The sequence below is a fragment of the Rhodococcus sp. ACS1 genome, from assembly GCF_002300155.1.
GTDB lineage: Bacteria > Actinomycetota > Actinomycetes > Mycobacteriales > Mycobacteriaceae > Rhodococcus_F > Rhodococcus_F koreensis.
The window spans coordinates 459,255-574,597 of sequence record NZ_NSDZ01000004.1 but is presented as its reverse complement, the minus strand read 5'-3'; the positions used below and the strand labels follow the sequence as shown (position 1 = coordinate 574,597).

Genomic DNA, 115,343 nt, shown 5'->3' with positions numbered 1-115,343 from the left:
AGCAACAAGCATGCGCGTGCGTGCAAGACGACGCCACCCCCTCGCCCGCATGCTTGTGACAGCCATCACAACACCACCGGGAGAGTTGACGCCATGACCGCAGTACACGAGAACGTCAGTGCCACAGGGCTTCCTGATGGAACCGCCACGCAGCTGTTCATCGGCGGGCAGTGGCGTCCGGCCTCGGACGGCGGAACGTTCACGGACCTGAACCCGGCCACCGGACGCCCCCTCGTCGACGTGTCCGCCGGAACCGGGCAGGACATCGACGACGCCGTCCGGGCCGCCCGCACCCAGCTGAACGGTGAATGGGGATCACTGCCCGGCGCCGCCCGCGGACGGATCCTGAACAAGGTCGCCGATCTCATCGAGCGCGACGGCGAGATCCTCGCCCGGCTCGAGGCCCTCGACGTCGGCAAGCCCGTCGGCCAGCCCACCATGCTCGACATCCCGATGGCCGCGGGCACGTTCCGGCACTTCGCCGGCTGGGCCGACAAGATCACCGGCCAGTCCATCCCGACCGCCGGCTACTTCGGTCAGCCCACCCACTCGTACACCGTCCGTGAACCGGTCGGCGTGATCGGCGCGATCGTCCCGTGGAACACCCCGCTGATGATCTCGGCGTGGAAGATCGCCCCGGCGCTGGCCGCCGGGAACACCCTGGTGGTGAAGCCGCCGGAGGACGCACCGCTGTCGATCCTGCACCTCGCGACGCTGCTCGAGGAGGCCGGACTGCCCGCGGGCACCGTCAACGTCGTGCCCGGCCTCGGCGAGATCGCCGGCGACGCGCTCGCCGCCCACCCCGGCGTCGACAAGATCAGCTTCACCGGCAGCCCCCGCGTCGGCCGGATCATCGCCAAGCGCGCCGCCGACACGTTCAAGCGCACCACCCTCGAACTGGGCGGCAAGTCCCCGCAGATCATCCTCCCGGACGCCGACCTCGAGGCCGCCATCAACGGCACCGCGATGGGACTGTTCTTCAACCAGGGCGAGGTCTGCGCCGCGGGCACCCGCATCCTGGTGCACCGGTCGCTGTACTCGCAGGTCGTCGACGGTCTCGCCGCCGCCGCGTCCGCCCAGGTCCTCGGCGACCCGTTCGACCCGGCCACCACGATGGGCGCCCTGGTCAACGCGAAGCAGCGCGACACCGTCCTCGACTACATCGCGGCCGGACGCAGCGAGGGCGCCCGCGTCGCCGCCGGCGGTGGCCGCCCGGACGGGGACGGGTTCTTCGTCCAGCCGACCATCTTCGCGGACGCGAACAACGACATGAAGATCGCGCGGGAGGAGATCTTCGGACCCGTCGGCACCGTCATCGCGTTCGACACCACCGACGAGGCGATCGCGATCGCCAACGCCACCGACTACGGGCTCGCCGCCTCGATCTGGACGCGCGACGTCTCCCACGCCCACACCCTCGCCGGCAAGGTCCGGGCCGGAGCGGTGGCGGTGAACGGCTGGGCACCCATCGATCCCGCCCTGCCCTGGGGCGGCATGAAGACCAGTGGCACCGGACGCGAACTCGGCTGGGCCGGAATCGAAGCCAACACCGAGGAGAAGGTCGTCACCATCATTCTCTGATCCCGTACACCATCGACGTCGTCGGACAGGAGCAGGAAACATGAAGACCCAGGCCGCTGTGTTGTGGGAGCCCGGTCAGCCGTGGCAGATCGAAGAACTGGAACTCGACCCGCCGAAGCACGGGGAGGTGCTGCTGCAGTTGGCGGCGTCGGGGATGTGCCATTCGGACGAACACGTCCGGGACGGCAGCCTGCCGCTCGAGTACTACCCGTTCATCGGTGGGCACGAGGGCGCCGGTGTCGTGCTCGAGGTCGGGCCGGGGGTCACCAGCGTCGAGAAGGGCGATCACGTCGCACTCGGATTCATCCCCGCGTGCGGGCGGTGCCGGCAGTGCGCGACCGGACAGTCCAGCATCTGCGACCTGGGTGCTCACCTGCTCGAAGGATGGCAGATCTCGGACGGCACGGCGCGGCACCACGTTCGCGGCAAGGACGCTGCCATCCAGTGCCTGATCGGGACGTTCTCGCCGTACACGGTGGTCAACGAGGCCTCGTGCGTCAAGATCACGAAGGACATCCCGCTCGACAAGGCGGCGCTGGTCGGCTGCGGCGTCACGACCGGCTGGGGGTCGTCGGTGTACGCCGCCGGCGTCCAGGCCGGTGAGACCGTCGTGGTGATCGGCATGGGCGGCGTCGGGTGCGGGGCGGTTCAGGGCGCGGCGCTCGCCGGTGCCCGGCACGTCGTGGTCGTCGACCCCTCGGAGTTCAAGCGGGAGCAGGCCAAGATCTTCGGCGCGACCCACACCGCGGCGAGCATCGACGAGGCACTCCCCCTCCTCCAGGACCTGACTTGGGGCCAGTTGGCCGACAAGGTGCTCATCACCGTCGCGAATGCGAGTGGCCGCATCATCGCTCCGGCGATGAGCCTGGTGGCGAAGGGCGGCACGTGCGTCCATGTGTCGGTCGGCGACGTCACGCAGAACGACGTCGATCTGAACCTGTTCGATCTGACGGCGATGCGCAAGACACTCAAGGGGGCGTGGTTCGGCAACGCGAACATCCGGTTCGACATCCCTCATCTGCTCCGCCTGTACATGGAGGGTCAGCTGAAGCTCGACGAGATGATCACGAGGACATACACACTCGACCAGATCAACGACGGCTACGAGGCCATGCGAAAGGCCGAGAACGTCCGCGGCGTCATCATGTACTCGTAGACGGCACCGTCGGGAGCGGTGGGGCGCTGCACGCCTCACCGCTCCCGGCATGGTTCCCTGTCCCCATGCCGTACGTGTTCCTGCTCGCCGCGATCGCCGCCGAGGTGTTCGGCACGAGCCTGCTGAAGTCCACCGAGGGTTTCACCCGGCTGTGGCCGACGGTCGGGTGCCTGGCCGGGTACGTCGTCGCGTTCCTGTTCCTGTCGCAGGCGGTCAAGACGGTGCCGGTCGGGATCGCCTACGCCATGTGGTCGGGGCTCGGGACGGCGGCGATCGTCGCGATCGGGGCCGCATTCCTCGGTGAACCGCTGACCGCGACGAAGATCTTCGGACTGGGTCTCGTCGTCTCCGGAGTGGTCGTGCTCAATCTCGGCGGAGCTCATTGATACCGTGGTCGCATGATCGCTGGTGGAGCAGGTACACGTCGTGCCTAAGCTCGTGGATCACGACGAACGTCGGCGAAGCATCACCGCCGCCGCCTGGCGGCTGATCGCCGCCCGCGGTATCGAGGCCGCGAACATGCGCGACATCGCCACCGAGGCCGGGTACACCAACGGCGCCCTGAGCCACTACTTCGCCGGCAAGGACGAGATCCTCCGGACGTCGTACGAGCACATCTCCGAGGCCACCGATCGCCGGATCACCGAGGCGCTCGGCGACGCGACCGGCCTCGACGCCCTGCGCATCCTGTGCCGCGAGGTGATGCCGATCAACGAGGAGAAACTCCTCGAGGCCCGGATCGCCGCCTCCCTGTGGCCGCGGGCCATGTACGACGAGCAGATGGCCGCGACCAACCGGCGGACGATGGACCGCTGGCGCGAGCAGATGGCGATCTTCCTCGAGCAGGCCCGCGACGAGGGCACCGTCGGCGACATCGACGTCACCATCGTGGTCGAGCAACTGCTCAACATGATGATGGGCATGCAGATTCTGGGTGTCCTCACGCCGGGCGAGACGTCGTCGGAGCGTCAGCTGGAGATGCTCGAGCGGTTCGTCACCACTCTCTGAATTTTCGTACGCTCGTCCAATTCCGTTGCTGCGGAATCCGTTAGCGCACCTTTGACCGGACGCCCAGTATGTCCGGGTCGGAAACTCACTGTTTACACGAGGGCACCTCGGCTGTAACGTACGTCACTAAGCTTTTTATTCAACACCCGTAGAACCAAAGGATCGCGACATGCCCACCCTTTCCCCTGCGCGTATCGACCACCCGCTGTCGCTGCCGACCGTCGAAGAGATCGCATCCCTCCGCGAGATCCTCGAGGCCGCCGACGCGCTGACCGAGCAGACGAGATTCGTCTACGTCGGCCTCGAGGAACCGGACAAGTCGACCCTGTACCCGGCCGAGACCAACGAGACCGATCGCCGATTCCGCGTTCTGCTGCACGACATCTCGTCCCCGAACGCCGTGGACGTCGTGGTGTCCGTGACCCGGCGGTCGGTGATCAGCTCGGTCACCCTCGACGCCACCCGGGACGGTCAGATGCCGGTCCTGGACGAGGAATTCGAACTCGTCGAGCAGGTATTGTCCGCCGACGAACGCTGGCTCGCCGCACTTGCCACGCGCGGACTCGACGTCGCCGACGTCCGGGTCGCTCCCCTCTCGGCCGGCGTCTTCGACTACCCCGGCGAGACCGGCAAGCGGATCCTCCGCGGGCTCGCGTTCCGCCAGGACCACCCGAAGGACCACGCCTGGGCTCACCCGATCGACGGGCTCGTCGGCTTCGTCGACGTCATGAACCGGACCGTCACCGACGTCCTCGACCTCGGCGCCGTCCCGATCCCCGAGGAGTCGGGCAACTTCGACGACCTCGCCGTCACCGGCCCGCTGCGCACCACCCAGAAGCCGATCGAGATCACCCAGCCCGAGGGCCCCAGCTTCGTCGTCGACGGCAACCGCGTCGACTGGGAGAAGTGGTCGTTCCGCGTCGGCTTCGACGCCCGCGAGGGACTTGTCCTCCATCAGCTCGGATTCGCCGACGGCGACCGGGTTCGCCCGATCATCCACCGCGCGTCCATCGCCGAGATGGTCGTGCCCTACGGCGACCCCTCGCCGGTCCGGTCGTGGCAGAACTACTTCGACACCGGCGAGTACATGGTCGGTCGCTACGCGAACGCCCTCGAACTCGGCTGCGACTGCGTCGGCGACATCACCTACTTCGACGCCGTCATCGCCGACGAGTTCGGCAGCCCCAAGACGCTGAAGAACGCGGTGTGCATGCACGAGGAAGACTTCGGCGTGCTGTGGAAGCACACCGACCTGTGGGCCGGCTCGGCCGAGACGCGCCGCCAGCGCCGCCTGGTCGTCTCCTTCTTCACCACGATCGGCAACTACGACTACGGCTTCTTCTGGTACCTCTACCTCGACGGCACCATCGAGTTCGAGGTCAAGGCCACCGGCGTCGTCTTCACGTCGGGACACCCGGGCGGCGACTACCCGTACGCCTCCGAGATCGCCCCCGGTCTCGGCGCCCCGTACCACCAGCACCTGTTCAGCGCCCGCCTCGACATGATGATCGACGGCGACCGCAACTCCGTCGAGGAAGTGCAGACCAAGCGGGTGAAGATGGGCCCCGGGAACCTGCACGGCAATGCGTTCACCCTCGAGCGCACACCGCTGACGAAGGAATCCGAGGCTCAGCGCCTCGCGGACAACAGCGTCGGACGCGTGTGGCACATCAGCAACCCGAACAAGCTGAACCGTCTGGGCAAGCCGGTGGCGTACGCACTGCACCCGGAGGGGCAGCCGATCCTGCTGGCCGACGACGACTCCTCGATCGCTGCGCGGGCGACGTTCGCCACCAAGCACCTGTGGGTCACCCAGTTCGACGAGAAGGAACGGTACGCGGCAGGCGATTTCGTGAACCAGCACGCCGGCGGCGCAGGACTGCCCAGCTTCGTGGCCGGCGACCGCGATCTGGAGAACGAGGACCTCGTCGTGTGGCACACGTTCGGCCTCACCCACTTCCCGCGCCCGGAGGACTGGCCGATCATGCCCGTCGACTACACCGGATTCACGTTGAAGCCCAACGGTTTCTTCGACCGCAACCCCTCTCTCGATGTGCCCCGCACGACGTCGAAGCACTGCTCGACCGGAGGCAGCAGCAGCTGCCACTCGGACGGAGGCACTCATGTCTGACACCACCACGGGTTCCGGACCCGGCAAGCTGCGCGGATCCATCGGCGTCGTCGGGATCGTCTTCCTCGTCATCGCCGCCGCCGCTCCCCTCACGGCGATCGGCGGCGCCCTGCCCGTCATGATCGCGATCGGCAACGGCGCGGGCGCCCCGACCGCCTACCTCATCGCCGCGCTGGTCCTGCTCGTCTTCAGCGTCGGATACGCGGCGATGAGCAGCCACATGGTCGACACCGGCGCGTTCTACGCCTACGTCGCCAAGGGTCTCGGCGAATCCTGCGGACTCGGGGCCGCCGGTCTCGCTCTGCTGACCTACACCGCCATCCAGGCCGCCGTCTACGGCCTGGCCGCCGCGACCATTCAGGGCCTCGTCGTCCAGTACGGCGGACCCGACCTGCCCTGGTGGATGTGGGCGCTCGTCCTCATCGCGCTGGTGGCCGTGCTCGGGTACCGCAGCATCGATCTGGGCGCCAAGGTGCTCGGCGTTCTCCTCGTCCTCGAAATCGGCATCATCCTCGCGCTGTCGTTCGGCGTCCTGGTGAAGGGCGGAGCCGCGGGCATCGACTTCGCGTCGTTCACCCCGACGTCGTTCTTCAGCGGATCACCGGGTGTCGCTTTGATGTTCGCGATCGCGTCGTTCATCGGATTCGAGGCCACCGCGATCTACGGCGAGGAGGCCCGCAACCCCCGGCGCACGATCCCGATCGCGACGTACGCCGCCGTCATCGTCATCGGACTGGTGTACGCCCTGGCCAGCTGGGCCGTGGTGCTCGCGTTCGGCAGCGACAACGTGTCCGACGCGGCCGCCGCCGACCCTGCCGGGCTGACGTTCGCCGCCGCCGCGCAGTTCCTGGGCGGACCCGCCGCCGACGTCATGGCGATCATGCTCGTCACGAGTCTGTTCGCCGCGCTGCTGGCGTTCCACAACGCCATCTCCCGGTACGTGTTCGCCCTCGCCCGCAAGGGTGCGGCCCCGCGGGCACTGGCCCGCACCCACCCCAAGCACGGTTCCCCGCACGTCGGCTCGATCGCCCAGACGATCTCCGCGACGGTGGTCGTCGGGGTGTTCGCACTCGCCGGCGCGGACCCGGTGCTGCAACTGTTCACCTGGATGGCGGGTCTGGCCACCGTGAGCATCCTGGTGCTGATGGTGCTCACCAGCGTCGCGATCATCGCGTTCTTCGCCCGCACCCGGCTGGACACCCGACTCTGGCACACCCGCATCGCCCCCGTGCTCGGATGCGTGGGTCTGGTGGCCGTCACCTGGTTGGTGCTCGACAACTTCACCACCCTGATCGGCGGGTCGGAACTGCTCGCGGACATCCTGCTCGCCGTGATCGCACTGTTCTTCGTCGCCGGACTGGTCGTCGCCCGGGTCACCCGGCAGAGCCGGGCATATGTCGGACAGAGCCGCGAACTCACCCCGACGATCTGAGTCCGACGATGTTCGAGATCCCTGCCGTGCATGCGGCGATGTTCATCGGAGCGGTCGGGGCCCTCGTCCCGATGTGGCGGGCACACGGAACGGACTGCCGGGTCCAGATTGCGCACGGTGCGATGGCGCTGTCCATGATCGCGATGATGATCCCCGGTGTGCCGGCGGGAATTCACCTGCTGGGGGGCGCCGTCCTCATCGCCCTCGCCGTGTTCGTCACCGGCGAGACCATGCACCGCCGGACCGCCGTTCCCTGCGCGGTCGACCTCACGGCGATGGGGGTGCTGCTGCTCCTGGCGCCGATGTCCGCTCCCGCTCCGGCGGCGTCGGCGCCGGCACCCTCCGGCCACCATCACGGTGGCGCAGGAATCTCGACCGGCTGGCTTCCCCTCGTGGTGCTCGTGTGCTGGGCACTGCTGACCCTGTATCTCTTCCGCTCCACCCCGCGCCGCGAGCGCCGTTCCGGCGTCAAGACCGCGGCGGCGGGTTCCGCACTGATGATCCTGGGCATGGCCCCGATGGCCGTCTGACCGCCCTCCCACCGACAGCACCCTGGAGGAACCGATGAGTTACGCCGATGCCGTCTACACCCGCGGCAAGGTCTTCACCGTCGACGAGGACTTCACGATCGCCACCGCCCTCGCGGTCCGCGACGGACTCGTCCACGCGGTGGGCACCGACGCCGAGATCGAAACCCTGATCGGACCGGACACGGTGGTCACGGATCTCGATGGGAGGACGATCCTCCCAGGAATCAACGATTCGCACCTGCACGCCATCGCCTACGGACTCGACACGCCGCCGCTGTCGCTCGACGTGTCGTTCCCGGCCGTCCGGTCGATCGCCGACGTCCGCGAACTCGTGCGGGAGGCCGCCTCGGCAGCCGAGGACGGCGCCTGGATCATTGGAACGGGCTGGGACGACGGCTATCTCGACGAATGCCTCACCGAGGACGGGCGGACACCGACCCGTTGGGACCTCGACGAGGTGTCCCCGGACAATCCCGTGTTCCTGCAGGACTTCTCCCGGCACACATCGTGGGTGAACAGCGCGGCGCTCGCCCTCGCCGCGGTGGACGAGACGACCCCGTTGCCGCCCGGCAGCCTCATGCCCACCGGCGAGGACGGCCTGCTGACCGGCATCGTCATGGAGGGAGCGCAGGCCCTCGTGCAGCGGGTTCTGCCGGCCCTCACCCGGGAGCGCCGGGAGGAAGCACTCCGCTCGGCGATCTCGATCCTGCAGAGCGAAGGGATCACCAGCTTCACCGACCCCGCGATCGGCCCCGGCGGCGAAGCCCTCGCCGGCGGTGCGATGGGCGCCGAGGGCCTGTCGGTGTACGCCGACCTCGCCCGCCGCGGAGAACTGGGCGCCCGCGTCAACCTGCTCCTCCTGCCCACCGGAATGTCCGGTTCCGCCGAGGATTTCGGGAAGAACCTCGCCGACATCGAGGTCCCGGACACGGTGGACCCGCGGATGTTCCGGGTTCTCGGGGTGAAGGTGTTCGCCGACGGCATCCCGCCGAGCAAGACTGCGTGGATGCACGAGGAGTATGTCGGCGGCGGCTGCGGCTCCCTGTGCGTCGGCGGCGACACCGACGAGCGGCAGGTGTACGAGGTGACCGAAATGGTCCGCATCGGTCACGAGGCCGGCTACCAGATCGGTGTGCACGTCACCGGTGACCGTGCCATCGACACCGTCGCCGAGGCGATCATCGCCGCACAGATCGCGCACCCCCGCGACGATGCCCGGCACTACCTGATCCACGGCGACTTCATCAGCGAAGCCACCCTGAAGCGACTGGCCGAGAACGATATCGGCGTCAACATGAACCCGACGATCAAGTGGACGATCGCCGACCTCGAGGTGGGGGTGGTCGGGACCGAACGCGCCGCCTACGAGTGGCCGTACCGCAGCGCCGTCGAATCCGGGGTGCACCTGATGAGCAGTTCCGACGCACCGGTCACACCACCCGATTGGCGCCAGGGCATCTCGACGATGATCCTGCGGGAAAGCAAGGCCAGTGGCGCGGTGAGCGGACCCGACCAGACCATCGGGCTCGCCGACGCCGTCCGGACCTATACGATCAATGCGGCCTGGCAGGATTTCGCCGAGGACTGGAAGGGATCACTCGAGGTCGGCAAGGTGGCCGACCTGTGCATCCTCGACGGCGACCTCGAGACCATCGATCCGCACGACATACCCGCGATGCAGGTCGTCACGACCGTGCTGGGTGGGAAGGTCGTGTTCGAGCGCGTCACGGAGAGTGTCGCGTAGGCCCGACACCGCTACATCCGAACGGCCGGTTCACCACTGCTGTGGGTGAACCGGCCGTTCGGCGTCCGGGCACGTCACTGCGCCCAGGCCGCCTCCGCGATCCAGTACTCGCTTCCGTCGGCGCTGATTCCGCGTTGCCAATCGGTGGTCCGCCGCAGGTTCGGCTCGACGCGCGCGGTGGCTACGTCGGCGCCGTCCGGTCCGTCCTCCCTCACCTGCCAGTGCACCCAGTTTACTTCGTTGCCGTGCTCGTCGTGCACGAACAGGTCGACGTGATGCCAGCCGTAGCGGTGGGTGTCGGCGTAACAGGTCAGGAATGTGCGGTGGTGATGCGAATAGTCCACGAGGTACCTCCGGGGCCGCGGTGGTTTTCCCATAACGCTAGAACCGGATCGTGCTCAACGGAATCCAAGAAACCTTTACCCTGTGAGTGTTGGTCGCTCAGCGGTTCGGGTCGACCGGCAGCGTGAACGTGAAGACCGCCCCGTGCGGATCGTTCTCGCGTGCGGTGATCGTCCCGCCCTGGCGGGTGATGATGCGGTGGCTCAGCGCAAGTCCGATTCCGTGGCCCGTGGACTTCGACGTGAACGCGCCGTCGAAGATTCGGCCGTCCGGGACGTGCGAGAGACCCTTGCCGTGGTCCTCGACGCTCACGACGCCCTCCGTCTCGGTGACGTCCGTGCGTACCGTCACGATGCGGTCGGCTGCCGGCCATTCCGCCATCTCGTCGATGGCGTTGAAACACAGGTTCAGGATGACCTGCCCGGTGAGCACACGTTCGCACACGACGGCGACCGTGTCGTGCGCGCGGAGGTACTCGACGTGAACTCCCTTCTGCCGCGCGCGGATGTCGACGAAATACGCACATTCGTCCACGATGTCGTTGAGGTCGACGATCTGCTGGGACTCCTCGAGTTGTGTCACGTATTCGCGCAAGCTCCGGACTATCTGATTGGCCCTGTCGATCTGCTTGCGCGCCTCCCCGAGGCCCCAGCTCACCTCGTCGTGACTGCTGTGCCCGTCACCGAGGCGGCTCTGCGTTCCGGCGATGAAGTTGGTGGCGGCTGCGAGCGGCTGGGCCAACTCGTGCGCGATGGCCATGGCCATGTCGCCCATCGCGTTGTAGCGGGCCAGATAGTTGAGGTACTGCGAGTCCCGTTCGTGCTCCTGTTCGGTGCGGACGTGCTCGGTGACGTCGTGGAAGAGCAGCAGGTGCCCGCTCAGATCATTCTCGATCGCGATGTGCTGGCAGCTTCCCGCGTGCCACCGGCGCTCCTCGGACGTCAATTCCACCTCGTAGCGCAGGCTCTGGGAACCCCCGTCGGCGGTGGTCAGGTCCAGGGCCCGGCGCACGCTCTCCCGTGACTGCCCCGCCCGGCAGAACTCCGTGAAGCGTTCGCCGACAAGCGATGCCACCGGGACCTTCAGGAGTTCCGACGCCGCCTCGCTCGCATACGTGATGCGGCTGTCGTCGTCGAGGACCAGGATGCCCTCGGCCATGTTCCGCAGGAACGCGGCCAGGCGGGCCTCGGTGCGGCTGAGATCGGCCTCGGTGCGCGTGAGGTCGCGGCGCATCGACGTTTCCTGCTCGATGTCGCGGAACTGCACCATCACCACGGTCCGGGCGCACAGCTCGACCCGGATCGCGATCGCCTCCGTCAGGACCTCTCGCCCGCTCTTCGCGCGATACGCCCATTCGGTGACCGCCGCCCCGTTGTCGACGGCCTCCTGCAGCCACCGCCGTCCCACCGACCGGCGGTAGCGCTTCGCCGGGGAACTCATGTCGGGGGCCTTGAGCGGTTTGAGCTCCTCGACCGTGAACTCGAGTAGTTCCGACGCAGCCCTGTTGGCCCAGAGGATGTCCTTGGTCGCCGCATCATGGACCAGGACGCAGTAGCGGAGCGACTCGACGAGTTGTTCGTAGTCGGACGGCGCGAGATCGGACAATGCGGCCTCCTTGGGCTCACGTCGAGTCTACTGAGCGTGCAGACCGCGGACACGATAGGGAAATCCTTTACTCCGAGGCGACATCTCTGCACGTGTGCGGGAGGAAGCACCGATTGAGTGATGCCCGCCACCGCAATAGCGTGAAACTCGACACGAAACACGCCACACCCCTTCTACTTCGCGTCGATCGGAGTATTTGATGACCACCACCGCACCGACCCTCGACACGACGGACACCGCCGCGAACGGGACGCTGTCGTTCGAGGACGTCCTCGAGCACGTCGCATTGCGGCGGGAAGAGTTCGCCACACAGAAGTTCGTGCCTCGCGACATGATCGACGAGTTCAAGCAGGTCGGCATCTACCGCGCGGCGACCCCCCGCCGATTCGGCGGCGACGCACTGCCCCCGAGCGAGTTTCTGCGGATGATCGAACGAATCTCCGCGGTGGACGCGTCGGCGGGCTGGGTCGCGAGTTTCGGCTCCGCCCTCGTCTACCTTGCGGCGCTGCCCCTCGCGACGCAGGCCGAGTTGTACAAGGACAGCCCCGACCTCGTCTTCGCCGGCGGCCTGTTTCCGGTGCAGCCCGTCGAACAGGTGCCGGGAGGCCTGAAGATCACCGGGCAGTGGAAGTTCGCCAGCGGATGCAAGGGCGCCGACATCCTCGGTGTGGGCATCCGCGGCGGCGACTCCACCGCGGGGAAGCCACGCACCGCCCTGCTGTGGCCGAAGGACGTCGAGATCGTCGAGAACTGGGACGTGGTCGGTCTCTCGGGAACCGGCAGCCACGAACTGAAGGTCGACGGCGTCGTCGTGCCCGAGGACTGGACGTTCATCCGGGGCGGAACCCCCACCGTCGACGAACCCCTCTACCGCTATCCCTCCATCGCGTACGCCGCCCAGGTGCTGGCCGTCGTCAATCTCGGAGTGGGACGCGCGGCGCTCGACTACGCGATCAAGGTCGGCGCGGGACGCACCGGGATCACCGGAGCGCCCAAACTCGCCGACCGCGCCTACTACCGCATCGACCTGGCCAAGGCGGAGGCGACGCTGCGGTCCGCGCGCGCCTTCTTCTACGAGGTCACCGACGAGGCGTACGCCACGGTGGTCGCCGGCGATCCAGTCTCGGAAAAGCTTGCGGCACTTCTTCGCTTGTCCTCGACCCACGTCGCCAAGGCGGGAGCGTCCGCCGTGCACACCGCATTCCAGTTGTCGGGCACCGGCGCCATCTACGACGGCAACGCCATGCAGCGGTACATGCGCGAGGCCCTGGTCCCGCCGCAGCACGCCTTCCTCGGCGACGGCATCTACGACAGCGCCGGTGCGGTGCTCATGGATATCCCGCCGTTCCCCGGCTTCATCTGAGCATCGTCCGCACCCCGACCACCGACCTTTCAGGAGTACAACCATGACCGCACCACTGAGAGTGCTGTTCTGCATCGGCATCAACCAGAACTTCTTCGACCTCCCGACCGGCCAGGGCGGCCTGGTGTGGAAGGCGTTCTCCGGGATGATGGACGCGCTGGCCGAGACGCCCGGCGTCCGGGTGATCGGGGACATCGACGACGACAGCCACATGGTCGGACCGTCGGACGGCTGGCCGTGGACCTGCTACATCCTCGCCGACGTCGACACCCAGCAGACCGTCAAGGACGTCTGCAACCTCTTCCGCACCACCACGGTCGGGGAGTACACGCTGTGGCGTTACGCGAAGATCGAAGCCCGCATCGGCCGCGCGCTCACCGTCCGCGAAGACGTCGACCTCGGCGTGTGAGCGACATGCACCGTGCGAGCGCGACCGAGCGCATCGAGAGGCGCGAGGCCGTTCACCGGGTGATGTGCCGCTACATGGAACTGTGTGACGTTCCGTCCGTGCAGTTCTCGGCCGAGGAACTCGGCTCCCTCTTCACCGCCGAGGCGGTGTGGGAAGGCGTCGGCAGCGACTACACGCACAAATTCGGCAAGCGGCAGGGCCGCCGGGAGATCGTCGGAATGCTCACCGCGTACCTCCCACCGAACTCCCATTTCCGGGGAAATGCGCACCTGCTCGGCAACGAGCAGATCGACGTGGACGGACCCACAGCGCAGGGGCGGTGGGTCATGCAACAGCTGTCGCGGTACGAGGACGAATCGGCCGAACTGCTCGTCGCCCGCATCACCGCCGAGTGCGAAGTCCGGGACGGCACCGCCCGGATCAGCCACTTCACGACCGAGAAGCTGTTCGCCACCCGCCTCGACGAGGCTCCGCGACTGCTCGAATCGAATGGAAAGAGAATGTGATGACCACTTCGCTGGATCCCACAGACGTAGGTTTCACGGAAACCAACTTCGCGGACCTCGCCACCGACGACCGCGTGGACGGATCGCTGTACACCGACCCCGACATGTTCGAGGCCGAACTCGAGCGAATCTTCTACCGCACCTGGGTGTGGGTCGCCCACGAGAGCGAGATTCCCGAGGCCGGAAGCTACAAGATGGCGACCATCGGCAGGCAGCCCGTGATCGTCAACCGCGACCGCAAGGGCAACTTCAACGTTCTGCTCAACCGGTGCCGCCACCGCGGGGCCAGCGTCTGCGAGGTCCCCAAGGGCAAGGCCAACGGGTTCACGTGCCCGTATCACAGCTGGTCGTACGCCCTCGACGGGCGGCTGCGCGGGATCCCCTACCCCGACGGCTACGACGAGGACCTCGACAAGAAGGACCTCCCGCTGCAGAGCCTGCGAGTGGAGTCGTACGCGGGAATGATCTTCGCCAGCTTCAACCCCGACGTCGAGCCCCTCGACGACTTCCTCGGTGACGCGAAAGTGTGGATCGACCTGTTCATGAAGCAGGGCGCCGGCTACCCGATCAAGACCCAGGGCGAGCACTGCTTCCGCTTCCGCGGCAACTGGAAGATCCAGTTGGAGAACACCACCGACGGCTACCACTTCCCCATCGTGCACCGATCCTGGATGTCGTCCGTCGACGCCGAAACCGCCGACATGCTCTCCTTCATGACCGACGACAACGCCGTCACGCACGCGCTCGGCAACGGCCACAGCGTCGCCATCATGGTCCCGGAGCACGTCGACCTCGACCACGACGACGGCACCGAGAAGATTCAGGCCCGCTTCGACCACATCGTCGAAGAGCTGTCGAAGACGATGCCCGCCGACCAGGTCCGCCGCATCGTCCGCTCCATGCACGGCGCCGGGTTCAACCTCAACATCTTCCCCAACGTCGCGATGTCGATGTCGTTCTTCCGGGTACTGCGCCCGATCGCGGTCGACGAGACCGAGATCCGGCACATCGCCCTCGGCATGGACGGCGGACCCGAGATCGTCAACCGCGAACGTCTCCGCATCCACGAACATTTCCAAGGCCCGTTCGGGTTCGGCAGCCCAGACGACTCCGAGGCCTGGGACCGGGTTCAGCGCGGCTCCCGCGGCGCACCCGGAATGCCGATCATGGTGAACCGCGGTCTCAATCGTGAAGCACTCGACAGCGACGGGCACCGCACCTCGCACGTCACCGACGAAACCGGAATGCGCGAAGCCTACGCAATGTGGAAGAGGATGATGACCGATGAGCACTGACCTCCTGACGATCGCACTGTCCGACACCCGGGTACTGCAGGCCATCGAACTCGTCTGGCACGAAGCGGCCCTGCTCGACGCCAAGGACTACCAGACCTGGGACGCACTCTGGACCGACGAAGGCCGGTACGTCATACCCATCGACCCCGACACCGACGACTTCGACGGATCGCTGAACATGGTCAACGACGACACCCGGATGCGGCGCATGCGGATCGAACGCCTGACCTCCGGCTACTCGATGTCCGCGCTCGCCGCGGCCCGCACCGTCCGCACCGTCTCCCGCTTCACCGTCGAGGACCGCACCGACGACTCGATCACGCTGAGGTCCGCACAGATCCTCGTGGGCTTCAAACGCGACGACCAGCAGACCCTCGCGGCCGACGTCACGCACCGCATCCGCTACACCGAGGACGGCCCACGGCTGGACCTGAAGGTCATCCGGCTCGTCAACTCGCAGGGCGCGGTCAACGCCTCCGGCTACCTCCTCTGACCTTTCCCTCCAGAAATAGGAGTTCGACATGGATCACGTCGCAGTAGTCACCGGCGCCGGACGCGGACTCGGCGCCGCCATCGCCCGCCTGTTGCACGACCGCGGATATCGCGTACTGGTCGCGGACATCGACGAGGCCGCCGCGAAAGAGACTGCGGTGGCGCTGGATTCCTCCGGGAACACCGCCGTCGCCGCCGTCCTCGACGTTCGGAAGAAGTCCGACTTCGAGTCCCTGTGCGACCGGGTCGTCGACGTCTGGGGTGGGGCGGACGTTCTCGTCAACAATGCCGGCCGTTCCCAGACCGGCTCGTTGATGGACATTGCGCCGGAGGAATTCTCGGACATCGTCGAGATCAACCTCAACGGCGCGTTCCTCGGCTGCCAGGTGTTCGGAAGCCACTTCGCCGAACGCGGCTACGGCCGCATCGTCAACATCGCCTCGCTCGCCGGCCAGAACGGCGGCACGGCAACCGGGGCCCACTACGCGGCCGCGAAGGGCGGCGTCGGAACGCTGACCAAGGTCTTCGCCCGGGAACTCGCACCGTCGGGTGTCACCGTCAACGCGGTGTCGCCGGGACCGCTGGACCTGCCCGTGGTGCGCGAGACAGTGCCCGCGGACAAACTCGCGGCCATTCTCACCACCATTCCCGTGGGCACACTGGGGTCGCCCGAATTCATCGCCGAGACGGTCGCCCTCCTCGCGTCCCCGGCCGCCGCGTCGGTGACCGGAGCCTGCTGGGACGTCAACGGCGGCCTGTACATGCGCTGACCCCCGCTCGAGGGCGACGGGTCGCAGCACCGGAGGAAGAATCACCATGAGCATGTTCACTGTCACTGTCGCGGAAATCGTCGAGGAAACGCCGGACATCAAGTCGTTCCGGCTGGTCCGGACGGACGGTTCACGGTTCGACCCGTACCCTGCGGGCGCCCACATCGACATCCTCGGACCCACCGAGGTCCTCACCCAGTACTCGCTGTGCAGCCCGCCGCACGAGTCCGAATCGTATGTCGTCGCCGTCAAACGCGAGACCGGTCCGCGCGGCGCCTCGGCCGCGCTGCACGATCACGTGACGACTGGCAGCGAGTTGCGGATCAGCGGGCCGCGGACACTGCTCACGCTCGCCGAGGGTGCCGATCGGCACATCCTCGTCGCAGCGGGGATCGGGCTGACGCCGATGCTGAGTCTGGCGTTCGCGTTGCATCGGCAAGGACAGCGATTCGACCTGCACTATTTCGCGCGCACGAGGGCGCAGGCCGCGTTCGTCGACCTGCTGGAGAATGCGGATTTCCGGCAGGACGTGCACCAGCACTTCGGTCTCACGCGGGACGACCAGTTCTCGGCGCTCGAGAAGATCCTGGCGGACGCGTCCGCCGCCACCCACGTCTACACGTGCGGCCCCGAAGGTTTCATGGATCGGGTGCGCCTGCTGGCCGAACCTGCGGTCGGCGAGGACGCGGTCCACTTCGAACACTTCGAGGCGGCGACGCCTGCCGCGACCGAGTCGGATACGGCGTTCGAGGTGGAACTCGACACGGGCGAGGTGTTCGAAGTGCCGGCCGGAAAATCCATCGCCGACGTACTCGAAGAGAACGACATCGAGATCGACACCTCGTGCCGGGAAGGGATCTGCGGCACGTGCGTCATGGACGTGCTCGAGGGCGAGCCCGACCACCGGGACAATTGCCTCACCAAGAGTGAGAGAAAGGCGGGAGACAGAATCGCCGCGTGTGTGTCGCGCGCGAAATCCGCGCGACTCGTCGTCGAGCTTCCCTGAACACTTTCAGGTCACGGAAAGTCCGGCCTGCAGAATGTCGCGCACGAGAACCGCAATGCTTTCTGCTCCGGTCTTTTCCTTGATACGCGTGCGATGCACGTCGACCGTCTTCACGCTGATACCCAGCTCTTTGGCGATGTTCTTGCTCGGCAACCCGTCGAGCACGAGTGCGAGAATTTCCCGCTCCCGCACCGTCAGCGCGTCTATCCGACCCTGCAATTCCGTTCGGTTGCGACGCTCGCCGAATCGTTGCCGCGCGACCCGGAGCGCATCCTGGATCACGTCGAGCATGTGCTGCGGATCGTAGGGCTTCTCGATGAACGTCAGCGCACCCCGCTGCAGTGCCCGCACCGACATCTTGATGTCGCCGTGCGCCGACACGAAGATGATCGGAATCGGGGATTCGTCGGCGAGGAGTGTCTCCTGGAGCTGGAATCCCCCGACTTCCGGCATCCGGACGTCCAGGACGAGGCAGGCCGGGATGTCGCGGCGGTACTCCTCGAGGAACGACTGCACCGAGAAGTAGTACTCCGACGTGATGTTGACCGAATCGAGTAGCCACGCAAGCGACGCGCACAACTCCTGATCGTCGTCGACGATGTAAACCCGTGTTTCTTGCTGCTCCATCGAATCCTGCCTCGCACAGATGGCTTGCTTCCCCGTCCAGTCAACACCGACCGTAACGGAAGCGATAGGCAACTGAAGAAATCCCCTACCCGGATACGCGACTTCCTGCGAGAAAGTAGCGTCGCCGCCAATGTTCCAGCGCACGAGCGCGTCATATCCTTCTTTGCAGGATCGCCGGCGCCACGTGGTGACACGACTTCCCGTTCCGACTCACGGAGGCTGAAAATGCCCGAACTCACACCCATGCAACTGAATTTCCGCACCGCCATGGCGAATCTGCCCGCCGCGGTCAACGTCGTGACGACCGACGGCCCCGCCGGGCGCTGCGGAATGACCGTCACCGCGGTCTGCTCGGTGACCGACTCCCCTCCTACGGCGCTCGTGTGCGTGAATCAGAACAGCGCGATGCACAACGTATTCCGGGAAAATGGCCGGGTTGGCATCAACGTGCTCGCCGGCGACGACGAAGAGCTGGCCATGCATTTCGCGGGCGCGACGAAAGTAGCGATGGCTGACCGCTTCCAGTGGGACATCTGGGAGGAGGACACCGGCGACGGTGTCCCGATCCTGCGCGCCGCCCATGTGGTGCTCGCGGGCCGGATCGCCGACATCAAGACAATGGGATCGCATTCGGTGATGTTCATCGAACTCGATCGCGTCCGCACACGCGAACAGGGCGACAGCCTCGTCTACTTCCAGCGCAAGTTCCACCGATTGTCGGTCCCGGTCGAGTCCCCCGACTGGCTGTTCTACGACGAATGGTCCGATCCGATCACCGTGACACCCGCCCTCGTTCCCACCGCAGCTGGAGGTAGATAGACATGGACACCTCGCCACCTCGAGAAGGGCTCCCGCAGGATTCCGACCTGCAGGAGCTCGCAGATACCCGTGCCGCCCTGACGTTTCGTCTCAGCGCCCTGGTCCTCGCCCTGTTCCTGCCCCTGCCGATCCTCGGCGGGTTCACCTCACTGCTGGACGGCGTCGTGTTCAGCGGTGTCACCGTGGCGTGGCTCTACGCAGTCGCGCAATTCGCCGTCGCCATCGTCGTGGCCCGGTACTACATGGCGCGTGCCGCCGAACTCGACGCCCGAACCGCATCGCGGACGAAAGGATAACGCGCCGTGAACCTCGTCTCTGCGTCACTCTTCGCGGCGCTCGTCGCCGTCACCCTGATGATCACCGCGTGGGCGTCCAAGCGGAACAAGTCGGCGGCCGATCACTACGTCGCCGGCGGCAGTCTCACCGGTCGCCAGAACGGTGTCGCGATCGCCGGCGACTTCATCTCTGCCGCCTCGTTTCTCGGTGTCACCGGTGCGATCGCCCTGACCGGTTTCAGCGGGTTCTATCTCGCGGTCTTCGTGCCCGTCGCGTTCGTTCTCGCGATGCTGCTGATCGCCGAACCGCTGCGCAACCTCGGCCGCTTCACGCTGGCGGATGTCCTCGCCACCCGCTTCCCCGGCAAGGACGTGCGCTCGATGATGGCGCTCAGCACGGTGGTGATCAGCGTGGTCTACCTCGTGTCGCAGTTGGTCGGTGCCGCACTGCTGGTGTCGCTGCTGTTCGACCTCGACTACGCGGTGGCCGTGCTGATCATCGGAACACTCACCACCGCATACACGCTCGTCGGCGGGATGCTCGCCACCAGCTGGATCCAGATCATCAAGACCGGTCTGCTCATGGTGTGTGCCGTCGTGCTGTTCGTTCTCGTGCTGGTGCGCTTCGACTTCAACCCCTTCGGCCCGTTCAGCACCGCGCTCGCCGAATTCGGTCAGTCGTTCGTCGCACCGCAGCGCACGTCGGGCGCGGCGTCGTTCGATCAGTTGTCGCAGACAGTCGGGCTCGTTCTCGGCGTGCTCGGCCTGCCGCACGTCATGATCCGATTCCTCACCGTCCCGGACGCGAGGCAGGCGAGAACGTCCGCCTACACGGCGATCTGGATCTTCTTCGCCTTCTACCTCCTCGTTCCCGTGCTCGGCTACGGCGCCGCCAAGCTGGTCGGGGTCGAGGTGATCAAGTCCGAGAACCGCGGCGGCAACCTCGCGGTCGCGCAGCTCGCGGAAACCGTCGGCGGCGGAGTGCTGCTGGCGTTCGTCGCGGCCGTGGCGTTCGTGACCATTCTGGCCGCACTGTCCGGACTGGTGATCGCGACATCGGGTGCGATCGCACACGATCTGTACGGGCAGGTGATCCGGAACGGATCGGTATCGGCGAAGGCTCAGCACCGCGCGGCCCGGGTGGCGACCGTGGCGACCTGCGTCATCGGTGTCGCCATCGCGTTCGCGGCGCAGAAGCAGAACGTCGCGTTTCTCGCGTCGCTGGGAATGTCCATCGCCGCGTGCGCGAACCTGCCTGCGCTGCTGCTGACCATGTACTGGAAGCGTATGACGGCGCGGGCCGTCATCTCCGGCATCGTCGTCGGGCTGGTGCTGTCGATCACCGTCATCCTGCTCAGCCCGGTCGTCCAGGGGCCGGACTCCATCCTCGGATTCTCGAACCCGGCACTCGCCGTGGCGCCCCTCTCGCTGGCGGTGTCCGTCGTCGTCGCACTGCTGTCGGCGCCGTCCGGGGAGACCAAGGCACGGGCCGACCGCCTCTTCTCGGTGATGCGCACCCGGGCGCTCACCGGACAGACCGAGACGAAGAACGACGACACGATGGCGGCGATGCAATGAAGACGGAACTACGGTCACCACTTCGGGACCTGGTCGAACAGCTGTCGGCGGGTTCGACGACGCCGGTCGACGTGGCGGAGGCGGCACTCGCGCAGATCGCGGACCAGGACCCGGCAATCCGCGCCTGGGCCCACCTCGATCCCGACGCGGTGCGGTCGGCGGCCGCCCGGATCCAATCCAGCGACCCCGGCAGAGTGCTGTGGGGTGTTCCCGTCGGCGTCAAGGATCTGATCGACGTCGCCGGCATGCCGACGCGCTGCGGCAGTGAGCTCCGGAGCGCGGAACCGGCGGCGACGGACGCCGACTGTGTGGCGCGTGCGCGCGCACTCGGCGCGCTCCCGGTCGGCAAGACCGTGACCACCGAGTTCGGGTACTTCAAGCCCGGCCCCACCCGCAATCCGCGCGCCGTGGACCACACCCCCGGCGGGTCGTCGAGCGGCTCGGCGGCAGCGGTGGCCGCGGGCATGGTGCCGCTGGCGTTCGGCACGCAGACCGCGGGATCGCTGACCCGGCCGGCGTCGTTCTGCGGAGTCGCGGGTTTCGTCACCGCCCACGGCGAACTCCCGACCGCCGGCATCACCGGATTGAGTCCCCGTCTCGACACGGTGGGGCTGCTGGCACGCACGGTGTCCGATCTGCACTTCGCGTGGACGGCGCTGCGCGACGGCACCCGGGCGCCCGCTCTCGAGCCTTCCGCGCCGCGCCGGCTCCGCCTGTGGAGTGGGTTCGAACTCGGCGAGGTGTCCCCGGACATGACGGCGGCGCTCAGGACCACCGCGGGTGCCGCGCAGTCCGCGGGTGTTCGATGCCGTGAGGTCGACGCCGCCGCGGCCGTCGTGGCGCTGACGGAACACCACCACACGGTGATGGCGTACGACGCCGCCCGGGAACGCGCCGTCGAGGCGGCGCAGCTCGACAAGATCAGTGCACCCCTCGCCGAATTGTTCACCGCGGGAGCCCAGACCACCGAGGCTCAGTACCGCGCCGCCCTGGCCGGAATCACCGAAATCCGGCAGTTGCTGCTCGCGGCGCTGGACGAGGACGAGGCCGTCCTCGGACCCGCCGCACTCGGCGCCGCTCCCCGCGGCAACGACGCGACGGGGACGCCCGTGCTGAGCCGACCGTGGCAGGCGATGGGCCTGCCCGTGGTCACCATCCCCGGCAAGCGCGACAGCGCAGGCCTGCCCCTCGGATTGCAGCTGATCGGGCGCCCCGGCGCCGAGCAACGCCTGTTCGACACGGCCGCCTGGCTGGAATCCGTTCTCTGACAACGCCCACGGACGAGCGAGTCGCCCTCCGCACGTGAGTGGGAAAGTGTGTTCCGGCACGCTTTCCCACTCACGTGGAGCGGTGCGCCGACCTCACACGCTGATCGACAGGAGTTCCTGTTCGCGGAAGGCTCGCGGCGACACGCCGTACGTGTCCTTGAACAGCCGCGAGAAGTGCGAAGAGCTGACGAGACCGTACCGGGCACAGATGGTTCCGATGCTCTCGCCACGGAAGCGGACGTCCTTGAGATCGCGGCGGCACTTCTCGAGCCTGCGGTGACGGATCCACCCGGCCACTGTGTGCCCGTCCGCCTCGAACATCTTCTGCAGGTGCCGCGTCGACACGTGGTGGTGGGACGCCACCGTGGCGGTGTCGAGCGCGGGGTCGTGCAGGTGCGCGTCGACGAACGACTTCACACGGAGCAGCAGTGTCGCGCCGGGAGCGGTGGCGTCGGCCGGTGCCTCCGCCTGCACCGCGGCACTGAGCAGGTCGACGACCGCGTCCTCGACGAGGGGGGTCGTCGGCATCGTGCCGGTCACGACGGAGTGGTGGAGGTTCGTCAGGAACGGCGAGACGAGCGCGCCCATCCCGGTGCTACCGCGGATGCGGCGCGCTGACACCGTGCCCAGTTCCCGCGAGGCTATGCGCAGCAGTTCGCGGGGAAACATCAGCACGAACATGCTGAAGTCGCCGGCGAAGTGCAGGTCGTACGGCTTGCTGGTGTCGTAGACGGCGAAATCGCCGGGCCCGAGCACGGCCTCACGGTCGTCCTGGACGATGACGCCGCGGCCCGACAGTTGCAGGCCCACCTTCACCAGGCCGGGGTCGGACCGCTTGATGGACGTGCGGGTCCGCCGGACGTCCACCGCCCGTCCCCCGACCTCGCTGAGCTGCAGTCCGCCGAGCGCGGTGGTGCGCAGGGTCCCGGTGAACCTGGCCTCGCCGTCCTCGGCGGTGGACACCACGGCGAGTGGGACGAACGCCGTGGAGACGGCCTGCCGCCAGTGTTCGAACTGGCCGTCGTCGTGACGCGCGTGTTCACCACCGAGACGCACCTTCGATCACCTCACAGAGCGGAGCGGTTGTCGATCAGTCGCCGTGCCTTGCCGAGCGACCGCTCCAGTGCGCCGGGGGCGACCACATCCACCTTCACGCTCACTCCGATGCGGTTCTTGACCAGCTTCTGGAGTTCGGCGGCGGAACGGGGGTGATCGGTGGCGGACGCGTCGGGGCGGGCTTCGACTCGTACGGTCAGTTCGTCCATCCTACCGGGGCGGTCGAGGATGCACTGGAACTGCGGGGCCAGCGCGGAGATTGTGAGGATCAGTTCCTCGATCTGGGTGGGGAACAGATTCACCCCGCGCAGGATGATCATGTCGTCGGTGCGCCCGGTGACCTTCTGCATCCGCCGCACCGACCGCGCCGTGCCCGGCAGCAGGCGGGTGAGGTCGCGGGTGCGGTACCGGATGATCGGCATGGCCTCCTTGGTGAGCGAGGTGAAGACGAGTTCGCCCTCCTCGCCGTCGGGGAGGACGTCGCCGGTGACCGGGTCGATGATCTCCGGGTAGAAGTGGTCTTCCCAGATGTGCAGGCCGTCCTTGGTGTCGACGCATTCCATCGCCACACCGGGGCCCATCACCTCGGACAGTCCGTAGATGTCGACGGCGTCCATGTTCAGCTGCTTCTCGAGTTCGGTTCGCATCTCCTCGGTCCACGGCTCCGCGCCGAACACCCCGGTCCGCAGCGACGTCTTCGACGGGTCGATGCCCTTCTTGATCATCGCGTCGACGATCGTGAGCATGTACGACGGGGTCACCATGATCGCGTCGGGTTCGAAGTCCTCGATCAGCTGGATCTGGCGGTCGGTCATGCCCCCGGACATCGGGATCACCGTGCAGCCCAGCCGTTCCGCACCGTAGTGCGCGCCGAGGCCGCCGGTGAACAGTCCGTACCCGTACGCGACGTGCACCTTGTCGGACGGTTTCACGCCACCGGCCCGCAGGCTCCGGGCGATCAGGTCGGCCCAGTTGCTGATGTCGTTCGCGGTGTACCCGACCACCGTCGGCCTGCCCGTGGTGCCGGAGGAGGCGTGGATGCGGGAGACCTTCTCCTGCGGCACCGCGAACATCCCGAACGGGTAGTTCGCCCGCAGGTCCGCCTTCGCGGTGAACGGGAACTTCGCCAGATCGGACAGGTCCTTCAGGTCGCTCGGGTGCACACCGGCGTCGTCGAACGCCTTCCGGTAATGCGGAACGTTGGTGTACGCGTGGAGAAGTGACCACTGCAGACGTTCGAGTTGCAGCGTCGAGATCCGGTCGCGCGTGGCGAACTCGATGTCCTGCGAGGGGGTGGCGATACTGGTCATTCTAGTCTCCGGGGTGGGCGGGCTGGGTAAGGTCAGGCGTCGAAATCGACGGTCACGTTGTCGCTGACCGGGAAGGTCTGGCACGTCAGCACGAAGCCGGAGTCGACCTCGTAGTCCTCGAGCGCGTAGTTGCGGCGCATGTCCACGTCACCGCACGTGATCTTGGCGCGGCACGTTCCGCAGACGCCGCCCTTGCAGGCGAACGGGAGGTCGGAGCGGTATTTCTCGGCGGCGTCGAGGATCGACTCGTCCCGCGGCAACGTCGCGGTGGTCGAGCGGCCGTCCAGGACGAGGGTCACCTCGCTGCTCGGCCCGGTGACACCGGGTTCGCGGTGCTTCTCCATCGGCGGCGGGACGTCGTCGACGAAGAACAGTTCGTGGTGCACGCGGCTCTTGTCGATCTGCAGTTCCCCGAGCACCGTCTCGGCGTCGGTGACCATCCCGAACGGGCCGCAGAGCCAGAAGTGGTCGATGTCGGCGAGCGGCACGATGGACGTGAAGAGGGCACGCAACCGGTCGGCGTCGAGGCGCCCGGTGAACAGTTCCACCTCGCGGGGCTCGCGGGACAGGACGTGGATGATGTCGAAGCGGGACCCGTACGTGTCCTTGAGGTCGGCGATCTCCTCGGCGAACATCACCGAGCGGGTGCGCCGGTTTCCGTACAGGAGAACGACTTCGGCCTCGGGGTTGGCGAGCATCGACGCGGCGATCGACAGCATCGGGGTGATGCCCGATCCGGCGGCGATCAGCACGTGCCTGCCACCGGCCTCGGGGTCGGCGACGAACGATCCGCTCGGGCCCTGCACCTCGATCCGGTCGCCGGGCCGGACGTCGCGGACGAGCCACGTCGAGAACAGGCCGTCGGACACCTCGCGCACACCGACCCGCGGCGCCGAACCGGCAGGCGCGCAGATGGAGTACGAGCGGCGGTGCTCGACGCCGTCGATCGTGCGCCGCAGGGTGAGCGACTGGCCGGGGCCGAACGCGAACTCGTCGGCGAGGTCGGCGGGGACGTCGAACGTGACCGCGACCGCGTCGTCGCAGAGGGATTCGACGTCGGCGACGGTGAGCGTGTGGAACGCCCTGTTGCGCAACGCCGCGCCGGGCTTCGGGGACACCGCTGTGGTCATGATCAGATTTCCTTCACGTGATCGAAGGGTTCGAGGCAGTCGAGGCACCGGTACAGCGCCTTGCACAGCGTCGCCCCGAATTCCGAGTCGAGACGGGTGTTGGCGGAGTGGCAGACCGGGCACGTGACGGCCCGCGGCTTGACGGTGAGGGTCAGCGGGACGGGCCCGGACGTGCGCAGCGGCGCGGGACCCGGTGTCGAGTAGCCGTTCTCGCGCAGCTTGCGCCGGCCGTCGTCGCTGATCCAGTCGGTGCTCCACGGCGGCGACAGGACGGTCCGGACCTCGACGCTGCCGAAGCCGGCGTCCTGCAGGGTGTGCTCGATGTCGTCGCGCATCGTGGCCATGGCGGGGCACCCGGAGTAGGTGGGGGTGATCGTGACGACCACCGATCCGTCGGCGTTCTCCTCGACGTCGCGGAGCACTCCCAGATCGGCGAGCGTGAGCATCGGCATCTCCGGGTCCAGGACGGACTCGGCGAGGCGGCGGGCGTCGCTGCGCACTGCGGTGGTCATGTCACCACACTCCTTCCGGATGGGCCCGGGCCACGCTCTGCATCTCGGCGAGCAGCAGTCCGAGGGCCTCGGTGTGCAGGCCCTGACGTCCGGCTCGGCCGCCGACGGTGCCGACGGTCCGGCCCGTGGGGGCGGTGAGTTCCGCGGCCTTGAGCACCTGGGCGAGGACGGTGTCGAATTCCTCGCGGAGGTCCCGCGGGTCGACGCCGACACCCACAGCGGCGAGGGCGAGTTCCTCGGTCGTCGGGGTGAAGAGTTCCTCGACGTACGGCCACACCCGGGCAACGGCGTCCTCCATGCGCGACTTCGACTCTGCCGTACCGCAACCGAGCGTCACCACCCACCGGGCGGCGTAGTCGCGGTGGTAGGTCAGTTCCTTGACGCCCTTCACCGCGACCGCCGCGAGAACGGGGTCGCGGGAGGTGCGCAGGCGGTCGAACAGGGCCAGTCGCCACGTGGCGAAGACCAGCAGTCGTGTAACGGTCTGCGCGAAGTCGCCGTTGTCGAGTTCGGCCAGACGGGTGTTGCGGAACCGGTTCTCGTCGCGGAAGAACGCGAGCGCGTCCTCGGCGGGAATCGGGCTCGTGTCCGAAATGAACGGCACCACCGACGCGTCCGCGGCGGCCGCCCGGGCGAGCAGCAGTCGCGCCTGACCGAGCAGGTCGAGGCCGACGTTCGCGAGCGCCACCTCCTCCTCGAGTTCCGGTGCGCGCGTGCTCCACTCGGCGAGCCGCTGCGAGCTGATCAGCGCGTCGTCGCCGAGCATCAGGCAGTATCCGGCCAGGGCGGCAAGGTCGACGTCACCCGGAACCGTGGTGTCGACGCCGGCCAGGGGGTCGTCGAAGCTGGTGCCGAAAGCCCACTGGCCGTGGCTGTCTTCGTCGACGAGGCCGTCGTAGGCGTTGTCGTGGTCGGTCATCGGTACATCCTCGGAATTCTCGTCGGCCTGCGAAACGGTCTGGGCCGGATCACATGTGGGGAACGTTGTCGGGGATCTCGTAGAACGTGGGGTGCCGGTACACCTTGTCGCCGCTGGGCGCGAAGTACGGGTCCTTCTCCGACGGGCTGGACGCCACGATCGAACTGGACCGCACCACCCAGATGCTCACACCCTCGTTGCGCCGGGTGTACACGTCCCGCGCGTGGCGGACGGCCATCTCGTCGTCGGCGGCGTGCAGGGATCCGACGTGGACGTGGTTGAGTCCGCGCTTGCCCCGCAGGAACACCTCGTACAGGGGCCAGTCCGCGCGCACCGCGGTGTCGTCCGTGCTCATCGTGCGTTCTCCTTGTTGCTCTCGCGGCGGGCGAAGGCCGTTGCGGCCTCCCGCACCCACGCCCCGTTCTCGTGTGCTGCCCGCCGGTTGGCGACGCGCTCGACGCTCGAAGCGCCGTTGCCCTTGATCACCTGCATGAACTCGCTCCAGTCGGGCTCCCCGAAGTCGTGAGCGCCGCGCTCGGCGTTCCACTTCAGGTCCGGATCCGGGAACGTCACGCCGAGCACCTCGGCCTGCGGGATGGACATGTCGACGAACCGCTGACGGAGTTCGTCGTTGGTGTGCCGCTTGATGCGCCACTTCATGGACTGCTCGGAGTTCGGCGACTGGTCGTCCGGCGGTCCGAACATCATCAGCGCCGGCCACCACCACCGGTTCACCGACTCCTGCACCATCTCCCGCTGGGCGTCGCTGCCGCGCATCATCGTCATCAGCAGTTCGAAGCCCTGACGCTGGTGGAACGACTCCTCCTTGCAGACCCGGATCATCGCGCGGGCGTACGGCCCGAAGGAGCTGCGGCACAACGGCACCTGGTTGCAGATCGCGGCGCCGTCGACCAGCCAGCCGATGACTCCCACGTCGGCGTAGGTGAGCGTCGGGTAGTTGAAGATCGAGGAGTACTTCTGCTTGCCCTCGATCAGCTTCTGGGTGAGGTCGGCGCGGTCGGCTCCGAGCGTCTCGGCGGCCGAGTACAGGTACAGGCCGTGCCCGGCCTCGTCCTGGACCTTCGCCATGAGGATCGCCTTGCGACGCAGCGACGGCGCCCGGGTGAGCCAGTTGCCCTCCGGCTGCATGCCGATGATCTCCGAGTGCGCGTGCTGCGCGATCTGCCGGATCAGCGTCTTGCGGTAGCCGTCGGGCATCCAGTCCCGGGGCTCGACCCTCTGGTCGGCGGCGATGGTGTCATCGAAGAGCGTTTGCAGCTCATCGGAAGCGTGTGACGTGGTCATATGTCCTACCTCTATTACCGAATGATCGGTTGGTATCAAGTATGCATGCCCGCCCCCGCCCACACAAGGGCGGGAGCCGAATTACGTCAGTGTCCTTCGAAGGTGGGTGTGCGTTTCGCGAGGAACGCGTCGACCGCACTGCGGTGGTCCTTCGACTGCCCGAGCGCCTCCGCGGCCGCACGCTCCCGCTCGAGCGCCTCCGACAGCCCCGTGGACGCCGCCGAGACCAGCGACTTGACCTGCGCATACGCGGCGGTGGGACCGTCGGCGAGCTGCTTCGCCAGCGCGGCTGCCGCGTCCCCGAGTTCGGCGTCGGGCACCACCCGGTGCACCAGCCCCCAGTCCAGCGCCTGCGCGGCCGTGAACCGGTCGCCGAGCATCATCAGCCCCGTCGCGCGGCTCGCCCCGAGCGCCTCGACGAGCGTGTGACTGAGGCCGGAGTCCCCGGCCAGGGCGATCCCGGTGAACGCGGTGGCGAACTTGGCGCCCTCCCCCGCGATCCGGATGTCGCCGGCGAGGGCGATGCCGAGACCCGCCCCGACGCACGCCCCGTTGATCGCGACGACCACCGGCACCCGGACCCCGGCCAGGGCCCGGAGCAGCGGGTTGTAGTGCTCGGCGACGGTGTCCATCGCGTGTGCGGGATCGGCCTCGAGGCCGGTTACGTGCTCGGCCAGATCCTGGCCGACGCAGAAGTTCTTCCCCTCCGCCGCCAGCAGCAGGGCACGCACACTGTCGTCGCCGGCCACCTTCTCGACCGCGGCGAGCAACTGTTCCTTCACCGCGCGGTCGAGCGCGTTGGACGCGCCCGCCCTGCGCAGGGTGATGGTGGCCAGTCCCGCGTCCACGGAAAGTCCGATCACGTCGTTACTGCTCATGAGAATGCGCCTCCTGCTGGTTGTGGTGGGTGGCCTCTCAGGACCAGGTGTAGAAGCCTTGGCCGGTCTTGCGGCCGAGTTCGCCGCGGGCGACCTTCTCGCGGAGCAGGGCGGGCGGCGCGAACCGCTCGCCGAGGGTCTTCGCGAGGTGCTCGGCGATCGCGAGCCGGACGTCGAGGCCGACCAGGTCGGTGGACCGCAGCGGCCCCATCGGGTGCCGGTATCCCAGCTCCATGGCCCGGTCGATGGACTCGGCGTCGGCGACGCCCTCCTCGAGCATCCGGATCGCCTCGAGCCCGAGGCACACTCCGAGCCGACTGGTTGCAAAGCCCGGGGAGTCGTTGACGAGCACCTCGGTCTTACCCAGCAGCGACACCCACTCGCGGACCTTCTCGACCACCCCGGCGTCGGTGGCGGGGGCACGCACGATCTCCACGAGCGTCGACGCCGGGACCGGGTTGAAGAAGTGCATCCCGATCAGGCGGGCCGGATCGTTCAGCGCGGCACCGAGTTCGGCGATGGAGATCGAGCTCGTGTTGGTAGCGATCACGGTGGCGGGCGAGACGGTCTTCTCGACCAGTGCGAGCACGCCGAGCTTGAGGTCGACCAGTTCCGGCACAGCCTCGACCACCAGATCAAGGGCGGGCGGGAGCGCGTCGGGCGCCTTCACCGTCGACACCCGTCCGAGGATCGTCGCGGGGTCGGCGTCGCCGAGCTTGCCGCGCTCGTGCGCTCGGTCGAGTCCGTCGGACACCCGCTGCAGGGCCGCCTGCCGGTCGCCGCTCTCGGCGATGGTGACGGTGGAGCCGAGGGTGGCGAAGACCTGCGCGATGCCCGCGCCCATCCGGCCGCCGCCGACGACGCCGACATTCTTCGGTGCTGTGCTCGTCATTTCTTCTTCTCCAGAAAGGCCGTCATGCGGTCGTGTTTGTCGCGGCTCTCGAACAGCACCGCCTGGGCGATGTCGTCGGCGAACGGGTGCGAGCCCGGTGCGTCGACGATGATCTTGGTCAGCTTCAGGGCCAGCGGCGCCGAACGGGTGATGCGGTCGATCGCCTTCTCGGCGGCGGCGACGTGCTCGCCGGCGGGGACAACGTCCATCACGAGTCCGTGCCGCAGCGCCGCGTCGGCGTCGAGGTTCCGGCCGCCGAGCAGGACCTGCTTGGCGACGGACTTGCCGACCAGTTCGGGCAGCCGGTAACTCGCGCCCGCCGCGGCCATGATGCCCAGGCCGGGCTCCGGGTTCCCGAAGACCGCGGTCTCGGTGGCGATGCGGAGGTCGCAGGCGTAGGACAGTTCGGCGCCGCCGCCGAGCGCGTATCCGCTGACCGCGGCGACGGTGGGCAGCGGCAGCTTCGCGATGCGATCGAACAAATTACGGTTGATGCCGGCGAACGCCTCGTCGCGGCCGCGTTCGCGCAGTTCGGCGATGTCGGCGCCGCCCGCGAAGTGGTCGCCCTCACCGGTCAGCAGCAGCGGCTTCGGCGTCGCCTCCAACACCGCGCACACCTGATGCAGTTCGGCGATCATCTCCGCGTTGATCGCGTTGCGCTGCGCCGGCCGGTGCAGCGTGACCACCATGCGCTCGTCGCGGTCCTCGACCTTCAGCGTGTTCACGGGGCCTCGATCAGCATCGCGACGCCCTGGCCGACGCCCACGCACAGCGTGGCCAGCCCGCGGCGGGCGCCTTCGCGTTCCATCCGGCCGAGCAGCGTCAGCAGGATCCGCGCACCCGAGCAGCCCAGCGGGTGACCGAGCGCGATGGCGCCGCCGTCCGCGTTGACGATGCTCTCGTCGAGCTTCAGCTGACGGATCACCCCGAGCGACTGCGCCGCGAAGGCCTCGTTGAGTTCGGCGGCGCCGAGGTCGGAGATCGACCAGTTCGCCCGGGCCAGCGCCTTCCGCGTCGCCGGGACCGGACCCAGACCCATGACGTTGGGGGCGATGCCCGCGCTGGCGCTGGTGACGATGCGGCCGCGGACGGTCAGGCCGTACTTCTCCACCGCCGCCTCGCTCGCGACGACGAGCGCCGCGGCGCCGTCCGACAGCGAAGACGACGAACCGGCGGTGACGATGCCGTCTGTGCGGAACACCGGTTTCAGCTTGCCCAGCTTCTCCAGCGTGGTGCCCCGTCGTGGGGTCTCGTCGGCGGTCAGTTCCCCGTCGCGCAGCGGCACCGGGACGATCTCGCGGTCGAACCGGCCGGCGTCGACGGCGGCGATCGCCCGTTCCTGGCTGCGCAGCGCGAACGCGTCGCTCTCGGCGCGGGTGATGCCCTCGAGCGCGGCGACCTCCTCGGCCGTCTCGCCCATCGACAGCGTCACCTTGCGGACGTCCGGTCCGGCGCCGGCCGGAACGTCACGGTCGGCGGCGGTGAACCGCGGGTTGGTGAAACGCCAGCCGAGCGAGGTGTCGGCCACCTCCCCCGGTCGGGCCCACGGGGTTCCGGGCTTGGCCATCACCCAGGGTGCGCGGGTCATCGACTCGACGCCGCCGGCGATCACGATGTCGGCCTCGCCGCTGCGGATGGTGTGCGCGGCCGACGCGACGGCGGTCAGACCGCTCGCGCACAGCCGGTTCACCGTGTAGCCGGGGACGCTGTCGGGCAGGCCCGCGAGCAGCACGGCCATGCGTGCGACGTCGCGGTTGTCCTCGCCGGCCTGGTTGGCGGCGCCGAGGATCACCTCGTCGACGACCTCGCCCGGGATTCCGGCCCGGCGGGCTGCCTCGGCCACGACGAGACCAGCAAGGTCGTCGGGGCGCACTCCTGCGAGCGCTCCGCCGTACCGACCCTGCGGGGTACGGGCTCCGTCCACCAGAAACACTTCGGCCACAGTCTTCTCCTTCACGGGGGTGCCGTCTATTAATAACCGAATCTTCGGTCGGTACGCAAGGGCAGGTCGCGATGGGAAACTTCACATCCTCCCTTGACAACCAGCGGGTAGAGCGACGATTCTGTTAACCGACCGAACGTACGGTGAAATGGAGTTGTCGTGAGCAAGTTACTGGAAAGCTACGCCGCCGGACGCTGGTACACCGCGCCGGACGAGGGAACCCCGCTGCTGAGTGCGGTCGACGGCTCCGAGGTGGCGCGCATCTCCGCGACCGGTCTCGACCTCGGCGAGATGGTGACCTACGCCCGCGAGGTCGGCGGACCGGCCCTGGCGAAGCTGACCTTCCACGAGCGCGCCGCCGCCCTCAAGGCGCTCGCCCTGACCCTCATGGCGGGCAAGGACGAGTTCTACGCCCTGTCCACCTCGACCGGCGCCACCAAACGCGACTCCGGCGTCGACATCGACGGCGGCTTCGGCACCCTCCTCAGTTACGCGAGCAAGGCCCGCCGCGAACTCCCCAACGACACCGTCTACCTCGACGGAGCGTTCGAACAGCTCGGCAAGAAGGGCACGTTCCTCGGCCAGCACGTCTACACGTCCCGCCGCGGCGTCGCCGTCCAGATCAACGCGTTCAACTTCCCGGTGTGGGGTTTCCTCGAGAAGCTCGCCCCCGCGTTCATCGCCGGCGTCCCGTCGATCGTGAAGCCCGCGAGCCAGTCGGCGTACCTCACCGAACTCGTGTTCCGTCGCATCATCGAATCCGGGCTGCTGCCCGAGGGCTCGGTCCAGCTGCTGTCGGGGAGCGCCCGCGGGCTGCTCGACCACCTCGGCGGGCAGGACTCCGTCGCGTTCACCGGCTCCGCCGACACCGCGGCCACCCTGCGGGCGCACCCGAACGTCGTCGGTGAGGGCGTCCACTTCAACGCCGAGGCCGACTCGCTCAACGCCTCCATCCTCGGCTCCGACGTCGAACCGGGCAGCGAAGAATTCGACCTCTACGTCAAGCAACTCGTCACCGAGATGACGGTGAAGGCCGGCCAGAAGTGCACCGCCATCCGGCGCGCCCTCGTGCCGTCCGCGCTGATGGACGACGTCATTGCCGCCGCCCAGGCCCGGCTGTCCCGCGTGGTCGTCGGCGCCCCCGACGCCGAAGGCGTCACGATGGGTGCCCTCGCCAGCATCGAACAGCGCGACGAGGTCCTGAAGTCGCTTCGCGGACTCACCAAGTCGGCGCAGATCGTGGTCGGTGACCCGGACAACTTCGACGTCGTCGGCGCGGACAAGGCGACCGGCGCGTTCCTGCCGCCGATCCTGCTGCGCTCCGACGACAAGGACGCCACCGAACCCCACGACATCGAGGCGTTCGGTCCCGTCAGCACCGTCATCGGATACGACAGCACCGACGAGGTCATCGCACTCGCCGCCCGCGGCAAGGGCAGCCTCGTCGCCTCCCTCGTCACCCGCGACTCCGCGCTCGCCCGCGACATCGTCCTGGGCCTCGCCCCGTTCCACGGCCGCGTCCTCGTCCTCAACCGCGACGACGCCAAGGAATCCACCGGCCACGGCTCACCGCTGCCCGTCCTCGTGCACGGCGGACCCGGACGCGCCGGCGGCGGCGAGGAACTCGGCGGCATCCGCGGCATCCTGCACCACATGCAACGCACCGCGGTCCAGGCCACCCCCGACATCCTCACCGCCGTCGGGAACAAATGGGTCACCGGCTCCCAGCGCAACGACGACGGCGTCCACCCGTTCCGGAAGAACCTCGCGCAGTTGCGGATCGGCGACACCATCGTCGGCGGCCCCCGCCAGGTCACCCTCGCCGACATCGACCACTTCGCCGAGTTCACCGGCGACACGTTCTACGCCCACACCGACCCCGAGGCCGCCGCCGCCAACCCGCTGTTCGGTGGCATCGTCGCGCACGGGTACCTGGTGGTCTCCCTCGCCGCCGGCCTGTTCGTCGAACCCAACCCCGGTCCCGTCCTCGCCAACTTCGGCGTCGACAACCTCCGGTTCCTCACCCCAGTCAAGGCCGACGACAGCCTCACCGTCACCCTCACCGCGAAGCTCATCACCCCGCGCAGCAGCGCCGACTACGGTGAAGTCCGCTGGGATGCAGTCGTCGTCAACCAGGACGGCGACCCCGTCGCAACGTACGACGTTCTCACCCTCGTCGCCAAAGGAGAAGATGCATGAGCTTCAAGGTCGCCGTCTGTTACGGCCAGCCCGATGACCCCGACGCGTTCGACGCCTACTACCGCGACACCCACATGCCGCTGGCACGCAAGGTCCCCGGCCTGTCCGACTTCACGTGGGGCAAGTGCAGCGCCCTCGACGGCGGGACACCGCCGTACTACGCCGTCGCGAGCCTCGTCTTCCCCGACGCCGCCACCATGAAGTCCGGGTTGCAGTCCGAGGAGATGAAGCAGGCGGGCAAGGACGTCCGCAACTTCGCCACCGGCGGCGTCACCATGTACGTCCAAGAAGAAGAATCCGTCTACAACCAGTAGGAGAACCATGACTGTCGACGCGTCCGCGGAATGCCGTATCGCGCGGGAGATGTTCGAGGCAGACAACGCGTCCCGCGCGCTCGGCATCCAGATCCTCGAGCTCAGCCCCGGTCACGCGGTCGCGTCGATGGTCGTGGGTGAGACCATGGTCAACGGTCACGGCATCACCCACGGCGGCTTCGTGTTCACCCTCGCCGACACCGCATTCGCGATGGCGTGCAACGGGTACGACACTGCCGCGGTCGCCGCCCGCGCCGACATCCGGTTCCTCACGGCCACCCGCCTCGGCGACACCCTCGTCGCCGAGGCGGTGGAACGGGCCCGCTTCGGGCGCAACGGCCTCTACGACGTCACCGTCCGGCGCGGCGACGACGTCATCGCCGAGTTCCGTGGCGACAGTCGTGCGCAGCCGCGCCCGTGAGTACTTATTAACCGCGGGACGTTAACAAGTACTCACGGGCGCGAAGCGCCTATGGGCGCCGCATGCTTCCCTCGCTCGGTCGCGGCGGCCGCGTCGCGCGCCGCGCGTTCGGTGGCGGCGGCCTCGATGGCCATCGCGTGATCGACCGCGTGCGGGGCGATGCCCAGGTTGTCCAGCGTGTCCCACAGGCTCGACAGGGCGGCCTTCGGGTCGAGGTAGTACTCCGATTCCCGGACGCGCCAGAACGTCCAGCCGCACCGCTTGAGTTCCTGCTCGCGTTCGAGGTCCGCGATCCTCTGTTCCGGGGTGGTCGAGAAGGCGTCGCCGTCGCATTCGACGGCGAGCCTCCTGGTGCCGCCGGTGACGACGAGGTCGATGCGCCGATTGTTCACCTCGACTTGGGAATTGACGTGGTAGCCGCGGTCGGCGATGTCGTTGAACACCCGCTGTTCGAGGAGGTTGTCGAACGGGGGGATCCGCACGTCGCGGTCGACGTCCTGCGGCATGGGGTCGGCCGGCGCCGGCGACGTCGACATCATGTAGCTGAGCAGGGAGTTGCGTAAGTCGGCCCGCTTCAGTTCGTCGACGGTCACGGAGTGGAACAGCCACAGTTGGTCCTGCGCGCGTGTCGCCGCGACGTTGAACCGCCGCTTGTACTGGTTCGCCGTCAGCGGTGCGAAGTTCTGCTCCGGTCCCACGACCATCGACAGGAAGACGACGCTTCGTTCGTCGCCCTGGAAGTCGGGCGGCGTCCCGACGCGCAGTCGTCGCTGCTCCCACTGTTCGATGCCGATGCGTTTGACGAGTTCGGTTCGGATGGCGTCGACCTGGGACTGCCCCTGCAGCACGACGATTCCGAACGTCTTGCCGTCGTAGCGGGGGTCGACGAGGCATTCGATGAGCTGATCGACGAGGGCGGCGGCCTCGACGTGGTTGGTCAGCGTCGAGTCCTTGCCCGACACGGAAGCGTCGGATACGTACGTATGTTTCAGCGGCGGAAGCCGATCCGCGCCGAACTGACGCACCGGGACCAGCGGCAGTTCGCCGTAGAACTGGGTGCTCGACCAGTTGATGATCTCGGGCATGGAGCGGAAGTGCTCACGGAGCCGGACGACCTGCCCGAAGCTGGTGCGCAGAATCGAGAACAGACTCGACCGCGGGGTGAGCGTGGCCTGGACGTACTCGGGGAGGTCGGGCAGGTACGCGTCCAGGCGGGTGAACACGTCGTCGAGGGTGCCGCTGGTGGGGATGTCGGCGGGGGCGCACTGCTTGTCGTCTCCGACGACGATGACCCGCGGCGCCAGCCACAGCAGGAACAGGTTGGTGATGTCGGCCTGGCTCGCTTCGTCGACGATGACGACGTCGAAGCTGCCCGGCACGGGCGGGATGGACGCGAGGACCTGCTGCAGCGGCATCACCCACGCGGGCACCGCGCCCTGCGCCTCCCCCATCGCGGATCGTGCTGCGCTGCGGTACTTCTCGGCGTACTTTCCGGCGCCTGCACCGATGCTCGAGATGTGCTCGCGGTACGTCTGTAGTGCCCGCACCTGGTCGGCCGTCAGGTGTTCGAGGCAGTCGCGCCAGGCGGTGGCCGCCGCGAGCCGCGCGGTGAGATGCGCGAGATCCGCGTCGACGGCATTGAGTTCGGCTTCGAGTTCCTGCTCACGACCGGCCCGGTGCTGCTCGGTGACCCATTGCCGGGCGCGGCGCCACGCCCAGGCCTCCGACATCTGCCAGCTCATCTCGTCCCACTCGGTGAGCGCCGCCGTCCTGCGCACCAGGTCGTACAGTGCCGGCGCGACGGGTGAGAGCCGGTCGGACAACTCGTCGAACAGCCGCTGATCCTGTTGTTCGACGCGGGCGATCGCGTAGCGGGTGAGAGCCTCCGAGAGCGCGGTGTTGTCCGCCTGGTCGAGTGCCGCCACCAGGGCGGTGCCTTCCGGCGACGGTCCCGCGTCGACCTCGGTGGAGACGGCCGAGACGATGGTGTCGAGTTCTGCACGCGCACTGTCCACGTCGGCGCGGGTGGTGATGGCCTCCGCGGCCCCGGCCACCGCGGTGGCGTCCGCGAGGTTGCGGATCCGCGGCGCGTTCGGGGACAGCGCGAACAGTTCACGGGCCAGCGCGTCGCGGGCGACGAGGAGGGCGCGCACGCGGGCCACCCGGCCGACGATCATGTTGAGGCTGTCGACCTGAACGGCACGAGACCCGTTCATGTCCACCGGAATCCGCAGATCGGCCAGCAGGGTCGCGGCGGTCTGCGCGGCGTCGTGGGCGCGCAGGTGCTCGGTCACCAGCCGCACCGTGGCGGCGGTCGTGGCGGGTACGCCGTCGACGGTGGCGTCGAGGCCGAGCTCCTCGACGGCCTTCTGCTCCTCGCTGCGACGGAACCGGGCCTTCCATTCGACGGCGCCGGATTCGAGGGCGACGGCGAGCGCACCCACCGCCTGCAGGGCGGGCCGGGTCATGACGGCGCACTGGACGTCCTGCGCACCGATGTACCGGTCGGCGGCGGCGGCCGCCTCGACGATCGCGGGCAGCGCGTCCAGGCGCCCCCACAGATGGGTGGCCCGGCCGGACAGCACGGTGTCGGCGAGGCTCTGGAACTGACCGTCCAGGTCGAGGACGTCGTGCGCGCGGGCCTGCAGTTCCTTGCAGTGCCTGCGAATGGAGTAAGCGGTCTCCGGATCGACGCCGCCGAGGACCTCGAGCAGGTGCGCCGACTGCGGGGTGTCGATGGGGATACTGGTCGACGCGCGCGAGCAGAGCCGTTCGAGTTCGGCCCGGTTCGGCAGCAGGGAGTCCAGCGCGGGAAGCGTCTGGCGTGCACGTTGCGCGCGCTCGGGGGACGCCGTCACGCACAGCCGGCGCAGGGTTTCGACCTCGGTGCCGGTGAGGGGCGGTTGCTGGCTGAGCAGCGGTCCGGGAAGCCACTCGAACGCGTCCTGCAGGCCCATGACCTTGCGGACGATGGTGGCGGCGGTGCCCTCGTAGCCGTCGGCGACGGCGTCGTGCTGGTACGTCTCGGACTCGCGCAGTGCCTTCACCTGCTCGAGCACGACGGCCCGCTTCTGCACGGCCTCGTCCCGCTGGGCGCGGAGATCGGCGATCTTCTGGCCCTCGCTGAGCGGGTTGAACGACGACTTCCGTTCGGCGATGGTCGCCACACTGCGGGTGAGCTCGTCCGAGCCGCCGCGGGACAGGTCCGTGATCGAGACGCACAGCTCCTGCATCTCGGGCGGGAGCTTGTCCCTCAGGACGCGGAGCGCCTGCGCCTTCTCGCTCGTGACGAGCACCCGCTGGCCGCGGGCGAGCAGCGCCGACACCAGGTTGGCAATCGTGTGGGTCTTGCCCGTCCCAGGCGGGCCCTCGACCACCACTCCGCTGTCGCCGCCGAGCCGCTCGATGATCTGCGACTGCTCGGCGTTGGCCGGAAGCGGGAAGAGCGGGTCCTCGGCGAGGGTGGAGGAGGTGGAGGCGCCGGTGCGCTCGAGCCACGACAGCCGGTCCGCCGGTTCGATCGCCTCGACGAGCTGGGCGAGCCCGAGCGGGACGGTCGCGCCGTCGCCGTCGAGGTGGGAGATCATCTGCTCGTAGTACTCGACCAGGGCGAACGCGCTGCGCTTGCGCAGCACCATGGCGGGCGACAGCGTCACGGTGCCGTTCGCGTCGTCGGCCGGTTGCCGGACGTTGTCGCGCACATCGACGTACGCCGTCAGCGACTTCGGAGCCCACTCCGCGAGGAGTGTGCGGACGCCGTCGCCCAGCGGCGACGTGACGGTGTCCTGCAGTTGCTTCTGCAGCGGCATCGCGTGCGCGCTGTCGTAGACGTCCAGTCCGGTGAACAACTGGGAGTCTTCGAGCCGGGGTTGGGAGCCCGCGATCAGCCGCACCAGCAGGTCGCCGGTCCGCGGATCGCGGTGGATGCTCGCGGACTGGGTGACCAGGTGGGTCTGGACACCGCCGTCCGGTCCCGCACCGGCCAGGGTCAGCAGTCCGGACGCGAGCACGAGTTCGATCGACTCGGGGCGGGCGTTCAGCTCCTGCAGCATCCGCTGCAGCGACTGGTACAGATCGGCGTGCGGGCGACGCTCCCGATCCGCCTTCGCCCACGCCTGCCAGCGCGGCACGTACGCGTCGAACGCCTGCCGGACGTCGTACGCGCGGCGCACGTCGTATTCCTCGTCGGAGTCCTCGGCGTACGCGTCGGACGCGTTCAGCTCGAGGTCGGACCGCGAGCTGTCGGCCCGGGCCGACGCGTCCACCCAGCCGGCCAGGACGGTCGGTAGTTCGGGCGGATCCTCGACGCCGATGAGGGGCACCCGCAGAACGATGTCGCCCTGCGCGGCGTCGGAATCGAGTTGGATGGTCCGGCCGTCCTGATGCAGCCATTCGACCTGTTCGTGCTGGTCGACGCGGAGAACCGGCTTCGTGCGAGCCCGGACGATCTCACGCAGGAACTGCAGCAGGCGCTGGACGCGGCCTGCGAGCTCGGCGTCGTTTTCGGGACTCGACAATGTAAACCTCTGCGAATTCTCGGTGATGACGTGCGCTTGCCCCCGCCGTGCACACTATCGGGTCGAGGGGGTGAAGTTCGAGGCGTCGTCCCCTGTCAGCGGGACTGGACGGTCGCTCGAGGGGCGAAACAAACCTCCATTCGTACCGACTGGTCCCTACTATTCATCCATGACGGTGACGCGCATCACGAAACTGGCCGCGGTGATCGCGACCGTCGCTCTGACGGCGCTGGGAGGGGGCTTCGTGTCGGCTGCCGCTCCCGCGCCGGGGGCCAGGGTCACCGCCTCGCCCGACGGGTTCGCGCTCGACGGGCAACCGTGGTGGCCGACCGGGTTCAACGCCTACCAATTGGCCACGAACTGGTCGGTCAATTGGGGTTGCGGCGCGATGGTCGACCTCGACTCCTACTTCTCCGCGCTGCCGCCGCACTCGCTGACCCGTTTCAACCTCTTCCAGGCGCTGGCGATCAACCGCTTCACCGGACAGCTCGACTTCGGGCCGTTGGACGCCGTGTTCGCGGCGGCCGAGGCGCACGACCAGATGCTGATCCCGGTTCTCGCACCCCAGGACGGGGCGTGCGAGGACGGGGTGTTCAAGGGCAGGCAGTGGTACGTGGACGGCTGGACGACGATGACGCCGGGTGCGCCTCGCACGCTGATGAGCTTCCGCGACTGGACGCGGACGGCCGTCGACCGATTCCGGGGATCGCCGTCGCTGGCGGCGTGGGAACTCGTCGGGGAGCCGGAGACGAGCACGTGCACCGACGCCGACTGCTCGTGGTGGACCCGGTCGTGCGAGCCCGGTGCGGCACAGGTGCTGCGTGACTTCTTCGACGCCGCGGGCGCCGAGGTGCGGGCCCGTGATCCGCGCACGCTGATCACGGCGGGATTCACCGGCGGCGGCCAGTGCGGAACCCAGGGCGACGAGTACCAATTCGTCTCGGCGTCACCGTATGTCGACGTCGTGCAGTACCACGATTACGGCGCCGACGGGGTTCCGCTGCCCGGCGATCAGTGGAACGGGCTCGCGCGGCGCCTCGAACAGGCTGCGGCGCTCGGCAAACCGCTCCTGATGGGTGAGATCGGCGAACTCGCCGGATCGTGCGCCAGCCTGACGGACCGGGCGACGCACATCGGCGCCAAGATCCAGGGGCAGCGGGACGCGGGCGCGGCCGGGGCGCTGCTGTGGGCGTTCGTCCCGGACCCCCGGCCCGCCGAGTGCACGTACGACATCGGCCCCACCGACCCGCTGTGGGGCGTGGTGGAGCAGTTCGGAAGCTGGGGCTCGGGCACCGCCCCGGCCGACACGTAGACCGTGAATCGTCGAGCCCAGGAGACGGATTCCTCCGGTTCGAGACTGAGCAGCGAGGTCAGCGTCCGCCGCGGCGGAGGGTCACGCGGTAGGTGTAATGCTCGGGCAGGAAGTAGCTGACCGCCAATTCGACGGTCCGCCCGTCCGAGTCGGAGTAGAGGCGGTCCACCCGCAGCATCGAGTGGCCCTCGGAGCAGCCGAGTTCTCGGGCCACGTCCGCCGGCGCCGGCGCAACGGTGATCGATTGCGCAGCCTCGGTGATGGGGCTCCGCAGGTGCGGTTCGAGCAGGCCGATGATCGTGTGCGAGCTGACGGCGCCCTCGGACATCTCGGGTGCGTCGGCGACGAACCGGGCGATCTCGTCGGGCAGATAGACGGTGGTCAGCACGAACGGGGTGTCGTCGTGGCGTCGCCGGAACACGACCGTGTTGACGAGGTCGGTGTCGAGGCGGAGCCTGCTCGCCGCCTCGATGTCGACCCGCCGGCGCAGGGGCGTGACCACCTCCATGGTGGTGTCCGTGGACAGGTTCATCAGATCCTCGATCGACCCCAGCTGCCGCAGGTATCGGCCGTCGGACTCGGCGGCGAACGTGCCCCGGCCCGGGACCCGGTAGACGATGCCCTCGGCCACCAGGTCCTGGAATGCGCGACGAACGGTCTGCCGGCTGACGCCGTGCTGGTCCGCGAGCTCGAATTCGGTGGGCAGCTTGATCCCGCCGCTGTACTTGCCTGCAGCAATGTGCTCGCGGAGCTGCCTCGACACCAGCTGGTACGCCGGCTCCGTGTCTCGTTCTCTACCGTTCATCGCGCACCGATCCTACGTGCAGGTTGCCGACTAGATGCCGCCTCGCGACACCAACTGCGAGACGATGACGTTGCGCTGGATCTCGTTGGTGCCTTCGCCGACGATCATCAGCGGGGCGTCCCGGAAGTAGCGCTCCACGTCGTACTCGGTGGAATAGCCGTAGCCACCGTGGATCCGGACGGCGTTGAGGGCGATGTCCATCGCCACCTCGGACGCGTACAGCTTCGCCATGCCCGCCTCCATGTCGCACCGGTCTCCGCTGTCGTACTGCTCCGCCGCGTGCCAGGTCAGCTGCCGGGCCGCGGTCAGCTTGGTCGCCATGTCGGCGAGGTAGTTGCCGATCGACTGGTGCTTCCAGATCGGCTGACCGAAGCTCTCCCGCTGCTGCGCGTAGGCGAGGGAATCCTCGAGCGCCGCCGTGGCCACACCCAGCGCCCGGCAGGCCACCTGGATGCGTCCCGTTTCCAGGCCCTTCATCATCTGGCCGAACCCCTTGCCCGGGGTGCCACCGAGGATCGCGGACGCGGGGGCGCGGTAACCGTCGAACGACAGCTCACACGTCTCGACGCCCTTGTAGCCGAGCTTCGGCAGATCCCGCGACACAGTCAGACCGGGGCCGTGCTCGACCAGGACGATGGAGATGCCCCTGTGCTTGGGGGTCGCCTGCGGGTCGGTCTTGCAGAGCAACGCGATCAGCCCCGACCGCCGCGCGTTGGAGATCCAGGTCTTGGAACCGGTGATCACCAGGTCGTCACCGTCCGCCTTGGCGTTGGTGGACATGGCCTGCAGATCCGAACCACCGCCGGGCTCGGTCAGTGCCATGGTGGCCCGGATCTCCCCGGTCGCCATCTTCGGCAGGTACTGCTGCTTCTGCTCCTCTGTGCCGTACAGCGACAGCAGTTTCGCGACGACGGTGTGCCCGCCCATCGCACCGGCGAGGCTCATCCATCCGCGGGCCAGTTCCTGCGTCACCTGCGCGTAGCAGGGCATCGACACCGGTGATCCGCCGTACTCCTCCGGGACCGCCAGACCGTAGATCCCGATCTGCTTCATCTGCTCGATCCACTTCTCGGGGTACTCGTTGGCGTGTTCCACCGCCTGCACCGTCGGCTTCACGTCGCGATCGATGAACGCGCGCACCGTCTCGACCAGGTACGCCTCTTCCTCGTTCAGCTTGGCCATGAATCCACCTCACACCTTCCACAACATTTGTACGGCCATAATCCGACAATGTCTGCCTAAAGTCAACGATCGGTCTTGACATGACCGCTGCGTCGCTGCCAGCATCAGCAGCGCAGCCGCATCAGGCTGGCCGTACATATCCAGCCCGACCCGGGCTCCCGGACCCTAGGAATGAAGCATCGTGCAGAATCTCACCCGCAGGCGCGCCGTTCTGGTGGCCCCCGGATCCGACGAGCGCAAGGCCGTCAAGGCGCTCCGGTCGACCGCCGACGAGGTGGTCCTCGACCTCGAAGACGCCGTCGCCTCCGCCAAGAAGGCCGAGGCCCGCGACCTCGTGCGCCGCCTCGTGCTCGAATCGGACGGCTCCCGGGCCGTCGCGGTCCGCATCAACGCGCTGACCACGCCGTGGGCGGAGGACGACCTCGCCCTGTGCGCCTCCCTCGGCGCCGCGCTCACGAGCATCGTGGTTCCCAAGGTGGAGACGGCGCAGGATCTGGTCCACGCCGATCAGGCTCTCGCCGGTACCGACATCGGGTTGCAGGCTCTCGTCGAAACCCCGGTGGGCGTGCAGAACATCGCCGACATCACCCGCGCCGTCGCCCGGCTCGAGTCCGTCATCATCGGCTACGCCGACCTCGGGGCGGCCCTCGGCCGGTCCCGCACCGCCCTCCCCGAACACTGGCTCGCGATCCAGGACGGCATCCTCGTCGCCGCCCGCGCCGCCGGCATCCAGGCGATCGACGGCCCGTTCCTCGGCATTGCCGACGACGACGCCTTCCGCCACTCGGCCGCGTGGACGAGCGCGCTCGGATTCGACGGAAAATGGGTCATCCATCCCGCGCAGGTCGAGTCCGCCGCTGCGGCCTTCACCCCCACCGACACCGCGGTCGAGGACGCGCGACGCGTGATCGACGCACTCGCTGCCGCCGAGGCCGCGGGCGCCGGGGCGGCGCAACTCGACGGGCAGATGCTCGACGAGGCCGTCGCAGTCGCGGCACGACGCGTTCTCGCCCAGGTAGGTGCACAGTGACGATCACGCAGACGTATGTCGGTGGCCCGTACTTCGACGAACTCGAGGTCGGGCAGGAATTCGACACCGCCCCCGCCGTCACCCTCACCAGCGGCCTCGCCGCCGCCCATCAAGCCATCCTCGGCGACCGCCTGCGGCTGCCCCTCGACGCGCACCTGTCCCGGGCCGTCACCGGGTCCGCGGACGCCGTCGCGAACCCCGGCCTCGTCACCGACGTCGCCATCGGACAGTCCACGCTGGCCACTCACCACGTGAAGGCCAACCTGTTCTACCGCGGCCTCCGCTTCCATCACTTCCCGCATCTCGGCGATACGCTCTACACGCGCACCGAAGTGGTGGGACTGCGGGAGAACTCGGCGAAACCGGGACGCAAACCCACCGGTCTGGCGGCTCTGCGGATGACGTCCACCGACCAGGACGGCCGCACCGTCCTCGACTTCTACCGCTGCGCGATGCTCCCGTTGAGCGCGAACCCCGACGAGGACCGCGTCCGCAAGTCCGACGACCTGTCCGCGATCGGGCCGCAGTCGGAGCAGTCGTTCGCCGCCCCCGAGGGCTGGGACCTCGCCCGCTACCGCGACAAGGTTCCGGGGCAGCACTTCTCGGCCGACCTCGCCGGATCCGTGCTGCGGAGCAGCGGCGACGTGGTGTCGAGCGCCCCCGAACTGGCGCGCCTCACCCTCAACATCGCGGCAACCCACCACGACGAACGAGTCGGCGCCGACGGACGACTGGTCTACGGCGGGCACACCATCGGCATCGCGCTCGGGCAGGCCACGCGCGCCCTGCCGAACCTCGTCACGGTCCTGGGCTGGAAGTCCTGCGACCACACCGGTCCCGTCCACGAGGGCGACACCCTCACCAGCGAACTCGAAATCGAGAGCGCCGAGGAGTTGCCCGGCGGCGGCGGAATACTGCATCTGCGTTCACTGGTGTTCGCGCACAACGCCACAGCGTCCGACGTCCCCGTCCTCGACTGGCGCTTCACCGCCCTCATGGCCTGACCTCCACCCTCAAGGAGCATCTCTCGTGACCGCCCACACTCCCCTTGCCGGACTTCGGATCGTCGAGGTCTCCAGTTTCATCGCGTCCCCCCTGTGCGGACTGACCCTGTCCCAGCTGGGGGCCGAGGTCATCCGGATCGACCCCATCGGCGGCGCCGCCGACTACAACCGCTGGCCGATCACGGGCGACGGCGAGAGCATCTACTGGACCGGACTCAACCGCGGCAAGCGGTCCGTGGCCGTCGACATGCGCAACCCCGAGGGGCAGCGGCTCGTCCAGCAACTGGTCGCGGCCCCCGGCGCGGGCGGCGGAATTCTCGTCACCAACGCGGGAGGTCGTGACTGGCTCGCCCACGACACACTGCATGCTCTCCGCTCCGACGTCATCACTCTCGAAATCCTCGGTGGTCGTGACGGTTCCCCCGGCGTCGACTACACGGTCAACGCCGGGCTCGGCTTTCCGTCCATCACCGGCCCCGCCGATCATGCCGGCGTCGTCAACCACGTCCTCCCCGCCTGGGACGTGGCGTGCGGGTTGTACGCCGCGCTGGCCGTCGCCGCCGCGGCCCGTCACCGCGACGCCACCGGCGAGGGCACCCGCATCTCCCTGCCGCTCGAGGACGTCGCGCTCGCCACCGCCGGCACCCTCGGATACCTCACCGAGGTGCAGATCAACGGCACCGGCAGGCAAGGGACCGGCAACTCCGTCTACGGCACGTACGGAACGGATTTCACCACCAGTGACGGTGCCCGGTTCATGATCGTGGCCCTCACCCCGCGGCACTTCCGCGACCTCGTTGCCGTCACCGGAACCACCGCCGCGGTGGAGGCACTCGCCACCGCACTCGACGCCGACTTCGCGCGCGAAGCCGATCGCTTCACCCACCGCGACGTCCTCACCGCACTGTTCACCCGCTGGTTCCGCGAACACACCGCGGCCGAAGTGGCCGAAGCACTCTCGAAGACGTCCGTCCTCGCCGAGCGCTACCGCACGTTCGAGGAACTCGTGAAGTCCGGCGAACTCGAAAGCAACCCGATGTTCACCCCCCTCGAACAGCCGCGGATCGGTACCTACCTCGCCTCCGGCCACCCGGCATCGTTCGACGGACACCACGCCACCGTGGCACCCGCCTCCGCCGTCGGCGACGACACCGGCAGCGTCCTCCGCGACCTCCTCGGCAGCTCCGACTCCGACGTCGCCAAACTCCTCGACAGCGGCATCGTCGGGGGGAAGTGACGCGGTCGTCGGGTCCTTTCAGTCGTCGCAGCGGTCGCAGGCAGGACCGGCGCCGGCACCGGAGGTGGTGACCGGCGCCGGGCAACAGGTGTCGCCCTGCCACGCGTTGATTCCCTCCTTGACCGCGATCGCGGCGATGACCAGGGCGGCGATCGGGTCGGCCCAGGACCACCCGAGCAGAGAGTTGAGCAGCAGGCCGACCAGCAGGACGGCGGACAGGTAAGTGCACAGCAGGGTCTGTTTGGAATCGGCGACGGCCGAGAGGGAACCGAGTTCGCGCCCCGCGCGCCGCTGTGCCCAAGACAGCACCGGCATGATCGCGAGACTGACTGCCGCCAGCGTGATCCCGACGACCGAGTGCTCCGCCTCGCCGATGCCGAAGAGGGATCGGGTGGCGTCGACCGTGACGTACGCGGCCAACGCGAAGAACGAGAACGCGATAATCCGCAGCGTCACCCGCTCCCGCGATTCCGGGTCCTTGCCTGCGAATTGCCAGGCGACGGCCGCCGCGGAGGACACCTCGATCACCGAGTCGAGACCGAACCCGATCAGCGCGGTCGACGACACCCGCGCGCCCTCGCTCAGCGCGATGATCGCCTCGAGCACGTTGTAGCTGATCGTCGCGGCCACGAACCACCGGATCCGCCGCCCCAGGACCTGCCGCCGCCCCGCGGTGAGAGCCGGACGCGTGGCGGGCATTCCGAGTTCCGACGCCATCAGCAGCATCCGTCAGTCTCGGCGTCCGGGCAGCAGGACGGATCGACGGCCAGCACCAGGCCGATCAGGTCGTCGAGCGCGCGCCCGATCCGCGGATCCGCCAGTTCGTACCGCGTGCGCCGCCCCTCCGGCGCCGCGACGACGAGGCCGCAACCACGCAGGCAGGCCAGGTGATTCGACAGGATCTGGCGCGACACCCCGATCTGTTCGGCCAGTTCGGACGGATACCCGGGCCCCGACCGCAGGCTCAGCAGGATCTGCGTGCGCGTCGTGTCCGACAGCGCGTAGCCGAACCGGGACAGCGCGTCGCGATGGATCAACATCTCCATGCCCCGACGATACAGCGATCCCTGTATTCAGGAAACCCTGAACTCTTGATCTTGTCGTTGCGGCGGCTGGGTGGGCCGGGCTCGGCGCCCCATCGTCATCCGGCCGAGAATCCGGTCACGCAGGACGAACGTGTGGAACAGGACGGCGCACAGGTGCGCGGTGAACGCGGCGAACAGCAGGTACCCGAGCACGGTGTGGGATTGCCGCAACACTGCGTACAGATCCGGATCGCGGGGAGCGATCGCGGGCAGACTCAGCTGCGCGGTGAGGGCGATCGGGAACCCGCCCGCCGACAGCATCGCCCACCCGGTGACCGGTTGCAGCACCAGGAGTCCGTAGAGCACGTATTCCGACCCGGTCGCGACCATCCGCTCGGCGGGCCGCATCCCGGCGGACGGCGGCGGCCGGTGGAGGATCCGGTTGCCGATGCGCACGACCGCGAGGACGAGGATCGCGAACCCCAGCGGCTGATGCACCGTCCGCAACAGGTGGTAGGCGTCCAACGACGCCACCATCGCGACGCCGAGGAAGAGTTGGGCGATCACCAGGATCGCCATCGTCCAGTGCAGCAACCGCGACGTGAACGCATACCGGGTCGGCCGCTCGGTCCGGCTATCGCTCATCGGGCACCTCCGAAACGTTGACTCGACTCGGCGATTTCGGCTCACCGGACCGTCGGTTGAACGATTCCGCGTAGACCGCGGACCGTGCACTGAGCAATGGATCATCCGACGGTGCAATGCCGTTCGGCAGTACCAGCGGATCGAAGTTGACGTCCCGCGCGTTGCCCGGTGCTTCGGTGTCGATCGCGTCGACGGTCAGCGTGCCGACGTCGAGGGACTTCCTGCCTGCCGGCCACGGTCTGGTGGCATCGTCCGTCGGGTCCCCCGCCTCCCCGAGCGTGAGGATCATCCGCCAGCGCAGGGGTCCTCGCGTGACCTCGCGGAGGAGGGCGTCGAACAGGTAGTCGCGGCCGGCGCCCTCCTCGGTGCCGGGATGCCGGACGGGCTGCTCCGGCACCAGCCTCCAGCGCACCGGAACCGTGGCGCCGGATCGGTCGGTGCACCGGAACGCATTGAGCCCGTGAAATGTGCTGTCCCCGAATCCGGAAGTGCGAGGCTGTCGCCGGATGATGTCCATCGCCGCCGCTGTCTCGGGATGGCGTGCCAGGAACGAGGCCATCGCGGCCGGATCGGGTTTGCCGGTGTCCGGGACCTTCTTCGAGGCGAGCAGCCGATCACGGAAACCGTCCGGCGTGCGGTCGGGGAACACCGGACTGTCGATCATCGCGGTCCGCCACTGCTCTCCCCCGGGCAACCGGAACACCAACCCCAGACCGCGCACGGTGTCGACGGCGTCGGCAGCGGTAGGCAACCCACCCGATAACGAGAACCGTCCGGTGACCGGGTAGCGGCCGCCGGCCCGGAAGACGCTCGCCGTGGACACCGCGGACCCCGCACCGGTCGCCGTGAACCACCCGGTGGCACTCACCCCCTTCGCGTGGTTGCGCCGGAACCCCTCGTGCCGGCCGAAGACCTGCTCGAATCGATCGACGAACCGCGACGGGGTGACGGTGTGCGGGGTCAGCCGGCCGCCGGCGAACAGGAACCCGCCGACGTCCACGGCGGCGATCGCACCGACCGCCGCCAGACCGATCAGGGCGCTGCGCCGGGTGACGGTAGCGCCCGAACGACCACCGACGGAGGGTTCGTGGCCGTCACCCGTGCGCGGCATCGACCGTTACCACGTGCCACGTGCCCTTGACCCCGTCGCCGCTCGTCAGCCCCGGGGCGGAGTCCTTTGCGAACCGGTAGAGAGGATGACCGTCATAAGTGGCCTGCTCGACGCCGTCCGGGCGCGTCGTGGTGCCCACCGTGCCCGGCAGGACGGCGTCCGGGTGGGGCGACGGTGTGCCGGGCGTCGGCGGCCAGATCTCGGCACACGGGCCCACGCACCGCACCAGGTCGGCTGTGTCCTCGTCGAAGCGGTAGAGCGTGAAGCCGTCACCGTCGGTCAGCACGGTGCCGAGCGCGGTCTCCCGCGCGCCGAGCGTCGTCGCCGCATCCGATGCGCCGGTCGCCGGCGCTGTGTCCGGGGCAGCGGTCGTCGGCGCATCCGCCGCAGCGGCCGGGGCCTCGGTCGCCTGGCTGCAGCCCGACATCAGGGCAACCGCAGCGCCCGCGCAGGCCACCGCGATAATCGTGTGCTTCGCGATCATCAGATCTCCGTTCTCCTCTGTTTCCGCCCGCCGATCGCGGACGACGCCGGGGAGTACGGACCGCGGGACGGCCGCGTTCACGACGGCCGCGAACTTTCACGAAGACGCTGGTGTGAGAATCGACGGTGAACGCCGCGGCACTCACGTCCGTACACCCTGGCGGACGTCGGACGGGCCGACGACATTTCCGGTGTTGCAGGAGGTGAGGTCGTGCGGCTACGCATGTCGCGCAAGCGGGCGGAGGAGTCGGTCGGGAATTTGGCCGACAACGCGGTGTTGCGGACCGTCTACGACGATCACGCCGGCGAACTGTTCGCCCTCGCCTACCGCTCACTCGGAGACCGGGGACGCGCGGAGGAAGTGGTGCAGGAGACGTTCCTCCGAGCCTGGCGCGGCGCGGACCGGTTCGACCCGCAGCGTTCCACCGTCCGGACCTGGCTGTATGCCATCTGCCGCAACGTGGTGATCGACGCGAGCCGGGCGCGGGCCTCCCGGCCACAGCTCGCCGACACCGAGCCACCCGACGTTCCCGTGCCCGAGCGCCCGCTGGAACAGTTGCTGGTGGGACTGCAGGTCGAGGAGGCCCTGCGGCGACTGTCCGAACAGCACCGCGTCGTACTCGTCGAGATTCATTTGCGCGACCGGCCCACCAGCGAGGTTGCGGCCGAACTCGGCATCCCCGTGGGCACCGTGCGCAGTCGGGTGTACTACGGGCTGAAGGCGCTCAAACTCGTACTGGAAGAAATGGGGTGGCACGGTGACCAGTGATCGCTGCCGACAGATGCACACCTTGCTGGGCATGTACGCGCTCGGGCGCCTCGACGACCACGAAGCCGTGGCAGTACGCGCCCACCTGGACGGATGCCCGGATTGCCGGACCGAGTTGATCGAGCTGACCCCGGTGGCCTCGGTTCTGGGGCAGGCGGACCCCGACCGGCTCCTCGAGCCGCCGCCGGCGCCGTCCCCCGCACTGCCCGGCACGATCCTCGCGACGCTCGACCGCGAACGCAGCCGGCAACGTCACCGCAGGATCGCGGTCGTCGCCGCGGCCGCCGTCACCGCTCTCGGCCTGCTCACCGGCGGATTCTTCCTCCGCACCCTCGTCCCGAGCACCCCGCCCGGACAGCCGGTGGCCTTCACCGCGCCCGCCGCGGGTGTGGAGGCGTCCGCTCGGGTGGAGAACCGCGCCTGGGGAACCGGGATCAGCCTCGACGTCACCGGACTCCCCCAGGGCAGCACGTACAACGTCTGGCTGCAACGACCCGACGGAAGTCGCATGAACGCAGGAAGTTTCATCGCCGGCGGCGACCGGAAGATGTCGATGAACCTCGCCGTGGCGCTTCCGATGTCCGACGCCACCATGCTCGGCGTCAGCGCACCCGGCGACGACACCGCCATCCTGCAGGCACCGCTGCACCCGTGACAGCGCGGAGATCGTGCGTCAGAAACTGGTGAGAGCGGCGATCTTCCGCTTCGCGGACCGTTCGACCAGCAGCGGAACGAAATCGCGCACCACCCCCACGTCGAAGGCCGCATGCACGTCGTGCACAATCTGCTCGACCGTGTGTCGTGGGACGCCGGCGTGCTCCACGGCAAGCCGGTCGACGACCAACTCGACCTGACGTCGCTCTTCGTCTACGGACATGGTCGTCCTCTCCCCTGGGAATTTCCGGGGCCACTCCACTTCGCGACCTCCGTGTCACTCGATCTTCACACGACTAAAGTTGAAAGTTGAACTTGCGTGAGTGTGAGATAGGCGACCCCCACCGACGTGAGGTGCGCTTCGCCCACGTGTTTCGGCGGCGCCGGCACCGCAGTCCGGTCGCTCCCGGCGTTCACCACCGTGTGCTATTCAAGGGCATGAGTACGTCACTGGTCGATCCGCCCGTCGGTGCCACCCTGGCCGCCATCCGCGCCGTCGCGCCCAAGCTCGCGCCGAGCGAGCGCCGAGTGGCGGACGTGTGCGTGGAGCGCCCCCGGGACGTGGCGTGGTGGTCGGCAGCCGACGTCGCGGAACACGCGGGGACGTCGAACGCCACCGTGGTCCGGGCGTGCCAGAACCTCGGATTCAAGGGGTTCCAGCACCTGCGGATGCTGCTGTTGCGTGACCTCGGTGCCGCGGACACGCCGACGACGGATGCGGAACCGGGCGCACAGTCCGGAGCCGGGCTGCTCCGAGCCGTGTTCACCGAATTTGCCAACGACCTCACCGGTGCACTCGCACCTCTCGAAGACGAGTCCTTCGAGCAGGCGGTCCATGCGCTGGCGTCCGCCGACCGGGTGCTCGTCGTGGGCAATGGCGGTTCGGGCCCGTCCGCGGCGGCCGTCGCGATCAGGTTCCTCGCCAACGGCCGGCCCGCAGAGGCGCCGGCCGACGCGGTAATCCAGCAGCTGACAGCGGGGCACCTCACCTCGCGCGACGTGCTGCTCGCGATCAGCGGCAGCGGACTGAACCAGGTCACGCTGCGGCCGGCCGAGGCGGCACGGGCGGCAGGTGCCACGGTGATCGGCGTGACCAGCTACGCCCGGTCGACACTCGTGGAGCTGTCCGACATCGGACTGGTCGTCGGGGGCGGCAGCGGGCCGTGGACCGGGCCGGGCGAGATGTCGCCGGTGGTTCAGGTGGCGTTCCTGATCGGGCTGCAGATCGCGGTCTGCCGTGCTCGTGGCGGTTCGGAGGAGGCGGCGGCGGCGACGTTCAAGCAGATTGTGCCGCTGATCAATCCGTGATCGGCCGGACGTTGCGCCAAGCATTACCGATGCTTGGCGGCCCGTTCGGCCCGCGTTCACTTTAGCCTGGCTAACTTCCGCTGAAACCAAAATTCCCGATTCAACGTGATCGGGTAACAGCATTTCATCGGGAGAAGGCCATGGGCAGGATTCGGATCGAGAACCTGAGTCGCACATTTGCGAACGTCACCGCCGTCGACAACATCGACCTCGACATCCGGGACGGCGACTTCCTGGTCCTACTCGGGCCCAGCGGCTGCGGGAAGACCACCTTGCTGCGGATGCTCGCGGGCCTGCTCGAACCCACCAGCGGCCGGATCCTCCTCGACGACGAGGACATCACAATGGCGCCGGCGCGGAGGCGGGACGTGGCGATGGTGTTCCAGAACTACGCCCTGTATCCCCATCTCAGCGTCGCGAAGAACCTCGCGTTCCCGCTGCGGGTGAAGAAGATGCGCAAAGCGGACGCCGCCGAACGCGTCGACACTGTCGCGCAGCAACTCGACATCGCTCACCTCCTGGGCCGCAAGCCGAAGGAACTGTCCGGCGGACAGCGGCAGCGCGTGGCCGTCGGCCGCGCCATCGTCCGCAATCCCAAGGCATTTCTCATGGACGAGCCGCTGTCGAACCTGGACGCCAAACTGCGGACCGCGACCCGCCGCGAACTGACCGAACTCCACCGGCGTCTCGGTGCGACCTTCGTGTACGTCACCCACGACCAGGTGGAGGCGATGACGATGGCGACCCGGATCGCCCTGCTGAACAACGGTGCCCTCGAACAACTCGGCACGCCGGAGGACGTCTATGACAGGCCGGCGTCGGTGTTCGTCGCCGGCTTCCTCGGCAGCCCGGCCATGAACCTGATCGACGCCCGGGTCCGCACCGTCGGCGGCGCCGTTGTCGCCGCCACGGACGGCGTCCACGCGTCGCTGTGGCCGGGGCAGACCGAGGGCCGCGACATCGTCCTGGGGATCCGCCCCGAACACCTCCGGATGGCAGTCCCGGGCGCCGACATGCCGGTGCGACTGTCGGTGGACGTGAGCTCCGTCGAGAACCTCGGCAGCGAGCAGGTCGCCTACTGCGAGGTGGGTGGGTCCACCATCTGTGTGCGGGCACCGCGGCCGATCGCGTTGCGCCCGCACCGATCCGCCGTCCTCACCGCCGACCCTGCGCACCTGCACCTGTTCGACCGCGCGACCGGACGGCGTCTCGAGTGGGTTCCGGAGTCCGCCGAAGCGGAGCTCGGCAGCGATCTCGCGACAAGTCGTTCTACCTCAGCAATTTTCGCGACGGAGTCAGCGTGATGGGCTCCGTGTAACTCGAACGTGATCGACCCGGCCCACCGGCCACTCCGCCGTGGGCCCCAACTCCCGACACCCTTTCTGCAACAGGAGCAGCGCGATGCGTAGATCGAAATTCTCGGCCGTCCTGGTGGCGGCCGTGGCCATGGCCACCCTGGTCGGTTGTGCCACCGGCGGGGCTGCCGCCGGGCCAGGGGGCAGCGATCAGCCGGTGCCCGAACTCGACCCGAACCAGCAGGTGGACATCGTCTTCGAGTCCTACAACCTGGCACAGGCAGGCCTGTGGTCCGACACCATCAACGGGCTGATCGCCGACTTCGAGTCCGAGCACCCGAACATCCACGTGAAGGGACAGCCGCCGCAGGGCGGCGGCACCGTGGGTTCGGGCACGGCGAGCAGCGTCCAGACCCAGATGCTGGCCGGCTCGCCGCCCGACGTCGCCCAGCTGACCTTCGACACCCTCGACTTCGCCGTCAACCAGCTCGGCGCGAAGTCTCTCGACGCTGTGGCAGGCAAGGATGCCGTCCAGGCGAACTTCGCCGGCGCGCACCCGTTCCACCCGCGGGCGGCGACGCTCGCCGACTGGAACGGCGAAACCTACGGCATTCCCTACGTGTTCTCCACACCCACCCTGTTCTACAACGCGACCGTGCTGGGCAAGGCGGGCCTGCCCGCCGACGTCGACCTGTCCACCTGGCCGAAGGTGGCCGCCGCCGCCAAGGCCGTCACCGCGGCGACGGGCAAGCCCGCACTGTCGGTGTCGTGCTCGGTGAAGGGCGGCAACTGGTGCATGCAGGCGCTGTTCCGGTCAGCGGGTGGCGACGTGCTGTCGCAGGACCGCGCGACCATCGAATTCGGTGAACCCGAGGCCGTGTCGGCGGTGGCGATGCTTCGGCGGCTGTACGACGACGGCGTGCTCGCCAACATCAGCTCGGCGGCGCAAGCCGAGAGCTTTGCCAAGGGCGACGTCGCCATCCAGTTGCAGACGTCGGCCGTGCAAGGCATGTTCATGAAAGCGGCGACGACGGGCGGCTGGGAGCTGCGCGCAGCCCCGATGCCGGCGTTCGAGGGACGGCAGGCGGTGCCCACCAACTCCGGGTCGGCACTGTTCACCTTCTCCCAGGACCCTGCGAAGCAGCGGGCGGCATGGGAGTTCATCAAATTCATGACGAGCGACCACGCCTACACCCAGATCTCCAGCAAGATCGGTTACCTGCCGCTGCGCCCGTCCCTCACCCAGGACCCCGCAGCCTTGAAATCGTGGGCCGACGGCAATCCGCTTCTCGCCCCCAACCTGAGCCAGCTCGACCGGCTCGAGCCGTGGAAGTCCTACCCCGGCAACAGCTACGTGCAGGCCGACGACATCCTCGGCCAGGCGATCGAGGATTCCGTCTTCTACGGCAAGGACCCCACGCCCACCATGGCGGCCGCGCAGCAGCGCGTGCAGGAACTCATCCGGTAGTCACCTTTCCCTCCGATCGAACGAGACACGCCACATGACCAGCACTCTCCCGGCGCCCGGACATCATCGGCGCCTGATCCTGAACGGCACCTACAACTTTCGTGACCTCGGCGGCTTCGCCGCTGCGGATGGCGCGATCACCAGATGGAACAAGCTGTTCCGCTCGGATGCCCTGCACCGACTCGACGACGCGGCACGCGTCGCCCTCCGTGAGCGAAGCCTGGCCCTCGTCATCGACCTGCGCGAACAGCAGGAACTCGACGAGGCCCCCAGCGCGCTCACCGGGGTCGGACACCGCGTTCTGCACCTGCCCGTCTACGAGGGCACCCTCGATCTCGACAACGTGAACTTCGATCTCGCCGTCGTGTACCGGGAGATGGTCGGGCGGTACGGCGCCCGCCTGACCAGGGCGGTCCGCGCCATCGCTGCCTCGGGTGACGACCCCACGATCGTGCACTGCACCGCAGGCAAGGACCGCACCGGGATCGTCGTCGCATTGACGCTGGCGGCCGTCGGCGTCGACAAACGGGACATCGTCGCGGACTACGCCATGACGGAGATCCTTCTGGCCGGGGACTGGACCGCCATGATGATCGAGAAGATGCGCACCCGCGGTCTTCCCGACGGTATCGACCACCACGTGATCAATGCCAGCCCTGCGGCACTCATGCACGCGACGCTGGAGTCGATCACCGACTCGCACGGCGGCGTCCGCGAGTACCTGCTGGCCCACGGCATGACCGCGGCCGAACTCGACGACCTGCGCGCCGCGCTCGTCGTCTGACCCATTCTTCCCAAGGAGAACCACCGACATGTCCCAGTACAGCGAACCCGACCACTACATCCTGCATCTGAGCGACACCCACTTCGTCACCGACGGTGACCTGCTGCACGACTGCGTTAACAGCGACGCCAACCTCTCCCGGCTGTTCGAGCGGCTCGAGAAGACCGGGCAGCGCCCCGAGGCCATCGTGTTCACCGGCGACCTCGCCGACATGGGCGACCCGGAGGCGTACGTGCGGTTGCGCCGGATCGTCGAGCCCGCCGCGGAGCGTCTCGGCGCGAAGGTGATCTGGGTGATGGGCAATCACGACGCCCGCCCGGCCTTCCGGAGCGGCCTGCTCGACGCCGAACCCACGCAGGACTCGGTCGACGCAGTCGTCGACGTGAACGGGCTGCGGATCATCGTGCTGGACAGCACGGTTCCCGGGTTCCATCACGGCCTGATCAGCGACGAGCAACTCGCGTGGCTCACCGAGGTGCTCGCGGAGCCCGCGCCGCACGGTACCCTGCTCGCGCTGCACCACCCCCCGGTGCCGAGCCTGCTGACTGCCATGGAGCAGGTGGAACTGCAGGATCAGCATCGGCTCGAGACGGTGCTCGCGGGCACCGACGTCCGCGGCATCCTCGCCGGCCACCTGCACTATTCGACGACGTGCACGTTCGCCGGGATCCCCGTCTCGGTGGCGTCCGCAACCTGTTACACGCAGGACCTGCTCGTCGAGCAGGGCGGACTCCGCGGCCTGGACGGCGCCCAGGGGTTCAACATGGTGCACGTCTACCGGGACCGGGTCCTGCACACCGTGGTCCCGCTGGAGGTGTCGCCCACCGTGTACGAGATGAGTGCCGACGAGATCCGGGAGTCCATCGCAGAGCTCACCACCGCCGCGGTGCAGTGATGTTCGTCGAAGTTCCCGCCGCGGCCGCGCCGGTCACACCGTCCGGTACGGACCGCGCGGCCACCGTCCGCCCGTCCCGTACCGGCCGCACGGTCCGCCGTCTCACCCCGTACCTGTACCTGCTGCCCGCCGTCGTGCTGCTGATCGTCTGGATCTACAAGCCGCTCGCCGAAACCGTCGGGCTCTCGTTCTACAAGTGGAACATGGTCCCCACCAGCCCGAAAACACCGGTGGGCCTGGACAACTACACACGGGTGCTCGCGCTGCCCGAACTCCATCAGGCACTGCGCAACACCGTCGTGTACGTGCTCGCGTTCATGGTGTTCTCGTTGCTGCTCCCCGTGGTCGTGGCGCTGCTCTCGAACCGGGTGTCGGGGCGGGCGAAGACCGTGTACCAGGCGTTGATCTTCGTCCCGTTCCTGGTCACACCGGTTGCCGGGAGCGCGATCTGGCGCTGGCTGTTCAATCCCGACGGCGGCACGATTCCCCGGGTCGCCGCGGCGCTGGGCTTCGAGTTGGGCAACGTCTTCCGTGAACCCTCGCTGGCGCTGGCCGGTGTGGTGCTCATCGTCGGGTGGCAGATGCTCGGATTCGGTGTCCTCGTGGTCTCCGCCGGGCTGGCCGGCATCAGTCCCGACTACGCGTCGGCGGCCGCTCTCGACGGCGCGTCGCAGGCAACGATCACCCGCCGGATCATCCTTCCGCTGTTGTCGCCGACGTTGGTGTTCCTCGGACTGATGACGATCCTCCTCGGGGCGCAGTGGGCCTACCCGATCATCGACATCGTCACCCAGGGCGGACCCAGCGGCGCCTCCACGAACATCTACTACCTGCTCTACCAGTTCGGGTTCCAGAACTTCGACGCCGGACTGTCCGCCGCCGCGGGAACGCTGTTCTTCCTCGGCTTCGGGCTCATCGCGATCATCTTCGTCCGCCTGTCGGACCGACTGAGCTTCTACGACAACTGAGATCGAGAACGAGGACCACTCATGACATTTGTACTCGTCGACGGGCCGGCCAACCGTACGGCCGCGGCACCTCCGGCCCGCGATCCCGGCGACGCTCCCGTCGCCACTCGCTCACTGCCCCGGCTGGCGACCGGTCACGTGCTCCTCGCCGTGGTGACCCTCTTCAGCGTGTTCCCGGTGTACTGGATGTTCGCCACCGCGTTCCGCGCGCCGGAGGACTCGCTGTCCGTCAATCCGATTCCCTCGCCGTTCTCCCTCGCCAATATCCGCTACGTGTGGGAAACCCTGCCGATGGTGTCGATGCTCGGCAATACGTTCGTCATGGCATTCGCGATGGCAACGAGCCAGTTGGTGGTCGCGATCCTCGCCGCCTACGCGTTCTCGCGGTGGACGTTCTTCGGCAAGCAGGTGTTGTTCCTGCTGTTCGTCGGATCGTGGCTGGTGCCGTTCCAGGTGACGATGATCCCGAACTACCTGCTGATCTCGCAGATGGGACTGCTCAACACCGTCGCCGGCATCGTGATCCCCAACCTGTGCTCGGCATTCGGGGTTCTGCTGATGCGTCAGCACATGGAGGCGTTCCCCCGGGAGTTGCTCGACGCCAGTCTCATCGACGGACAGAACTCGTGGGCCACCCTGTGGAAGGTGGTGCTGCCCAACATGAGGCCCGCGCTCGCGGCGCTGGGCATCATGCTGTTCATCTCCGCCTGGAACGAGTACCTGTGGCCGTCGCTGGTGATGCGGCAGTCCAATGCCGTGGTCCAGATCGGAATCCGTGGGTTCCTCGGTGAGGAGGGCAACAACTGGGGCGCCGTCATGGCCGCGTCCGGCATGGCATGCCTGCCCATCTTCCTGATCTACCTGTTCCTGCAGCGCTACGTCCGCGACGCGTTCGTGCGGTCCGGCCTCAAATAGTCACTTCAACAACAAAAGTCACCCATCCGAAGGAGCCCCTTTCGTGAAGATCGTCCAGATCAGCGACACCCACCTGACCGCCCGCGGTGGCCGCACCCAGGAGAATTTCGATCGCGTCGTCGACTACGTCAACAACACCGTCAGGCCCGACCTCGTCGTGCACTCCGGCGACATTGTGATCATCCACCCCGACGACGACGCCGACCGCGCCCACGCCCACACCCTGATGCAGAAGTTCACCGCCCCGGTCCTCGTCGTGCCGGGCAACCACGACATCGGCGAGCCCGGCGCGACCCCGTGGAAGGGCATCGGCGTCACCGACGAGCGAATCGCCGCATTCGAGAAGGTGTGGGGCCCCGACCACTGGCGCCACGACACCGAAGGCTTCACCGTCCTCGGCCTCGACAGTGAACTCTTCGGCTCGGGACTGGACCGGGAGACCGAACAGTGGACGTGGATCGAAAACACCGTCCGCGACATTCCGGACACCCAGCGGGTGATCGTGTTCCTGCACAAGCCGATCTGGCAGGCGATCCCGGAGCCGAGCAAGCACGCCTTCGACATCGGAGACTCCCGCGCCCGCCTGCTGGAACTGCTCGAGACGGTGTCACTCGCCGCAGTCGGCAGCGGACACCTGCACTGCTACCGGCAGACCCGCCGCGACCAGGCGATCGAGGTATGGGCACCGGCCACCGCCTTCGTCGCCGGCGAGGACGACACCTTCACCGGCCCGCTCCACCAACTCGGCGTCGTCGAGTACGACTGCACCGACGGCGCCGTCCGGGCCGGCTACCGGTCGGTGCCCGGCCTCGACGACGTTCACGTCACCGCCGTTCCCGAGGTGGTCGAGGCGATCGAGGTGCTCGCGGACAGCCCCGTCGGCTGACATCCGGATCCACCACTCGCCGTCCCGGCGGTGAAGCCGACACGTCTCAGCTCGCCGCGTTCCAGGCGGCCGCCGCGGCGAGCAGTGCCCGGACCCCGGTCTCGAGGGTCGGGTCGATCACCGGGGCAAACTGCGGCGAGTGGTTGGTCGGCACTCCCTCAGGCAGTGCCAGGGACGCCGTGGCGGTGAGGTCCAGATGGGCGAACGCCGCGAGGTCGGCGCCGCCGAAATGCCAGAAGACGGAGGGACATCCGGCGGCGGTGGCGAACACACCGAAGTCCTCGCTGCCGGCGAGTGGACGTGGCATCGGCAGCATCCGGTCCGAACCGAAGGCGCCGGCGAGTGCCGTGACGACCCGCTCGGTGGCGGCCTCGTCGTTGACCGTCAGCGGGAAGTCGTTGAGGGGGCTGAATTCCGGCTCCTTCGGCGCCCCGGATGCGGCGGCCTCGGCGTCGACGACGCGGCGGATCGCGGGCAGCACCCGGTCACGCACCTGCGGATCGAAGGTGCGGACGTTGACCTTCAGTTCCGCTTCGTCGGGGATGATGTTCTCCTTGTGGCCGCTGTGGAACGAACCCACGGTGACCACCGCCGAATCGCCGGCGGCCACCTCACGCGACACGACCGCCTGGAGTCTCCCCACCACGGCCGAGCCCATGACGATGGGATCGACCGTGTGCTCCGGCGCCGAACCGTGCCCGCCGCGGCCGAAGAGCCGGATCCGGAAACTGTCGGCGGCCGCCATCAATGTTCCGGGGCGGGTGACGATCACCCCGGCGGGGAACGGCCCGACGTGCTGGCCCAGGCACACGTCCGGACGGGGGAAGCGCTCGACGAAACCGTCGTCGACCATCGCCCGGGCGCCCTGCGCGGTCTCCTCGCCGGGCTGGAAGACCACCACGAGGGTGCCGCGCCACAGGGAGCGGTCCGCGGCGTACAGCGCGGCGGCGCCGAGCAGGCAGGTGACGTGCACGTCGTGACCGCACGCGTGCATGACTGGCACCGTCGCCCCGTCGGGATCGATCCCGGTGTCGGTGGAGGCGTAGTCGAGGCCGGTGTCCTCGCGGACCGGCAGTCCGTCCATGTCGGCGCGCAGCAGCACCACGGGCCCGTCGCCGTTGTGGAGCACACCGACGACGCCGGTCCGGCCGACGCCCTCGGTGACGTCCCAGCCCTGTGCGCGCAGCACCGCCGCGACGATGTCCGCGGTCCTGGTCTCCTGCATGGACAATTCGGGGTGGGCGTGCAGATCGCGGTAAAGGTCGGCGAGTGCGGGCAGCAGTACCGCCAGGCCGGCCTGGGCGGGAGTACCGGGAGGCAGAACGACGGTCTGGGAGAACTCGGTCACGGTGGTGTCCTTACGTTGTCGTGGCTGGGCGGTTTCGCTCGGAGCGGACGTCACCTGATCTCGGAGCCGGCCGTCGTGGTCGGTGTCGGCCGGCGTTGTGGCTCGCGGGGCGAAACGGCTGCACTGAAAGCGTGGGGACGCTGCGGTGTTCCCAGCGCGAACGCGCCCGCGAGGACGGCGCCGACGACGAGGAAGGCGAACGCGGCGGTGTAGGAGTAGCGATCGACCAACGCGCCCATCACCATCGGGGTGATGAACCCGGCGGCCTGACCGCCGAAGTTGATCATTCCCGACCCGGTGCCGACCATCCCGGCAGGCAGCGTGCGCATGGGTATCGCGAAGATCGGCATGTAGCACAGCGTGGCGGAAGCGGTGGCCAGCGACAGGAGCGCGACGAATTCGGTCAGCGACGTCACCCGGTTCAGGAAGAGGATGCACACCGCGCAGACCGTCATCGCGGGGAAGACGATCAGTCGATGCCGTCCGCCGAGACGGTCGATGAGTTTGCCACCGACGATGATCGCGACGCCACCGACCAGGGCGGGGATCGCGGACAGCAACCCGGAACCCGTGAGCGAGATGCCGCGCTCGGTCTGGAGATAGGACGGGATCCAGGAATTCAGGCCCCACACGATGATGCCGTAGCCGAAGAACATCAGGGTGAACCGCCACATGACGCCCGAGGCAAGCACGGCCCGCAATCCGCCCTGCTGGTCCGGTCGGACCTCGGTGTCGTCGGACTGCGGCAACGTGGCGGGCAGCCACAGTTGGATCGCCGCCCACACCAGAACTCCCAGACCGGCGATCGCGAAGAACGACATCCGCCAGCCCCACAGGGCGATGATCGGCGCCGCGATGAGCGGGGCGAGCACCGCGCCGAAGGCGTTGGAACTCTGCGCCCACCCGGTCGCGGTCATTCGCTGTCCCGGCGCGGTGCGCTCGGCGACCGCCTTCATGGCCGCCGCGGGATACACCCCCTGCCCCACCCCGAACAGGAACCGAATCGCCAGCAGCACGGCGAACGCCCAGGCAGTGCCGGTCAGGGCGGTGAACAGGGACCAGATCAGCAGCGACCAGGAGACCACCCGTCGGGAACCGAACCTGTCGGCGAGCAGACCGCCGGGAATCTGGCACAGCGCATAGGACAGGAAGAACGCGGAGATGACCATGCCCTGCTGGGTGTGGCCGAGACCGAACTCGGCACCGATCGAGGGCAGTGCGAGGTTGATCGCGAGGCGATCGATGTAATCGACGACCCACGCGGCGAACAGAAGGATCACCGTGATCCGCGCGGCCCGGTCCAGTGGGGTCCGATCGGCGTTGGCGCGGTGCACTTCTGGTGGATGTTTCACAGTTTCTCCCGGATGACAGGGTCGGCGAATCACCGACACACCAAGTCGACGCCTCGGCACCTCCGACACGGCCGCCGCGCACTGGGTGAAGATTAGGAACCATGAGGGTCGCGAGAACGAAAACGCAGGATTCCGTCACCACACCGTCGGACACGCCGGAATCCGACAGCCGACGCGGCGACGAGGCACCGTCGACGGGTGGGCGTCCACCGTTCGACGAGCTGGACCTGGCCCTGATCGACGCCCTCCAGACCAGTCCACGTGCCCCCTGGTCACAGGTCGGCACCGCGTTGGGCATCGGGGCGACCACCGCGGCACGCCGCTGGCACCGCCTGACGGAACTCGGGCTGTCCTGGGTCACCGCGTATCCGGCGCCGTCGGACGATCACTGCGTCGCATACGTGGAAGTCCGCTGCAGTCCCGGCGCGATCGAGCCGCTGACCGACCAGCTCGTCTCCGATCCGCGAGTGTTCAGTCTCGAGCAGGTGGCGGGAGACTTCGATCTGTTCCTCAGCGTCGTGACGCGCGGACCCGCCGCGCTCGCGCACTTCCTGAGTCACACCCTCGGCGCACACGACGGGGCGCTGTCGGTGAACACCCGGGTGTCGCTGCGCGGGTACCGGGAGGGCAGCAGTTGGCGCGTGCGCGCATTGGACCGGGACCAGCGCGCACAGCTCGGCCCGCGTCCGGCGTGGACGCACCCGGATGCGTCCTCGAGCCCGGACCTCGTCCTGCTCCGGGCACTGGGCGGAGACGGCCGCCGCAGTTACGCCGAACTCGCCGCCGTCACCGGCATCGCCGAGCCGACCGCGCGACGCCGGTTGCAGCGGATGATCCGCCAGGGCGAGATCCTCTTCCGCTGCGACTTCGCCCAGCAGCTCGCGGGCTGGCGGCTGCTCGCCACCTACCGGATGAACGTGCCGGCCGATCGTCTCGACGACGCCGCGCGCGAGCTCTCCGCCCTCCCCGACGTGCGCCTGTGCGCCGCGGTGACCGGAAACTGCAACCTCCTCGTGTCGGTGTGGTCACGCTCGGCGGAGGAGACCGCCCGGCTCGAGGGGCACTTCGGTGAGCGGATCCCGGGCCTGACCATCACCGCACGCACCGTGACCCTGCGCACCGTCAAACGCATGGGTCAGCTGCTCAACGCGGACGGCACCGCCGCCGAGCACATCCCGCTGGAGATGTAGGGACCACGATGGATTCGGCTGCTCGTCGCCCCACCGTGGGTTCGTGAATAGTCGCATCCAGCAGCGAGCCCGTTGCACCCCGGCGTGCGAGGCGACGATGATGGGGCGGTGATCATCGAACGCAGCTCGGTCGTCGGCGCGCCGATCGGGCAGGTGTGGGCGAGGGTCGTCGATCCGGAGGGGATCAACGACGAGATGCGTCCGTGGATGACGATGAGCATCCCGCGCGGTCAGGCGTCGATCAGCATCGACTCGGTCGCGGTCGGTGAACCGCTCGGCCGGGCGTGGCTGCGACTGTTCGGGCTGGTCCCGTTCGAGTACGACGATCTGACCATCGCGGAGCTGGAACCGGGCCTGCGGTTCCACGAGAAGTCGACGATGCTCAGCATGCGCCGATGGGAGCACGAACGCACGCTCAGGCCGTTCGACGACGGCAGCACCGGCGTCCACGACCGGATCACGTTCGAACCGAGGCTTCCGCTGGTGCCGCTGACGCCGGTGCTCGCCCGCGTACTGGACGCATTCTTCGGGCACCGGCACCGGCGTCTGGCGCGGCACTTCGGCTGACGGCCTCAGTGCGCCGTGTAACCACCGTCGACGACGAGTTCGGTGCCGGTGGTGAAGCCGGACTCGTCCGAGGCGAGGTAGAGCACCCCGTACGCGATCTCGTCCGGTTCACCCTGCCGCGGAAGGGGGTTGCCCGAGACGAGTTGGCGGTAGTACTCCTCCGGCCCGAGCGCGCTGCCCTCCGCCGACCGCCGGCTCATCGCCGTCCGCATCGACCCGGGATGGATCGAGTTGACGCGAATTCCGTCCGGCCCGTACGTGACGGCGTCGGATTTGCTCAGCAGCCGCACCGCGCCCTTCGACGCGTGGTACAGCGGGACGTTGGAGCCTCCGGTCAGCCCGTGGATCGACGAGAAGTTCACGATGCTGCCCTTCTTCCGGCCGATCATGTGGGGCACCACGTGTTTGGTCATCAGCCAGACGCCCTTGACGTTGACGTCGAAGATCTGGTCGAACTCGGCGACCGACGCCTCGTGTGACGGTGCGGGCCTGCCGATGATGCCGGCGCAGTTGACGAGAACGTCGGGGACGCCGACGGTCTCGACGATCGCTGCGACGGCGTCGGCGACACTGGTCTCGTCGGTGACGTCGACGGCGAACGGCGTGATCGCCTCCGAATCCCACGGTGCGTCCGGGAGTTTCCGGTCGAGCGCGGCAACCCGCGCCCCTTCCGCGGCGAGCATCCGGGCGGTCGCGCCGCCGAGATCACCGTTCGCCCCCGTGACGACGGCGACCTTCCCTGCCACTCGACCTGTCATGACCTGCCTCCCACTGCTGCGACGGCCCACGGGCCGATCATCGGAATCCATTCGGTGATGTCGTACGACGCGACGTATCCGTGCGTCCGGAACGGGTCGCCCTCGACGACGTCGACGACGTCCTGCCGGTCCGTGGCCTCGTAGACCATCGCGGCGCCGGGATCTTCTCCGGCGGCGAACGGTCCCGACCCGAGGATGAGTCCGCGGTCGGCGGCGGCCTGCAGGTGACTCTTGTGTTCGGGACGATACGTGTCCCGGCCGGCGGTGTCGCCGGTGTATGCGTAGCGGACGAGGTAGAACGGCACGTCAGACCTCTTCCAGGACGGTCGGTGTGGCGGATTCGCTGCGCAGCGACACGAGGATCTCGGCGTCCCGGCCGATGGTGTATCCGAAGACGAGGGCGGGCCCGATGTTGGCGCCGTAGCCCGGGTATCCGCCGCCGAAGATGCTGACCGCCGCGGAACCAGCCGCGAAGAGACCGGGGATCGGCTGGTTGTCGTCGTCGAGGACCTGGCTGTGCCGATCGACGGCGAGGCCGGAGTAGGCTCCGAGGTCGCCCATCTCGATCTTCGCCGCGTAGTACGGTCCCTTGTCGAGCGGCTCGAGGTTCGGATTGGGCTGGTGCTCCATGTCGCCCTTGAAGTGGTGGAACCAGTTGGATCCGCGATTGAACTTCGGGTCCTCCCCCTTGGCGGCGCCCGCGTTGAACTCGGACAGGGTCTTCTTCAGCCCGGCGGCGTCGACACCGATCTTGCGTGCGAGTTCCTCGACCGTGTCGGCCTTGTGGAGGAATCCGGTCTTCTTGAAATAGCTCTGCGGGATGGGCCGCGGCTTCGCGTAGCCGATTCCGTACTTGTTCATGGCTTTCGAGTCGGCGATGATGTAGCCGAATGTCTCGTCCTGGCCGGCGTTCTCCTGAATCATCGCCATGCCGAAGTCGTGGTACGAACTCGACTCGTTGGCGAAGCGTTCACCCTTGCGGTTCACGGCGATCAGTCCCGGGAGCCCGAACGCCCGCAGGTGCGGGAAGATCCGCTGCTGTCCGCGCAGACCGGTGAACACCGTGACCGGCGCCCAGGCGGCCGGCTCGTGGACGTCGGTGTCGACGTGCCCGCCGAGCGGAGCGGCCAGGCGCACGTTGTCGCCGTCGTGCCCGACGGTGGGCGTGAAGTGGTTGTCGCCGTGCGGATCATGACCCCAGTACTCGGCGCGCAGGGAGGCGTCCGAGGAGTAGCCGCCTGCCGCGATGACGACACCGAGCCGCGCCTCCACCGTTGCCGCGTGAACTCCCCCGAGCACGGCGCCGGTGACGACCCCGTTCTCCGACTGCAGGATCTTCGTGACGGGTGTCTCGGTCCACATCCGGATGCCGAGCTTGGCCGCGGACGACACCATCCGGACCATCAGCGAATTGCCGTTGGTCCGGTCGAACGACCGTCGGCAGAGCACCGTCTCGACCCACGTCTTGAGGAGCTTCTTCGACACGTAGGCAAACGATTTCCACGACTGGTTGGCGTGCAGGAACTGTGCGATGTCGGGTCCGACCTCGGGCATGTACCCGAAGACGGTGTACGTGTCGAGGTAGGGGCGCAACCGGAGCCGGTTCTCGCCGAGTGTGCGCGCGTCGACGACCTTGCCGGAGATCGCGCGCCCCGACGGCTTCGCACCCGGGGCGTCCATCTGGTAGTCCGGAGCCATTTCCGGATAGACGAATTCGACGTCGGTGTCGCGTTCGAGCCAGTCGATCGCCTCGGGGACCTCGTCGAGGAAGGTGTCGACCATCTCGGCCTTGTAGCAGTCCTTGGCGAGTGCCCGAATGTACGTTTCGATCTCCTGACGGGTGTCGCCCTGCGCGACGCCCTGCTTGTTGCCCGGCACCCACGCCCAGCCGCCCGAGATGGCGGTGGTGCCGCCGAGCCACTTCGACTTCTCGGCGACGATGACGCTGTGGCCTTCGCTCGCGGCCTTGAGCGCGGCGGCCATGCCCGCGGCCCCGGACCCGATGACCAACAGGTCGCATTTGACGGATTTCGAGCTCATATGTGGACCTTCCCTGGAGTGTCGGCACTCGATCGCGGCGCGCGAAGACACTGCTGTGCAGCATGTTTGGAGGAACACTGCGCGATCGGTGACGGTGTGTTCGTGTCACCCACTCTGACCGAGTCGAGACTCGGGTCACAGACCGACTCCAATGGATGGAAAGGTTTCTGATCAGTGCCGCGATCCGCGCGTCATCGCCCGGGTGATGCCGCGCGACGCCGTCGTCAGTGCCGCCACCACCGACTGCGGGTTCGCCTGATCGTGCGGGATGACGACGGACAGGGCGGCGATCACCTTGCCACCGTCGCTGTCCCGCACGGGCACAGCGACTCCCGTCGCACCCGGGGTGATGAGACCGGCGGCCACCGCGAAGTGCTGGTGCCGCACCTCGGCGAGGAGACGCCGCATCTGGTCGGGGTCGGTGACGGTGGCGTCGGTGTACCGTTCGAGCGGTTGCGACAGCAATTCGTCCTGCACGTCGCGGGAGGCGTTCGCCATCAGAACCAGACCGGACGAGCACGCATGCACCGGCAGCCGTCCGGCGATCTTGGTGACGTTGACGACGGACCCGCGGGTGGAGAGCCGTTCGACGAACAGCACCTCGTTGCCGTCGAGGACGCCCAGCTGGGTGTGCTGCTTGATCGCGGCGTTCACATCCTCCATGAACGGCATCGCCGCCTCGCGCAGGCTGAGGGTGTGCGAACCGCGGGACCCCAGCTCCCACATCCGGACCCCGATGCTGATGCGGGTGTCGTTGCGTTCGAGGAGGCGGAACTTGACGAGTTCGCCGACGATGCGGTGCGCCGTCGCGACGGGGAGGTCGGATCGACGCGCGATGTCGGACACCGACAGGGACGGTGTGTCCGCGTCGAAGGAAGACAAGACCCTCACGACGCGGGCAGTGACCGATTCTCCTGTCGGTGTCCGTGACATCGCCCCATTGTCCTCCGGTTACTCCCGCGAGGTCGACGGACGCCCGAGTTCGGCCAGCGGCACCCGGTACGTCTCGCGGGCGGTGAAGGCCGCGACGGACGAGACCAGCATGCACAGTGCAGTGAACACCGCGACCGGGACCCACGCGTTCGCCCCGGTTCCCAGCAGTGCCCAGCCGATCGCCGGGGCGAAACCGGCGATGAGGAAACCGATCTGCGTGCCGACGGCGAAACCGGAATAGCGCACGGGCGCGGCGAACATCTCGGTGAAGAAGCTCGGCCACAGGCCGTTCACCATCGAGTAGAACAGCGTCATCGTGAGCAGTGCGGCGACGAAGATCAGCGGAATGGAGCCGACCGAGATGGCCCAGAAGTATCCGAAGATCGTCACGCCGCATCCGAGGGTGCCGGTGATCCATACGGGGCGGCGTCCGACGCGGTCCGACAGCTTGGCGAGCAGAGGTATCGCGACGATGGAACCCGCGATCGACGCCGACGACGCCCACAGCATCGTGGTGCGGTCGATGCCGACGTCGGGTCCGGTGGCGTAGGCGAGCCCGAAGACGGTGAACACCGTCTGCCCGACGGCGAACAGCGAGCACAGGGCGATCCGCAGGACGTCCCGCCACTGGGTGGTCACCACGGTGACGACGGGCAGTTTCTGCACCTCCGCGTGCTCACGCGACTCCGCGAACACCGGGGTCTCGTCGAGCTTGGTGCGCACGAAGTAGGCGACCACGAGCATCACGGCACTGCACCAGAACGGGATTCGCCAGCCCCAGCTGTCGAGTTGGTCCTTCGGCAGCGCGGCCACCGGGATGAAGACGAGGGTCGCGAGCACCATCCCGGCCGCGTAGCCGGTCATCGTGAAACTCGTGAAGAATGCCCGCCGCCCCTCGGGTGAGTGCTCGAGAGTGAGCGTGCTGGCGCCCGCCGCCTCACCGCCCGCGGAGAACCCCTGCGCGAGGCGGCACAGGACCAGCAGGATCGGGGCGGCGATGCCGATCTGCTCGTAGGTGGGCAGGAACCCGATCGCGAGACTCGACAGTCCCATGATGAGCAGCGTCAGCAACAGAATCTTCTTGCGGCCCAACTTGTCCCCGAAGTGTCCCAGCACGATTCCGCCGACCGGCCGGGCCACGTAGCCGACGCCGAACGTCGCGAGCGCGGCGACCGTGCCGATCGCGTCGTTGCCGGCCGGGAAGAACGTGTGCCCGAAGACGAGGGCGGCGGCGGACCCGTAGATGAAGAAGTCGTAGTACTCGAGCGCGCTCCCGAGGAACGACGCGAGCGCCGCCTTCTTCGGCGTCTTCGCGACCTCGACGGGTGGCGCGGCGGTCGGGCTGTCGTGCGTCACGGCGGATACGTTCATCGACTCTCCTGCGATCGGGCCTGGCGTGGTGTGACTCAACGTGCCAACCGCGACCACGCGTGCGCAACGTCACATCCATCCATTGGAAAGCCGGCACCGTGCTGTCCCGGACGAACGGGACGCCCGTTGCGTCAGATCGAACGAGCGTCCCGTTCGTCCGAGAGGGGCTACGGCTACGCCGGGGAGAACTCCCAGCCGGTGCTCATGTCGCGGGCGAGGTCGGGCACCCGCCGCAGCACCCGCTGGCCCTCGACGAAGTCGCGGAACGGGATGGCCAGCAGGGCCCGCAGCTCGCCCGGACGGCCCTCGGCTAGCCGCTGGTAGGACGACGCGATGTCGCTGACGATGTACTGCCAGCGTGGTTCGCGGTCGGCCCAGTTGAAGCCCGGCAGGGGTGTCCGGAGACGGTAGTCCGCGCCGTTGACGTCGCCCGTCACCGACATCGGCGCGACCTGTCCCGGTGCCCGCGCGCCCGGGACCGAGGGTTGCGCCGCGAGGGTGGTGGCGTAGGTGAGCGCCCGGCCGACACCGTCGCGCGCGGCCGACGTGACGTCCCACTGGTCGGCGATGATCTGATTCTGCTCACGCGACGCCATCCGGAACAGGGCGTCCGCGTATCCCGCTGCGGTGCCGGAGAAGATGCCGTTCCAGGCGATCTCGGCGTTCTCGTCGAGCAGTCCCGCGGCGGCCATCTCCTCGACGCCGCCCCGGCCGTCGTTCAGGTACGCCTCGTGCATGGGCACCATGTCGAAGTAGATGTGTTTCTGCATCATCAGCAGGCGTTTCTGATACCAGTCCAGGTCGCTCGCCGTCATCGCCGGACCGACGGTGGCGAGATTTCTCGGGTCCGGGGGCAGGAGCGTCGTCGCCTCGCCGGGAAGTCCGCGGATCGTGGACGCGACGGCGTTGCCGAGCGTGTGGACGGCGTCGACTCCGAGCACGGTCCGGCCGAGGTCGAGGTCCCAGAAGCCGGCAGCGAACGAGCCTCCCGCCAGTCCGGCCATACCGGACCAGTAGAGCTCGGCGCGTTGGAGTTGATACCGGCCGTAGTTCTCGTACACCCGGTCGACCACCGCCGCGTTGGCGATCAGCCCGGCGTTCGGATCCCACCCGGCAAGGTCGATGCCGGACGCCTCGGATCCTCGCGCCAGCCAATATTGTTGCAGCAGGACGGGATACCTACTCGGTGCGACGCCGTCGGAGCGGGCGGCGGCCAGCGCGGCACCGAGTGCGGCGGAGTCGGTGGGCAGCCGGGGGTCCAGCCCGCCGATCGACTCCGCTGCCGCGTTCGCGGGCGTGATGTCGAGGAGGCCCGCGTAACCGGTGGCGTGCGCGACGTTCGGCGCCGGACCGGCCAACGCGAGGACCCCGAGCAACGCGACGAGCACCCCGCGGATCGTCGTGTTGCGGACCCCAGGTGATTGGCAGTGCACAGCACCGGGCATATCGGGTATTTAACAACATATATGTGATTGCGTCCGGGGTTTGCCCGGATCCACCCCCACGTGAGCGCTAAGGAGTGCCCCGGCACACGACGCCACTCACGTGGGGCCGAGTTCACCCAGGACGGCCGAGAGAATGGTGTGCGCGCTGGCGATGACCGTCTCGATCGGCTGGGGGTTCTCCGACAGCACCCACTGCTGGGCGATCATCAGCACCGCCCCGACCAGGCCGGTCGCGAGGGTGCGGAGGTGGAACTCCGGGAACGCGGTGCGGTCGACGGCCGGACCGATGACGACGAGCACGGCGTCCACGAACGACCGGGTGACGCGGCGGTAGGCGATGTCGACTTCCGGGCCGACACCGAGGACCTCCTGGAAGGCGATCCGCGGGATCCGCGGGTCGTCGGCGACGGACCGGAAGAACGCGGTCAGCGCCCCGCGAACCCTGGCGTCCAGATCGGCGCCCCCGCCCCCCGCGCCGCGCAGGACGTTGTCCCGGAGGCGGTCGGTCACGCTCGCGTACGCCGCCAGCAGCAGGGCCTCGCTGTCGTCGAACGACTCGTAGAAGTAGCGCTTGGTCAGCCCGGCGGTCGCGCAGATCTTCTCGACGGTCGCGGACCGGTATCCGCTGGTCCCGAACACTTCGACGGCAGCGTCGACGAGACGCGCGCGGCGCTCTTCCTGACGCTGGCGAGGGCCCGCACCGCGGTAGGTGCGGCCCGTCTCGTCGAGCCTGGGCGAACTCACTCCCCAATATTGACACCGCACAGTTCCAGATACAAACTGACACTGAACGGTGCCAGATCACACGCCAGGAGATCACATGCCCACGCTCAGGAACAAAGTCGCACTCGTCACCGGAGCCGCGCGGGGCATCGGAGCCGAGACGTCCCGCGCCCTCGCCCGCAAGGGCGTCAAACTGATCCTGATCGACCTGGACGCCGAACCACTGAAAGCCCTCGCTGCCGAACTCGGTGACGACGTCGCGCTCGCCGTGGCCGCCGACGTCTGCGACCTGCCCGCCATGCAGAAGGCCGTCGACTCCGGCGTCGCGAAGTTCGGGGGCATCGACTTCGTTCTCGCGAACGCCGGCATTGCCAGCTACGGCTCGGTGATGCAGGTCGATCCCGCCACGTTCAAGCGGGTCGTCGACGTCAACATCCTCGGGGTCTTCCACACCGTCCGGGCTGCGCTTCCGTCCGTGATCGAACGCAAGGGCTACATCCTGATCGTCTCGTCGCTCGCCGCGTTCGCACCCGCGCCCGGTCTGGCCGCGTACTGCGCGAGCAAGGCCGGCGTCGAGCATTTCGCCAACGTCCTGCGTCTCGAAGTCGCGCACCGTGGCGTTGCCGTGGGCTCGGCCCACATGTCGTGGATCGACACCCCGCTCGTCCAGGACGCGAAAACCGACCTCACCGCATTCAACCAACTTCTCGCGGTCCTGCCGGGACCGGTCGGCAAGACGTCGTCGGTGGGTCCCTGCGTCGACGCATTCGTCGATGCCCTGGCCAAGCGGAAACGCCGGGTCTACGTGCCGCGGTGGGTCGCGCTCGCCGGCTGGCTGAAGGCGGTGGTGACGTCGCGCGTCGGCGATCGCAACACGCTGCCCCACGTACCCCGCATTCTTCCGCTGATGGACGAGGAGGTCGCGAAGCTCGGCCGCTCCACCAGCGCACGTAATGTCGCTCTCGACGACGTCGCCGTAGACCCGAAGTAGCCACCCGTCCCACCCAGCGAGAGAGTCTTCATGTCACACACCGATACCGCCGCCGACACCACCGGCGCGAAGGCTCCCGTCGAACACCTCGACGTGCTGATCATCGGGGCCGGACTGTCCGGGATCGGTGCCGCGTACCACCTGCAGGACAGCTTCCCCGGCCGGACGTACGCGATCCTGGAGAGCCGTGAGACGATCGGCGGCACGTGGGACCTGTTCCGCTACCCCGGCATTCGGTCCGACTCCGACATGTACACGCTGGGCTACCGCTTCCGGCCGTGGGAGAACGACAAGTCGATCGCCGACGGTCCCGCGATCCTCGAGTACGTCAAGGACACGGCGGCCGAGCACGGGATCGACCGGAACATCCGGTTCCGGCACAGGGTCGTTCGCGCCGAGTGGTCGACCTCGAACGCCCGTTGGACGATCGACGCCGAGCGCACCGACACCGGTGAGACCGTCCGGTTCACCGCCGATTTCCTGATGTCCTGCAGTGGGTACTACCGCTACGACGAGGGCTACACCCCCGAGTTCCCGGGCATCGACCGGTTCGCCGGGCAGGTCGTGCACCCACAGAAGTGGCCCGAGGACCTCGACTACGCCGGCAAGCGGGTGGTCATCATCGGCAGCGGCGCCACCGCGGTGACGCTGGCACCGTCGATGGCCGCCGAGGCCGCGCACGTGACCATGCTGCAGCGCTCGCCCACGTACATCATCTCGATGCCGGCCAAGGACAAGCTGGCCAACAAGCTGCGGCGCCACCTGCCCACGCGGCTCGCCTACGCGCTGACCCGGCTCAAGAACGCGTCGGTGGCGACGGCGATCTACCAACTGTGCCAGCGGTACCCGGAATTCATGAAGGGCCGCATCCGGCAACTCCAGGAGAAGTGGCTGCCGAAGGGCTACGACATCGACAAACACTTCACGCCCCGCTACAACCCGTGGGATCAGCGACTGTGCCTCGTGCCCAACGGGGATCTGTTCCGCTCCATCCGCAACGACGAAGTGTCGATCGTGACCGATCACATCGACACGTTCACCGAATCCGGGATCACGCTGAAGTCCGGCGACGAGCTGCGCGCCGACGTCGTCGTCACCGCAACGGGTTTGAACCTGCTCGCGTTCGGCGGGATGACACTCGCCGTCGACGGCCGCGACATCGACCTCACCGAGACCATGGCATACAAGGGGATGATGCTCAGCGGGGTGCCCAATTTCGCCTTCGTCATCGGCTACACCAACGCGTCCTGGACGCTGAAGGCCGACCTGGTGTGCGAATACGTCTGCCGTCTGCTCGCGCACATGGACGCGAACGGATTCGCGCAATGCTCCCCGGAGCGGGACAGCGCGGTCGACGAGGAGCCGTTCCTCGACTTCGCCGCCGGCTACGTGCTGCGGTCGGTGGAGTCGTTCCCGAAGCAGGGTTCGAAAGCACCGTGGCGGCTGCGGATGAACTACTTCCGCGACCTGGTGACACTGCGGCACGGCAAGATCGTCGACGATGCGATGGTGTTCCGCCCGTGAGTACTTGTTAACCGCCCGCGGTTAACAAGTACTCACGGGTGCTGTCTTCCGACATTCGGAATCGGAGTTGGAAACGGGTGACCTGTCAGCCACGGTAAGTGGGTCGTGAGCCACATCACAGCCCACCTCCGAGGAAGAGCAGGTCCCGCGCATGCAATTCGACCTACGCGAACGCATCGACAGCAGTCCGATGACGCGCTACCAATGGGGCGCCATCGCCATCTGCGGTCTACTCAACGTGCTCGACGGCTTCGACGTTCTCGTCATGGCGTTCACCGCGCAGTCGGTGTCGCAGGAGTGGGCTCTGTCCGGCTCCGTCGTCGGCCTCCTGCTCAGCGCCGGGCTGTTCGGCATGGCCGCGGGGTCGCTGTTCCTGGCGCCGTGGGCAGACACCATCGGTCGCCGCGCCATGATCCTGCTGTGCCTGGCGCTGGCGTCGTCGGGCATGCTGCTGTCGGCGGCCAGCCAGAACGCGATGCAACTCGGTCTGCTCCGCGCGCTCACCGGGGTCGGAATCGGCGGAATCCTCGCCAGCAGCAACGTCATTGCCAGTGAGTACGCGTCGAACCGCTGGCGCGGGCTGGCCGTGAGCCTCAATTCCACCGGGTACGCCGTCGGCGCCACCCTCGGCGGCATCATCGCCGTCGTGCTGCAGAACTCGCTCGGGTGGCGCTCGGTGTTCCTGTTCGGCGGTGTGTGCACGGCCGTGATCATCCCCGTCGTCTATGCGCGGCTCCCCGAATCGATCGACTTTCTGCTCGTGCGTCGCCCGGCCAATGCCCTCGACCGGATCAACGCGTTCGCGCAGCGGGTCGGGCAGCCGCGACTCGACGAACTGCCCGCACCGCGCGCCGCCGCCACCGCCGATGCCGGATTCGCGATGCGCGTCCTGCTGTCCCCGCAGCGCCGCCGTAGCACCCTCCTGGTGTGGTTCGCGTTCTTCACGGCGATGTTCGGCTTCTACTTCGTCACCAGTTGGACGCCGAAACTGCTGGTCGAGGCGGGCATGTCCGCGAACCAGGGCGTCACCGGCGGCGTGCTCCTCAACCTCGGCGGCATCTTCGGCGCCACCTTGCTCGGCGCGCTGTCGGCGCGGTTCGCCCTGAAGCGGGTGCTCATCGCCTACCTGGCGATCGCGGGGGTGCTCCTCCTCGTCTTCGTCCCCGCCACCGCATCCATCGTCGTCGCGTTCGGGCTCGGCGCCCTCATCGGCGTCTTCGCCAACGGCTGCATCGCCGGGCTGTACGCGATCACCCCGTCGGTCTACTCCCCGGCCGTCCGGGCCACCGGAGTCGGCTGGGGCATCGGCATCGGACGCGTCGGCGCCATTGCGTCCCCGATCGTCGCGGGCGCCCTCCTCGACCGCGACTGGTCGCCCACGCAGCTGTACATCCTCGTCGCCGTGTCCTTCCTGCTCGCCGGAATTGCCGTGTCGCGACTGCGATTCGAGAAGACCGGCGGCTCCTCCACCCGTGAGTGGTTGACGAGTGCAGAGACTCGTTAACCACTCACGGGCCCGGAGGGCCTAGGCGTGCACGTGCAGCGGTTTGCCGGCCACCGCGAGCAGTGCCTCGCCGAGGGCCTCGCCCTGGGTGGGGTGGGCGTGCACGAACTTCGCCGCCTGGGCGGCGTCGACCTCGAAGTTGTACAGCATCTGCGCCTCGCCGATCAGCTCGCCGACGCGGTCGCCGACCATGTGCACACCGACCACGACGCCGTCCGGCGCCACCACGAGTTTGACCGCCCCCGACGTCTTGAGGATCTGACTCTTGCCGTTGCCGGCGAGGTCGTAGACGACCGTCCGGATCTCGTCGCCGAACTGCTCCCGCGCCGCGGTCTCGGTCAACCCGACCGACGCGACCTCGGGGTGGGAGTACGTGACGCGGGGGATGCCGGTCTCGTCGATGACGTCCGGACGGAGCCCGGCGATCTCCTCCGCCACGAAGATGCCCTGCTGGAAGCCGCGGTGCGCGAGCTGGAGGCCGGGCACGATGTCGCCGACGGCATAGACGTTCGGCACCGTGGTGCGCAGCCGGTCGCTGGTCACCACGAATCCCCGGTCGAGGACCACCCCGGTCTCCTCGTACCCCATCGAGGCGGTGTTCGGACCGCGGCCCACCGCGACCAGTACGACGTCGGCGTCGAGCACGTCGCCGGAGTCGAGGGTGACGGTCACCGCGTCCTCGTCCTGCGCCACCTCGGTGACCCGCACCCCGGTCTTCGCGGCGATCTTGCGACGACGGAACGCCCGCTCCAGGTATTTGGAGACCGTCTCGTCCTCGTTCGGGACCAGCCTCGGCATCGCCTCGACGATCGTCACCGACGCACCGAACGACGCCCACACACTGGCGAATTCGACGCCGATGACGCCGCCGCCGAGGATGATCGCCTTCTTCGGGACCGTCGGCAGCACGAGCGCCTGATCGCTGGTGACGACCCTGCCGCCGATGCTGATGCCCGGCAACGTCTTCGGAGACGAGCCCGTCGCCAGGACGACAGCCCCGCCGGTGATCACCTCGCCGTCGACCTCGACACCGTTGGGACCGACCAGCCGTCCGCGTCCGTTGACGACGGTGATGCCGTGGGAATCGACGAGACCTTGCAAGCCCTTGTGCAGGCGGGTGACGATGGCGTTCTGATAGCTCAGCACCTTGTCGAGGTCGACCCCGCCGAACGTGACGTCGACCCCGAACTGCGCGGCCGTGCGGGCACTGTCGGCGACCTCGGCGGAATGCAGCAGCGCCTTGGTCGGAATGCACCCCTGATGCAGGCAGGTGCCGCCGAGTTCGTTCTCTTCGATCAGAATGACCGAACGGCCCAGTTCGGCCGAGCGGATCGCGGACGCATAGCCGCCGGAACCGCCGCCGAGGATGACGACATCTGCAGATCGGTTGGACATGGGGACTCCTTGCTGAAATGGAAGAGAATGGGATTCAGTGAATTGCGGTCGCGGCGACCGCTTCGGCGTGCAGGCGGCCCGCCCGGTAGGACGACCGCACGAGCGGGCCGGACAGAACGCCGAGGAATCCGATCTCGCGGGCGACCCCGTCGAGCATCACGAACTCCTCCGGTTTCGCCCACCGCTCCACCGGATGATGCCGGGCCGAGGGCCGGAGGTACTGCGTGATCGTGATCAACTGGCAGCCGGCGGCGTGCAGGTCCCGGAGTGCCTGGATCACCTCGTCCGTGGTCTCCCCCATCCCGAGGATCAGGTTCGACTTGGTGATCAGACCGTCCTCCCGCGCGCGTGTGATCACGTCGAGGGAACGCTCGTAGGTGAAGGCAGGCCGGATGCGACGGAAGATCCGGGGAACGGTCTCCACATTGTGCGCGAGTACCTCCGGGCGGGTGCCGAACACCTCGTGCAACTGTGCGGCGTCGGCATTGAAATCCGGGATCAGCAGTTCGACGCCGGTCCCCGGACACAGTTCGTGAATCTGCCGGACCGTCTCGGCGTACAGCCAGGCGCCGCCGTCGGGCAGATCGTCGCGCGCCACGCCGGTGACGGTGGCGTACCGGAGGTCCATGGTCTGCACCGATTCCGCGACCCGCCGGGGTTCTCCCCGATCGAGGGCCGCGGGACGTCCGGTGTCGATCTGGCAGAAGTCACACCGTCGGGTGCATTGGCTGCCGCCGATGAGGAACGTGGCCTCGCGGTCCTCCCAGCATTCGAAGATGTTGGGACATCCGGCTTCCTGACACACGGTATTCAGGTTCTCGCGTTCGACGAGGGCGGCGAGATCACGGTATTCGGGACCGGTCCGCATCTGCACCTTCATCCACGACGGTTTGCGTTCGACCGGGGTCTGGGCGTTGCGGACTTCGAGGCGGAGCAGGCGCCTGCCTGCCGGGGCGAGCGGAGCGACGGGGGATGGTGCCGGGGAATTAGTCATGGAGGAACTCCTACGACCGGACGAAACCGGTCGGTATGCGACCCCCGGCAGCACGGCACGAGGGAAAGTGAGGGGAAGGCGAGCACACGACGACAACCGTTGCACTCGAAGCTGTCTGGGCTCTCACCGAGCGGCGTGTGCGGTCACGTCCGAGCGAGGATGAATCGAGGATGCCAAACGACGAGGCGTTTTGGCAACATCACCGCCCGCTCGGCGACCGGGACGGAGCCTGGGGAGACAAACCCGCCACGCCTGTGTACTGTTTGGCCAACCACAACTGAATACGCCGTTGACGCGCAGCGGGAGAACCTCCTTTTCGGAGGCGCCGTAGGAGCAACTTCCTCCCCGGGAATCTCTCAGGCCCCAGTACCGCAGCGTAGAGGCAACTCTGGAGAACAGAATCGGCCGCAGGCCGGTACTTACCGAAGGTGAAGAGCACGCCGCTCATGCGGTGCGCCCAAACTCTCAGGTTTCAGGACAGAGCGGGGAGGTGCCCCCTTGTCGATGTCCGGTGCGGTCCGGACTCAACGAAACCGGAGTCACCTCGTGTCAGTCGAATCCCGCCACGCGCATCGCAGCGCGCCTCTCACCAGCGATTTTCCGTCACGCCACATCGGCCCCGACGCTTCCGCCACCCAGCGCATGCTCGGCGCCCTCGGTTACGACACGCTCGATCAGCTCATCGATGCCGCGGTGCCTGACCAGATCCGCAGCTCGGAGGCCATGGACCTGCCGGTGGCGCGGTCCGAGCAGCAGGTGCTGTCCGACCTGCGGACGCTGTCGGAGCGCAACGAGACCCGCGTCCAGATGATCGGCCTCGGTTACCACGACACCATCACCCCCGCAGTTCTGCGCCGCAACATGCTCGAGTCGCCGGCCTGGTACACCGCGTACACGCCGTATCAGCCGGAGATTTCCCAGGGCAGGCTCGAGGCGCTGCTGACGTTCCAGACGGTCATCGAAGACCTGACGGCCCTCCCCCTCGCCGGCGCGTCCCTGCTGGACGAGGCCACCGCGGTGATGGAGGCGGTGCTGCTGATGCGGCGCGCGAACAAGGCGAAGTCGGGGACGTCCCGCGTCGTCGTCGACGCCGACTGTCTGCCGCAAACCCTCGCGGTGGTGTGCGGCCGGGCCAAGTCGGTGGGCATCGACGTCGAGGTGGCCGACCTGACCGGCGGTCTTCCGGACGGTGACCTGTTCGGCGTCGTGTTCCAGGCGCCCGGCGCCAGCGGCCACGTGCGCGATCTGGCCCCGCTCATCGCCGCCGCCCAGGAGCGCGGCGCGCTGACCACGGTCGCGGCCGACCTGCTGTCGCTGACGCTGCTGACGCCGCCCGGCGAGCAGGGTGCCGACATCGCGGTGGGATCCGCCCAGCGTTTCGGTGTGCCGCTGTTCTTCGGTGGGCCGCACGCCGGGTACATGGCCGTGCGCGGCGGACTCGAGCGCATGCTCCCCGGCCGGCTCGTCGGTGTGTCCGTCGACGTCGACGGGAAGACCGCCTACCGGCTGGCACTGCAGACCCGCGAACAGCACATCCGGCGTGACAAGGCGACGAGCAACATCTGCACCGCGCAGGCGCTCCTCGCGAACGTCGCCGCCATGTATGCCGCCTATCACGGCCCGGAAGGGCTGCGTGCCATCGCGACTCGGGTACACGGACATGCCACGTCCGTCGCGGGCGGCCTCCGCACGGCGGGACACTCGGTGGTCCACGACAGCTTCTTCGACACCGTGCTGGTGCACGTTCCGGCCGGGGCGCGCGACGTCGTCGACCGCGCCGACCGCGCCGGCATCAACCTGAGGCTGGTCGATTCGGACCACGTCGCGGTCGCCTGCGACGAGTGCACCACCGACGAGATCGTCGACCGGGTCCTGTCCGCGTTCGGCGCACGAGCCCAGGCGGGAACGGTCTCCGCGCTGCCGCGGTCGCTGCTTCGCACGTCGAACTACCTGCAGCACCCCGTGTTCCACGAGCACCGGTCCGAGACGGCGATGCTGCGCTTCCTGCGCGCGCTGTCGGACAAGGACCTCGCGCTGGACCGCACCATGATCCCGCTCGGCTCGTGCACGATGAAGCTCAACTCCGCCGTGGAGATGGAGCCGATCAGCTGGCCCGGGTTCGCGTCCATCCACCCGTACGCCCCGGTCGAACAGACCAGCGGCTACCTGCAGCTCATCCGCGGCCTCGAGCGGTGGCTGGGTGAGATCACCGGATACGACCGGGTGTCGTTGCAGCCCAACGCCGGATCGCAGGGCGAACTGGCCGGTCTGCTGGCCATCAACGGCTACCACGACAGCCGCGGCGACCACGGACGCGACATCTGCCTCATCCCGCAGTCCGCGCACGGCACCAACGCCGCATCCGCGGTGCTGGCGGGCATGCGGGTGGTCGTGGTCGCGACGGCGACCAACGGCAACATCGACCTGGGCGACCTGCGCGCGAAGATCGCCGCCCACGAGGGCACCATCGCCGCGATCATGCTCACCTACCCGTCCACCCACGGTGTGTACGAGAACGACGTGCGGACGGTGTGCGATCTCGTGCACGAGGCCGGCGGCCAGGTGTACGTCGACGGCGCCAACCTCAACGCGCTCGTCGGCCTGGCCCAGCCCGGGAAGTTCGGCGGCGACGTGTCGCACCTGAACCTGCACAAGACGTTCTGCATCCCGCACGGCGGCGGCGGACCCGGCGTCGGACCGGTCGCGGTGCGTAAGCATCTGGCGCCGTTCCTGCCCGGCAACCCGCTCGGCGGAGACCAACTCGGCACTCCGGTGTCGGCGGCCAACTACGGCTCCGCCGGCATCCTGCCGATCACGTGGGCGTACATCGCCCTGATGGGCCCGGACGGGCTGACGGAGGCCACCAAGTCCGCGGTGCTGGCCGCCAACTACGTCGCGAAGGCGCTCGACGCGCACTTCCCCGTCCTCTACACCGGACCCTCGGGTCTGGTGGCGCACGAATGCATCCTGGACCTGCGACCCGTTACGAAGGCCACCGGCGTGACCGCCGAGGACGTGGCAAAGCGGTTGATCGACTACGGTTTCCACGCCCCCACCCTCTCGTTCCCCGTCAGCGGCACCCTGATGGTGGAGCCCACCGAATCCGAGGATCTGGCCGAACTCGACCGCTTCATCGAGGCGATGATCTCGATCCGCGGCGAAATCGACCTGGTCGGCGACGGCGTGTGGCCGCTCGAACGCAGCCCACTGCGTCAGGCCCCGCACACCGCGGATCAGGTCACCGCCGACAACTGGGATCTGCCCTACCCGCGGCACCTGGCGGCCTTCCCCGTCGCGTCGCTGCGTGCCGGCAAGTACTGGCCCCCGGTTCGCCGCATCGACGGCGTGCACGGCGACCGCAACCTCGTGTGCTCGTGCCCCGCGCCCGAGGCCTTCGAGAACACCACCGACATCGAACTGCCAATCAAAACCGCAGCAGCAAAATCCGGGGCGCTCGCCGAGGCCCCCGAGGAGGCCTTCGCATGACCGTCACCACGACACCCACGTCCCCGCTACTGGACGAGCACGGCGCTCTCGGAGCGCATTTCACCGACTTCGCGGGCTGGCAGATGCCGCTGAAGTACGACAGCGAACTCGCCGAACACCACGCCGTCCGTAAGTCCGCCGGACTGTTCGACCTCTCGCACATGGGTGAGATCGCCGTCACCGGAACAGAGTCCGGCGCACTGCTGGACTACGCCCTGGCCGGCGAGCTGTCGAAGATCGGTGTCGGACGGGCCAAATACTCGCTCCTGTGCAACGCGGACGGCGGCGTGATCGACGATCTCGTCGTCTACCGGCTCGCCGACGAGCACTTCCTGGTGGTCGCGAACGCCGCGAACGCCCCGGCCGTGTACCGCGAACTGGCCGCACGCGCCGACGGTTTCTCGGCGAACGTCGACGACCAGTCCGCGGAGACCGCGCTGATCGCGGTGCAGGGACCGGCCGCGCAGAACATCGTGCAGTCCCTCGTTCCCGCCCTGCAGTTGGAGACCGTCGCGGAACTGAAGTACTACGCGGTCACCCGCGCGGTCGTCGCCGGCATCGACGTCCTCCTGGCCCGCACCGGCTACACCGGTGAGGACGGCTTCGAGCTGTACGTGCCGAACGCACAGTCGGTGGCGTTGTGGCGCGCACTGCTGGCCGCCACCACGGAGCGGGACGGCGTCCCCGCGGGTCTCGCGTGCCGCGACACCCTGCGGCTCGAGGCCGGAATGGCGCTCTACGGGCACGAACTGACCCTCGACACGAACCCGTACGAGGCCGGTCTCGGCAAGGTGGTCCGGCTGAACAAGGAGTTCGTCGGCCGCGACGCCCTGCAGACGTTGTCGGAGCAGGCCCCGCAGCGGGTGCTCATCGGTCTCGCAGGCACCGGACGCCGCGCCGCCCGCGCCGAATACACCGTTCACGACGCGACCGGCGGAGCGGCCGTCGGCACGATCACGTCCGGCGCCCTGTCCCCGACGCTCGGACATCCGATCGCGCTGGCATTCGTCGACATCGCGTTCCGTGAGCCCGGCACCGAGCTGACCGTCGACATCCGCGGCAAGAAGGAACCGTTCGTGGTCACCCCGTCGCCGTTCTACCGCCGTTCCTGAACCCTCCCACTCCCTTCGGCCCCGAAAAGGTACCGCCATGTCTTCAGCAGCCTTCCCCGACGACCGCAGCTACACCGACGACCACGAATGGGTCCTGATCGCGCCGGGCGCCGATCTCCCCGACGAGCCCGTCCGCGTCGGCATCACGTCCGTCGCCGTCAACTCGCTCGGCGAACTCGTCTTCGTCGATCTGCCCGAGGTCGGGACGACCATCGTCGCCGGCGAATCGTGCGGTGAGGTGGAGTCCACCAAGACCGTCTCCGAGCTGTACCCGCCGGTGAGCGGCCGGGTGACCCTGATCAACACTGCCGCCGTCGACGACCCCGGCCTGGTCACCTCCGACCCGTACGGGGAGGGCTGGCTGTTCGCCGTCCAGCCGTCCGCGGCCGGAGAGCTCCTCACCGCCGCCGAGTACGCCGAGAAGAACGGAGCGAACGCATGAGCGTCCTGAACCGTGACCTCGCGGACTTCGACCCGGACGTCGCCGCGCTGATCGGCAAGGAACTCGATCGTCAGCGCACCGGCCTGGAGATGATCGCGTCGGAGAACCACGCGCCGCTCGCGGTCATGCAGGCGCAGGGTTCGGTGCTGACCAACAAGTACGCGGAGGGCTACCCGGGGCGCCGCTACTACGGCGGCTGCGAGCACGTCGACTCCATCGAGCAGCTCGCCATCGACCGCGTCAAGGCCCTGTTCGCCGCGGAATACGCCAACGTGCAACCGCATTCCGGCGCCACCGCGAACGCGTCGGTGATGCACGCGCTGATCAAACCGGGCGACACCATCCTCGGACTGTCCCTCGCCGACGGCGGCCACCTCACGCACGGCATGCGGCTCAACTTCTCCGGCAAGCTCTACAACGTGGCCGCCTACGGGGTGTCCGAGCAGGACTACCTCATCGACATGGACGAGGTCGCGAAGGCCGCGCGCGAACACCGGCCGCAACTGATCATCGCCGGCTGGTCGGCCTACCCGCGCCAGTTGGACTTCGCCCGGTTCCGGGAGATCGCGGACGAGGTCGGCGCCTACCTGATGGTCGACATGGCCCACTTCGCCGGCCTGGTGGCCACCGGTTTCCACCCGTCCCCGGTGCCGCACGCGCACGTGGTGACGTCGACGACGCACAAGACGCTCGGCGGGCCCCGCGGCGGGATCATCCTGACGGGCGACGCGGCCATCGCGAAGAAGATCAACTCGGCGGTCTTCCCCGGCCAGCAGGGCGGGCCGCTCGAGCACGTGATCGCCGGTAAGGCAACGGCATTCAAGATGGCCGCCGAACCCGAGTTCGCGGAACGTCAGGAACGCTGCCTCGATGGGGCGAAGGTCCTCGCCGAGCGGCTCAGCCGCCCCGACGTCAAGGAAGCCGGCATCAGCGTCCTCACCGGCGGCACGGACGTGCACCTCGTCCTCGTCGACCTCCGGGACGCCGACATCGACGGGCAGCAGGCCGAGGACCGCCTCGACGCGATCGGAATCACGGTCAACCGCAACGCCGTTCCGTTCGACCCGCGGCCGCCGATGGTGACGTCCGGTCTGCGCATCGGCACACCGGCACTCGCGGCGCGCGGTTTCGGCCGGGCCGACTTCGTGGCGGTCGCCGATCTGATCGCGCAGGCCCTCGTCGCCGCCGAAGGTGCCGACACGTCGGCACTCGCGGCCCAGGTCCGAGCGCTCGCCGACAAATACCCCCTCTACCCGGAGCTGTAGGGATGACCATCAGCGTCTTCGACCTCTTTTCCGTCGGCATCGGCCCCTCCAGTTCACACACGGTCGGGCCGATGCGGGCGGCGGGGACGTTCGTCGACGACCTCGGCGCGCTCGGCGTTCTCGGGGACGTCGCCGGTGTCCGTGTCGACCTGTACGGCTCGCTCGCAGCGACCGGCGCGGGCCACGGCACCATGTCGGCGATCCTCCTCGGCCTCGAGGGGTATCGGCCGGAGACCATCGCCACCGAGGAGCTGGAGACGCGGCTCGACGAGGTGCGGGCGAGCCGGCGGATCCGCCTCGGCGGGACGGTCGACATCCCGCTCGCCGAGGACGAGATGGTGCTGCATCCGTTGACGGTGCTGGATTTTCACCCCAACGGGATGACCCTCACCGCCACCGGGGTGGACGGTCGCGAACTACATGCGCGGACGTACTTCTCGATCGGCGGCGGCTTCGTCGTCACCGGCGCCGAACCGGCGATGTCCGTCGGCGCCGGCGCGAACGCGCTGTCGTTCGGGTCGGCTCGCGAATTGCTCGAACTCAGCGAGCACTACGGACTCGGGATCAGCGAGGTAATGCTCGAGCACGAACGGGCCCTCCGGCCCGAGTCGGAGGTCCGGGCGCGACTGCTGCACATCCGGGACGTGATGGTCGAGTGTCAGCAACGCGGAATCAGCCGGGACGGGTACCTACCCGGCAATCTGCAGGTGCGCCGACGCGCCCGTGGCTGGTACGAGCGGCTCAATGCGGAAGACCCGTACCGTGATCCCGCGTTCGCCGAGGACTGGGTGAATCTGGTGGCCCTCGCCGTCAACGAGGAGAACGCGTCCGGTGGGCGGATCGTGACCGCCCCCACCAACGGCGCGGCCGGCATCATCCCGGCGGTGCTGCATTTCGCACTGCACTACACCCCGGCGGGCAAGGCGGATCCGGACGGCACGTCGGTGCGATTTCTGTTGGCGGCAGGCGCAATCGGATCCCTGTACAAGGAGCGGGCCTCGATCTCCGGGGCGGAGGTGGGCTGCCAGGGCGAGGTCGGCTCCGCAGCGTCGATGGCCGCCGCCGGTCTCGCCGAGATCCTCGGCGGCACCCCCGCGCAGGTGGAGAACTCGGCGGAGATCGCGATGGAACACAGTCTCGGTCTGACGTGCGATCCCATCGGAGGTCTGGTGCAGATTCCGTGCATCGAGCGCAACGCCATCTCGGCGGGCAAGGCGATCAACGCCGCCCGGATGGCACTGCGCGGCGACGGCACCCACCGCGTCAGCCTCGACCAGGTGATCGAGACGATGCGGGCCACCGGCGCCGACATGAGCTCGAAGTACAAGGAGACGTCTACCGGTGGTCTGGCCGTCAACGTGTCGGTGAACCTCGTCGAATGCTGACACGGTGCCGGGGATCCGATCGGGATCCCCGGCACCGCGGTCATGCAGGTGCGGGCTGCAACAGACCGATCCGGTCGAATCGCGCCGCACGTTCGGAGAGTCGCTCGGTGGTGTCCGCCGCATCGAGGAGCGCCAGCTCGCGGTGGAGCACCGCACCCACCCGGGTGCAGAAGGCCGTGGATTCCTCGGCTGCATCGGGGAATTCGGGGATCACCTCGTCGACGATGCCGCTCGCGAGGAGATCGGACGACCGGATGCCCTGCCGGGCGGCCATGTCCGGCGCGTGCGCGATGTCGTGGTGCAGGATCGCGCTCGCACCCTCGGGCGGCAGCGGCGAGAGCCAGCCGTGCTGGGCCGCGAGCACCCGATCGGCCGGAATCAACGCGAGCGCGCCGCCGCCGGTGCCCTGCCCGAGCAGCAGGGAGATCGTGGGAACGTCGAGTGAGACCATGTCGGCGATGCAGCGCGCGATTTCGCCGGCGAGCCCGCCCTCCTCGGCCTCCTTCGACAATGCCGCTCCCGCGGTGTCGATGACCGTCACCAGCGGCAGGTTCAGTTCCGCCGCCAGCCGCATTCCCCTGCGCGCTTCCCGCAGGGCGGCCGGGCCGAGCGGCGACCGCGTGGTCTGCCCGCGACGGTCCTGCCCGAGCAGGACGCAGGGCATGTCACCGAACCGGACGAGGGCGAGGATCAGACCCGGATCGATCTCTCCCTGACCGGTTCCGTTGAGCGGGAGAACATCCGAGGCCGAATGGAACATCACGTCGCGCACCCCGGGCCGGTCCTCGCGTCGCGACGCGAGCACCGACTCCCACGCGGGAACGTCCGGCAGACTCTCGTGCACGGCGGGGTCGGCGGGAGCCGGCCGGCCACCGCGGCTGGAGGTGATGATGCGCAGCGCGCGGTCGACGATCTCGGCGAGCTGGTCCGGCGGCCGCACCGCGTCGATGAGTCCGTGCGCGTGCAGGTTCTCGGCGGTCTGGACACCGGTGGGGAACGGCGCGTCGTACAGCGCCTCGTACACGCGCGGCCCCAGGAATCCGACGAGCGCTCCCGGTTCCGCGATGGTGACGTGGCCCAGCGATCCCCAGGACGCGAACACCCCGCCGGTCGTGGGGCTCCGGAGGTAGACGAGATACGGCAGGTGCGCCTCCTTGTGCTTGATCACCGCCGCCGTGATCTTCACCATCTGCAGGAACGCGGTCGTCCCCTCCTGCATGCGGGTCCCACCCGATGTGGGCAGGGCGAGCAGCGGAAGCCGCTCGTGGGTGGCACGGCGGATCGCGGCGACCAGACGCTCCCCCGCCGCCACGCCGATGGAGCCGCCGAGAAAACCGAACTCACAGACGAGGATTGCGGTTCGGCGGCCGCGGATGGTGGCGACTCCGGTGAGCACCGCCTCGTCGAGGCCGGTCTTCTCCTGCGCGCGGAGAAGCTCGTCCGCGTACTCGGAGTCCGCCGCGACCTGGATCGGTGGGGTGTCCCACGACTCCCAGGTGCCGGCGTCGACCACCAGATCGAGCAGTTCGGGAGCGGTCAAGCGCGCCATCAGCTGCATTCCTTCAGCCACGACATCACGGTGTCGTTGTCCGCGCCGAGGACCGGCGGTGCGGTGTGCCGGGTTTCGGTGACCTCGGTGCCGTCCGGTTCGAAGAACCGCAGGGGCGGGCCGGGCAGCGTGATGTTGCCGAGTGTGCGGTGGTCGACGTCGACGAGCAGCCCCTGCGACTTGGTCTGCTCCCATTCGTAGACCTCGGAGATGGTCCGGACGCGTCCCGCGGGCACCCCGATCCGGTCGAGTTCGATCAGGAGTTCGTCGCTCGTGTACGCGCCGAACGCGTCCTCGACCAGTTCGAGGACCTGCTTGTGGTTCTCGACGCGTTCGGGATTGGTGGCCATGCCGGGGGCGTCGGGGTCGAGGTGGAAGCCCGCGCAGAACCGCTTCCACAGCCCTTCGCTGCCGACCGAGATCTGCACGGCGCCGTCGGCGGTGCGGAACAGACCGTACGGGGAGATCGAGGGATGGTGGTTGCCCTGCGCCTCGCCGACCTCGCCAGCGACGGTCCACTTCGTTCCCTGGAAGGCGTGCACGCCGACGACGCTGGCCAGCAACGACGTTCGCACGACGCGGCCCCGTCCGGTGCGCTCGCGTTCCTGCAGGGCGGCGACGACGCCGAACGCCCCGTACATGCCGGCGAGCAGGTCCGCGATGGGCACGCCCACGCGCTGGACCTCGTCGGGATTGGGTCCGGTCAGCGACATCAGTCCGGCCTCGCCCTGCGCGATCTGGTCGTAGCCTGCGCGTCCGCCTTCGGGTCCGTCGTGACCGAAACCGCTGATGGACAGGACGACCAGGCGCGGGTTCAGTTCGGCGAGACGCTCGGTGGTGAACCCGAGCCGGTCGAGGACCCCGGTGCGGAAGTTCTCCATGAGGACGTCGGCGCGCCGGACGAGGGACTCGAGGGTGTCGCGTCCGTCTTCAGCCTTGAGGTCCAGGGTGATCGACTTCTTGTTCCGGTTCGTGGACAGGAAGTACGTCGATTCCCGCTCTGCGTCGGCGGGTTCGACGAACGGCGGCCCCCACCCGCGGGTGTCGTCGCCGCCGTGCGGGGTTTCGACCTTGATGACGTCCGCGCCGAGGTCGCCGAGCATCATCGCCGCGTGGGGACCCGCCAGTGCGCGCGTCAGATCGACGACGACCACTCCTTGCAGCGGACCCGTGCGCTCCATCGTTTTCGTGGACATGTGAAACCACCGTTACTTCCTGGCGAGAGCCGCGATAGCTGGACTGTTGGTGCAGTGACCTAGTGGACTAGCCAATTAAATGAAACATCTGATCCGACCGATGTCAAGAGCCGAGTTTTCGAGGTGGTGGGCCGGACGCCTACCCGCCGGCGGTCAGAGCCAGCCGGGCACCACGAGAATCGCCCAGGCCGCGAGCGGCCCGATGGCGACGACGAGCGCGCTGTACTTCAGGATCTGCTTGTAGAACCGGTCGCGGTCGACGTTCTGCGCGTTCGCGAGGACCAGCGCGCCGTTGGTCGAGAACGGGCTGACGTCGACGATGGTCGAGGAGATGGCGAGGGCCACGATGACACCGACCGCACCCACCTCACCGGCGAGGAGGAACGGAACCGCGAGCGGGATCGTCGCGCCCAGGATCGCCGTGGACGAGGCGAAGGCGGAGACGATGGCCCCTATGTAGCAGAGGAGCAGGGCGACGAGGAGGGGCATGCCCAGGCTCGCGACCGCGTTGCCGACATACTCGACGGTGCCCGCCTCCTGCAGGACGCCCACGAAGGTGAGGACGCCGCCGATGAGCAGCACCGTCGACCAGCTGATCTGCGCGATCGCACCCTTCTGCGCCTTCGGCGAGGCGAGCGCCAGGACGACGGCCACCGTCATCGAGATGAATCCCACGTCGAGATCGAGGATCAGCGAGAACACGGCGAGCGCGGCGAGACCCACCAGAGTGAGGGCCTGATCGAACGTGACGCCGGGGCGCGCAGGTGAGCCCGCGAGGGTCTGCGCCGGACGCACCTTGGTGGCGGTGGCCCCGCCCGACCCCGCGTCGCCGCCGGTCGTCGGCGCTCCACCGCCCGAGCCGCCGGCACCGGTTCCCGCCGTGTCCTCGACACCGTCGTCGTGCACGCTGCGCCCGATCAGGTCCCGCCCACCGAGGAACACGAACAGCAGTACCCCGATCGCGGCGTTGAACAGGAGACTTCCGAGGAAGAGGGTGAGCGGACTGTTGGTCAGTCCTGCCTTGGACGCGATGTCGTTGACCGTGACGCCGTAGATGCTGATCGGCGAGAATCCGCCGGCCTGGGCCCCGTGCACGACCATCATGCCCATCAGGAGGGCGTTGATCTTGTACCGCGCGGCGAAGCCGAGAGCGATCGGCGCGACGATCGCCACGGCGGCGGGGCCGAGCGCACCGATCGCGGTGAGGACGGCCGTGATGCCGAACATCACCCAGGGGATCAGGGCGACACGACCGCGGACCAGTCGGACCGCCCCGCGGACCATCAGGTCGACGGTTCCGTTGTTCTGGGCGATCGCGAAGAGGTAGGTGATGCCGACCAGCGTGAGGAACAGGCTGCTGGGGAATCCGGCGATGATGTCGTCGCTGCTCATGTGCAGCGACAGGGTGCCGACGAAGAAGGCGGCAACGAAGCCGAGGGCGCCCATGTTCACGGGCAGCACGGTCGCCGCCAGGAACATGACGGCAAGCGCGAGGATGGGGATCAACTCGGTCGACATGAAAGTCTCCGGTTCTGTGGCAGTGGCAACTGGTACCGGCCGACGCTCCGAGAATTGACTCAGTGGCAAATTGGCCTAGCCACTTCATCGAAGCAGTGTTGTGAGTCACTGTCAACAGCAACTGTGCGTGCGGTTACCTGCCTCCGGGAGATACCGTGGAGTAGTTTCAGTGGAATGGAGAGTGGGTGGCCCAGTGGCTGAGCAACTGCGTCCGGTAGCGCGACCGCGGCTGTACGAGGTGATCGTCGAGCAACTCTGCGCCCACATCGCCGAACACGAGATGACGCCGGGCGACCGCCTCCCCGCCGAGCGCGAACTCGCAGCTCAGCTGGGGGTGTCCCGCGCGTCCCTGAGCCAGGCCCTCGTCGCCCTCGAGGTGCAGGGCGTGGTGTCGGTGCGGCACGGCGACGGCGCCGTCCTCGTCCGACAACCCATCGAGGAACGCGCGGTCAAGGCCCTGCGGGAACACGCCGATCGCCTGCCAGAGGTGATCGAGGCCCGCGAGGCACTCGAGGTCAAACTTGCCGGGCTCGCCGCCGAGCGCCGGACCGATGCGGAGATGGCGGCGATCGATTCCGCCCTCGCGACGATGGAGTCCGAGATCGCCGCGGGCGATCGCGGCGTCGTCGGCGACGAGCAGTTCCACGAGGCCATCACCGTCGCAGCGCACTCGTCACTGCTGGCCAAGCTGATGCACGAGATCTCCGGGCTGATCCGGGAGACCCGGATCGAATCCCTCTCCCAGGCCGAACGCCCGCGGGCCTCGCTCGAAGGGCACCGTCGCATTGCGACGGCGATTCGAGACCGGGACTCCACGGGCGCATCCCGTGCGATGGCCGATCACATTCGGATGGTGTCCGACGTCGCGCTGCTACGCGAGGGCGGGTAGGGCACACACAGGACGCGGAAACACGTACGCCTGACTAAAGCGGTGATACGGGTTTGTCCAACAGTACGGTTACGCCCTGGTGAGCCGTGCCATAGCGTTCCCTCTCGTCAGCCACCGCGGTCCCGTACTCCCGGGACGTCTACCGAGAGGATCACCATGACGACCACCGAGAACATCGTCGAAACCCGCCCCGCCCCCTTCACCTGGGCGCAGTCCGCGCAGTACAGCCAGGGCGCCAAGGCCGGGGACCTGGTGTTCACGTCCGGTCAGGCCGGCTACGACGACGCGGGCAACCTCGTCGACGGCGGCTTCGAAGCCCAGGCCCGCCAGGTGTTCCGCAACATCGAGAAGATCCTGACCCAGCACGGCGCGTCGATGTCGTCGGTGGTCAAGCTGACCGCCTACCTGGGCGACCGCGACGACTTCGACACGTTCAAGAAGGTTCGCGCCGAGTTCTTCTCCGCCCCGTATCCCGCCGTGACCGCGGTGCAGAACTCGTTCCTCGTCGAGGGCATGCTCTTCGAAGCGGACGCCGTCGCCGTGGCCGGTGCCCAGCGAGTCCTCGCCGACACCGACGCCAGCTAGCCACCCTTCCACCACCAGTACAGAACTGGGATTTCCATGTCTGAGACCCTCTTTCCGACGCTGTTCTCCCCCCTGCAGGTCGGCGACGTCACCCTCAAGAACCGCATCTTCTCCTCCGGGCACGACACCGTGATGGTGCACGACGGCGCGGTCACCGACCAGCTCGTCGAATACCACCGCGCCCGGGCGGCCGGTGGCGCCGGACTGATCGTCATGCAGGTTGCCGGGATCCACGAGACCGCGCGGTACACGTACCACGTCCTCATGGCCACCGACGACAGCTGCATCGACGGCTACCGGCGCGTCGCCGACGCCGTCCACGAGCACGGGTGCGCGCTGTTCGGTCAGGTGTTCCACCCAGGCCGGGAGATCATGGAATCCCAGGACGGTGCGCTCCCGGTCGCGTACGCCCCGTCGGCCGTGCCGAACGAACGATTCCGGGTCATGCCGCGGCCGATGTCCCGGGCGATGATCGCCGAGGTCGTCGCCGGATACGCGGCCGGGGCGCGCCGGCTCCGGCAGGCCGGACTCGACGGTGTCGAGATCGTGGCCAGCCACGGCTACCTGCCCGCCCAGTTCCTCAACCCCGAACTGAACCTGCGCACCGACCAGTACGGTGGCGACCTCGACAATCGGATGCGGTTTCTGCGCGAGATCATCGGCGCCGTCCGCGAGGCGGTCGGATCGGGATTCGCGGTCGGCGTCCGCGTGTCCGGCATCGAGCACTCCTCGGTGGAGGACGAACCCACCGACATCGTCGAGGTCTGCCGACGGCTCGACGCGGACGGGCTGCTGGACTTCCTGAACGTCACCGAGGGCACGTCCGCGAGCCGGTCCGGGTCCATGCACATCGTCCCACCGATGAGCGAGGAGGCCGCCTACACCGCGCCTGCCGCGGCGAAGATCAAGGCGGCGGTGTCGATTCCGGTGCTCGTCGCCGGTCGGATCAACCAACCGCAGGAAGCCGAGATCGTCGTCGCCAAGGGGCAGGCCGACGCCTGTGCGATGACCCGTGCCCTGATCTGCGACCCGGACATGCCGGCCAAGGCCCTCGCCGAGCGGCCGGACGACATCCGGGCCTGCATCGGCTGCAACCAGGCGTGCATCGGCCACTTCCAATCCGGCTACCCGATCTCCTGCATCCAGCGCCCGGAGACCGGACGCGAACGCGAGTTCGGCACGCTGGTGCTCACCCCGAAACCGACGGACGTCATGGTCGTCGGCGGCGGACCCGCCGGGATGAAGGCCGCCGTGGTCGCCGCCCAGCGCGGGCACCGGGTCACCCTCTACGAGGCGAGTGGCCGGGTCGGTGGGCAGGTACTGCTCGCCGAGCGGCTGCCCGGCCGGTCCGAGTTCGGCGGCGCCGCCACCAATTTGCAGTCCGAACTCGACCGCTACGGGGTGATCGTGAAGACCCGCGTCGAGGTCGATGCGGCGATGATCACCGCGGAACGACCCGACCACGTCATCATCGCGACCGGCGCTACCCCGTACCGGCCGCACCTCGAACTGGACGGCGACATGCCGGTGCTCGAGGCGTGGGACGTGATCGGCGCGAACGGCGGCAACACCCCCAAGGGTGAGATCGTCGTAGCCGACTGGCGCGGAGACTGGACCGGACTCGGGGTCGCGGAAATGCTTGCCCGCGAAGGGCGCAAGGTGACCCTGTGCGTCAACGGTTACGCGGCCGGCGAGAGCCTGCAGCAGTTCACCCGGGTGTCGATGCTGCGCGCGGCCACCGAAGCGAAGGTGCGCATCGTCCCCCACGCCCGCCTGTTCGGGGCGGACGACGACACCGTCTACCTGGTCAACACGCTGACCGGCGAACCGATCATCCTCGACGGCGTCGACGGACTCGTCCTCGCCCTCGGCCACCAGCAGAACGACGCCCTGCTCGCCGACGTCGAATCCACCGGCATCCCGTTCACCGGAGTCGGTGACTGCCTCGCCCCACGCACCGTCGAAGAGGCCGTCCTCGACGGGTTGCGCGCGGCCACCGCCGTCTGACACGCACTGTTCAGTCGGTCAGCGCACTCGCGTGGGCGCGGGCGCGGAGCGCCAGCCACAGCATCGCGATGTCCGAGGACGCCTTGAGATTGCGACCTGTCACGGACTCGATCTTCCGGAGACGGAAGGCAAGAGACTGCCGGTGAATTCCGAGTTGCTCGGCCGTCACCGTCCAGCTTCGGTTGTGTGTGAGGAAGGTTTCGAGCGTCTCGACGAGGTGCGACTCGTGCCCCCGGTCGTACAGGAGGAGATCTCCGAGGATCGCGTCGGTGGCGTGCCGGGCGTCGGTCAGGGTGCGCGGCACGAACAGTGGTGCGTCGGTGGAGTATCGGGTGACGGGTACGCCGGTCGATCGGGCGGTGTCCAGCGCCCATCCCGCCTGACGAGCGCTGTCGGAGATCTGCCCGATCGTGGTCGCCGGGGGTGACACTCCCATCGCCCGGGTTCTGCCGCTCAGCACGTCGATGGTTTCCGGGCTCCGGCCGGTGGGAATCAGCATGTACGCGTGTTCGTCGAGTGTGCCGGTCACGTGGGGAACGCCCCGGTCGCCGGTTATCGTCCGCGCTGCCGGCAGGAAGTCGGTTCCGAAGCTCAGCACCGTCCATTCGGGTTCGGCGAGGTCGAACTGTTCGAGCAGTGGTGTCACCGCCTCGGCGGCGTCGGTTCCGGCGAGAATTCTCCGCAGCAGGCCCTCACCGGCCTCGTCGGCGTGCTCCCGCTCCCTGGTGACCTTTTCGACTTCGACGCCGATCAGGGTTCGCACATGCAGCAGGGCGAAGGCATCGACGTCCGTGGCCGGGCTTCCCTCCATCACCAGCATGCATTTCCGGTGGGTGGGAAGGGCATGGGCGGTCATCACATAGTCGGCACCGTCCATCAGCGTGAGGTGGGCGGGAAGACGATCGAGGGTCCCGGCGACCCGCGCGGCCAACGCGCGGATGGTCTTGTCGGACAGTGCATTGTCGGTGGGGAGAACTTCGGTGCCGTACTCGACGTCGACGACGTGCAACGTGTAGCGAAGCTCGCGGGACAGCCGGACAAGGAGACTCGTCTCCGCCAGTGACGTCGAGCGTGCGTGTTCGTAGAGTCGGCTCAGCCGTGCGACCCTGCTGACCTGAACACTCTGACTGGCCAGGGCCACCGTCCGTCCGATGGCCGCGAACGGGGTGGTGTGGCTGCACCGAAGGATGGGGAAACCCAGTCGGTCGGCAACAGCGAGCATCGCGGCCGTGAGCGGTGGCGCTGTCGCGTCGTCACCGATGATGACGCCCGCCAATCCCTTTTCGTGGAGGCGCTCGACGAACGTGCACTGTGCCGGCTCGTCCGGCGGCACGCACAACCCGGCGGTCATCAGCAGCTCGTCCGCTCCCAGCCAGTCCCAGGGGTCGAGTTCCGAGGTGTGTGCCCACACGATCCGGCGATCGAGTCCCGCCACACCGGCGACGGCAGCGCACCCGAGCTGATCCATGGCGATGAGGTCGCCGACGGTGAGTCTCGACATCGTCTTCCTCTCGTCTCAGTCCCGGACGCTACTGATCCGGCGGGTGATCAGCGCCATCCAGAAGTCGGCGATGTCTGCGGAGCTCTTCATGCTTCGGCCGGTGAGGCCCTCGATCTTGCGTAGTCGGTATCCGAGCGTCTGGCGGTGAATGACAAGCTTTTCCGCGGTTGCCGACCAGTTCCGATCCATGGACAGGAATACGTCGAGCGTCTCGACGAGATCACTGTGATTGGCCGCGTCGTAGTCGATGACCTTCCCCAGCACGGCCCGCGTCGCGAAGTGCGCCTCGGTCAAGGTTCGGGGCAGGAACAGGGGGGCCGCGGTCGAATACTCGGCAAGACCGCCGCCCGCCGCCCGCGCGGCCTGGAGAGCCCACCGGGCTTGACGAACGCTGTCCGGGACCCGTCGAGTCGTCGCGTTACGGGCCGACATTCCCATCGCATCGATGTGGCGGTCGAGGAGATCCGCCGTCAGGTCGGCGTCGGCGCTTGGGACCATCAGGTACCCCTCGTCCCCTACCGGGCACGACAGGTACGGGACTCCGCGGTCCCCGATGAGCGTGCGGGCCGTCTGGAGGTGAGATGCGTCGAATCCGATGACGCACCAGTGGGTATCGGCCAACTCCAGTTGTCCGAGGCGAGGTGTGGCAGCTTCCGCGCTGATCGATCCGGTGATCATCTGCTCGAGCAGCTCCGCCCGCACCACATCGGTGCGTTCACGTTCCCGGGTCACCCGCTCCACTTCCACGCCGACCAGGCTCTGCGCATGCAACAACACGAACGCGTCGACTTCGATGTCGGCGTGCTCGGCCGCGACGAGCATGCACCTGCGGTGGGTGGCGAGGGGGAACGCTGTCGCCACCGTCCCGGCGCCGGCGTCGATCGACACCCTCGACGGAAGACCGTCGAGCCGGCCGCCGACGCTGCGGCGGAGTTCGTCGACGAGATCGTCGCCGAGCGGACGGGCGTCGCGCAGCACCTCGCTGCCGAGTTCGACGTCCACGACGTGGAGTCGGTGTCCGAGTTCCGCCGACACTCGATCGAGCAGCGACGTCTCGTCCTCCGGTGCCGCCTGCGTGGCGTCGTAGAGCCGGCTCAAGCGGGCGATTCGACTGACCTGGACGCTCTGGGCCGCGATGGCGACGGTACGGCCGATCGCGACGAAAGGTATTGCATGACCGACCGAGACGACGGGGAAGCACTGCTCGTCCGCCTCGGCCAGCATGTCCTGCGTCAGCGGGGGCGCGAGCAGGTCGTCGCCGATCGCGAGACCGGCCAAACCCGCCTCGCTGAGACGTCGCACGAACTCTCGCTGTGCGTCCGCCGCTGCCGGCAGGCTCATACCGGTGGTCATCAGCAGGTCGTCCTTACCCAGCCAGTTCCACGGGTCGGGCAGTTCGCACACCTGCGCCCACACCACGATCCGGCCGGTACCGGCAGCGCCGGCCACCACGCTGCACGCGAGTTGCCGCATGGCCACCAAGTCGCCGACTGTCAGGTTCGACACGAATCACTCCGTCGATGCGGGTATGAACATCGCCAGCAGAATTGTACGTCCGTATGGCTCGGGGTCAGGGGACGAGGACGACGGCACCGGTGGTCTTCCTGGCCTCGAGGTCTCGGTGCGCGTCGGCGGCGTGTTCGAGGGGGTAGTGCGCGCCGACGCGAACGTGCAACGAGCCGTCCGCGACGGCCGCGAAGACCTCGCCTGCCCGCCAGGTGAGTTCCTCACGGGTGCGGATGTAGTGCGCGAGCGTGGGACGGGTGAGGACCAGGGACCCTGCGGGATTGAGCCGTTGCGGGTCGAACGGCGGTACCAGGCCGCTCGAGGCGCCGAAGAGGGCAAGGGTGCCACGGACGCGGACGGACGCGAGGCTCGCCTCGAACGTGGCCGCGCCGACCCCGTCGTAGGCGACGGCGACGCCCTCCCCCTCGGTGAGTTCGCGGACGCGGGTGGCGATGTCGTCGTCGTAACGGAGCACCTCGGCGGCGCCGGCCTCGCGCGACAGCTTCTCCTTCACATCCGACGAGACAGTGGTGATCACCCGCGCGCCCAGCTTCGTGGCCAGTTGGGTCAGCAGCAATCCGACACCGCCGGCCCCGGCGTGGACGAGCACGGTGTCGCCGGACTGCACCGGGTAGGTCGAGTACGCCAGGTAGTGGGCCGTCATGCCCTGTGCCAGTGCAGAAGCAGCCTGCGGGGCGGGCACGCCGTCCGGTACCGCGATCGCGACTGCGGCGGGCACCACCACCCGTTCGGCGTAGTTGCCGGTTGCCCCGCACCACGCGACTCGGTCACCGGGCGCGAAGCCGCGCACCCCGGCACCGACCGACTCGACGACACCCGAGCCCTCGTCGCCGGGAACGTACGGCAGCGGATGCGGGTACATCCCGGTCCGGAAATAGGTGTCGATGAAGTTCACGCCGATCGCCTCGGTCCGGACGAGCAGATCGTCCGGACCGGGCTGAGGATCGGGGACCTCGGCGAGTTCGAGAACGTCGGGACCACCGAGACGAGAGACCTGAATGGCACGCATGGACTATGTTCTACACGCCCATCCACTATTTGAACATGCCGACCATAAAGTGAATGCGTCGTGAAGTGGCGGGGATGCGAGCATCGACAAGTTCCGGGGGGCACTTCTTGCGAAATGCACTATTGACGCCCACTCATTCCACCTCTTACAGTGTTGTTCAACACATGAACTACGTGTTCAAAAAGTGAACGGAGATAGACAATGGCGTCTCAGCGCATGCGGATCTTTGCCTTCGACTACCAGGGCCCGGCGCACCTGTCGGCCGGCCTGTGGCGGCACCCGAAGGATCAGGGCGCGAACTACAAGAACCTCGCCTACTGGACCGAGTACGCCAAGCTGCTCGAACAGGCCCGGTTCGACGGCATCTTCTTCGCCGACAACGTCGGCTACCACGACATCTACGAGGGCAACGCCGACGCGGCCCTCGCCGATGCCGCGCAGATCCCCGCGCAGGATCCGTTCATGGCCGTCTCCGCGATGGCGGCGGTGACGAAGAACCTCGGATTCGGGTTGACCGGGTCGACCTCCTACGAGCACCCGTACGCGCTGGCCCGCAAGTTCAGCACCCTCGACCACCTCACCGACGGCCGGGTCGGCTGGAACCTGGTGACCTCCTACTCCGACAGCGCAGCCCGCAATCTCGGTACCGGGCAGCAGGTTCCGCACGACGAGCGGTACGACATGGCCGCCGAGTACCTCGAGGTCTGCTACAAGCTGTGGGAGGGATCCTGGGACGACGACGCGGTCGTCCGGGACGCCGAGCGTGGCGTGTACATCGATCCGAGCCGCGTGCACAACATCGAGCACAAGGGTAAGTACTTCTCCGTTCCCGGCTTCGCCCTGTGCGAGCCGTCCCCGCAGCGCACCCCGGTGATCTTCCAGGCCGGCGGTTCGTCCAAGGGCCGCGCCCTCGCCGCCGCCAGCGCCGAGGCGGTGTTCGTCAACGCCGTGTCCATCCCGGCGCTGAAGAAGCAGGTCGACAGCCTGCGCAGCCTCGCCGCCGAGGCCGGCCGCGACCCGGCCAACGTGCACGTCCTGCAGATGCTCAACGTCGTCTGCGCACCGACCGACGAAGAAGCCCACGCGAAGTACGAGAGCTACCGCAAGCTCGTGAGCTACACCGGGGCGATGGCCCGCTACAGCGGCTGGACCGGATTGGACATGTCGCAGTTCGACCCCGACGTGCCCCTCAAGCACGTCAAGACCAACGCCGGACAGACCATGGTCGACCTGTTCTCGAAGATGGACCCCGACAAGGAGTGGACCCCGCGCGACATCGCCGAATTCGTCGGTATCGGCGGCACCGGCCCCACCATCGTCGGCTCCCCCACCACCGTGGCCGACGAGCTGACCCGGTGGATGAACGAGACCGGTATCGCCGGCTACAACCTCGCCAACGCCATCAAGTACCAGGACATCGCCGACTTCATCGAACTCGTCGTCCCCGAACTGCAGCGCCGCGGCACCATGTGGAGCGAATACGAAGGCTCCACCCTGCGCGAAAAGCTCTACGGCCCCGGCGCCGTCCGGCTCCGCGACGATCACCCCGGTCTCCGCTTCGGCAACCGCACCGTCGACGCCGTCTGACCCCACCGACCCGACAAGGACACCCATGCAGACCACCGAACTCCACGACGTCGCGACCACCCTGCGTACGGCACGCGTGAACGGGGCACCGATCACCGCACCGACCAAGACCTGGCCGGCCCTCGACGCCGACTCCGCCTTCGCCGTCCAGCGCATCAACGTCGAACACGCCGTCGCAGGCGGTGACCGCCTGGTCGGATACAAGCTCGGCAACATCGCGAAGGTCATGCAGGAAGCCTTCGGCCTCGGCCAGCCCGACTACGGATTCCTGCTCGCCAGCATCTTCGCATACGAAGGCACCACCCTCGAACGGGAAGACTACATCGAACCGTTCGTCGAACTCGAACCCGCATTCGTGCTGAAGAGCAGTCTGCGCGGGCCCAACATCACGGTCGCCGACGTCATCAACGCCATCGACTACGCCGTGCCCGCCATCGAGATCATCGACTCCCGCGTCCAGGACTGGGCCATCGACCTCCCGGACACGCTGGCCGACAACGGATCCACCGGCGCGGTCATCCTCGGCGGCACTCCCCGCCGCATCACCGACCTGACCCTGCGCGACATGAACGGCTCCCTGCACTTCAACGGGCGCGAGGTCATCACCGGCAACACCCGCAACATCCTCGGCAACCCCCTCGCCGCGGTCGCCTGGCTGGTCAACCGCCTCGCCGCCTACGACGTCGAGTTCCAGGCCGGCCAGGTCATCCTCCCCGGCAGCTGCCTGCAGGCAGTTCCCATGAACCAGGCCGGCCGCTGGGTCGGCGAATTCGAAGGCTTCGGCACCATCGAGTTCGACGTGTCCACCGCGACCAACTGACACCACGAAAAATCTTCGCGGGGACCATATTCCCTGCGGCAACACGTTCGTTCAGGAATCAGGAGCGCCTTCTTGACTGAACGAACTGCGCGGGTGCCTGACCTGATGTGTCGGCGTCAGGCACCCGCCCTCCACGTGCGCGACGCACCGCCGTACCGGCCACGCTTTGTCCCGGTTACGGCGGTGCGTTTGTCGTAGGAGTACCGAAACGTCGACCCCGGGAAACCGAATGACCATCACCGAGTATCCATCCGACCGTCCGTCCGGCTGGGACTGGCGACATGAGGGATCGTGCCGCGGAACCGACACCGCCACGTTCTTCTCGCCCGACGATCGCGAGCAGCGAACCGTCCGCACACGGCGCGAACGCCGCGCCAAACAGATCTGCCAGGACTGCCCCGTGCTCCGCGAATGCCGAACTCACGCCCTCACCGCCGCGGAACACTACGGCATCTGGGGCGGCATGTCCGAGACCGAACGCGCCCGCCTCGGCCGGCGGCGGCACACCCATCGGTGTGCCCCCTGACCTCCACGGGCACGACGAACACCCCGTCCGAACCTGGGTGCGGGTTCGGACGGGGTGCGGGGGCGGCTCCGCCGCCCGTGCGTGGTTGACGAGGGCAGAGACTCGCTAACCACGCACGGGCGCGAAGCGCCTATCGCGCAGCGGCGGCGACTGCCTCCGCGACAGCGGGGGCGACGCGAGGATCGAGCGGGCTGGGAACGATCCTGTCCACAGCCAGCTCGTCACCGACGACCGAGAGGATCGCCTCGGCGGCGGCGAGTTTCATGCCCTCGGTGATGCGCCGGGCGCCGGCGTCGAGGGCGCCCTTGAACACCCCGGGGAAGGCGAGCACATTGTTGATCTGGTTCGGGAAATCCGAGCGCCCGGTGGCGACGATCGCCGCGTGCCTGCGGGCGACGTCGGGGTGGATCTCCGGGTCCGGGTTCGACAGTGCGAACACGATGGAGTTCTGCGCCATGGTCGCGATCAACTCCTCCGGCACGGTGCCCGCGGACACCCCGAGGAACACGTCCGCGCCGTCGAGGGCCTGGGCGACGCCGCCGCGGCGGGCGGCCGGGTTGGTGCGCGCGGCCAGGTCGACCTTGATCTCGTTGAGGTCGGTGCGGTCGGCCGAGACGATGCCCTTCGAGTCGAGGACCGTCACGTCCGCGATGCCGGCGGCGAGCAGGATGTTCGCGCACGCCACACCGGCGGCGCCGGCACCGGAGATGACCACGCGCAACCCACGGAGGTCCCGGTCCTGGACCTTGACCGCGCCCTTCAGCGCGGCGAGGACGACGATGGCGGTGCCGTGCTGGTCGTCGTGCATGACCGGGCAGTCCAGGGCCTCGATGACGCGCCGTTCGATTTCGAAGCAGCGGGGCGCGGAGATGTCCTCCAAATTCACGGCACCGAAGCTCGGGCGCACCCGGATCAGGGTCTCGACGATCTCGTCGGGGTCCTGGGTGTCGAGGACCAGCGGGATCGAGTTCAGGCCCGCGAAGTTCTTGAACAGGGCCGACTTGCCCTCCATCACCGGAAGAGAGGCACGGGGGCCGATGTCCCCGAGACCGAGGACCGCGGAACCGTCGGAGACGACGACCACCAGGCGACTGGCCCAGGTGTAGCGGTCGGCGAGGGTCTCGTCGGCGGCGATGGCGCGGGAGACCTGCGCCACCCCCGGGGTGTAGGCGATGGACAGATCCCGCTGAGTGTCCAGCGGGGCGGTCAGCTCGACCGAGAGCTTGCCGCCGAGATGGCCGGCGAAGATCTCCTCGTCGGTCAGCTCGACCTTCTGCGGCGTGGTGGATTCGGACACGACAGTCACGGCTTCAACTCCAAAGGTGTTGGACGGAAACGGGGATGGGTTGTCAGTGCACGGCGGCCGGCAGGGCCGCGTGCGCGGTGAGAACCCTGCCGGACCAGCCGCCGTGGTGGACGGGGTCGGCGAGTAGGACGAGTGCGGTGTCGAAATCCGGTGCGCGGCGCTCGTCCGGGTGTTCGAGTGTCGGAAGTTCGTCGACCAAGCGGATGCTGGTGACCTGTACGCGACGGGCGCCGAGGTCGCGCGCCGCCGCGACGGTGAAGGCCTCGATTGCGCCGTCGATCACCTGCCGGGCCAGCGTGGAATCGCCTGTTTCAGTGGCTGATCGGCCAATGCCGACGACGGTGACGATGGATCCCGCCCGGCCGCTTGTGTTCATCGACTGCATCGCCCGCCGCACGGTCGTGAAGACCATGCCGAGGTGAGCGTGGACGAATCGATGCCAGTCGTGGGGATGGATCGTCTCGAGTGACGTGCCGGTGGATTCGGGTCCGGGAATCCAGGCGGCGTGTACGACCGTGTCGACGTGGCCGTGGATGTCTTCGACGGTGGTGAAGAGCCGGTCGACCTCCCGGTCGATGGTGAGATCGGCGACGACGGCGGTCGCGCGGCCACCGCCGCTCGTGATGTCCCGGGCGATCCGTTCGGCCGCCTCCGGAGTGAAACTGTGTGCGACGACGTCGAATCCATGCTCGGCGAGAGTGCGGGCAGCGTGAGCACCCTCCGGGTGTTCGACACCGGTGACCAAGGCCGGCCTGCCGTGTCGCATGGGCGGGGTCTGCGGGTTCAATCGAGGGTCTCGGTGGTCGTCATCGGCATGTCGCCCTTTCGTGTCAGGCCCCGATGCGGGACCGGGTGGGTGACGCGGGGTATCAACCGAGCCGCTGGAGGGTGTGCCCCATGCGGTCGCGTTTGGTTGTCAGATAGGACCGGTTGTAGGCGGTCGGTGAGGACTCGTGTGGGATCTGTTCGGCAACGGTGATGCCGTGGTCGCTCAGGGCCCGGACCTTGTCGGGGTTGTTCGTCATCAGCCGCACTCGGCCGACTCCCAGGTCGTCGAGGATTTCGCAGGCGACGCGGTAGTCGCGGCTGTCGACGGGCAGGCCGAGGCTGACGTTGGCGTCGATGGTGTCGAGGCCCTCGTGTTGCTGGAGTTCGTAGGCGCGCAGTTTGTGCCCCAGGCCGATTCCGCGGCCCTCGTGTCCGCGGAGATAGATCAGGATGCCGGCGCCGGCCTCGGCGATGGCGCTCATGGCGGATCGGAATTGGGGTCCGCAGTCGCAGCGCAGGGAGCCGGCGAGGTCACCGGTGATGCACTCGCTGTGCATCCGGACCAGCGGCGCGTCGGTCGTGGCCACGTCGCCCATCACCAAGGCCAGGTGCTCGACGCCGTCGCCGGGTGCCTGATAGGCCAGCGCGTCGAACGTGCCGACCTCGGTGGGCAGGGTGCTGCGACCGGACCGGAGAACGATGTCCCCGGGGCGTGCGGCACTCTGGCGGAGCGGGGTCACCGTTCCATCCGTGCGTGAGCGCCATGCGCGCAGTTCGGCGATGGAGATCATCGGGATCGAGTGCTGTGCGGCGAGTTGTTCGAGGTCGTCGCGTCGCATCATCTCCCGCCGATCGGGGGTGACGATCTCGCAGAGCAGGGCGGCGCCGCTGAGCCCGGCCATGCGGCACAGATCGACTCCGGCTTCGGTGTGCCCCGGGCGCTCGAGGACGCCGCCGGGCTTGGCGAGCAGCGGCATGACGTGGCCGGGCCGGGCGAGGTCGGCGGGCTGCAGGGCCGGGTCGGCAAGGGCTCGGATGGTGGCGCCGCGATCGCCCGCACTGATTCCCGTGGTCGTGCCGTGCCGGTAGTCGACGCTGACCAGGAAGGCGGTGTTGTGGGCTTCGGTGTTGTCGGGGACCATCAGGTCGAGGCCGAGTGTGTCGGCGCGGGCCTCGTCGATGGCGACGCAGAGAAAGCCGGATGTGTGTTCGAGGAAGAACGCGACCGCATCGGTGCTCGCGTATTCGGCGGCCATGATCAGGTCGCCCTCGTTCTCGCGGTCTTCGTCGTCGACGACGAGGACCATTCCCTTGTTTGCCAGTGCGGTGACCGCGTCCGAGATGGTCGACATGATCGCTGGCTCCTTCCTTGGCGAACACACGGAGTGTGGTGGGACGTTCTGGGGGTCGAGGCGGAGTCGCGGGGCTGACATCGTTGTCGGTCCGGCGACTCCGCGCTCGGGATCGGGGTGGTTACCGTTGGTGTGGAGCGGATGTTTCGCTGAGACTGCGGCCCATCGTTTCCGGGGCGAGGACCTGGGAGACCGACGCGCCGACGACGCAGATGCCGGCCGCGATGAGCATCGTGGTGCCCGCGCCGAGGTTGTGCATCGACCACGGCAGCAGGAACGTACCCAGACCGGCTCCGACGCGACTGAACGCGGTCGCGAAACCGGTTCCCAGGCCGCGGATCTCGGTCGGGAAGATCTCGCCCGGGTAGACACCCGTCAGCGCGGTGCACATGGCGTTGGCGAACGCGAAGACCAGGAAGCCGATGAGCACCAGCACCGGCGGTGCAGAGGTCCAGAGCCCGATCGCGGCCAGGACCGCGGCGCACACCCACTGCTGCGGGATGGTCAGCTTCCGGCGGCCGATCCGTTCGATGAGGATCACCGAGATGACGACACCGGCCAGTGCGAGGCCGTTGATCCCCAGGGCGCCGACGAGTCCGTCGCCGAGACCGTAGTCGGCGAGCACGCTGGCAGCGAACGTCGCGATCGCGAAATACGGTGCCACCACACAGAACCAGAAGACGGAGATGAAGATCGTCGCCCGCCGGTAGGACGGCGAGAACAGCATCCCGAACGTGCCCTTACGGGTCGGTTCGCTGGTGGTGTCGAGGACGTCGGCGGGGTCTTCGAGGTAGGTGTGGGCGATCTCGGTTGCCTCTTCGGTGCGGCCCTTGTTCATCAGCCAACGCGGGGATTCGGGCATACCCAGCCGGGCCAGGAGCAGGATGACGGCGGGCAGGGTGCTCGAGCCGAGCACGATGCGCCAGTCCAGGGACCACACGGCTGTCATCAGGAAGCCGGCGATAAAGGCTGTCATGAATCCGAGGTACCAGGCGACCTCCGAGAAGGCCATCAGCCTGCCGCGCAACCGCCTGGGGGAGAACTCGGCGAGCAGCGGCCAGCCGACGGAGTAGTCGGCGCCGATCGCGATGCCCATCAGCAGCCGGACGAGGAAGAGGTGCCAGGCCGAGTCGACGAAGAATTGCAGGACCGAACCGACAGTGAAGATCAGCAGGTCGATCGTGAACAGCGGCTTGCGGCCGAGTTTGTCGGCGAGCCAGCCGCCGAGGGGGCCGCCGATGAAGATGCCGATCAGCGCGGACGCCCCGATGAGCCCCTCCCAGAACAGCGACATGCCGAGATCGAGGGTGACGGCACCGATGACGGTGCCGATGATGCCGAGGATGTAGCCGTCGATGAACATGCCGCCGGCGATCACACCGGTCAGCTTGACCAGGAAGCGCTTCTTGTCGACCGACTGCTGGTCGATGTCCACGAGTTCGTTGTTTGTGATGGTCATCGGCCCTCCTCGCTCGTGCGCGTCGACGTGGCGATCACGACCGACGACGGTGGGCAATCACCGTGCGCAGGGGCGGATAGGCGGGAAGCAGATGTTCGCACGTGATGTCACAACCTTCGTGAAGTGGTGCACGGCCGCGGAATCCGAGGGATCTCTGGCGACTGCGGGTCGTTGGGATGGGCTCGATCGCTGCAGCTCAGCCACGCTACGTGTTCATTAACTGAACGATGTGGTCAAAAGTGTGACATGGGACTCACGGCGCGTCAAGACCCGCTCCGAAACTCGCGATGGATGCCGACGCGACGCCTCACCATCGACACCAGCGGGCCTCACCTCGCCCTCGGCGTCATCTGCGGGTTCCCGTACCGCGGGGTGAACTCACCCGCACCCGGGCGGGCGCGGTCACGGGATCGATGCTCACACCGCCACTCTTGACAGATTGTGATCTACAGCTCAGGATCATTGTCGATCTATATTGAACAATGCGTTCACAATATGAACAGCAAGCGTTCGCAGGGGTCTGACGCCCTTCCCCTGAGTTCACGGCGGTGAGGAGACACCATGGCGGACAGCGCCCACCAGCATCAGGAAGCCGATGTCGTCGTTGTCGGCGGCGGCATCGCCGGGTTGATCACCGCCCGGGAGCTGTCCCGTACCGGACTGAGCGTGGTCGTGCTCGAGGCGCGCGACCGGCTCGGCGGACGGGTGTGGACCGACCACCGCCTCGGCAGGGACCTCGAGATCGGCGGCACCTGGATGCACTGGGTGCAGCCGCACGTGTGGGCCGAGATCACCCGATACGGACTCTCGGTGACCCGTGGCCCGCGCGCGGAGCAGGCGTACTGGCTCGCCGGCGACCGGGTCCGCACCGGCACGCTCGAGCAGTTCATGGAATTGATCGATCCCGGAATGCGCCGGCTGCTCGCCGACACCATGAACATCGTCCCCCGGCCCGATCTGCCGCCCGCATCACCCGAGTTCGCGAACATCGACCGGTACAGCGTGCAGGACATGCTCGACCGGCTGCAGCTGAGCGAGGACGAATACCAGGCGAACGAGGCGGCCTGGGTCGGGCACTTCAACGGCCCACTCACCGAGGGGGCCTTCACCACCGCGTTGCGATGGACCGCCGCCACCGCGGGTTCGTGGCATCTGATGCACGAGGCGTCCGCGGTCTTCCGCCTCGCCGACGGCACCCAATCGCTGGTGGCGGCGATCGCCGCCGACACCACCGCGGAGCTGCGCACTCGCGCGGAGGTTTCCCACATCGAACACGACACCGAACGTGCTCACGTGCACCTGAGCGACGGACAGGTGATCACGGCGCGTCGAGTGGTACTCACCGTGCCCCAGAACATTCTCGGGGACCTCGCCGTCACGCCACCGCTCAACGACGGCAAACTCGCCGCAAGCAGGGAGAAGGCCGCCTCCCAGGGCGTCAAGTGCTGGATCCGGGTGCGTGGCCCGATCGCCCCGTTCTTCGCGTACTCCTCCGCCGCCCACCCGCTGTCCGTCGTGCGCACCGAATACCTCGGCGACGACGATGCAGTTCTGGTTGCCTTCGGGGCCGACTCGACGCGGCTCGACCCCAACGACCGCGATGCCGTTCAGCGGGCGTTGACCGTCTGGCGGGACGATCTCGATGTCCTCGAGGTGACCGGACACGACTGGATGAGCGACCAGTACTCGCAGGAGACCTGGATGATGCACCGCCCGAACCAGGTCACTCGTTACCTGGGCGCGCAGCAGGCCGCCGAAGGCGTTCTGCACTTCGCGAGCAGTGACATCGCGAATCTGTGGGCCGGATTCATCGACGGCGCCATCGAGAGCGCACTGCGCGCCGCACGGGACATCGCCACCGAACTGCACCCCGACCACTCCTCCTACACCGCTGCCGGGTCCGGCACCACGATCTGACAAGGAGCCACCATGCTTACCTCCACCATCGACCAGGCCCACTACCGCACCGTCATGGGACACCTGCCCACCGGCGTCGTCGCCCTCTCCGGCATCACCCCCGACGCCGAACACCCCTGCGGCCTCGTCGTCGGCACCTTCCAATCACTGTCCCTGGACCCACCCCTGGTCAGCTTCAGCGTCGCCCACACCTCCACCAGCTGGCCCAAGGTCCGCGCCGCCGGCCGACTCTGCGCCAGCATCCTCGCCGCCGGCCAGGAACCGATCTGCCGCGCCCTCTCCAGCAAACAACCCAACAAATTCGCCGACATCGACTGGACCCTGTCCCAGACCGGATCACCCCGAATCACCGGAGCCCACGCCTACGTCGACTGCGAAATCACCCACGAACTCGACGGCGGCGACCACACCATCGTCATCGCCCGCATCCTGCACATGGACACCGGACACGGCGAACCCCTCGTCTTCCACCAAGGCCGACTCGGCGGAATCCGGCAACTCACCGCCGCCTGACCCACAACTGGATACGCCTGACCGAGCCCACGAAAGAGGTAAAGCGTTGCGCATCGCCGAGATTCACGTGTATCAGATGGATCTGCCGTTCAGCGGCAAGGCCTACCGGATGTCCGAGGGCTCCTACACCGCCCTGGACTCGACGATCGTGCAGATCGTGTCCGATGCGGGTGTCTCCGGGTGGGGTGAGACGTGCCCGGTCGGCCCGACGTATGCGCCGGAGCACGCCCTGGGCGCGCGGGCGGCACTGAACCAGATGTCGGCGGGCCTGATCGGCATGCCGGTGACGGGTCCGCTGGCCGTGCGCCGCGCACTGGACCGGCTCCTCAACGGACACAACTACGCCAAAGCCGCGATCGACATCGCGATTCACGACCTGATCGGCAAGACTCACGGAATCCGCTTGTGCGACATGCTGGGTGGCGCGACCACCGATCGGGTGGACTCCTATTACGCGCTGTCCATCGGCGAGCCGGACGACGTCGCCCGGACCGCCGTCGAGAAGATCGCCGAGGGGTATCCGCGGCTGCAGATCAAGGTGGGCGGACGGCCGGTCGAGATCGACATCGAGACCGTTCGCAAGGTGTGGGAAGCAACCGGATGCACCCGCCTGTCCCTGGATGCCAACCGCGGACTGTATGCGCGCGACGTCCTGCGAATCGGCCGGGAGTGCGCCGACATTCCCTTCGTCTTCGAGCAGCCCTGCAACACGATGGAGGAGATCGCCGCGATTCGCGGCCAACTGCACCACGCGGTCTACCTCGACGAGAACACCGAGGATCTCGGCGACGTGCTCCGAGCGATCTCGCTCGGCGTATGCGACGGATTCGGACTGAAGGTCACGCGACTGGGCGGTCTCGGTACCCTCGCGACCGTGAGGGATCTCTGCGAGGCACGTTCCATGCCCCACACGTGCGACGACTCCTGGGGAGGGGACATCATCGCGGCCGCGTGTGCCCACATCGGCTCGACGGTTCAGCCGCGCCTGCTCGAGGGCGTGTGGATTGCCGAGCCCTACATGGACATTCACTACGACTCGGACAACCCGGTCCGGATCGAAGGGGGGCGCATCCGGGTACCGACCGGCCCCGGTCTCGGCGTCGTCCCCGACGAAGGCGTCTTCGGCGAGCCGGTCGCATCCTTCGAATAGACAACCGCGAGCCCGACCCCCACACCCCGGCTGCGCCGCACCCGGCGCGAGCCTCTCCGAAAAGGATCCCGCACTTCATGACTGACACCACGCATTCGATCGAACCGGACACCACCGACGCACAACTCGACCGCCTCCTCGACTCCGCGGCCGCCGCCGCACCGCTCTGGGAGGACCGCACCCCCCACGACCGCGCCGCTGTACTCGTCGCGATCGCCGACGCCCTCGAGGCGCACGCCGACGGGCTGGTCGCCGAAGCCATCATCGAAACCGGGCTTCCCCAGGCCAGATTGAGCGGGGAACTGAACCGGACCTGCGTGCAGTTGCGGATGTTCGCCGAGGAACTGATCGACGGCACCTTCCTCGACGTGATCATCGACCGCGCAGATCCCGACTTCGTCCTCGGCGCCCGCCCGGACCTGCGCCGGTACCAGATCCCCGTGGGCCCGGTCCTGGTCTTCGCCGCCAGCAACTTCCCCTTCGCGTTCTCCGTCGCCGGCACCGACACCGCCTCCGCGCTGGCCGCCGGCTGCCCGGTGGTGCTCAAGGCCCATCCCGGCCATCCCCGCACCTCCGCCGCCACCGCCGACGTCGTCGCCGGGGCACTGTCCGCCGCCGGCGCCCCCGACGGCACGTTCGCCCTGATCAGCGGTTTCCGGGCCGGCACCCGCGCCCTCGAGGACCCGCGGATCGCCGCAGCCGCCTTCACCGGGTCCGTCGCCGGTGGCCGCGCCCTGTTCGACATCGCCGCCGCCCGCCCCAACCCGATCCCCTTCTTCGGTGAACTCGGCAGCGTCAACCCGGCCGTCGTCACCGCCGGTGCCCTCGACGAGCGCGCCGAGGCGATCGCGTCCGGATTCGTCGGCTCGTTCACCCTCGGCGCCGGACAGTTCTGCACCAAGCCCGGCATCCTGCTGGTGCCTGCCGGATCACCGATCACCGAGCAGATCACCACCCTCGCCCAGCAGGTGCCCGCGGCGCGGATGCTCACCGCGAAGATCGCCGAGGGCTACCACCACCGGATCGAGGAGGCCGCCGCAGCACCCGGCGTCGAGGTCCTCGTCAAGGGCACCGCATCGACCGGCGAGAGCGGAGTCCCCGAGGTCACCCCGACACTGCTGCGCACCACCGCCGAACAGCTGGTCGCCCAGGCCGACACCCTGCTCGAGGAGAGCTTCGGCCCCGCCGCGATCATCGCCGAATACGGCACCGAAGACGAGGTGAACCGCGTCCTGAACGGTGTCGACGGCACCCTCACCGTCACCGTCCACACCCGCACCGAACCCACCCCCGACGAACGCGAGCAACTCCGCAGCCTCACCCGGATCGCCGCCACCCGCGCCGGCCGACTGGTGTTCAACGGCTGGCCGACCGGCGTCGCCGTCACCCCCGCCCAGCACCACGGCGGCCCCTACCCCGCCACCACCGCGGTCTCGCACACCTCGGTGGGCACCACCGCGATCCGCCGATTCCTGCGCCCGGTCACCTACCAGGACGCCCCGGAGGTGCTCCTGCCCGCACCGATCCAGGAGCGCAATCCCCTCGCGATCCCCCGCACGGTCAACTCCGCCGGCCAATCGTCCACCTGGGGCCGCGCCCAGTCCTGACAATCCAGGAGCGCGGTGTGCGCTCGACAGTTCCCACACTCTGCCGCCCCAGCGTTCACTATATGAACGCTGGGGCGGTAGAGTGGTCGTGCAAGCGCGTATCCGAGGATGTGGTGCGCACCGACACGACGAAGGGGTGGCATGAGCGAAGTACCCGAACCGACGGAGATGACGAACAAGTCGGTGACCAAAGCGGTTCGGCTGCTACGGGAGTTGGCCGCGCACCCGCGCACCGGTGCCACCGTGACCACGCTCGCGAAGGGGGTCGGGATCTCCCGGCCCACCGCGTTCCGTCTGCTCTACAGTCTCGAACGCACCGGGCTCGTCGACCGGATCGACAACAACTACATCCTCGGATGGGAAATGGCCCGGCTCGGGCGGCGCGCCGACCCGTACGCCGGCCTGGTCGCTCGCGCCCAACCGCTGCTGCAGGAGTTGGCCGACAAGTTCAACGAATCGGTGACCCTGTCGGTGCCGAATTCGCACGACGGCCTGGACCTCATCGCCGAGGCCGCCGGCTCGCACGTGGTCGGGATCATGAGCCGCATGTCGACCCACATGGTCGGCCAGCAATATCCGCTGCATGCCAGCTCCACCGGCAAGGTACTGCTCGCCGAGATGCCGCTGGACAAGGTGCTCGCGCTGCTGCCCGAGAAGCTCGAGGCGTACACGTCCCACACCATCACCGACCGTGCCGTTCTGCTCCGGGAACTCGACCAGGTCCGCGAGCAAGGGTTCGGCATCATCGACAACGAACTCGAAGAGGAACTGATTTCACTGTCCCGGCCGGTGCGGGATACCTCGGGCAGTCTGGTGGCGATCCTGACGCTCAACAGCCCCCGCTACCGCTTCGGGCGCGACCGCATCCCCGAAGCGCTCCAGCAGATGCAGGCCATCGTCGAGCGCCTCGTCGAGGTGTTCTGGCAGGACGCGGCAGGCGAATAGTCCCGCCCGACGGCCACACCGCGTGAAGCACCGGGAACCGGAGCCCTGGTACGGACTCCGGTTCCCGGTGCTGTGGCTATCGGTCAGGTTCGAACGGGCCGACCGCCGCGCGGGGCCGAGGTTTCACTGAGGTTGCGGCCCATCGTTTCCGGGGCGAGGACCTGGGAAACCGCGGCACCGACGATGCAGATGCCCGCGGCGATGACCATCGTCACCCCACTTCCGAGGTTGTGCATCGACCACGGCAGCAGGAACGTGCCCAGACCCGCACCGACCCGGCTGAACGCGGTCGCGAAACCCGTACCGAGGCCGCGGATCTCGGTCGGGAAGATCTCACCCGGGTAGACCCCGGTCAGGGCGGTGGACATGGCGTTGGCGAACGCGAACACCAGGAAGCAGATCAAGACCACCGCGGGCGGGGCGGACGACCACAATCCGATGATCAGCAAGACCACAGCGCAGACCCACTGCTGCGGGATGGTCAGCTTCCGGCGGCCGACGCGTTCGATGAGCAGGACCGAGACCATGACACCGACCAGGGCGAGGCCGTTGACTCCGATGGCGCCGACGAGTCCGTCGCCGAGCCCGTAGCCCTCCAGCACGCTGGCTGCGAACGTGGCGATCGCGAAATACGGTGCCACCGCACAGAACCAGAAGATCGAGATGAAGATCGTCGCCCGCCGGTAGGCCGGGGAGAACAGCATCCCGAACGTGCCCGAGCGGGTGCCCTCGTTGGCGATGTCGACGACATCGGACGGGTCCTCGAGGTAAGCGTGGGCGATCTCGGTGGCCTCTTCGGTGCGGCCCTTGTTCATCAGCCAGCGCGGTGACTCGGGCATACCCAGCCGGGCCAGGAACAGGATCACCGCCGGAACGGTGCTCGAGCCGAGCACGATGCGCCAGTCGAGGGACCACACGGTGGTCATCACGTAACCGATGACGAAGGCGAACATGAAGCCGACGTACCAGGCGACCTCACAGTAGGCCAGCAGCTTGCCGCGCAGCCTCCGCGGTGCGAATTCGGAAAGCAGTGGCCAACCGACCGAGTAGTCGGCGCCGATCGCGATGCCCATCAGCAACCGGACGACGAACAGTTGCCAGGCCGAGTCCACGAAGAACTGCAGGACGGATCCGAGGATGAAAATCGCCAGGTCGATCGCGAACAGTGGCTTGCGGCCCAGTTTGTCGGCCAGCCAGCCCCCCAGCGGGCCGCCGAGGAAGATACCGATGAGCGCGGAGGCGCCGATGAGCCCCTCCCAGTACAGCGACATATTCAGGTCGAGGGTGATGGCACCGATGACGGTGCCGACGATGCCGAGGATGTAGCCGTCGATGAACATGCCACCGGCGATCACACCGGTCAGCTTGACCAGGAAGCGCTTCTTGTCGACCGGACCTTGATCGGCCTTCGTGCCGACGGGTCCGTCCTCATACTCTCCGACGGAATCCGTGTTGGTAATCGTCACCAGGTCACTCCTTGCTGGTGCGCGTCGACATGACAGCCGACGTGGACGGTGCGAATGCCGTCCGGGGCGGGGAAAGGCGGGGATGAAGTGTGCACGCGTGCCGGCGGTAGCAGTTCGACCACCAACATCACATTCGTTCAATAAGTGAACGTCACGCTCAAAATTGTGACATGGACCTCATGGGCCGTCAAGACCCCGTCTCGTCACAGCCGCGACCACCCGCGCCGACCCCGGGGCGGGCGCCGGGCCGACGAGGTATCACACGGCGGGCGCTCGACCGGATAGCGCACCTCAGGTACCGATTTCGACAGAAATGCACACGGGGCGCGCCCGCGCACCGGCCCGCGGCCAGGCCCCGCCGAGCGCGTCCCGGCCTTGACAAGCTGTGACCTGGGCCGCACTATCGTCAAACACGCACAATGAACGGACTGTTCAAATAGTGACGATCCGCATGCACCCGTTCCGGTCGCGGGAATCGAACACGCAGCACAGACGATGGGAGAGTTTCCGGTGCGGTTGATCAATTTCGATGGCCGCCTCCAGGTGTCGACGCGCAGCGGCCTCGTCGATGTCGAGGGGGAAAGCCACGGCTATTTTTCCTCCCATCCGCAGAAGATCTACGAGCGGTGGGCGGAGTTCGTCACCTGGTACACGGGCAACCGAGACAGGGTCACCCCGGCGCAACGCGGTGGGATCGACCCGGGTCGACTCGGTTCGCCGGTGCCGGCGCCGCGCCAGGTGTTCGCCGTCGGCCTGAACTATGCCGACCACGCGGCGGAGTCCGGTGTGGAACAGCCCGAGTCGCCGGTGATTTTCACCAAGTTCGCCTCGGCGATCTCCGGCCCGGTCACCACCGTGCCCCTTCCCTCGGACACGGTGGACTGGGAGGTCGAACTCGTGGTCGTGATCGGCCGAGGTGGCCGCAACATCCCGGCCGATCGGGCATGGGAGTCCGTCGCGGGATTGTCTGTCGGACAGGACCTGTCCGACCGCGGGCGACAGTTGGCCGGACCGGTTCCGCAGTTCAGTCTCGCCAAGTCGCATCGAGGGTTCGCCCCGATCGGGCCGGCGCTGGTGACGATCGACGAGTTCGCCGATCCGAACGATCTCACGCTCGAGACCCGCATCAACGGCGAGCTCGTCCAGTTCGGACGCACCGCGCAGATGATCTTCCCGGTGCCGGCGCTGATCGAGCACCTCTCGCACACCCTCGAGCTCTACCCCGGCGACGTGGTGTTCACCGGCACGCCCGCCGGCGTCGGGGTGGGCCGGACACCGCAGCGGTTCCTCGGCCCCGGCGACGTGCTGCGCAGCCGCATCACCGACATCGGCGAACTCACCCAGACGTTCGTCGCACGCGAACCGCTCGCCGCGCCGGTGTGACCGGGATACACCGGCCCACGAACACATCCGATCGAAATCCGAAGGAGCCAACCTTGCTGCCGGAACACATGACCGCAGTTCTCCTGACCGGCCACGGGGGACTCGACAAACTCGAGTACCGCACCGACGTCGCCGTCCCCCGACCAGATCGGGGTGAGGTGCTGATCGAGGTCGCCGCCGCCGGAATCAACAACACCGACATCAATACCCGCATCGGGTGGTATTCGAAGGCGATCGACTCCGACACGAGCTCTGGTGGCGCGAGCGGGTTCGAATCCGTCGACGACGACGATGCCAGCTGGTCGGGCACGACCCTGAAATTCCCCCGGATTCAGGGCGCGGACGTGTGTGGGCGCATCGTCGCGGTCGGTGACGGCGTCTCCCCCGACCGCATCGGCGAACGGGTCCTCGTGCGCACCATGCTGCGCAGCTACGTCGACTACCGCCCGTACGAATGCTGGACGTTCGGCAGCGAATGCGACGGCGGCTTCGCGCAGTACGCGGTGGCTCCGGCCCGGGAAACCTTCGCGGTCGACTCCGAGTGGAGCGATGCCGAACTCGCGGCGCTACCGTGCGCCTACTCCACCGCCGAGAACATGCTGCACCGCGCCGCGGTCGGTGCCGAACGCGTGCTGATCACCGGCGCCTCGGGCGGTGTCGGACTCGCTGCGGTGCAACTCGCCAAACGCCGCGGCGCCACGGTGATCGCCGTCTGCTCGCCCGACAAGGCGTCCGAGGTGAAGGCGCAGGGCGCCGATCGGACCATCGAGCGGGGAGTCGACCTGATCGGCGCGCTCGGTGCCGGCTCGGTGGATGTGGTGGTCGATCTCGTCGTCGGACCGCAGTGGCCTCAACTGCTCGACGTGTTGCGCACGGGTGGCCGCTACACGATCGCCGGTGCCATCGGTGGGCCGATCTCCGAGATCGACCTGCGCACGGTCTACCTCAGAGACCTCACGCTGTACGGGTGCACCTTCCAGGACGACGCCGTGTTCGAGAACCTCGTCGGATACATCGAGCGGAATGAAATCCGTCCGGTCGTCTCGGCCACCTATCCGTTGTCCGACATCGTTCGTGCGCAGGAGGATTTCCTCGCCAAGAAGCACATCGGAAAGCTTGTGCTGATTCCACCGACACCCCAGAAGTGACCGGCGGCGTTCACCGACCGCCGCCCGCAGATCCCCGAATGGAGTACCCCGCAATGACCTCGACCTCGACCGCGCCGTCACTCGGAGCGTGGCTGACGCTCGACTCCGTCTTCGCTGCCGAACTGATGGTTCGGACTGGATTCGATTGGGCCGTGATCGATTTGCAGCACGGCGCACTGGGAACCGACTCCGTCGTGCCCCTGCTCTCGGCGGTGCAGGGCGCCGGCGTCGAGGCCTGGGTGCGGACGCAGGCGACGAACTACGCACAAGCCAACTGGGCGCTCGACATGGGCGCCGACGTCGTCGTCGTCCCACAGATCGGGTCGGCCGCCCAAGCACGTGAGGCGGTCGGTTTCTGCCGCTACGCCCCCGAGGGACACCGCTCGTGGGGACCGGTTCGGGCAGCGTTGCGCCCGGCCTCGGCGCCCCGCCAGCGGGTCTACCTGATGATCGAGGACACGAACGGCCTGGCCGAAGCCGAAGCGATCTGCGCGACGCCCGGACTGGACGGGATCCTGATCGGCACGGCAGACCTCACCCTGTCGCTGGCCGGTTCCGCCTCGGACGTCCTGGGGGGAGCTGTTTTCGATGCCGTTCGCACAATCGTGGAGGCGTGCACCCGCCACGGACTGGACGTCGCCGCCTACGGGGGAAGTCAGGAAATGACGACGGCGTGCGCCGA

Annotated in this window: 105 protein-coding genes and 1 riboswitch (1 of these 106 only partly in view); of the genes, 60 read left to right on the top strand and 45 right to left on the bottom strand. The window is 68.1% G+C overall.

Annotated elements, in window-relative coordinates; genetic code table 11:
- The first annotated feature begins 93 nt into the window (after nt 1-93).
- The 8 genes from styD to CJ179_RS14915 all read left to right on the top strand — a co-directional run bounded on the left by styD (nt 94) and on the right by CJ179_RS14915 (nt 9,582).
- Complete coding sequence (gene styD, locus CJ179_RS14950) at nt 94-1,581, top strand: phenylacetaldehyde dehydrogenase StyD (RefSeq protein ID WP_072937013.1); 1,488 nt, start codon at nt 94-96, stop codon at nt 1,579-1,581.
- Between the two features lie 40 nt (nt 1,582-1,621).
- Nucleotides 1,622-2,737 (top strand): NDMA-dependent alcohol dehydrogenase, encoded by a 1,116-nt coding sequence (locus CJ179_RS14945; protein ID WP_009475608.1) that lies wholly within the window; start codon nt 1,622-1,624, stop codon nt 2,735-2,737.
- Between the two features lie 65 nt (nt 2,738-2,802).
- On the top strand, nt 2,803-3,123 hold the full coding sequence (locus tag CJ179_RS14940) for a multidrug efflux SMR transporter (RefSeq protein ID WP_072937012.1): 321 nt from the start codon (nt 2,803-2,805) through the stop codon (nt 3,121-3,123).
- 52 nt (nt 3,124-3,175) lie between these two features.
- On the top strand, nt 3,176-3,745 hold the full coding sequence (locus CJ179_RS14935; RefSeq protein WP_095862695.1) for a TetR/AcrR family transcriptional regulator: 570 nt from the start codon (nt 3,176-3,178) through the stop codon (nt 3,743-3,745).
- A gap of 169 nt (nt 3,746-3,914) precedes the next feature.
- Nucleotides 3,915-5,876, top strand: coding sequence for a primary-amine oxidase (locus CJ179_RS14930; protein WP_095862085.1), 1,962 nt, complete (start codon nt 3,915-3,917; stop codon nt 5,874-5,876).
- On the top strand, nt 5,869-7,308 hold the full coding sequence (locus CJ179_RS14925; protein WP_095862084.1) for an APC family permease: 1,440 nt from the start codon (nt 5,869-5,871) through the stop codon (nt 7,306-7,308). The genes CJ179_RS14930 and CJ179_RS14925 overlap by 8 nt, the downstream gene beginning before the upstream one ends.
- Before the next feature lie 8 nt (nt 7,309-7,316).
- Nucleotides 7,317-7,838, top strand: coding sequence for a DUF5134 domain-containing protein (locus CJ179_RS14920; protein WP_095862083.1), 522 nt, complete (start codon nt 7,317-7,319; stop codon nt 7,836-7,838).
- A 34-nt stretch (nt 7,839-7,872) separates the two neighbouring features.
- On the top strand, nt 7,873-9,582 hold the full coding sequence (locus CJ179_RS14915; protein WP_095862082.1) for an amidohydrolase: 1,710 nt from the start codon (nt 7,873-7,875) through the stop codon (nt 9,580-9,582).
- 74 nt (nt 9,583-9,656) lie between these two features.
- On the opposite strand, the gene CJ179_RS14910 is transcribed toward CJ179_RS14915, so the two are convergent.
- Both CJ179_RS14910 and CJ179_RS14905 read right to left on the bottom strand, forming a co-directional pair.
- Entirely contained in the window at nt 9,657-9,926 is a 270-nt protein-coding gene (locus CJ179_RS14910) for a hypothetical protein (protein WP_083395744.1), read from the bottom strand.
- A gap of 97 nt (nt 9,927-10,023) precedes the next feature.
- A complete protein-coding gene (locus CJ179_RS14905) occupies nt 10,024-11,529 on the bottom strand; it encodes a PAS domain-containing sensor histidine kinase (RefSeq protein ID WP_095862081.1) in 1,506 nt (501 codons plus the stop codon).
- A 199-nt stretch (nt 11,530-11,728) separates the two neighbouring features.
- Between CJ179_RS14905 and CJ179_RS14900 the strand changes: the two genes are divergently transcribed.
- The 7 genes from CJ179_RS14900 to CJ179_RS14870 are packed head-to-tail and all read left to right on the top strand — an operon-like array spanning nt 11,729 to nt 17,370.
- On the top strand, nt 11,729-12,892 hold the full coding sequence (locus tag CJ179_RS14900) for an acyl-CoA dehydrogenase family protein (protein WP_095862080.1): 1,164 nt from the start codon (nt 11,729-11,731) through the stop codon (nt 12,890-12,892).
- Nucleotides 12,893-12,935: 43 nt separating this feature from the next.
- Nucleotides 12,936-13,301: a hypothetical protein gene (locus CJ179_RS14895; protein ID WP_072937004.1), complete on the top strand. Its 366-nt coding sequence runs from the start codon at nt 12,936-12,938 to the stop codon at nt 13,299-13,301.
- 5 nt (nt 13,302-13,306) lie between these two features.
- Complete coding sequence (locus CJ179_RS14890; protein WP_095862694.1) at nt 13,307-13,807, top strand: nuclear transport factor 2 family protein; 501 nt, start codon at nt 13,307-13,309, stop codon at nt 13,805-13,807.
- Nucleotides 13,807-15,102, top strand: coding sequence for a Rieske 2Fe-2S domain-containing protein (locus CJ179_RS14885; RefSeq protein ID WP_095862079.1), 1,296 nt, complete (start codon nt 13,807-13,809; stop codon nt 15,100-15,102). Before CJ179_RS14890 ends, CJ179_RS14885 begins: the two co-directional genes overlap by 1 nt.
- Nucleotides 15,092-15,595, top strand: a complete 504-nt coding sequence (locus tag CJ179_RS14880) for an aromatic-ring-hydroxylating dioxygenase subunit beta (protein ID WP_095862078.1) — start codon at nt 15,092-15,094, stop codon at nt 15,593-15,595. Before CJ179_RS14885 ends, CJ179_RS14880 begins: the two co-directional genes overlap by 11 nt.
- Nucleotides 15,596-15,623: 28 nt before the next feature.
- Complete coding sequence (locus tag CJ179_RS14875; RefSeq protein WP_072937001.1) at nt 15,624-16,364, top strand: SDR family NAD(P)-dependent oxidoreductase; 741 nt, start codon at nt 15,624-15,626, stop codon at nt 16,362-16,364.
- 46 nt (nt 16,365-16,410) lie between these two features.
- Nucleotides 16,411-17,370, top strand: a complete 960-nt coding sequence (locus tag CJ179_RS14870) for a PDR/VanB family oxidoreductase (protein WP_095862077.1) — start codon at nt 16,411-16,413, stop codon at nt 17,368-17,370.
- Nucleotides 17,371-17,376: 6 nt separating this feature from the next.
- On the opposite strand, the gene CJ179_RS14865 is transcribed toward CJ179_RS14870, so the two are convergent.
- Nucleotides 17,377-17,997, bottom strand: a complete 621-nt coding sequence (locus CJ179_RS14865) for a response regulator transcription factor (protein ID WP_072936999.1) — start codon at nt 17,995-17,997, stop codon at nt 17,377-17,379.
- Between the two features lie 225 nt (nt 17,998-18,222).
- On the opposite strand from CJ179_RS14865, the gene CJ179_RS14860 reads away from it, so the two are divergent.
- Genes CJ179_RS14860 through CJ179_RS14845 form a run of 4 tightly spaced genes read left to right on the top strand, consistent with a single transcriptional unit; the run spans nt 18,223 to nt 21,937 of the window.
- Complete coding sequence (locus CJ179_RS14860) at nt 18,223-18,816, top strand: flavin reductase (protein WP_072936998.1); 594 nt, start codon at nt 18,223-18,225, stop codon at nt 18,814-18,816.
- Nucleotides 18,817-18,818: 2 nt separating this feature from the next.
- The gene (locus CJ179_RS14855) at nt 18,819-19,112 is read left to right on the top strand and encodes a DUF485 domain-containing protein (RefSeq protein WP_072936997.1); all 294 of its coding nucleotides are present in this window, start codon (nt 18,819-18,821) and stop codon (nt 19,110-19,112) included.
- A gap of 6 nt (nt 19,113-19,118) precedes the next feature.
- The gene (locus CJ179_RS14850) at nt 19,119-20,669 is read left to right on the top strand and encodes a cation acetate symporter (protein WP_095862076.1); all 1,551 of its coding nucleotides are present in this window, start codon (nt 19,119-19,121) and stop codon (nt 20,667-20,669) included.
- Nucleotides 20,666-21,937, top strand: a complete 1,272-nt coding sequence (locus CJ179_RS14845) for an amidase (protein ID WP_095862075.1) — start codon at nt 20,666-20,668, stop codon at nt 21,935-21,937. The genes CJ179_RS14850 and CJ179_RS14845 overlap by 4 nt, the downstream gene beginning before the upstream one ends.
- Before the next feature lie 93 nt (nt 21,938-22,030).
- Here the strand turns inward: CJ179_RS14845 and CJ179_RS14840 are convergent, their stop codons facing one another.
- The 11 genes from CJ179_RS14840 to CJ179_RS14790 all read right to left on the bottom strand — a co-directional run bounded on the left by CJ179_RS14840 (nt 22,031) and on the right by CJ179_RS14790 (nt 31,881).
- Nucleotides 22,031-22,993, bottom strand: coding sequence for a helix-turn-helix domain-containing protein (locus tag CJ179_RS14840; protein ID WP_095862074.1), 963 nt, complete (start codon nt 22,991-22,993; stop codon nt 22,031-22,033).
- 11 nt (nt 22,994-23,004) lie between these two features.
- Nucleotides 23,005-24,303: a phenylacetate--CoA ligase PaaK gene (paaK, locus tag CJ179_RS14835; protein ID WP_072936993.1), complete on the bottom strand. Its 1,299-nt coding sequence runs from the start codon at nt 24,301-24,303 to the stop codon at nt 23,005-23,007.
- A 32-nt stretch (nt 24,304-24,335) separates the two neighbouring features.
- On the bottom strand, nt 24,336-25,433 hold the full coding sequence (gene paaE, locus CJ179_RS14830) for a 1,2-phenylacetyl-CoA epoxidase subunit PaaE (RefSeq protein ID WP_072936992.1): 1,098 nt from the start codon (nt 25,431-25,433) through the stop codon (nt 24,336-24,338).
- A gap of 2 nt (nt 25,434-25,435) precedes the next feature.
- Nucleotides 25,436-25,945 carry a 1,2-phenylacetyl-CoA epoxidase subunit PaaD gene (gene paaD / locus CJ179_RS14825; RefSeq protein WP_095862073.1) on the bottom strand — a complete coding sequence of 170 codons (510 nt, stop codon included), beginning with the start codon at nt 25,943-25,945 and terminating at the stop codon, nt 25,436-25,438.
- A gap of 1 nt (nt 25,946) precedes the next feature.
- On the bottom strand, nt 25,947-26,864 hold the full coding sequence (gene paaC, locus CJ179_RS14820) for a 1,2-phenylacetyl-CoA epoxidase subunit PaaC (RefSeq protein ID WP_072936990.1): 918 nt from the start codon (nt 26,862-26,864) through the stop codon (nt 25,947-25,949).
- Between the two features lie 49 nt (nt 26,865-26,913).
- Nucleotides 26,914-27,219 (bottom strand): 1,2-phenylacetyl-CoA epoxidase subunit PaaB, encoded by a 306-nt coding sequence (paaB, locus tag CJ179_RS14815; RefSeq protein ID WP_072936989.1) that lies wholly within the window; start codon nt 27,217-27,219, stop codon nt 26,914-26,916.
- The gene (paaA, locus tag CJ179_RS14810; protein ID WP_072936988.1) at nt 27,216-28,169 is read right to left on the bottom strand and encodes a 1,2-phenylacetyl-CoA epoxidase subunit PaaA; all 954 of its coding nucleotides are present in this window, start codon (nt 28,167-28,169) and stop codon (nt 27,216-27,218) included. The genes paaB and paaA overlap by 4 nt, the downstream gene beginning before the upstream one ends.
- Nucleotides 28,170-28,255: 86 nt before the next feature.
- Nucleotides 28,256-29,047 carry an enoyl-CoA hydratase-related protein gene (locus CJ179_RS14805; protein ID WP_095862072.1) on the bottom strand — a complete coding sequence of 264 codons (792 nt, stop codon included), beginning with the start codon at nt 29,045-29,047 and terminating at the stop codon, nt 28,256-28,258.
- A 37-nt stretch (nt 29,048-29,084) separates the two neighbouring features.
- Nucleotides 29,085-29,939, bottom strand: coding sequence for a 3-hydroxyacyl-CoA dehydrogenase family protein (locus tag CJ179_RS14800; RefSeq protein ID WP_095862071.1), 855 nt, complete (start codon nt 29,937-29,939; stop codon nt 29,085-29,087).
- Nucleotides 29,936-30,664 carry an enoyl-CoA hydratase/isomerase family protein gene (locus CJ179_RS14795; RefSeq protein ID WP_095862070.1) on the bottom strand — a complete coding sequence of 243 codons (729 nt, stop codon included), beginning with the start codon at nt 30,662-30,664 and terminating at the stop codon, nt 29,936-29,938. Before CJ179_RS14795 ends, CJ179_RS14800 begins: the two co-directional genes overlap by 4 nt.
- Nucleotides 30,661-31,881, bottom strand: a complete 1,221-nt coding sequence (locus CJ179_RS14790; protein ID WP_095862693.1) for a thiolase family protein — start codon at nt 31,879-31,881, stop codon at nt 30,661-30,663. Before CJ179_RS14790 ends, CJ179_RS14795 begins: the two co-directional genes overlap by 4 nt.
- Nucleotides 31,882-32,040: 159 nt before the next feature.
- Between CJ179_RS14790 and paaZ the strand changes: the two genes are divergently transcribed.
- Genes paaZ through paaI form a run of 3 tightly spaced genes read left to right on the top strand, consistent with a single transcriptional unit; the run spans nt 32,041 to nt 34,815 of the window.
- On the top strand, nt 32,041-34,080 hold the full coding sequence (gene paaZ / locus CJ179_RS14785) for a phenylacetic acid degradation bifunctional protein PaaZ (protein ID WP_072936984.1): 2,040 nt from the start codon (nt 32,041-32,043) through the stop codon (nt 34,078-34,080).
- Complete coding sequence (locus CJ179_RS14780) at nt 34,077-34,394, top strand: EthD family reductase (RefSeq protein WP_095862069.1); 318 nt, start codon at nt 34,077-34,079, stop codon at nt 34,392-34,394. The genes paaZ and CJ179_RS14780 overlap by 4 nt, the downstream gene beginning before the upstream one ends.
- Before the next feature lie 7 nt (nt 34,395-34,401).
- Complete coding sequence (gene paaI / locus CJ179_RS14775) at nt 34,402-34,815, top strand: hydroxyphenylacetyl-CoA thioesterase PaaI (protein ID WP_095862068.1); 414 nt, start codon at nt 34,402-34,404, stop codon at nt 34,813-34,815.
- Nucleotides 34,816-34,847: 32 nt separating this feature from the next.
- On the opposite strand, the gene CJ179_RS14770 is transcribed toward paaI, so the two are convergent.
- Nucleotides 34,848-39,332, bottom strand: coding sequence for an AAA domain-containing protein (locus CJ179_RS14770; RefSeq protein WP_095862067.1), 4,485 nt, complete (start codon nt 39,330-39,332; stop codon nt 34,848-34,850).
- Between the two features lie 169 nt (nt 39,333-39,501).
- Here CJ179_RS14770 and CJ179_RS14765 point away from each other — a divergent pair, with 169 nt between their 5' ends.
- Nucleotides 39,502-40,644: a beta-mannosidase gene (locus tag CJ179_RS14765; protein WP_095862066.1), complete on the top strand. Its 1,143-nt coding sequence runs from the start codon at nt 39,502-39,504 to the stop codon at nt 40,642-40,644.
- A 58-nt stretch (nt 40,645-40,702) separates the two neighbouring features.
- Here CJ179_RS14765 and CJ179_RS14760 read toward each other — a convergent pair whose 3' ends face one another.
- Together CJ179_RS14760 and CJ179_RS14755 are read right to left on the bottom strand one after the other, a co-directional pair.
- The gene (locus tag CJ179_RS14760; RefSeq protein WP_072936979.1) at nt 40,703-41,449 is read right to left on the bottom strand and encodes a GntR family transcriptional regulator; all 747 of its coding nucleotides are present in this window, start codon (nt 41,447-41,449) and stop codon (nt 40,703-40,705) included.
- 30 nt (nt 41,450-41,479) lie between these two features.
- Nucleotides 41,480-42,631 (bottom strand): acyl-CoA dehydrogenase family protein, encoded by a 1,152-nt coding sequence (locus tag CJ179_RS14755; protein WP_072936978.1) that lies wholly within the window; start codon nt 42,629-42,631, stop codon nt 41,480-41,482.
- 181 nt (nt 42,632-42,812) lie between these two features.
- Between CJ179_RS14755 and CJ179_RS14750 the strand changes: the two genes are divergently transcribed.
- From CJ179_RS14750 to CJ179_RS14740, 3 genes are read left to right on the top strand one after another with little or no spacing between them, the layout of a single operon-like run.
- Nucleotides 42,813-43,661 (top strand): CoA ester lyase, encoded by an 849-nt coding sequence (locus CJ179_RS14750; RefSeq protein WP_095862065.1) that lies wholly within the window; start codon nt 42,813-42,815, stop codon nt 43,659-43,661.
- The gene (locus CJ179_RS14745; RefSeq protein ID WP_072936976.1) at nt 43,658-44,665 is read left to right on the top strand and encodes a MaoC family dehydratase; all 1,008 of its coding nucleotides are present in this window, start codon (nt 43,658-43,660) and stop codon (nt 44,663-44,665) included. Before CJ179_RS14750 ends, CJ179_RS14745 begins: the two co-directional genes overlap by 4 nt.
- Nucleotides 44,666-44,690: 25 nt before the next feature.
- On the top strand, nt 44,691-45,902 hold the full coding sequence (locus CJ179_RS14740) for a CoA transferase (protein ID WP_095862064.1): 1,212 nt from the start codon (nt 44,691-44,693) through the stop codon (nt 45,900-45,902).
- An 18-nt stretch (nt 45,903-45,920) separates the two neighbouring features.
- On the opposite strand, the gene CJ179_RS14735 is transcribed toward CJ179_RS14740, so the two are convergent.
- Genes CJ179_RS14735 through CJ179_RS14715 form a run of 5 tightly spaced genes read right to left on the bottom strand, consistent with a single transcriptional unit; the run spans nt 45,921 to nt 49,248 of the window.
- A complete protein-coding gene (locus CJ179_RS14735; protein ID WP_095862692.1) occupies nt 45,921-46,619 on the bottom strand; it encodes a cation transporter in 699 nt (232 codons plus the stop codon).
- Entirely contained in the window at nt 46,619-46,948 is a 330-nt protein-coding gene (locus CJ179_RS14730; protein ID WP_095862063.1) for a helix-turn-helix transcriptional regulator, read from the bottom strand. Before CJ179_RS14730 ends, CJ179_RS14735 begins: the two co-directional genes overlap by 1 nt.
- A gap of 27 nt (nt 46,949-46,975) precedes the next feature.
- Complete coding sequence (locus CJ179_RS14725) at nt 46,976-47,572, bottom strand: cytochrome b (RefSeq protein WP_095862062.1); 597 nt, start codon at nt 47,570-47,572, stop codon at nt 46,976-46,978.
- Complete coding sequence (locus CJ179_RS14720) at nt 47,562-48,683, bottom strand: catalase family peroxidase (RefSeq protein WP_095862061.1); 1,122 nt, start codon at nt 48,681-48,683, stop codon at nt 47,562-47,564. Before CJ179_RS14720 ends, CJ179_RS14725 begins: the two co-directional genes overlap by 11 nt.
- On the bottom strand, nt 48,667-49,248 hold the full coding sequence (locus tag CJ179_RS14715) for a hypothetical protein (protein WP_257015532.1): 582 nt from the start codon (nt 49,246-49,248) through the stop codon (nt 48,667-48,669). Before CJ179_RS14715 ends, CJ179_RS14720 begins: the two co-directional genes overlap by 17 nt.
- A gap of 129 nt (nt 49,249-49,377) precedes the next feature.
- Between CJ179_RS14715 and CJ179_RS14710 the strand changes: the two genes are divergently transcribed.
- On the top strand, nt 49,378-49,935 hold the full coding sequence (locus CJ179_RS14710) for a sigma-70 family RNA polymerase sigma factor (protein ID WP_072937052.1): 558 nt from the start codon (nt 49,378-49,380) through the stop codon (nt 49,933-49,935).
- Nucleotides 49,925-50,590, top strand: coding sequence for a zf-HC2 domain-containing protein (locus CJ179_RS14705; protein ID WP_257015531.1), 666 nt, complete (start codon nt 49,925-49,927; stop codon nt 50,588-50,590). The genes CJ179_RS14710 and CJ179_RS14705 overlap by 11 nt, the downstream gene beginning before the upstream one ends.
- Before the next feature lie 18 nt (nt 50,591-50,608).
- On the opposite strand, the gene CJ179_RS14700 is transcribed toward CJ179_RS14705, so the two are convergent.
- Complete coding sequence (locus tag CJ179_RS14700) at nt 50,609-50,812, bottom strand: three-helix bundle dimerization domain-containing protein (RefSeq protein WP_095862060.1); 204 nt, start codon at nt 50,810-50,812, stop codon at nt 50,609-50,611.
- A 215-nt stretch (nt 50,813-51,027) separates the two neighbouring features.
- Between CJ179_RS14700 and CJ179_RS14695 the strand changes: the two genes are divergently transcribed.
- The 8 genes from CJ179_RS14695 to CJ179_RS14660 all read left to right on the top strand — a co-directional run bounded on the left by CJ179_RS14695 (nt 51,028) and on the right by CJ179_RS14660 (nt 59,108).
- Nucleotides 51,028-51,897: a MurR/RpiR family transcriptional regulator gene (locus tag CJ179_RS14695; protein WP_095862689.1), complete on the top strand. Its 870-nt coding sequence runs from the start codon at nt 51,028-51,030 to the stop codon at nt 51,895-51,897.
- A gap of 140 nt (nt 51,898-52,037) precedes the next feature.
- Nucleotides 52,038-53,201, top strand: a complete 1,164-nt coding sequence (locus CJ179_RS14690) for an ABC transporter ATP-binding protein (RefSeq protein ID WP_095862059.1) — start codon at nt 52,038-52,040, stop codon at nt 53,199-53,201.
- A 97-nt stretch (nt 53,202-53,298) separates the two neighbouring features.
- Nucleotides 53,299-54,660, top strand: a complete 1,362-nt coding sequence (locus tag CJ179_RS14685) for an extracellular solute-binding protein (protein WP_095862058.1) — start codon at nt 53,299-53,301, stop codon at nt 54,658-54,660.
- 34 nt (nt 54,661-54,694) lie between these two features.
- Entirely contained in the window at nt 54,695-55,444 is a 750-nt protein-coding gene (locus CJ179_RS14680) for a tyrosine-protein phosphatase (protein WP_095862057.1), read from the top strand.
- Between the two features lie 28 nt (nt 55,445-55,472).
- A complete protein-coding gene (locus CJ179_RS14675; protein ID WP_095862056.1) occupies nt 55,473-56,339 on the top strand; it encodes a phosphodiesterase in 867 nt (288 codons plus the stop codon).
- Nucleotides 56,339-57,307 (top strand): carbohydrate ABC transporter permease, encoded by a 969-nt coding sequence (locus CJ179_RS14670; protein WP_095862688.1) that lies wholly within the window; start codon nt 56,339-56,341, stop codon nt 57,305-57,307. The genes CJ179_RS14675 and CJ179_RS14670 overlap by 1 nt, the downstream gene beginning before the upstream one ends.
- 21 nt (nt 57,308-57,328) lie before the next feature.
- Nucleotides 57,329-58,222 carry a carbohydrate ABC transporter permease gene (locus CJ179_RS14665; RefSeq protein ID WP_095862055.1) on the top strand — a complete coding sequence of 298 codons (894 nt, stop codon included), beginning with the start codon at nt 57,329-57,331 and terminating at the stop codon, nt 58,220-58,222.
- Between the two features lie 43 nt (nt 58,223-58,265).
- The gene (locus tag CJ179_RS14660) at nt 58,266-59,108 is read left to right on the top strand and encodes a metallophosphoesterase (protein ID WP_095862054.1); all 843 of its coding nucleotides are present in this window, start codon (nt 58,266-58,268) and stop codon (nt 59,106-59,108) included.
- Between the two features lie 46 nt (nt 59,109-59,154).
- Here the strand turns inward: CJ179_RS14660 and CJ179_RS14655 are convergent, their stop codons facing one another.
- Both CJ179_RS14655 and CJ179_RS14650 read right to left on the bottom strand, forming a co-directional pair.
- Complete coding sequence (locus CJ179_RS14655; RefSeq protein WP_257015529.1) at nt 59,155-60,456, bottom strand: amidohydrolase; 1,302 nt, start codon at nt 60,454-60,456, stop codon at nt 59,155-59,157.
- Between the two features lie 50 nt (nt 60,457-60,506).
- Nucleotides 60,507-61,808, bottom strand: coding sequence for an MFS transporter (locus tag CJ179_RS14650; protein ID WP_095862053.1), 1,302 nt, complete (start codon nt 61,806-61,808; stop codon nt 60,507-60,509).
- Between the two features lie 101 nt (nt 61,809-61,909).
- On the opposite strand from CJ179_RS14650, the gene CJ179_RS14645 reads away from it, so the two are divergent.
- Entirely contained in the window at nt 61,910-62,998 is a 1,089-nt protein-coding gene (locus CJ179_RS14645) for an Lrp/AsnC family transcriptional regulator (protein ID WP_095862052.1), read from the top strand.
- Between the two features lie 108 nt (nt 62,999-63,106).
- A complete protein-coding gene (locus CJ179_RS14640; RefSeq protein ID WP_095862051.1) occupies nt 63,107-63,565 on the top strand; it encodes a hypothetical protein in 459 nt (152 codons plus the stop codon).
- A gap of 5 nt (nt 63,566-63,570) precedes the next feature.
- Here the strand turns inward: CJ179_RS14640 and CJ179_RS14635 are convergent, their stop codons facing one another.
- The 7 genes from CJ179_RS14635 to CJ179_RS14605 form a co-directional block, all read right to left on the bottom strand.
- Nucleotides 63,571-64,323 carry an SDR family NAD(P)-dependent oxidoreductase gene (locus CJ179_RS14635; protein ID WP_095862050.1) on the bottom strand — a complete coding sequence of 251 codons (753 nt, stop codon included), beginning with the start codon at nt 64,321-64,323 and terminating at the stop codon, nt 63,571-63,573.
- Nucleotides 64,320-64,628, bottom strand: a complete 309-nt coding sequence (locus tag CJ179_RS14630) for a YciI family protein (protein ID WP_095862049.1) — start codon at nt 64,626-64,628, stop codon at nt 64,320-64,322. Before CJ179_RS14630 ends, CJ179_RS14635 begins: the two co-directional genes overlap by 4 nt.
- A 1-nt stretch (nt 64,629) precedes the next feature.
- Entirely contained in the window at nt 64,630-66,363 is a 1,734-nt protein-coding gene (locus tag CJ179_RS14625) for an FAD-dependent oxidoreductase (protein ID WP_095862048.1), read from the bottom strand.
- Nucleotides 66,364-66,534: 171 nt separating this feature from the next.
- On the bottom strand, nt 66,535-67,296 hold the full coding sequence (locus CJ179_RS14620; protein ID WP_095862047.1) for an IclR family transcriptional regulator: 762 nt from the start codon (nt 67,294-67,296) through the stop codon (nt 66,535-66,537).
- A gap of 18 nt (nt 67,297-67,314) precedes the next feature.
- Nucleotides 67,315-68,667: an MFS transporter gene (locus tag CJ179_RS14615; protein WP_095862686.1), complete on the bottom strand. Its 1,353-nt coding sequence runs from the start codon at nt 68,665-68,667 to the stop codon at nt 67,315-67,317.
- 173 nt (nt 68,668-68,840) lie between these two features.
- Nucleotides 68,841-70,112, bottom strand: coding sequence for a hypothetical protein (locus tag CJ179_RS14610; protein WP_095862046.1), 1,272 nt, complete (start codon nt 70,110-70,112; stop codon nt 68,841-68,843).
- A 96-nt stretch (nt 70,113-70,208) separates the two neighbouring features.
- Nucleotides 70,209-70,856, bottom strand: coding sequence for a TetR/AcrR family transcriptional regulator (locus tag CJ179_RS14605; RefSeq protein WP_095862045.1), 648 nt, complete (start codon nt 70,854-70,856; stop codon nt 70,209-70,211).
- Nucleotides 70,857-70,932: 76 nt separating this feature from the next.
- Here CJ179_RS14605 and CJ179_RS14600 point away from each other — a divergent pair, with 76 nt between their 5' ends.
- From CJ179_RS14600 to CJ179_RS14590, 3 genes are all read left to right on the top strand, one after another.
- Nucleotides 70,933-71,826, top strand: a complete 894-nt coding sequence (locus tag CJ179_RS14600) for an SDR family oxidoreductase (protein ID WP_095862044.1) — start codon at nt 70,933-70,935, stop codon at nt 71,824-71,826.
- A gap of 30 nt (nt 71,827-71,856) precedes the next feature.
- Complete coding sequence (locus CJ179_RS14595; RefSeq protein WP_072936913.1) at nt 71,857-73,350, top strand: NAD(P)/FAD-dependent oxidoreductase; 1,494 nt, start codon at nt 71,857-71,859, stop codon at nt 73,348-73,350.
- A 151-nt stretch (nt 73,351-73,501) separates the two neighbouring features.
- Nucleotides 73,502-74,854 carry an MFS transporter gene (locus CJ179_RS14590; protein ID WP_072936912.1) on the top strand — a complete coding sequence of 451 codons (1,353 nt, stop codon included), beginning with the start codon at nt 73,502-73,504 and terminating at the stop codon, nt 74,852-74,854.
- Nucleotides 74,855-74,875: 21 nt separating this feature from the next.
- On the opposite strand, the gene lpdA is transcribed toward CJ179_RS14590, so the two are convergent.
- On the bottom strand, nt 74,876-76,249 hold the full coding sequence (lpdA, locus tag CJ179_RS14585) for a dihydrolipoyl dehydrogenase (protein ID WP_095862043.1): 1,374 nt from the start codon (nt 76,247-76,249) through the stop codon (nt 74,876-74,878).
- Between the two features lie 34 nt (nt 76,250-76,283).
- The gene (gene lipA, locus CJ179_RS14580) at nt 76,284-77,243 is read right to left on the bottom strand and encodes a lipoyl synthase (RefSeq protein ID WP_095862042.1); all 960 of its coding nucleotides are present in this window, start codon (nt 77,241-77,243) and stop codon (nt 76,284-76,286) included.
- 290 nt (nt 77,244-77,533) lie between these two features.
- Nucleotides 77,534-77,625, top strand: a riboswitch (glycine riboswitch).
- A 122-nt stretch (nt 77,626-77,747) separates the two neighbouring features.
- Here lipA and gcvP point away from each other — a divergent pair.
- From gcvP to CJ179_RS14555, 5 genes are read left to right on the top strand one after another with little or no spacing between them, the layout of a single operon-like run.
- Nucleotides 77,748-80,729 carry an aminomethyl-transferring glycine dehydrogenase gene (gcvP, locus tag CJ179_RS14575; RefSeq protein WP_095862041.1) on the top strand — a complete coding sequence of 994 codons (2,982 nt, stop codon included), beginning with the start codon at nt 77,748-77,750 and terminating at the stop codon, nt 80,727-80,729.
- Nucleotides 80,726-81,841 (top strand): glycine cleavage system aminomethyltransferase GcvT, encoded by a 1,116-nt coding sequence (gene gcvT, locus CJ179_RS14570; RefSeq protein WP_095862040.1) that lies wholly within the window; start codon nt 80,726-80,728, stop codon nt 81,839-81,841. Before gcvP ends, gcvT begins: the two co-directional genes overlap by 4 nt.
- 37 nt (nt 81,842-81,878) lie before the next feature.
- Nucleotides 81,879-82,283, top strand: a complete 405-nt coding sequence (gene gcvH, locus CJ179_RS14565; protein WP_072936907.1) for a glycine cleavage system protein GcvH — start codon at nt 81,879-81,881, stop codon at nt 82,281-82,283.
- Nucleotides 82,280-83,548, top strand: coding sequence for a serine hydroxymethyltransferase (glyA, locus tag CJ179_RS14560; protein ID WP_072936906.1), 1,269 nt, complete (start codon nt 82,280-82,282; stop codon nt 83,546-83,548). Before gcvH ends, glyA begins: the two co-directional genes overlap by 4 nt.
- A gap of 2 nt (nt 83,549-83,550) precedes the next feature.
- Nucleotides 83,551-84,933, top strand: coding sequence for an L-serine ammonia-lyase (locus CJ179_RS14555; RefSeq protein WP_095862039.1), 1,383 nt, complete (start codon nt 83,551-83,553; stop codon nt 84,931-84,933).
- Nucleotides 84,934-84,973: 40 nt separating this feature from the next.
- Here the strand turns inward: CJ179_RS14555 and CJ179_RS14550 are convergent, their stop codons facing one another.
- The 3 genes from CJ179_RS14550 to CJ179_RS14540 all read right to left on the bottom strand — a co-directional run bounded on the left by CJ179_RS14550 (nt 84,974) and on the right by CJ179_RS14540 (nt 89,196).
- Nucleotides 84,974-86,482: a carboxyl transferase domain-containing protein gene (locus CJ179_RS14550; RefSeq protein ID WP_072936904.1), complete on the bottom strand. Its 1,509-nt coding sequence runs from the start codon at nt 86,480-86,482 to the stop codon at nt 84,974-84,976.
- On the bottom strand, nt 86,482-87,678 hold the full coding sequence (locus CJ179_RS14545) for a CaiB/BaiF CoA-transferase family protein (RefSeq protein ID WP_095862038.1): 1,197 nt from the start codon (nt 87,676-87,678) through the stop codon (nt 86,482-86,484). Before CJ179_RS14545 ends, CJ179_RS14550 begins: the two co-directional genes overlap by 1 nt.
- A gap of 153 nt (nt 87,679-87,831) precedes the next feature.
- Complete coding sequence (locus CJ179_RS14540; protein WP_095862037.1) at nt 87,832-89,196, bottom strand: SLC13 family permease; 1,365 nt, start codon at nt 89,194-89,196, stop codon at nt 87,832-87,834.
- A gap of 193 nt (nt 89,197-89,389) precedes the next feature.
- On the opposite strand from CJ179_RS14540, the gene CJ179_RS14535 reads away from it, so the two are divergent.
- The 3 genes from CJ179_RS14535 (at nt 89,390) to CJ179_RS14525 (ending at nt 92,677) form a co-directional block, all read left to right on the top strand.
- Nucleotides 89,390-90,085: a FadR/GntR family transcriptional regulator gene (locus CJ179_RS14535; RefSeq protein ID WP_095862036.1), complete on the top strand. Its 696-nt coding sequence runs from the start codon at nt 89,390-89,392 to the stop codon at nt 90,083-90,085.
- Nucleotides 90,086-90,241: 156 nt separating this feature from the next.
- Nucleotides 90,242-90,670: a RidA family protein gene (locus CJ179_RS14530; protein WP_072936900.1), complete on the top strand. Its 429-nt coding sequence runs from the start codon at nt 90,242-90,244 to the stop codon at nt 90,668-90,670.
- 36 nt (nt 90,671-90,706) lie between these two features.
- Nucleotides 90,707-92,677, top strand: coding sequence for an FAD-dependent oxidoreductase (locus tag CJ179_RS14525; protein ID WP_095862035.1), 1,971 nt, complete (start codon nt 90,707-90,709; stop codon nt 92,675-92,677).
- Between the two features lie 10 nt (nt 92,678-92,687).
- Here the strand turns inward: CJ179_RS14525 and CJ179_RS14520 are convergent, their stop codons facing one another.
- The 3 genes from CJ179_RS14520 to CJ179_RS14510 form a co-directional block, all read right to left on the bottom strand.
- Nucleotides 92,688-94,178 (bottom strand): PucR family transcriptional regulator, encoded by a 1,491-nt coding sequence (locus tag CJ179_RS14520; protein WP_095862034.1) that lies wholly within the window; start codon nt 94,176-94,178, stop codon nt 92,688-92,690.
- Nucleotides 94,179-94,193: 15 nt separating this feature from the next.
- Nucleotides 94,194-95,684, bottom strand: a complete 1,491-nt coding sequence (locus CJ179_RS14515) for a PucR family transcriptional regulator ligand-binding domain-containing protein (RefSeq protein ID WP_095862033.1) — start codon at nt 95,682-95,684, stop codon at nt 94,194-94,196.
- A gap of 64 nt (nt 95,685-95,748) precedes the next feature.
- Nucleotides 95,749-96,714, bottom strand: a complete 966-nt coding sequence (locus tag CJ179_RS14510; RefSeq protein WP_095862032.1) for a quinone oxidoreductase — start codon at nt 96,712-96,714, stop codon at nt 95,749-95,751.
- Nucleotides 96,715-96,915: 201 nt separating this feature from the next.
- On the opposite strand from CJ179_RS14510, the gene CJ179_RS14505 reads away from it, so the two are divergent.
- From CJ179_RS14505 to CJ179_RS14495, 3 genes are all read left to right on the top strand, one after another.
- Nucleotides 96,916-98,301 (top strand): LLM class flavin-dependent oxidoreductase, encoded by a 1,386-nt coding sequence (locus CJ179_RS14505; protein ID WP_095862031.1) that lies wholly within the window; start codon nt 96,916-96,918, stop codon nt 98,299-98,301.
- A gap of 25 nt (nt 98,302-98,326) precedes the next feature.
- Nucleotides 98,327-99,121, top strand: coding sequence for a 2-keto-4-pentenoate hydratase (locus tag CJ179_RS14500; protein WP_095862030.1), 795 nt, complete (start codon nt 98,327-98,329; stop codon nt 99,119-99,121).
- A 229-nt stretch (nt 99,122-99,350) separates the two neighbouring features.
- Nucleotides 99,351-99,647 carry a WhiB family transcriptional regulator gene (locus CJ179_RS14495; RefSeq protein ID WP_095862029.1) on the top strand — a complete coding sequence of 99 codons (297 nt, stop codon included), beginning with the start codon at nt 99,351-99,353 and terminating at the stop codon, nt 99,645-99,647.
- 130 nt (nt 99,648-99,777) lie between these two features.
- On the opposite strand, the gene CJ179_RS14490 is transcribed toward CJ179_RS14495, so the two are convergent.
- The 4 genes from CJ179_RS14490 to CJ179_RS14475 form a co-directional block, all read right to left on the bottom strand.
- Nucleotides 99,778-100,953, bottom strand: a complete 1,176-nt coding sequence (locus CJ179_RS14490; RefSeq protein ID WP_095862028.1) for an NADP-dependent malic enzyme — start codon at nt 100,951-100,953, stop codon at nt 99,778-99,780.
- 43 nt (nt 100,954-100,996) lie between these two features.
- Nucleotides 100,997-101,719 (bottom strand): SDR family NAD(P)-dependent oxidoreductase, encoded by a 723-nt coding sequence (locus tag CJ179_RS14485; RefSeq protein ID WP_095862027.1) that lies wholly within the window; start codon nt 101,717-101,719, stop codon nt 100,997-100,999.
- 103 nt (nt 101,720-101,822) lie between these two features.
- A complete protein-coding gene (locus CJ179_RS14480; RefSeq protein WP_072936890.1) occupies nt 101,823-103,073 on the bottom strand; it encodes a bifunctional 3,4-dihydroxy-2-butanone-4-phosphate synthase/GTP cyclohydrolase II in 1,251 nt (416 codons plus the stop codon).
- A gap of 121 nt (nt 103,074-103,194) precedes the next feature.
- On the bottom strand, nt 103,195-104,532 hold the full coding sequence (locus CJ179_RS14475; RefSeq protein WP_095862026.1) for an MFS transporter: 1,338 nt from the start codon (nt 104,530-104,532) through the stop codon (nt 103,195-103,197).
- 561 nt (nt 104,533-105,093) lie between these two features.
- Between CJ179_RS14475 and CJ179_RS14470 the strand changes: the two genes are divergently transcribed.
- The 5 genes from CJ179_RS14470 (at nt 105,094) to CJ179_RS14450 (ending at nt 110,664) form a co-directional block, all read left to right on the top strand.
- Nucleotides 105,094-106,449, top strand: a complete 1,356-nt coding sequence (locus CJ179_RS14470) for an NAD(P)/FAD-dependent oxidoreductase (RefSeq protein ID WP_095862025.1) — start codon at nt 105,094-105,096, stop codon at nt 106,447-106,449.
- 12 nt (nt 106,450-106,461) lie between these two features.
- Nucleotides 106,462-106,962, top strand: a complete 501-nt coding sequence (locus CJ179_RS14465; protein WP_072936887.1) for a flavin reductase family protein — start codon at nt 106,462-106,464, stop codon at nt 106,960-106,962.
- A gap of 46 nt (nt 106,963-107,008) precedes the next feature.
- Nucleotides 107,009-108,112, top strand: a complete 1,104-nt coding sequence (locus CJ179_RS14460; protein ID WP_095862024.1) for a mandelate racemase/muconate lactonizing enzyme family protein — start codon at nt 107,009-107,011, stop codon at nt 108,110-108,112.
- Between the two features lie 77 nt (nt 108,113-108,189).
- Nucleotides 108,190-109,719, top strand: coding sequence for an aldehyde dehydrogenase (NADP(+)) (locus CJ179_RS14455; RefSeq protein ID WP_095862023.1), 1,530 nt, complete (start codon nt 108,190-108,192; stop codon nt 109,717-109,719).
- A gap of 141 nt (nt 109,720-109,860) precedes the next feature.
- Nucleotides 109,861-110,664, top strand: coding sequence for an IclR family transcriptional regulator (locus CJ179_RS14450; RefSeq protein ID WP_095862022.1), 804 nt, complete (start codon nt 109,861-109,863; stop codon nt 110,662-110,664).
- Between the two features lie 83 nt (nt 110,665-110,747).
- On the opposite strand, the gene CJ179_RS14445 is transcribed toward CJ179_RS14450, so the two are convergent.
- Nucleotides 110,748-112,130, bottom strand: coding sequence for an MFS transporter (locus tag CJ179_RS14445; protein WP_095862021.1), 1,383 nt, complete (start codon nt 112,128-112,130; stop codon nt 110,748-110,750).
- Nucleotides 112,131-112,625: 495 nt separating this feature from the next.
- Here CJ179_RS14445 and CJ179_RS14440 point away from each other — a divergent pair, with 495 nt between their 5' ends.
- From CJ179_RS14440 to CJ179_RS14430, 3 genes are all read left to right on the top strand, one after another.
- Nucleotides 112,626-113,513, top strand: coding sequence for a fumarylacetoacetate hydrolase family protein (locus CJ179_RS14440; RefSeq protein ID WP_083395739.1), 888 nt, complete (start codon nt 112,626-112,628; stop codon nt 113,511-113,513).
- 68 nt (nt 113,514-113,581) lie between these two features.
- Nucleotides 113,582-114,661, top strand: coding sequence for an alcohol dehydrogenase family protein (locus CJ179_RS14435; protein WP_095862020.1), 1,080 nt, complete (start codon nt 113,582-113,584; stop codon nt 114,659-114,661).
- A gap of 53 nt (nt 114,662-114,714) precedes the next feature.
- A protein-coding gene (locus CJ179_RS14430) for an HpcH/HpaI aldolase/citrate lyase family protein (protein WP_241031347.1) crosses the window boundary here: on the top strand, nt 114,715-115,343 show its 5' portion. 115 nt of this gene lie beyond the right edge of the window; only the first 629 of its 744 coding nucleotides appear in the window; the start codon lies at nt 114,715-114,717; the stop codon falls past the right edge of the window.

Bases quoted from the DNA above. Each gene is read 5' to 3' on its own strand.
- CJ179_RS14865 (WP_072936999.1), bottom strand. From the start codon at position 17,997: ATGGAGCAGCAAGAAACACGGGTTTACATCGTCGACGACGATCAGGAG.
- paaI (WP_095862068.1), top strand. From the start codon at position 34,402: ATGACTGTCGACGCGTCCGCGGAATGCCGTATCGCGCGGGAGATGTTC.
- CJ179_RS14475 (WP_095862026.1), bottom strand. From the start codon at position 104,532: ATGACCATCACAAACAACGAACTCGTGGACATCGACCAGCAGTCGGTC.
- styD (WP_072937013.1), top strand. From the start codon at position 94: ATGACCGCAGTACACGAGAACGTCAGTGCCACAGGGCTTCCTGATGGA.
- CJ179_RS14495 (WP_095862029.1), top strand. From the start codon at position 99,351: ATGACCATCACCGAGTATCCATCCGACCGTCCGTCCGGCTGGGACTGG.
- paaB (WP_072936989.1), bottom strand. From the start codon at position 27,219: ATGAGCACGGACGACACCGCGGTGCGCGCGGACTGGCCCCTGTACGAG.
- CJ179_RS14525 (WP_095862035.1), top strand. From the start codon at position 90,707: ATGTCTGAGACCCTCTTTCCGACGCTGTTCTCCCCCCTGCAGGTCGGC.
- CJ179_RS14755 (WP_072936978.1), bottom strand. From the start codon at position 42,631: ATGGCCAAGCTGAACGAGGAAGAGGCGTACCTGGTCGAGACGGTGCGC.
- CJ179_RS14945 (WP_009475608.1), top strand. From the start codon at position 1,622: ATGAAGACCCAGGCCGCTGTGTTGTGGGAGCCCGGTCAGCCGTGGCAG.
- CJ179_RS14875 (WP_072937001.1), top strand. From the start codon at position 15,624: ATGGATCACGTCGCAGTAGTCACCGGCGCCGGACGCGGACTCGGCGCC.
- CJ179_RS14780 (WP_095862069.1), top strand. From the start codon at position 34,077: ATGAGCTTCAAGGTCGCCGTCTGTTACGGCCAGCCCGATGACCCCGAC.
- CJ179_RS14670 (WP_095862688.1), top strand. From the start codon at position 56,339: ATGTTCGTCGAAGTTCCCGCCGCGGCCGCGCCGGTCACACCGTCCGGT.
- gcvT (WP_095862040.1), top strand. From the start codon at position 80,726: ATGACCGTCACCACGACACCCACGTCCCCGCTACTGGACGAGCACGGC.
- CJ179_RS14510 (WP_095862032.1), bottom strand. From the start codon at position 96,714: ATGCGTGCCATTCAGGTCTCTCGTCTCGGTGGTCCCGACGTTCTCGAA.
- CJ179_RS14880 (WP_095862078.1), top strand. From the start codon at position 15,092: ATGAGCACTGACCTCCTGACGATCGCACTGTCCGACACCCGGGTACTG.
- CJ179_RS14895 (WP_072937004.1), top strand. From the start codon at position 12,936: ATGACCGCACCACTGAGAGTGCTGTTCTGCATCGGCATCAACCAGAAC.
- gcvH (WP_072936907.1), top strand. From the start codon at position 81,879: ATGTCTTCAGCAGCCTTCCCCGACGACCGCAGCTACACCGACGACCAC.
- CJ179_RS14720 (WP_095862061.1), bottom strand. From the start codon at position 48,683: ATGCCGCGCACGGGTGACGGCCACGAACCCTCCGTCGGTGGTCGTTCG.
- CJ179_RS14925 (WP_095862084.1), top strand. From the start codon at position 5,869: ATGTCTGACACCACCACGGGTTCCGGACCCGGCAAGCTGCGCGGATCC.
- paaE (WP_072936992.1), bottom strand. From the start codon at position 25,433: ATGACCACAGCGGTGTCCCCGAAGCCCGGCGCGGCGTTGCGCAACAGG.
- CJ179_RS14635 (WP_095862050.1), bottom strand. From the start codon at position 64,323: ATGACAGGTCGAGTGGCAGGGAAGGTCGCCGTCGTCACGGGGGCGAAC.
- paaK (WP_072936993.1), bottom strand. From the start codon at position 24,303: ATGACCAGTATCGCCACCCCCTCGCAGGACATCGAGTTCGCCACGCGC.
- CJ179_RS14680 (WP_095862057.1), top strand. From the start codon at position 54,695: ATGACCAGCACTCTCCCGGCGCCCGGACATCATCGGCGCCTGATCCTG.
- CJ179_RS14540 (WP_095862037.1), bottom strand. From the start codon at position 89,196: ATGTCGACCGAGTTGATCCCCATCCTCGCGCTTGCCGTCATGTTCCTG.
- CJ179_RS14455 (WP_095862023.1), top strand. From the start codon at position 108,190: ATGACTGACACCACGCATTCGATCGAACCGGACACCACCGACGCACAA.
- CJ179_RS14930 (WP_095862085.1), top strand. From the start codon at position 3,915: ATGCCCACCCTTTCCCCTGCGCGTATCGACCACCCGCTGTCGCTGCCG.
- gcvP (WP_095862041.1), top strand. From the start codon at position 77,748: ATGTCCGGTGCGGTCCGGACTCAACGAAACCGGAGTCACCTCGTGTCA.
- CJ179_RS14620 (WP_095862047.1), bottom strand. From the start codon at position 67,296: ATGTCACGGACACCGACAGGAGAATCGGTCACTGCCCGCGTCGTGAGG.
- CJ179_RS14610 (WP_095862046.1), bottom strand. From the start codon at position 70,112: ATGCCCGGTGCTGTGCACTGCCAATCACCTGGGGTCCGCAACACGACG.
- paaD (WP_095862073.1), bottom strand. From the start codon at position 25,945: ATGACCACCGCAGTGCGCAGCGACGCCCGCCGCCTCGCCGAGTCCGTC.
- CJ179_RS14685 (WP_095862058.1), top strand. From the start codon at position 53,299: ATGCGTAGATCGAAATTCTCGGCCGTCCTGGTGGCGGCCGTGGCCATG.
- CJ179_RS14450 (WP_095862022.1), top strand. From the start codon at position 109,861: ATGAGCGAAGTACCCGAACCGACGGAGATGACGAACAAGTCGGTGACC.
- CJ179_RS14855 (WP_072936997.1), top strand. From the start codon at position 18,819: ATGGACACCTCGCCACCTCGAGAAGGGCTCCCGCAGGATTCCGACCTG.
- CJ179_RS14520 (WP_095862034.1), bottom strand. From the start codon at position 94,178: ATGTCGAGACTCACCGTCGGCGACCTCATCGCCATGGATCAGCTCGGG.
- CJ179_RS14765 (WP_095862066.1), top strand. From the start codon at position 39,502: ATGACGGTGACGCGCATCACGAAACTGGCCGCGGTGATCGCGACCGTC.
- CJ179_RS14595 (WP_072936913.1), top strand. From the start codon at position 71,857: ATGTCACACACCGATACCGCCGCCGACACCACCGGCGCGAAGGCTCCC.
- paaC (WP_072936990.1), bottom strand. From the start codon at position 26,864: ATGACCGACCACGACAACGCCTACGACGGCCTCGTCGACGAAGACAGC.
- CJ179_RS14730 (WP_095862063.1), bottom strand. From the start codon at position 46,948: ATGGAGATGTTGATCCATCGCGACGCGCTGTCCCGGTTCGGCTACGCG.
- CJ179_RS14915 (WP_095862082.1), top strand. From the start codon at position 7,873: ATGAGTTACGCCGATGCCGTCTACACCCGCGGCAAGGTCTTCACCGTC.
- CJ179_RS14735 (WP_095862692.1), bottom strand. From the start codon at position 46,619: ATGGCGTCGGAACTCGGAATGCCCGCCACGCGTCCGGCTCTCACCGCG.
- CJ179_RS14645 (WP_095862052.1), top strand. From the start codon at position 61,910: ATGAGGGTCGCGAGAACGAAAACGCAGGATTCCGTCACCACACCGTCG.
- CJ179_RS14440 (WP_083395739.1), top strand. From the start codon at position 112,626: ATGGGAGAGTTTCCGGTGCGGTTGATCAATTTCGATGGCCGCCTCCAG.
- lipA (WP_095862042.1), bottom strand. From the start codon at position 77,243: ATGACTAATTCCCCGGCACCATCCCCCGTCGCTCCGCTCGCCCCGGCA.
- CJ179_RS14600 (WP_095862044.1), top strand. From the start codon at position 70,933: ATGCCCACGCTCAGGAACAAAGTCGCACTCGTCACCGGAGCCGCGCGG.
- CJ179_RS14725 (WP_095862062.1), bottom strand. From the start codon at position 47,572: ATGAGCGATAGCCGGACCGAGCGGCCGACCCGGTATGCGTTCACGTCG.
- CJ179_RS14870 (WP_095862077.1), top strand. From the start codon at position 16,411: ATGAGCATGTTCACTGTCACTGTCGCGGAAATCGTCGAGGAAACGCCG.
- CJ179_RS14665 (WP_095862055.1), top strand. From the start codon at position 57,329: ATGACATTTGTACTCGTCGACGGGCCGGCCAACCGTACGGCCGCGGCA.
- CJ179_RS14625 (WP_095862048.1), bottom strand. From the start codon at position 66,363: ATGAGCTCGAAATCCGTCAAATGCGACCTGTTGGTCATCGGGTCCGGG.
- CJ179_RS14435 (WP_095862020.1), top strand. From the start codon at position 113,582: ATGACCGCAGTTCTCCTGACCGGCCACGGGGGACTCGACAAACTCGAG.
- CJ179_RS14890 (WP_095862694.1), top strand. From the start codon at position 13,307: ATGCACCGTGCGAGCGCGACCGAGCGCATCGAGAGGCGCGAGGCCGTT.
- CJ179_RS14500 (WP_095862030.1), top strand. From the start codon at position 98,327: ATGCAGACCACCGAACTCCACGACGTCGCGACCACCCTGCGTACGGCA.
- CJ179_RS14675 (WP_095862056.1), top strand. From the start codon at position 55,473: ATGTCCCAGTACAGCGAACCCGACCACTACATCCTGCATCTGAGCGAC.
- glyA (WP_072936906.1), top strand. From the start codon at position 82,280: ATGAGCGTCCTGAACCGTGACCTCGCGGACTTCGACCCGGACGTCGCC.
- CJ179_RS14550 (WP_072936904.1), bottom strand. From the start codon at position 86,482: ATGGCGCGCTTGACCGCTCCCGAACTGCTCGATCTGGTGGTCGACGCC.
- lpdA (WP_095862043.1), bottom strand. From the start codon at position 76,249: ATGTCCAACCGATCTGCAGATGTCGTCATCCTCGGCGGCGGTTCCGGC.
- CJ179_RS14700 (WP_095862060.1), bottom strand. From the start codon at position 50,812: ATGTCCGTAGACGAAGAGCGACGTCAGGTCGAGTTGGTCGTCGACCGG.
- CJ179_RS14760 (WP_072936979.1), bottom strand. From the start codon at position 41,449: ATGAACGGTAGAGAACGAGACACGGAGCCGGCGTACCAGCTGGTGTCG.
- paaA (WP_072936988.1), bottom strand. From the start codon at position 28,169: ATGACCACGTCACACGCTTCCGATGAGCTGCAAACGCTCTTCGATGAC.
- CJ179_RS14470 (WP_095862025.1), top strand. From the start codon at position 105,094: ATGGCGGACAGCGCCCACCAGCATCAGGAAGCCGATGTCGTCGTTGTC.
- CJ179_RS14805 (WP_095862072.1), bottom strand. From the start codon at position 29,047: ATGAGCAGTAACGACGTGATCGGACTTTCCGTGGACGCGGGACTGGCC.
- CJ179_RS14555 (WP_095862039.1), top strand. From the start codon at position 83,551: ATGACCATCAGCGTCTTCGACCTCTTTTCCGTCGGCATCGGCCCCTCC.
- CJ179_RS14920 (WP_095862083.1), top strand. From the start codon at position 7,317: ATGTTCGAGATCCCTGCCGTGCATGCGGCGATGTTCATCGGAGCGGTC.
- CJ179_RS14860 (WP_072936998.1), top strand. From the start codon at position 18,223: ATGCCCGAACTCACACCCATGCAACTGAATTTCCGCACCGCCATGGCG.
- CJ179_RS14480 (WP_072936890.1), bottom strand. From the start codon at position 103,073: ATGTCGACCATCTCGGACGCGGTCACCGCACTGGCAAACAAGGGAATG.
- CJ179_RS14900 (WP_095862080.1), top strand. From the start codon at position 11,729: ATGACCACCACCGCACCGACCCTCGACACGACGGACACCGCCGCGAAC.
- CJ179_RS14485 (WP_095862027.1), bottom strand. From the start codon at position 101,719: ATGCGACACGGCAGGCCGGCCTTGGTCACCGGTGTCGAACACCCGGAG.
- CJ179_RS14590 (WP_072936912.1), top strand. From the start codon at position 73,502: ATGCAATTCGACCTACGCGAACGCATCGACAGCAGTCCGATGACGCGC.
- CJ179_RS14885 (WP_095862079.1), top strand. From the start codon at position 13,807: ATGACCACTTCGCTGGATCCCACAGACGTAGGTTTCACGGAAACCAAC.
- CJ179_RS14505 (WP_095862031.1), top strand. From the start codon at position 96,916: ATGGCGTCTCAGCGCATGCGGATCTTTGCCTTCGACTACCAGGGCCCG.
- CJ179_RS14465 (WP_072936887.1), top strand. From the start codon at position 106,462: ATGCTTACCTCCACCATCGACCAGGCCCACTACCGCACCGTCATGGGA.
- CJ179_RS14615 (WP_095862686.1), bottom strand. From the start codon at position 68,667: ATGAACGTATCCGCCGTGACGCACGACAGCCCGACCGCCGCGCCACCC.
- CJ179_RS14690 (WP_095862059.1), top strand. From the start codon at position 52,038: ATGGGCAGGATTCGGATCGAGAACCTGAGTCGCACATTTGCGAACGTC.
- CJ179_RS14845 (WP_095862075.1), top strand. From the start codon at position 20,666: ATGAAGACGGAACTACGGTCACCACTTCGGGACCTGGTCGAACAGCTG.
- CJ179_RS14940 (WP_072937012.1), top strand. From the start codon at position 2,803: ATGCCGTACGTGTTCCTGCTCGCCGCGATCGCCGCCGAGGTGTTCGGC.
- CJ179_RS14800 (WP_095862071.1), bottom strand. From the start codon at position 29,939: ATGACGAGCACAGCACCGAAGAATGTCGGCGTCGTCGGCGGCGGCCGG.
- CJ179_RS14530 (WP_072936900.1), top strand. From the start codon at position 90,242: ATGACGACCACCGAGAACATCGTCGAAACCCGCCCCGCCCCCTTCACC.
- CJ179_RS14695 (WP_095862689.1), top strand. From the start codon at position 51,028: ATGAGTACGTCACTGGTCGATCCGCCCGTCGGTGCCACCCTGGCCGCC.
- CJ179_RS14545 (WP_095862038.1), bottom strand. From the start codon at position 87,678: ATGTCCACGAAAACGATGGAGCGCACGGGTCCGCTGCAAGGAGTGGTC.